This is a genomic window from Stenotrophomonas sp. YJH_SMC_81 (genome assembly GCF_059370875.1).
Genome location: NZ_JCAFUB010000007.1, coordinates 57672 through 170269, shown reverse-complemented (window position 1 = coordinate 170269; position 112598 = coordinate 57672). Strand labels below are relative to the sequence as shown.

The 112598-nt window shown below is 68.1% G+C and carries 105 protein-coding genes and 1 tRNA gene (2 of these 106 cut by a window edge); 42 read left to right on the top strand and 64 right to left on the bottom strand.

What is annotated here, in order from left to right:
* Together smeB and smeA are read right to left on the bottom strand one after the other, a co-directional pair.
* Window positions 1-428, bottom strand: the beginning of a protein-coding gene (gene smeB / locus AC5P8U_RS15375; protein WP_447896900.1) for a multidrug efflux RND transporter permease subunit SmeB. The gene continues 2722 nt to the left of window position 1, outside the view; the window shows 428 of its 3150 coding nt (coding positions 1-428); its start codon is at window positions 426-428; the stop codon falls past the left edge of the window.
* A gap of 12 nt (window positions 429-440) precedes the next feature.
* Window positions 441-1637: a multidrug efflux RND transporter periplasmic adaptor subunit SmeA gene (smeA, locus tag AC5P8U_RS15370; protein ID WP_088497025.1), complete on the bottom strand. Its 1197-nt coding sequence runs from the start codon at window positions 1635-1637 to the stop codon at window positions 441-443.
* Window positions 1638-1765: 128 nt separating this feature from the next.
* Between smeA and baeS the strand changes: the two genes are divergently transcribed.
* The 10 genes from baeS (at window position 1766) to AC5P8U_RS15320 (ending at window position 12334) form a co-directional block, all read left to right on the top strand.
* Complete coding sequence (baeS, locus tag AC5P8U_RS15365; protein ID WP_111008354.1) at window positions 1766-3157, top strand: sensor histidine kinase efflux regulator BaeS; 1392 nt, start codon at window positions 1766-1768, stop codon at window positions 3155-3157.
* Window positions 3154-3843, top strand: coding sequence for a response regulator (locus tag AC5P8U_RS15360; protein WP_072168014.1), 690 nt, complete (start codon window positions 3154-3156; stop codon window positions 3841-3843). The genes baeS and AC5P8U_RS15360 overlap by 4 nt, the downstream gene beginning before the upstream one ends.
* Window positions 3844-3974: 131 nt before the next feature.
* Complete coding sequence (locus AC5P8U_RS15355) at window positions 3975-4796, top strand: nucleotidyltransferase domain-containing protein (RefSeq protein ID WP_134972342.1); 822 nt, start codon at window positions 3975-3977, stop codon at window positions 4794-4796.
* A gap of 140 nt (window positions 4797-4936) precedes the next feature.
* A complete protein-coding gene (locus AC5P8U_RS15350; RefSeq protein ID WP_061479018.1) occupies window positions 4937-5467 on the top strand; it encodes a gamma carbonic anhydrase family protein in 531 nt (176 codons plus the stop codon).
* A 123-nt stretch (window positions 5468-5590) separates the two neighbouring features.
* A complete protein-coding gene (locus tag AC5P8U_RS15345; protein WP_447896901.1) occupies window positions 5591-6280 on the top strand; it encodes an RDD family protein in 690 nt (229 codons plus the stop codon).
* Window positions 6277-7269: a stage II sporulation protein M gene (locus AC5P8U_RS15340; protein WP_065177881.1), complete on the top strand. Its 993-nt coding sequence runs from the start codon at window positions 6277-6279 to the stop codon at window positions 7267-7269. The genes AC5P8U_RS15345 and AC5P8U_RS15340 overlap by 4 nt, the downstream gene beginning before the upstream one ends.
* Window positions 7259-8875: a DUF4129 domain-containing protein gene (locus AC5P8U_RS15335; RefSeq protein ID WP_227837087.1), complete on the top strand. Its 1617-nt coding sequence runs from the start codon at window positions 7259-7261 to the stop codon at window positions 8873-8875. Before AC5P8U_RS15340 ends, AC5P8U_RS15335 begins: the two co-directional genes overlap by 11 nt.
* Window positions 8872-10056 (top strand): DUF4350 domain-containing protein, encoded by a 1185-nt coding sequence (locus tag AC5P8U_RS15330; protein ID WP_447896902.1) that lies wholly within the window; start codon window positions 8872-8874, stop codon window positions 10054-10056. Before AC5P8U_RS15335 ends, AC5P8U_RS15330 begins: the two co-directional genes overlap by 4 nt.
* Entirely contained in the window at window positions 10053-11039 is a 987-nt protein-coding gene (locus AC5P8U_RS15325) for an AAA family ATPase (protein WP_072168020.1), read from the top strand. The genes AC5P8U_RS15330 and AC5P8U_RS15325 overlap by 4 nt, the downstream gene beginning before the upstream one ends.
* Window positions 11036-12334: a DUF58 domain-containing protein gene (locus AC5P8U_RS15320; RefSeq protein ID WP_111008349.1), complete on the top strand. Its 1299-nt coding sequence runs from the start codon at window positions 11036-11038 to the stop codon at window positions 12332-12334. The genes AC5P8U_RS15325 and AC5P8U_RS15320 overlap by 4 nt, the downstream gene beginning before the upstream one ends.
* Before the next feature lie 85 nt (window positions 12335-12419).
* Here AC5P8U_RS15320 and AC5P8U_RS15315 read toward each other — a convergent pair whose 3' ends face one another.
* From AC5P8U_RS15315 to AC5P8U_RS15305, 3 genes are read right to left on the bottom strand one after another with little or no spacing between them, the layout of a single operon-like run.
* Window positions 12420-13067 (bottom strand): hypothetical protein, encoded by a 648-nt coding sequence (locus AC5P8U_RS15315; protein ID WP_111201605.1) that lies wholly within the window; start codon window positions 13065-13067, stop codon window positions 12420-12422.
* Window positions 13067-14245 carry a glutathionylspermidine synthase family protein gene (locus AC5P8U_RS15310; protein WP_139727962.1) on the bottom strand — a complete coding sequence of 393 codons (1179 nt, stop codon included), beginning with the start codon at window positions 14243-14245 and terminating at the stop codon, window positions 13067-13069. The genes AC5P8U_RS15315 and AC5P8U_RS15310 overlap by 1 nt, the downstream gene beginning before the upstream one ends.
* A gap of 7 nt (window positions 14246-14252) precedes the next feature.
* Window positions 14253-14825: a DUF1190 domain-containing protein gene (locus AC5P8U_RS15305; RefSeq protein ID WP_005420172.1), complete on the bottom strand. Its 573-nt coding sequence runs from the start codon at window positions 14823-14825 to the stop codon at window positions 14253-14255.
* A 461-nt stretch (window positions 14826-15286) separates the two neighbouring features.
* Here AC5P8U_RS15305 and ilvD point away from each other — a divergent pair, with 461 nt between their 5' ends.
* Complete coding sequence (ilvD, locus tag AC5P8U_RS15300) at window positions 15287-17125, top strand: dihydroxy-acid dehydratase (protein ID WP_188241441.1); 1839 nt, start codon at window positions 15287-15289, stop codon at window positions 17123-17125.
* A gap of 139 nt (window positions 17126-17264) precedes the next feature.
* Complete coding sequence (locus tag AC5P8U_RS15295; protein ID WP_058979311.1) at window positions 17265-17873, top strand: hypothetical protein; 609 nt, start codon at window positions 17265-17267, stop codon at window positions 17871-17873.
* Between the two features lie 57 nt (window positions 17874-17930).
* Here the strand turns inward: AC5P8U_RS15295 and dinG are convergent, their stop codons facing one another.
* The 3 genes from dinG to aroE form a co-directional block, all read right to left on the bottom strand.
* Window positions 17931-20033, bottom strand: coding sequence for an ATP-dependent DNA helicase DinG (gene dinG, locus AC5P8U_RS15290; protein WP_447896903.1), 2103 nt, complete (start codon window positions 20031-20033; stop codon window positions 17931-17933).
* Between the two features lie 155 nt (window positions 20034-20188).
* Window positions 20189-20542 (bottom strand): hypothetical protein, encoded by a 354-nt coding sequence (locus tag AC5P8U_RS15285; protein WP_049439388.1) that lies wholly within the window; start codon window positions 20540-20542, stop codon window positions 20189-20191.
* A gap of 3 nt (window positions 20543-20545) precedes the next feature.
* Window positions 20546-21391 carry a shikimate dehydrogenase gene (gene aroE, locus AC5P8U_RS15280; protein ID WP_088497020.1) on the bottom strand — a complete coding sequence of 282 codons (846 nt, stop codon included), beginning with the start codon at window positions 21389-21391 and terminating at the stop codon, window positions 20546-20548.
* Between the two features lie 49 nt (window positions 21392-21440).
* Here aroE and AC5P8U_RS15275 point away from each other — a divergent pair, with 49 nt between their 5' ends.
* On the top strand, window positions 21441-22304 hold the full coding sequence (locus AC5P8U_RS15275; protein WP_188241443.1) for a TolB family protein: 864 nt from the start codon (window positions 21441-21443) through the stop codon (window positions 22302-22304).
* An 82-nt stretch (window positions 22305-22386) separates the two neighbouring features.
* Here the strand turns inward: AC5P8U_RS15275 and AC5P8U_RS15270 are convergent, their stop codons facing one another.
* The 4 genes from AC5P8U_RS15270 to AC5P8U_RS15255 all read right to left on the bottom strand — a co-directional run bounded on the left by AC5P8U_RS15270 (window position 22387) and on the right by AC5P8U_RS15255 (window position 24987).
* A complete protein-coding gene (locus AC5P8U_RS15270) occupies window positions 22387-22656 on the bottom strand; it encodes an SHOCT domain-containing protein (RefSeq protein ID WP_151355230.1) in 270 nt (89 codons plus the stop codon).
* A 32-nt stretch (window positions 22657-22688) separates the two neighbouring features.
* Entirely contained in the window at window positions 22689-23678 is a 990-nt protein-coding gene (gene hemB / locus AC5P8U_RS15265) for a porphobilinogen synthase (protein ID WP_006400669.1), read from the bottom strand.
* Window positions 23679-23697: 19 nt separating this feature from the next.
* A complete protein-coding gene (locus tag AC5P8U_RS15260) occupies window positions 23698-24615 on the bottom strand; it encodes a bestrophin family protein (RefSeq protein ID WP_353080475.1) in 918 nt (305 codons plus the stop codon).
* A gap of 123 nt (window positions 24616-24738) precedes the next feature.
* Window positions 24739-24987 (bottom strand): hypothetical protein, encoded by a 249-nt coding sequence (locus AC5P8U_RS15255; protein WP_005420185.1) that lies wholly within the window; start codon window positions 24985-24987, stop codon window positions 24739-24741.
* Between the two features lie 186 nt (window positions 24988-25173).
* On the opposite strand from AC5P8U_RS15255, the gene AC5P8U_RS15250 reads away from it, so the two are divergent.
* Complete coding sequence (locus AC5P8U_RS15250; protein ID WP_005420187.1) at window positions 25174-25632, top strand: hypothetical protein; 459 nt, start codon at window positions 25174-25176, stop codon at window positions 25630-25632.
* Window positions 25633-25737: 105 nt separating this feature from the next.
* Here AC5P8U_RS15250 and AC5P8U_RS15245 read toward each other — a convergent pair whose 3' ends face one another.
* The 4 genes from AC5P8U_RS15245 to AC5P8U_RS15230 form a co-directional block, all read right to left on the bottom strand.
* A complete protein-coding gene (locus AC5P8U_RS15245) occupies window positions 25738-27537 on the bottom strand; it encodes a DUF885 domain-containing protein (protein WP_072168029.1) in 1800 nt (599 codons plus the stop codon).
* Between the two features lie 67 nt (window positions 27538-27604).
* A complete protein-coding gene (locus tag AC5P8U_RS15240) occupies window positions 27605-28120 on the bottom strand; it encodes a cytochrome c oxidase assembly factor Coa1 family protein (RefSeq protein WP_049414402.1) in 516 nt (171 codons plus the stop codon).
* Between the two features lie 25 nt (window positions 28121-28145).
* The gene (locus AC5P8U_RS15235; RefSeq protein WP_072168030.1) at window positions 28146-30371 is read right to left on the bottom strand and encodes a S9 family peptidase; all 2226 of its coding nucleotides are present in this window, start codon (window positions 30369-30371) and stop codon (window positions 28146-28148) included.
* Between the two features lie 160 nt (window positions 30372-30531).
* Window positions 30532-31221, bottom strand: coding sequence for a glutathione binding-like protein (locus AC5P8U_RS15230; protein ID WP_061479000.1), 690 nt, complete (start codon window positions 31219-31221; stop codon window positions 30532-30534).
* Between the two features lie 112 nt (window positions 31222-31333).
* On the opposite strand from AC5P8U_RS15230, the gene AC5P8U_RS15225 reads away from it, so the two are divergent.
* Both AC5P8U_RS15225 and AC5P8U_RS15220 read left to right on the top strand, forming a co-directional pair.
* A complete protein-coding gene (locus AC5P8U_RS15225; RefSeq protein ID WP_447896904.1) occupies window positions 31334-31954 on the top strand; it encodes a TIGR00645 family protein in 621 nt (206 codons plus the stop codon).
* Window positions 31955-32154: 200 nt separating this feature from the next.
* Window positions 32155-33168: an energy transducer TonB gene (locus AC5P8U_RS15220; protein WP_447896905.1), complete on the top strand. Its 1014-nt coding sequence runs from the start codon at window positions 32155-32157 to the stop codon at window positions 33166-33168.
* An 82-nt stretch (window positions 33169-33250) separates the two neighbouring features.
* Here AC5P8U_RS15220 and AC5P8U_RS15215 read toward each other — a convergent pair whose 3' ends face one another.
* Window positions 33251-33505 carry a hypothetical protein gene (locus AC5P8U_RS15215; protein ID WP_061478998.1) on the bottom strand — a complete coding sequence of 85 codons (255 nt, stop codon included), beginning with the start codon at window positions 33503-33505 and terminating at the stop codon, window positions 33251-33253.
* Between the two features lie 78 nt (window positions 33506-33583).
* Between AC5P8U_RS15215 and AC5P8U_RS15210 the strand changes: the two genes are divergently transcribed.
* The gene (locus AC5P8U_RS15210) at window positions 33584-34390 is read left to right on the top strand and encodes an AraC family transcriptional regulator (protein ID WP_072168032.1); all 807 of its coding nucleotides are present in this window, start codon (window positions 33584-33586) and stop codon (window positions 34388-34390) included.
* 99 nt (window positions 34391-34489) lie between these two features.
* Entirely contained in the window at window positions 34490-35200 is a 711-nt protein-coding gene (locus AC5P8U_RS15205; protein ID WP_072168033.1) for a transposase, read from the top strand.
* A 21-nt stretch (window positions 35201-35221) separates the two neighbouring features.
* Here AC5P8U_RS15205 and AC5P8U_RS15200 read toward each other — a convergent pair whose 3' ends face one another.
* Genes AC5P8U_RS15200 through AC5P8U_RS15190 form a run of 3 tightly spaced genes read right to left on the bottom strand, consistent with a single transcriptional unit; the run spans window position 35222 to window position 38672 of the window.
* The gene (locus tag AC5P8U_RS15200) at window positions 35222-36406 is read right to left on the bottom strand and encodes an ABC transporter permease (protein WP_188241445.1); all 1185 of its coding nucleotides are present in this window, start codon (window positions 36404-36406) and stop codon (window positions 35222-35224) included.
* Window positions 36403-37149 carry an ABC transporter ATP-binding protein gene (locus AC5P8U_RS15195; RefSeq protein ID WP_072168034.1) on the bottom strand — a complete coding sequence of 249 codons (747 nt, stop codon included), beginning with the start codon at window positions 37147-37149 and terminating at the stop codon, window positions 36403-36405. Before AC5P8U_RS15195 ends, AC5P8U_RS15200 begins: the two co-directional genes overlap by 4 nt.
* Window positions 37146-38672: an alpha/beta hydrolase gene (locus AC5P8U_RS15190; protein WP_188241446.1), complete on the bottom strand. Its 1527-nt coding sequence runs from the start codon at window positions 38670-38672 to the stop codon at window positions 37146-37148. Before AC5P8U_RS15190 ends, AC5P8U_RS15195 begins: the two co-directional genes overlap by 4 nt.
* A gap of 296 nt (window positions 38673-38968) precedes the next feature.
* Between AC5P8U_RS15190 and AC5P8U_RS15185 the strand changes: the two genes are divergently transcribed.
* From AC5P8U_RS15185 to AC5P8U_RS15175, 3 genes are all read left to right on the top strand, one after another.
* Window positions 38969-39454, top strand: coding sequence for a DUF1203 domain-containing protein (locus AC5P8U_RS15185; RefSeq protein WP_061478993.1), 486 nt, complete (start codon window positions 38969-38971; stop codon window positions 39452-39454).
* A gap of 238 nt (window positions 39455-39692) precedes the next feature.
* Window positions 39693-40862, top strand: a complete 1170-nt coding sequence (locus AC5P8U_RS15180) for a lytic polysaccharide monooxygenase (RefSeq protein ID WP_188241447.1) — start codon at window positions 39693-39695, stop codon at window positions 40860-40862.
* Between the two features lie 175 nt (window positions 40863-41037).
* Window positions 41038-42207 carry a lytic polysaccharide monooxygenase gene (locus AC5P8U_RS15175; RefSeq protein ID WP_188241448.1) on the top strand — a complete coding sequence of 390 codons (1170 nt, stop codon included), beginning with the start codon at window positions 41038-41040 and terminating at the stop codon, window positions 42205-42207.
* 74 nt (window positions 42208-42281) lie between these two features.
* Here AC5P8U_RS15175 and AC5P8U_RS15170 read toward each other — a convergent pair whose 3' ends face one another.
* Complete coding sequence (locus tag AC5P8U_RS15170) at window positions 42282-43031, bottom strand: ferredoxin--NADP reductase (RefSeq protein WP_072168039.1); 750 nt, start codon at window positions 43029-43031, stop codon at window positions 42282-42284.
* 84 nt (window positions 43032-43115) lie between these two features.
* Between AC5P8U_RS15170 and AC5P8U_RS15165 the strand changes: the two genes are divergently transcribed.
* The 4 genes from AC5P8U_RS15165 to AC5P8U_RS15150 all read left to right on the top strand — a co-directional run bounded on the left by AC5P8U_RS15165 (window position 43116) and on the right by AC5P8U_RS15150 (window position 46894).
* Entirely contained in the window at window positions 43116-44084 is a 969-nt protein-coding gene (locus tag AC5P8U_RS15165; protein ID WP_072168040.1) for an ABC transporter ATP-binding protein, read from the top strand.
* Window positions 44081-44872, top strand: coding sequence for an ABC transporter permease (locus AC5P8U_RS15160; RefSeq protein WP_005420226.1), 792 nt, complete (start codon window positions 44081-44083; stop codon window positions 44870-44872). The genes AC5P8U_RS15165 and AC5P8U_RS15160 overlap by 4 nt, the downstream gene beginning before the upstream one ends.
* A gap of 160 nt (window positions 44873-45032) precedes the next feature.
* Window positions 45033-45971, top strand: a complete 939-nt coding sequence (gene panE, locus AC5P8U_RS15155; RefSeq protein WP_061478988.1) for a 2-dehydropantoate 2-reductase — start codon at window positions 45033-45035, stop codon at window positions 45969-45971.
* Complete coding sequence (locus AC5P8U_RS15150; RefSeq protein ID WP_438914867.1) at window positions 45968-46894, top strand: NAD-dependent epimerase/dehydratase family protein; 927 nt, start codon at window positions 45968-45970, stop codon at window positions 46892-46894. The genes panE and AC5P8U_RS15150 overlap by 4 nt, the downstream gene beginning before the upstream one ends.
* Before the next feature lie 78 nt (window positions 46895-46972).
* Here the strand turns inward: AC5P8U_RS15150 and AC5P8U_RS15145 are convergent, their stop codons facing one another.
* Complete coding sequence (locus AC5P8U_RS15145) at window positions 46973-47770, bottom strand: TatD family hydrolase (protein ID WP_088497037.1); 798 nt, start codon at window positions 47768-47770, stop codon at window positions 46973-46975.
* Between the two features lie 67 nt (window positions 47771-47837).
* Here AC5P8U_RS15145 and hrpB point away from each other — a divergent pair, with 67 nt between their 5' ends.
* Window positions 47838-50342, top strand: a complete 2505-nt coding sequence (hrpB, locus tag AC5P8U_RS15140) for an ATP-dependent helicase HrpB (protein WP_438914866.1) — start codon at window positions 47838-47840, stop codon at window positions 50340-50342.
* A gap of 199 nt (window positions 50343-50541) precedes the next feature.
* A complete protein-coding gene (locus AC5P8U_RS15135; RefSeq protein WP_061478985.1) occupies window positions 50542-50916 on the top strand; it encodes a hypothetical protein in 375 nt (124 codons plus the stop codon).
* Between the two features lie 94 nt (window positions 50917-51010).
* Here the strand turns inward: AC5P8U_RS15135 and AC5P8U_RS15130 are convergent, their stop codons facing one another.
* Window positions 51011-51550, bottom strand: a complete 540-nt coding sequence (locus AC5P8U_RS15130; protein WP_188241484.1) for a pseudouridine synthase — start codon at window positions 51548-51550, stop codon at window positions 51011-51013.
* 122 nt (window positions 51551-51672) lie between these two features.
* Complete coding sequence (locus AC5P8U_RS15125) at window positions 51673-52530, bottom strand: class I SAM-dependent methyltransferase (RefSeq protein WP_061478983.1); 858 nt, start codon at window positions 52528-52530, stop codon at window positions 51673-51675.
* 169 nt (window positions 52531-52699) lie between these two features.
* Between AC5P8U_RS15125 and AC5P8U_RS15120 the strand changes: the two genes are divergently transcribed.
* From AC5P8U_RS15120 to AC5P8U_RS15105, 4 genes are all read left to right on the top strand, one after another.
* Window positions 52700-53656 (top strand): aldo/keto reductase, encoded by a 957-nt coding sequence (locus AC5P8U_RS15120; RefSeq protein ID WP_495214207.1) that lies wholly within the window; start codon window positions 52700-52702, stop codon window positions 53654-53656.
* A gap of 649 nt (window positions 53657-54305) precedes the next feature.
* Window positions 54306-54376, top strand: a tRNA-Gln gene (locus tag AC5P8U_RS15115).
* A gap of 357 nt (window positions 54377-54733) precedes the next feature.
* On the top strand, window positions 54734-55858 hold the full coding sequence (locus AC5P8U_RS15110) for a slipin family protein (protein WP_088497010.1): 1125 nt from the start codon (window positions 54734-54736) through the stop codon (window positions 55856-55858).
* Window positions 55859-55914: 56 nt separating this feature from the next.
* Complete coding sequence (locus AC5P8U_RS15105) at window positions 55915-57135, top strand: RtcB family protein (protein ID WP_005420260.1); 1221 nt, start codon at window positions 55915-55917, stop codon at window positions 57133-57135.
* Between the two features lie 110 nt (window positions 57136-57245).
* Here the strand turns inward: AC5P8U_RS15105 and AC5P8U_RS15100 are convergent, their stop codons facing one another.
* Together AC5P8U_RS15100 and AC5P8U_RS15095 are read right to left on the bottom strand one after the other, a co-directional pair.
* A complete protein-coding gene (locus AC5P8U_RS15100) occupies window positions 57246-58151 on the bottom strand; it encodes an NAD(P)/FAD-dependent oxidoreductase (protein WP_088497009.1) in 906 nt (301 codons plus the stop codon).
* A complete protein-coding gene (locus tag AC5P8U_RS15095) occupies window positions 58141-58596 on the bottom strand; it encodes an Rrf2 family transcriptional regulator (protein ID WP_072168047.1) in 456 nt (151 codons plus the stop codon). Before AC5P8U_RS15095 ends, AC5P8U_RS15100 begins: the two co-directional genes overlap by 11 nt.
* A 183-nt stretch (window positions 58597-58779) precedes the next feature.
* On the opposite strand from AC5P8U_RS15095, the gene AC5P8U_RS15090 reads away from it, so the two are divergent.
* Together AC5P8U_RS15090 and dkgB are read left to right on the top strand one after the other, a co-directional pair.
* Window positions 58780-60900: a methyl-accepting chemotaxis protein gene (locus AC5P8U_RS15090; protein WP_072168048.1), complete on the top strand. Its 2121-nt coding sequence runs from the start codon at window positions 58780-58782 to the stop codon at window positions 60898-60900.
* A gap of 246 nt (window positions 60901-61146) precedes the next feature.
* Window positions 61147-61956 (top strand): 2,5-didehydrogluconate reductase DkgB, encoded by an 810-nt coding sequence (dkgB, locus tag AC5P8U_RS15085; protein WP_072168049.1) that lies wholly within the window; start codon window positions 61147-61149, stop codon window positions 61954-61956.
* A gap of 109 nt (window positions 61957-62065) precedes the next feature.
* On the opposite strand, the gene AC5P8U_RS15080 is transcribed toward dkgB, so the two are convergent.
* The gene (locus tag AC5P8U_RS15080) at window positions 62066-63799 is read right to left on the bottom strand and encodes an ATP-binding response regulator (protein ID WP_342366003.1); all 1734 of its coding nucleotides are present in this window, start codon (window positions 63797-63799) and stop codon (window positions 62066-62068) included.
* Window position 63800: 1 nt separating this feature from the next.
* The gene (locus AC5P8U_RS15075) at window positions 63801-64205 is read right to left on the bottom strand and encodes a hypothetical protein (protein WP_053496766.1); all 405 of its coding nucleotides are present in this window, start codon (window positions 64203-64205) and stop codon (window positions 63801-63803) included.
* A gap of 310 nt (window positions 64206-64515) precedes the next feature.
* On the opposite strand from AC5P8U_RS15075, the gene AC5P8U_RS15070 reads away from it, so the two are divergent.
* Complete coding sequence (locus AC5P8U_RS15070) at window positions 64516-65292, top strand: YdcF family protein (protein ID WP_188241457.1); 777 nt, start codon at window positions 64516-64518, stop codon at window positions 65290-65292.
* On the opposite strand, the gene AC5P8U_RS15065 is transcribed toward AC5P8U_RS15070, so the two are convergent.
* Window positions 65249-65956: an alpha/beta fold hydrolase gene (locus tag AC5P8U_RS15065; protein WP_447896907.1), complete on the bottom strand. Its 708-nt coding sequence runs from the start codon at window positions 65954-65956 to the stop codon at window positions 65249-65251. The genes AC5P8U_RS15070 and AC5P8U_RS15065 overlap by 44 nt on opposite strands.
* 139 nt (window positions 65957-66095) lie before the next feature.
* Between AC5P8U_RS15065 and AC5P8U_RS15060 the strand changes: the two genes are divergently transcribed.
* Entirely contained in the window at window positions 66096-66476 is a 381-nt protein-coding gene (locus AC5P8U_RS15060) for a YbjQ family protein (RefSeq protein ID WP_005420270.1), read from the top strand.
* A 55-nt stretch (window positions 66477-66531) separates the two neighbouring features.
* Here the strand turns inward: AC5P8U_RS15060 and AC5P8U_RS15055 are convergent, their stop codons facing one another.
* Both AC5P8U_RS15055 and mgtE read right to left on the bottom strand, forming a co-directional pair.
* Window positions 66532-69258, bottom strand: coding sequence for a bifunctional acetate--CoA ligase family protein/GNAT family N-acetyltransferase (locus AC5P8U_RS15055; RefSeq protein ID WP_088497005.1), 2727 nt, complete (start codon window positions 69256-69258; stop codon window positions 66532-66534).
* A gap of 85 nt (window positions 69259-69343) precedes the next feature.
* Window positions 69344-70714: a magnesium transporter gene (mgtE, locus tag AC5P8U_RS15050; RefSeq protein ID WP_061478973.1), complete on the bottom strand. Its 1371-nt coding sequence runs from the start codon at window positions 70712-70714 to the stop codon at window positions 69344-69346.
* A 343-nt stretch (window positions 70715-71057) separates the two neighbouring features.
* On the opposite strand from mgtE, the gene AC5P8U_RS15045 reads away from it, so the two are divergent.
* A complete protein-coding gene (locus AC5P8U_RS15045; RefSeq protein WP_072168053.1) occupies window positions 71058-72836 on the top strand; it encodes a monovalent cation:proton antiporter-2 (CPA2) family protein in 1779 nt (592 codons plus the stop codon).
* 110 nt (window positions 72837-72946) lie between these two features.
* Here the strand turns inward: AC5P8U_RS15045 and AC5P8U_RS15040 are convergent, their stop codons facing one another.
* The 26 genes from AC5P8U_RS15040 to AC5P8U_RS14915 form a co-directional block, all read right to left on the bottom strand.
* Window positions 72947-76285 carry an ankyrin repeat domain-containing protein gene (locus AC5P8U_RS15040; protein ID WP_072168054.1) on the bottom strand — a complete coding sequence of 1113 codons (3339 nt, stop codon included), beginning with the start codon at window positions 76283-76285 and terminating at the stop codon, window positions 72947-72949.
* On the bottom strand, window positions 76278-76538 hold the full coding sequence (locus tag AC5P8U_RS15035; RefSeq protein ID WP_014648833.1) for a YcgL domain-containing protein: 261 nt from the start codon (window positions 76536-76538) through the stop codon (window positions 76278-76280). The genes AC5P8U_RS15040 and AC5P8U_RS15035 overlap by 8 nt, the downstream gene beginning before the upstream one ends.
* Before the next feature lie 160 nt (window positions 76539-76698).
* The gene (locus AC5P8U_RS15030; RefSeq protein WP_005420284.1) at window positions 76699-77139 is read right to left on the bottom strand and encodes a hypothetical protein; all 441 of its coding nucleotides are present in this window, start codon (window positions 77137-77139) and stop codon (window positions 76699-76701) included.
* Window positions 77140-77198: 59 nt separating this feature from the next.
* Window positions 77199-78437, bottom strand: a complete 1239-nt coding sequence (locus AC5P8U_RS15025; RefSeq protein WP_049438266.1) for a beta-ketoacyl-ACP synthase — start codon at window positions 78435-78437, stop codon at window positions 77199-77201.
* Entirely contained in the window at window positions 78437-79168 is a 732-nt protein-coding gene (locus AC5P8U_RS15020; protein ID WP_049416034.1) for a 3-ketoacyl-ACP reductase FabG2, read from the bottom strand. Before AC5P8U_RS15020 ends, AC5P8U_RS15025 begins: the two co-directional genes overlap by 1 nt.
* A complete protein-coding gene (locus tag AC5P8U_RS15015) occupies window positions 79165-79620 on the bottom strand; it encodes a hotdog family protein (RefSeq protein WP_005420287.1) in 456 nt (151 codons plus the stop codon). Before AC5P8U_RS15015 ends, AC5P8U_RS15020 begins: the two co-directional genes overlap by 4 nt.
* Window positions 79617-80801, bottom strand: coding sequence for a beta-ketoacyl-ACP synthase (locus tag AC5P8U_RS15010; RefSeq protein WP_061480631.1), 1185 nt, complete (start codon window positions 80799-80801; stop codon window positions 79617-79619). Before AC5P8U_RS15010 ends, AC5P8U_RS15015 begins: the two co-directional genes overlap by 4 nt.
* A complete protein-coding gene (locus AC5P8U_RS15005) occupies window positions 80798-81355 on the bottom strand; it encodes a DUF3261 domain-containing protein (protein WP_134972335.1) in 558 nt (185 codons plus the stop codon). Before AC5P8U_RS15005 ends, AC5P8U_RS15010 begins: the two co-directional genes overlap by 4 nt.
* Window positions 81343-82593, bottom strand: a complete 1251-nt coding sequence (locus tag AC5P8U_RS15000) for an NAD(P)/FAD-dependent oxidoreductase (protein ID WP_447897338.1) — start codon at window positions 82591-82593, stop codon at window positions 81343-81345. The genes AC5P8U_RS15005 and AC5P8U_RS15000 overlap by 13 nt, the downstream gene beginning before the upstream one ends.
* A gap of 53 nt (window positions 82594-82646) precedes the next feature.
* Window positions 82647-85001, bottom strand: coding sequence for an MMPL family transporter (locus tag AC5P8U_RS14995; protein WP_447897337.1), 2355 nt, complete (start codon window positions 84999-85001; stop codon window positions 82647-82649).
* On the bottom strand, window positions 84994-85623 hold the full coding sequence (locus AC5P8U_RS14990) for a LolA family protein (RefSeq protein WP_061480635.1): 630 nt from the start codon (window positions 85621-85623) through the stop codon (window positions 84994-84996). Before AC5P8U_RS14990 ends, AC5P8U_RS14995 begins: the two co-directional genes overlap by 8 nt.
* On the bottom strand, window positions 85620-86051 hold the full coding sequence (locus AC5P8U_RS14985) for an acyl-CoA thioesterase (RefSeq protein ID WP_010482317.1): 432 nt from the start codon (window positions 86049-86051) through the stop codon (window positions 85620-85622). Before AC5P8U_RS14985 ends, AC5P8U_RS14990 begins: the two co-directional genes overlap by 4 nt.
* Window positions 86038-87588: an HAL/PAL/TAL family ammonia-lyase gene (locus AC5P8U_RS14980; RefSeq protein WP_072168061.1), complete on the bottom strand. Its 1551-nt coding sequence runs from the start codon at window positions 87586-87588 to the stop codon at window positions 86038-86040. The genes AC5P8U_RS14985 and AC5P8U_RS14980 overlap by 14 nt, the downstream gene beginning before the upstream one ends.
* Entirely contained in the window at window positions 87578-88519 is a 942-nt protein-coding gene (locus AC5P8U_RS14975) for a lysophospholipid acyltransferase family protein (protein WP_088497001.1), read from the bottom strand. The genes AC5P8U_RS14980 and AC5P8U_RS14975 overlap by 11 nt, the downstream gene beginning before the upstream one ends.
* A gap of 1 nt (window position 88520) precedes the next feature.
* Window positions 88521-89291, bottom strand: a complete 771-nt coding sequence (locus AC5P8U_RS14970) for a glycosyltransferase family 2 protein (protein WP_227837060.1) — start codon at window positions 89289-89291, stop codon at window positions 88521-88523.
* Window positions 89281-90966: an ApeI family dehydratase gene (locus AC5P8U_RS14965; protein WP_447897336.1), complete on the bottom strand. Its 1686-nt coding sequence runs from the start codon at window positions 90964-90966 to the stop codon at window positions 89281-89283. Before AC5P8U_RS14965 ends, AC5P8U_RS14970 begins: the two co-directional genes overlap by 11 nt.
* The gene (locus AC5P8U_RS14960; protein WP_049416044.1) at window positions 90959-91510 is read right to left on the bottom strand and encodes a COG4648 family protein; all 552 of its coding nucleotides are present in this window, start codon (window positions 91508-91510) and stop codon (window positions 90959-90961) included. The genes AC5P8U_RS14965 and AC5P8U_RS14960 overlap by 8 nt, the downstream gene beginning before the upstream one ends.
* Window positions 91511-91532: 22 nt before the next feature.
* Complete coding sequence (locus AC5P8U_RS14955) at window positions 91533-91790, bottom strand: acyl carrier protein (RefSeq protein WP_005411609.1); 258 nt, start codon at window positions 91788-91790, stop codon at window positions 91533-91535.
* Window positions 91791-91807: 17 nt separating this feature from the next.
* The gene (locus AC5P8U_RS14950; protein ID WP_005411610.1) at window positions 91808-92065 is read right to left on the bottom strand and encodes a phosphopantetheine-binding protein; all 258 of its coding nucleotides are present in this window, start codon (window positions 92063-92065) and stop codon (window positions 91808-91810) included.
* Window positions 92052-92849, bottom strand: a complete 798-nt coding sequence (locus AC5P8U_RS14945; protein ID WP_072167809.1) for a lysophospholipid acyltransferase family protein — start codon at window positions 92847-92849, stop codon at window positions 92052-92054. The genes AC5P8U_RS14950 and AC5P8U_RS14945 overlap by 14 nt, the downstream gene beginning before the upstream one ends.
* Window positions 92842-93585, bottom strand: coding sequence for a beta-ketoacyl synthase chain length factor (locus AC5P8U_RS14940; RefSeq protein WP_227837050.1), 744 nt, complete (start codon window positions 93583-93585; stop codon window positions 92842-92844). The genes AC5P8U_RS14945 and AC5P8U_RS14940 overlap by 8 nt, the downstream gene beginning before the upstream one ends.
* 216 nt (window positions 93586-93801) lie before the next feature.
* A complete protein-coding gene (gene cydB, locus AC5P8U_RS14935; RefSeq protein WP_188241461.1) occupies window positions 93802-94815 on the bottom strand; it encodes a cytochrome d ubiquinol oxidase subunit II in 1014 nt (337 codons plus the stop codon).
* A gap of 1 nt (window position 94816) precedes the next feature.
* Window positions 94817-96214: a cytochrome ubiquinol oxidase subunit I gene (locus AC5P8U_RS14930; RefSeq protein ID WP_188241462.1), complete on the bottom strand. Its 1398-nt coding sequence runs from the start codon at window positions 96212-96214 to the stop codon at window positions 94817-94819.
* Window positions 96215-96427: 213 nt separating this feature from the next.
* Entirely contained in the window at window positions 96428-96643 is a 216-nt protein-coding gene (locus AC5P8U_RS14925) for a hypothetical protein (RefSeq protein ID WP_053498343.1), read from the bottom strand.
* The gene (locus tag AC5P8U_RS14920) at window positions 96640-97293 is read right to left on the bottom strand and encodes an RNA polymerase sigma factor (RefSeq protein WP_188241463.1); all 654 of its coding nucleotides are present in this window, start codon (window positions 97291-97293) and stop codon (window positions 96640-96642) included. Before AC5P8U_RS14920 ends, AC5P8U_RS14925 begins: the two co-directional genes overlap by 4 nt.
* Window positions 97294-97329: 36 nt before the next feature.
* Window positions 97330-97659, bottom strand: a complete 330-nt coding sequence (locus AC5P8U_RS14915) for a hypothetical protein (RefSeq protein ID WP_153854822.1) — start codon at window positions 97657-97659, stop codon at window positions 97330-97332.
* Between the two features lie 167 nt (window positions 97660-97826).
* Here AC5P8U_RS14915 and AC5P8U_RS14910 point away from each other — a divergent pair, with 167 nt between their 5' ends.
* The 5 genes from AC5P8U_RS14910 to hemF all read left to right on the top strand — a co-directional run bounded on the left by AC5P8U_RS14910 (window position 97827) and on the right by hemF (window position 103838).
* Window positions 97827-100196, top strand: a complete 2370-nt coding sequence (locus AC5P8U_RS14910) for a S9 family peptidase (RefSeq protein WP_065177831.1) — start codon at window positions 97827-97829, stop codon at window positions 100194-100196.
* Window positions 100193-100612, top strand: coding sequence for an NUDIX hydrolase (locus AC5P8U_RS14905; RefSeq protein ID WP_005420325.1), 420 nt, complete (start codon window positions 100193-100195; stop codon window positions 100610-100612). The genes AC5P8U_RS14910 and AC5P8U_RS14905 overlap by 4 nt, the downstream gene beginning before the upstream one ends.
* A 30-nt stretch (window positions 100613-100642) precedes the next feature.
* Window positions 100643-101203, top strand: a complete 561-nt coding sequence (locus tag AC5P8U_RS14900; RefSeq protein ID WP_447897335.1) for a hypothetical protein — start codon at window positions 100643-100645, stop codon at window positions 101201-101203.
* 70 nt (window positions 101204-101273) lie between these two features.
* Window positions 101274-102887, top strand: coding sequence for a hypothetical protein (locus tag AC5P8U_RS14895; protein ID WP_072167802.1), 1614 nt, complete (start codon window positions 101274-101276; stop codon window positions 102885-102887).
* Between the two features lie 54 nt (window positions 102888-102941).
* Entirely contained in the window at window positions 102942-103838 is an 897-nt protein-coding gene (gene hemF / locus AC5P8U_RS14890) for an oxygen-dependent coproporphyrinogen oxidase (RefSeq protein WP_072167801.1), read from the top strand.
* A gap of 42 nt (window positions 103839-103880) precedes the next feature.
* Here hemF and AC5P8U_RS14885 read toward each other — a convergent pair whose 3' ends face one another.
* A complete protein-coding gene (locus AC5P8U_RS14885; RefSeq protein ID WP_072167800.1) occupies window positions 103881-104360 on the bottom strand; it encodes a DUF421 domain-containing protein in 480 nt (159 codons plus the stop codon).
* Window positions 104361-104728: 368 nt separating this feature from the next.
* Window positions 104729-107503 carry a DNA polymerase I gene (polA, locus tag AC5P8U_RS14880; protein WP_495214206.1) on the bottom strand — a complete coding sequence of 925 codons (2775 nt, stop codon included), beginning with the start codon at window positions 107501-107503 and terminating at the stop codon, window positions 104729-104731.
* A 98-nt stretch (window positions 107504-107601) separates the two neighbouring features.
* Here polA and AC5P8U_RS14875 point away from each other — a divergent pair, with 98 nt between their 5' ends.
* Complete coding sequence (locus AC5P8U_RS14875) at window positions 107602-107886, top strand: DUF2782 domain-containing protein (RefSeq protein ID WP_049443782.1); 285 nt, start codon at window positions 107602-107604, stop codon at window positions 107884-107886.
* 147 nt (window positions 107887-108033) lie between these two features.
* Here the strand turns inward: AC5P8U_RS14875 and AC5P8U_RS14870 are convergent, their stop codons facing one another.
* The 5 genes from AC5P8U_RS14870 to AC5P8U_RS14850 all read right to left on the bottom strand — a co-directional run.
* Window positions 108034-108480, bottom strand: a complete 447-nt coding sequence (locus AC5P8U_RS14870; protein WP_005420335.1) for a universal stress protein — start codon at window positions 108478-108480, stop codon at window positions 108034-108036.
* Between the two features lie 204 nt (window positions 108481-108684).
* Window positions 108685-109239 (bottom strand): thioredoxin domain-containing protein, encoded by a 555-nt coding sequence (locus AC5P8U_RS14865; protein WP_072167798.1) that lies wholly within the window; start codon window positions 109237-109239, stop codon window positions 108685-108687.
* A 105-nt stretch (window positions 109240-109344) separates the two neighbouring features.
* Window positions 109345-109671 carry a low molecular weight protein tyrosine phosphatase family protein gene (locus tag AC5P8U_RS14860; RefSeq protein ID WP_072167797.1) on the bottom strand — a complete coding sequence of 109 codons (327 nt, stop codon included), beginning with the start codon at window positions 109669-109671 and terminating at the stop codon, window positions 109345-109347.
* Window positions 109672-109736: 65 nt separating this feature from the next.
* A complete protein-coding gene (uvrD, locus tag AC5P8U_RS14855) occupies window positions 109737-111929 on the bottom strand; it encodes a DNA helicase II (RefSeq protein ID WP_088497393.1) in 2193 nt (730 codons plus the stop codon).
* Window positions 111930-111938: 9 nt separating this feature from the next.
* A protein-coding gene (locus AC5P8U_RS14850; protein ID WP_111008163.1) for an FAD/NAD(P)-binding protein crosses the window boundary here: on the bottom strand, window positions 111939-112598 show its 3' end. It continues 762 nt past the right edge of the window; only the last 660 of its 1422 coding nucleotides appear in the window; its start codon lies off the right edge, out of view — the gene reads right to left on this strand; its stop codon occupies window positions 111939-111941.

Here is a 112598-nt window from a genome sequence, read left to right as displayed (position 1 = left end):
GTGAACGACAGCACCTCGAAGATCGAACCACTGGACTTGGTGATGGTCAGGCCGTTCTGCTGCACCGCCTGCGGCAGCGTCGCCATCGCCGCCTGCAGTTGGTTCTGCACCTGCACCTGCGCGGTGTCCGGATTGGTGCCGGTGGCAAACACCAGGTTGACCTGCGCCGAACCATCGGAGGCGCTGGTGGAGGTCATGTACATCAGGTGGTCCAGGCTCTGCTGGGACTGCTCGATGACCTGGGTCACCGCGTTTTCCACGGTCTGCGACGAGGCACCGGTGTAGGTGGCGCGGATGGTGATGGTGGGTGGGGCGATCTGCGGGTAGCGGTCCACCGGCAGGATCAGGATCGCGAGCAGGCCGAGCAGGCTGACCGCGATGGCGATCACCCAGGCGAAGATCGGCCGGTCGATGAAGAAACGAACCATGCGCGGCAGGCCTCAGTGCGACGTTTCGTCGGTGTTGCCGGTCGGGTCGATCGCCGGCATTGCGGCCAGCTGCGCGGTGGTGGCCGCCACCGCCTGCACCTGCTGGCCAAGCGCTACCGCGCTGCCGTTGCTGACGATCACCCGTTCGCCAGCCTTCAGCCCCTGCGTGATCTGCCACTGGTTGCCCACTACCTGGCCGGTGCTGACCCGGCGCTCGACCACGCGATCCTTTGCGTCGAGCAGGCGCAGCAGCGGCTCGCCACGTTCATTGCGCAGCACCGCCTTCTGCGGCACCAGCAGGGCACGCGCATCGGTGGCCATCGGCAGCACCGCCTTCAGGTACATGCCCGGCAGCAGCAGGCCCTCCGGGTTCGGAATGACCGCGCGCAGCACCACGTTGCCGGTGCCCGGGTCGACTGCGCTGCCGACGAACTCCAGGGTGCCTTCATGCGCATAGGTGCTGCCGTCCTCCAGCAGCACCTTCACCTGTGCCTTGCCGTCGATGGCTTTCACCAGGCCGGCATCGAGCTGCTTGCGCAGCGCCAGCATCTGCGTGCTGGACTGGGTGACATCCAGATAGACCGGGTCCAACCGCTGGATGGTCGCCAGCGCCGCGTCCTGGCCGGCGGCGACCAGCGCGCCAGCGGTCACGCTGGAGGTGCCGATGCGGCCGTCGATGGGGGCGGTCACCCGGGTGTAGTCGAGGTTGATGCGGGCCGCCTGCAGCGCAGCGCGCGCGGCGATCACATTGGCCTGGGCCTGCTTCAGCGCCGAGGTGGCGTCGTCGGCGTCCTGCTTGCTCGCCGCATCCATGCCCAGCAGCGTGCGGGTGCGCTCGGCCTTCGGCTGCGCCGACAACACAGTGGCCTCGGCCTGCGCCAGCTGGCCACGCGCGGTATCGAAGGCGGCCTGGTACGGCGCCGGATCGATCTGGTAAAGCAGCTGGCCGGCCTTGACCTGCTGGCCTTCGGTGAACAACCGCTGGCGGATCAACCCACCGACCTGCGGGCGCACCTCGGACACCTCGAACGGTACGGCGCGACCGGGCAGGATCTGCTGCAGCGCCAGCGGCTGTGCGCTGGCCGTGATGACGCCCACTTCAGGGATGGCCGGGGCCTCGGACCTGCCCGCCGAGCAGGCCGCAAGGGCCAGCAGCAGGGGCAGCAACAGCGGACGGGGAGAACGGGACAGCGGGCGCAGGAGTGACATGGGGGGTGTGGGGGCCTTGCGTTGACCCGTGCACGCTGCCGTGGAACTGTGCAGAGAATATGGAGATTGTGCGACCGGCTCAGCGGGCGCTTGCTTTCGGCGCCGCATGCGCCGCTAATGGCCACGCGATGGCGAAGATTCGACTCAAATTCGGCCTGACCGCGAAGACCTTCCTCGCGATCTTCACCGCCTGCCTGCTGGTGCTGGCAGTGAACGGCATTGCCAGCCGAGTGGCGTTCCAGACCGGCTTCCTGGACTACCTCAATGACCAGGGCGATCTGCGCATGCAGCGCGTGATGCCGCACCTGCAGCGCGAGTACAGCGCACACGGCGGCTGGGAGCATCTGCGCGGCGACAGTGACCGCTGGGCGCGGCTGCTGCGCCCGGATCTGGCCCATGGGCACGAGGGGCCCGTGCCACCGCTGTCCGACCAGACCGGCGTTCCCTCCCGCCTGGGCCTGTTCGATGCACAGCATCGGTTCGTGGCCGGCAACCCGGACGCCACCAGCGACGACGAGCCGCACGCCGTGCAGGTGGACGGGCACACGGTCGGCTGGCTGGGCATGGTGCCGTTCCAGACCGTCATCGCCACCAACGACCTGAACTTCTACAACACCCAGATGCGCGCGTGGTGGGTGATCGGCATCGCGCTGCTGCTGGTGACGGTACTGCTGGCCTGGCTGGTATCGCGCGCGCTGCGCCAGCGCCTGGCCAAACTGGCGGCGGCCACCCACCGGCTCGCCGCCGGTGACTACGCCACCCGCATCGAGCGCACCAGCGATGACGAGCTGGATGCACTGGTCAACGACTTCAACCGGATGGCGCAGGCGCTGGACGACACCGAGCGCAACCGCCGTGCCTTCATCGCCGACATCTCGCACGAACTGCGCACGCCGCTGGCGGTGGTTCGTGCCGAACTGGAAGCCATCGAGGACGGCATCCGCCCGCTGGACCGCGCCAACCTCGGTGCCCTGCAGGGCGAGATCCGCCAACTGGGCAAGTTGATCGACGACCTGCACGACCTGTCGATGACCCAGTCCGGCGGCCTGGCCTACCGCTTCGCGCCGCTGGACCTGGCGGCGCTGCTGCGCAGCGAGCTCAATGGCATGCGCGTGCGCTTCTCCACGGCGGGGCTGGCGCTGGAGGAGGACCTGCCCGCCACACCGCTGCAGGTATCCGGTGACGAACGGCGCCTGCAGCAGGTGCTGGCCAACCTGCTGGAGAACGCATTGCGCTACACCCGCGCCGGGGGCCGCGTACGCGTGCAGGCAGCGCGCGTGCCTGCCGGTGTGCAGCTGATCGTGGAAGACACCGCGCCAGGCGTGCCGGCCGACAAGTGCGCGCTGCTGTTCGAGCGCTTCTACCGGGTGGAGAGCTCGCGCAACCGGGCCAGCGGCGGCAGCGGGCTGGGCCTGGCCATCAGCCACAACATCATCCTCGCCCACCACGGCCTCATCCACGCCGAGCCCTCGCCGCTGGGCGGGCTGCGCGTGGTCATTACCCTGCCGGAGCCTGCATGAGCCCGTCCCCCGCCGCGTCCGCGAAGATCCTGATCGTCGAGGATGAGCCACGCCTGGCCTCGGTGCTGCGCGACTACCTGGCCGCCGCCGGGATGACCAGCGAATGGGTGGACGATGGCGGCCAGGTGATCGACGCATTCGCGCGCTACCAGCCCGACCTGGTGCTGCTGGACCTGATGCTGCCACAGCGCGATGGCGTGGACCTGTGCCGCGAACTGCGCGCCAGCAGCGATGTACCGGTGATCATGGTCACCGCACGGGTGGAAGAGATCGACCGCCTGCTGGGCCTGGAAGTCGGTGCCGACGACTACATCTGCAAGCCGTTCAGTCCGCGCGAAGTGGTCGCACGGGTGATGGCGGTGCTGCGTCGCTACCGCCCGGACCCCGCTGCGCGGGCCAACAGCGGGCTGCATATCGACGAACCGGCAGCCCGCGCCACCTGGAACGGCAAGGGCCTGGACCTGACCCCGGTCGAATACCGCCTGCTGCGCACGCTGCTGGCCACGCCGGGCCGGATCTGGGCGCGCGACGAGCTGCTCGACCGCCTCTATCTGGACCATCGCGTGGTGGTCGACCGCACCGTCGACAGCCACGTGCGCAACCTGCGCCGCAAGCTGGCCGACGCCGGCATGGAAGGCGAACCGATCCGTTCGGTGTATGGCATGGGCTACAGCTACGAACCCTAGCCGGTAGTGCCGGCCGCTGGCCGGCAGCCTCGTGGCACGCCTGGATTTCCGTGGTTGCCATCCAGCGGCCGGCACTACCCGTGCGCACCTGCGTTACAGTCGAGCACGCTCGACATTACGAACACGACTGCATGGACGACATTCATCCGATCGCGCCGGACAAGCGCGCCGCCATCCTTTCCACCCTGGCCGACATCGAACAGCGCTACGACGTACGCGTGCTGCTGGCCTGCGAGTCGGGTAGCCGTGGCTGGGGCTTTTCCTCCCCGGACAGCGACTACGACGCACGCTTCATCTACGTGCATCGCCAGCCGTGGTATCTCAGCGTCAACGAGAGCACCGGTCCCGGCGAAGCGCAGCGCGATGTGATCGAACTGCCGATCGACGATGAGCTCGACGTCAGCGGCTGGGACCTGCGCAAGGCACTGCGGCTGGTCTCAAAATCCAATCCGACACTGATCGAATGGCTGCGTTCTCCGATCGTGTACCGGCAGGACGACGCCGCCGTGGCGCAGCTGTGGGAGGCCGCAAAGTCCTTCTATTCGCCGCTGGGCACGTGGTGGCACTACTTCAGCATGGCACGCTCGAACCATCGCGGGTACCTGCGTGGCGAGATGGTACGCACCAAGAAGTACCTGTACGTGCTGCGCCCACTGCTGGCCTGCCAGTGGATCGAGCACGAGCAGACACCTCCGCCGATGGCCTTCGAGGATCTGCTGGATCGACTGCTGCCGCATGGCCCGGTGCGTGACGCCATCGATGCCCTGCTGGTAGTGAAACGCGCCAGTGCCGAGGTCAATGCCGGACCACGCATCGCGGCGATCAGCGATTTCATCGATCGTGAGCTGGCCACCCGGACTGCGCAGGCGCCACAGCTGCCCGTTGGACACGGTGATGCGGCGTGGCTGGATGAGCTGTTCCGGCAGGTGCTGGCCAAGCACGCGCCGGCATGAAGAGCCGCAGCTGCTTCCGGTCGTGCCGGCCGCTGGCCGGCAACCGCGCGGCACGCCTGGATTTCCGTGGTTGCCGGCCAGCGGCCGGCACTACCACACGGGTATCATCGTCGCGAACGCCCTGATTTCCGGAGACACCGATGAACCCGCTGCGCCCCTTCCGCGACAAGATGCCCGTCCTCGGCGAGCGCGTGTACATCGATCCTGCCTGCACCGTCATCGGTGACGTGGAGCTGGCCGAGGACGTATCGGTGTGGCCGGGCACGGTCATCCGCGGTGATGTCAATCACGTGCGCATCGGCGCGCGCACCAACGTGCAGGATGGCACCATCATCCACGTCAGCCACCACAGCCCCTACAACAAGGCCGGCTACCCGACCCTGATCGGCGAAGGCGTGACCGTCGGCCACGGCTGCATCATCCATGCCTGCACGATCGGCGACTACAGCCTGATCGGCATGGGCGCCTGCATCCTCGACGGTGCGCGCGTCGAGCGCCATGGCTTCGTCGGCGCCGGTGCGGTGGTCGGCCCGGGCAAGGTGGTCGGCGAAGGCGAGCTGTGGGTGGGCAATCCGGCCCGCCCGGCGCGCACGCTGAGCGACAAGGAGATCGAGTCGCTGCACTACTCGGCCGACCACTACGTGCGGCTGAAGGACGAATACCTGGGCTGAGCAGCCAACGCCGCCATGCGGCTCTGCTAAAGTCTGGGCCCGACCAGGACCTGTCGAGACCCCCATGCCTGTGGCTGCCTGCCGGAGAGGACTCCGGCGCCCACAACGAAGGCTATCGCACTGATGGCCGCACCGATGCTCGATACCTACCGCGAGGTGGTGACGCCGGAGGGTGTGCCGCTGCAGCTGCCGGCAGCCGGCCCGGTGCCACGGGCGATGGCGTGGCTGGTGGATCTGGGCGTGCGCATCGCGGTGCTGGTGGTGATGTCGATTCCACTGGCACTGCTGGATTCGTTCGGCTCCGGGCTCGGCCTGGTGCTGATGTTCCTGGTGTACTGGGCCTACCCGATCGTCTGCGAAGCGCTGTGGGGCCGTACCCTCGGCAAGCGCGCGCTGGGCCTGCGCGTGCTTGCGCGCGATGGCGCGCCGGTAGGCTGGATGGCTGCCATCACCCGCAACCTGCTGCGCACCGTGGACATGCTGCCGTTCGGCTATGCACTGGGCCTGATCAGCAGCCTGTTCGATCCCCATGGCCGTCGCCTGGGCGATCTGGTGGCCGGCACCGTGGTGGTGCATGCGCCCGCGCTGTACCTGCCGCCTCCGCCCACCATCGACAGCGTGCTGGTCCCACCGCAGCCGCTGCGACCGGAAGAGCAGGCCGCGCTGATGGCCTTCGCCGAGCGCGCGCCACGGCTGTCGGCGGCCCGCCAGCAGGAACTGGCCGGCATCGCCGAACCGCTGACCGGCACCCACGGCCAGGTCGGCGTACTGCGCCTGTATGCCATGGCCAACTGGCTGTTGGGGCGGCGATGAAGCAGGAACAGTTCGTCGCCCGCTACCAGCAGGAATGGCAGGACCTGGAACACTGGCTGCTGCTGCGTGCTGGTGCTGCGCGCCGCACGCGGCGCAAGGCCAGCGCGCTGGCAGTGGACGACGCCGCCTTCCCGCAGCGCTACCGGCGCCTATGCCAGCAGCTGGCACTGGCCCGCGAGCGCGGCTACAGCCCGCAGCTGGTGCAGCGCCTGCAGCAGTTGATGCAGCAGGGCCACAGTGTGCTGTACCGCACGCCGCCGACGCGCTGGCGCGGTGCACTTGAATTCCTGGTGGCCGACTTCCCGCTGCTGGTGCGCAGCCAGGCGCGCAGCATGTGGGTGGCACTGGCGATGTTCGCGCTGCCGGCGGTGGCCTGCTTCGTGCTGGCGCAGCTCTACCCGGACCTGATCCACATGGTGATGGACAACCGCCAGATCGCCGAGATGGAGCGCATGTACGATCCAGCGGCCGAACGCCTCGGGCGTGACAGCGGCACGGACTGGATGATGTTCGGCCACTACATCCTGAACAACATCAGCATCGCCCTGCGTACCTTCGCCAGTGGCCTGCTGGCCGGCCTGGGCACGCTGCTGGTGCTGCTGTTCAATGGCGTGATCATCGGTTCAGTGGCCGGCCACCTGCAGCACATCGGCCATGGCGATCCGTTCTGGCGCTTCGTCGCAGGCCATGGTGCGTTCGAGCTGACCGCGATCGTGATCGCCGGCGGTGCCGGCCTGCAGCTGGGCATGAAACTGCTGGCCCCCGGCCGGCGCAGCCGCCTGGATGCCCTGGTCGAAGGCGGCCGCATCGGGGCCCGGCTGTGCCTGGGCGTGGCGTTCATGCTGCTGGTGGCCGCGTTCATCGAAGCGTTCTGGTCGTCGATTGCCGAAGTGCCGGCGTGGGGCAAGTTCAGCGTGGCCGGCGTGCTGTGGGCCGGCGTGCTGCTGTGGCTGTGGCGCGGCGGGCGCGGAGGCGGCAATGCGCATTGACCGCCTGGACGTGGCGCTGCGCGCGCGCAGTGGCTGGGAAGCAATGGAGCTGGGCAGCGCCCTGTCGCGCCGCCACGCACGTGCGGTATGGGGCAGCTGGCTGCTGGCCAGTGCGCCGCTGTTCGTGATCTTCAACGCGTTGGGCTGGTGGCTGGATGCGTTCGGCTGGGCCTGGCTGGCGATGTGGTGGTGCAAGCCGCTGTTCGAGCGCGCACCGCTGTACGTGCTGTCGCGCGGCATCTTCGGTGAGCCGGTGGGCGCGCTGGCAGCGCTGCGCGCGCAGCGCAGCTGGGGCAATGCAGGCTTCTGGGGCTACCTGGGCTGGCGCCGCTTCAGCGTGCTGCGCAGCCTGTGCCTGCCGGTGAACCTGCTGGAAGGCAACGCGCCGGCCCAGCGCGGTGCACGCCGCCGCGCCGTGGCGGCCGGTGCCGCGGGCGCCGCCGTCGTGCTGACCGTGGCCTGCATGGCCTTTGAAGGCGTGCTGGTGTCCGGCGCGATCGGCGCGGTGTTCATGTTCATGCCACTGGAGCTGATGTCCGAATCATGGCGTGCCGCATGGGACATGATCGGCCAGGACACGCCTGCCTGGGCGCAGCTGGGCTTCAACCTGGCGTGCTGGCTGGCATCGGTGCTGATCGGACCGTTCTATGTCGGCGCCGGCTTCGGCCTGTACTTGAACCGGCGTACGCAGATGGAAGCGTGGGATGTGGAGATCGCCCTGCGCCGCCTGCGCGAGCGGCTGCTGCCGGCAGCATCGACGCTGGCGCTGCTGCTGTGCCTTGCCCTGCCGCTGGCCTCCGCGCCAGTGCATGCGCAGGACGCGCAGACAGTCGCTGAGCAGGCCGACGGTGCCAAAGAGGACGAGGACCGTGCGGAAGAACCCGCCACTGCGGCCAACGATCCGGCCAATACGCCGACGATGATCTTCGGTGCGGCGCCGGTGGACACCGCCGGTTTCCGCCAGGCGGTGAACCGCGCCTATGAGGATCCGCTGCAGCGCCCGACCCGCCAGGTCACGCGCTGGAAGCCGATCGAACAGGCCGAGGAAAAAAAGAAGGAAGACAAGACGCTGCAGAGCGACGGCAGCAGCAAGGGCGAGCGCAGCAACCGCAAGGCCGGGATTGCCTGGCTGGCGCGCCTGGCCGAGTGGGGCCTGTGGGGCCTGCTGGGCGTCCTGCTGCTGGTGCTGTTGTTGACCGCCCGTCTGTGGCTGCCGTGGCTGCGCGGCAGTGGCCGGCGCAAGGCCGAGGCTGCACCACAGGTGGTGGTGGAACAGGTGGAGTTGCCGGTCGTGCTGCCGCCGGACGTGGCCACCCAGGCCGGCCTGCTGTGGGACCAGGGCCGGCCACGTCAGGCGCTGGCCCTGCTGTACCGCGCCAGCGTACGCACCGTGGGCGAGCGCAGCGGCATCGCGCTTCCGCCCGGTGCCACCGAAGCGCAATGCCTGCGCGCGTCGCGGCGCATGCCCGATGCCACCGACCGTGACCTGTTCGCGCGCATCGTGCGCATGTGGCAGTACGCCGCCTACGGTGGCCGCCTGCCCAGCCGCGCCGATTTCGATGCACTGGCCGACACGCTGCGCCAGCAATACCGGTGGCTGGCATGAGCCCGCGCCTGTTCTGGTCGCTGTTGCTGGGCGGGCTGGTGCTGCTCGGCGTACCGCTGACGATCCTCTTTCTGCGCACGCATGAGCGGGTGACCGAGACCGTGCAGCTGCCGCCGCAGGGCGAAGCTGGCTACAACCCGCTGTACGTGCTTGGCCAGGCACTGCGCGCCGATGGCATCGACGTGCACTCGCGGCCGCGGCTGGACCTGCAGCAGATGGCGCTGGGTCCGCGCGATACGGTGGTGCTGCTGCAGGACAGCAGCGAACTGCCGGCACCGGCGGCCAGGGCCCTGCTGGCCTGGGTCGATGGTGGTGGCCATCTGCTGGTGCGTACGCCGCCACCCGCAGAGGACGACGCCAGCAGTACGCAGGGACCGCTGCTGGACCAGCTCGGCGTGGACAGCCTGTACCAGCAGAGCGACTGCCAGCCGTTCCACGTCATCGACGATCCCAGCCATGTGGAGTTCTGCGGTGGTCGCCGCTTCACGCTGGGCTTTGCCGCCCGTACACAAGCCGAACGGCGTTGGGGCAACGAGCGCAACCTGGTGTTCGCGCGACTGCGCCACGGGCAGGGCAAGGTGAGCGTGCTGGCCGACATGGAGTTCATGCGCGGCGAGGTGGATTCGCCGGCAGCACGCCTGGCGTCGGCTGCGGGCAAGGCCAGCGACGGCCTGCACGATCTCTCGCACCGCGACCTGACCCGTTATCTGCTCGATCCGAACTACGGCAAGGGTACTTTCTGGCTGGTCTACGCCAGCCGCCCGCCGTCGCTGTGGGCGCGCCTGTTCTACCAGGGCTGGCCGTTGTGGGCGCCGCTGCTGCTGGCCCTGCTGGGCTGGCTGTGGGGCCGTTCGCAACGCTTCGGCAGCCGCCTGCCGTCGCCGGTGCTGGAACGCCGCTCGCTGCTGGAACACGTGCGTGCCAGCGGCGAGCTGCTGCTGCGCTTCGGCCACGGCGCGCGCCTGTACCACGCCGTGCTCGCCCTGTTCCTGCATCGCCTGCGCCTGCGCGCACCGGTGGCTGCAGCACTGGAGGGCGCCCCCCGCGAACAGGCCATCGCCGAACTGCTGAAGTGGCCGCAAGACCGCGTTGCCAGCGCGCTCACGCCCCCTCCGCCGCACGATTCCTCCGCCCTGCGCGAGCGCATCCGCTTGCTGCTCCAGATGAGATCCCTGCTATGACCGAAGTCCCCGAGCTGCCGGCGGCCGCCAACGCCCGCCTGATCGAACGCGTCGATGCCATCCGCGATGCCGTCGGCCACGCCTTCATTGGCCAGGCCGATGTACTGGACCAGATCCTGGTGGCGCTGCTGGCCGGTGGCCACGTGCTGATCGAGGGCGTGCCCGGGCTGGGCAAGACCCTGCTGGTGCGCGCACTGGCACAGGCCCTGGAACTGGATTACGGCCGCGTGCAGTTCACCCCCGACCTGATGCCCAGCGACGTCAGTGGCCATGCGGTGTACGACCCGAAGAGCGAGAGCTTCAGGATCCGCCGTGGCCCGGTGTTCACCAATCTGCTGTTGGCCGACGAGATCAACCGTGCGCCGGCCAAGACCCAGTCGGCACTGCTGGAAGTGATGCAGGAAGGCCAGGTGACCATCGAAGGCAAGGCGTTCACCCTGGCGCCGCCGTTCATGGCGCTGGCCACGCAGAACCCGCTGGAGCAGGAAGGCACCTACCCGCTGCCAGAGGCACAGCTGGACCGCTTCCTGCTGAAGGTGCTGATCGACTACCCGCAACTGGAGGACGAGAAGCGCATGGTGACCGCGATCACCAGTGGCCGTGCCGCCAGCGACTTCGACCTGAGCCAGGTGCCGCGTGTACTGGGGGCTGGCGAGCTGCTGGAACTGCAACGTGCGACCGCGGCGATCACCGTCGATGACGAAGTGATCGACTACGCGGTGCGGATTGTGGCGGCGACCCGGCAGTGGCCGGGCGTCGCGGTCGGCGCCGGCCCACGCGGCAGCATCGCGCTGGTGCGTGCCTCGCGTGCGCAGGCGGTGCTGGCCGGCCGTGACTTCGTCACGCCCGACGACGTGCGCGACATCGCACGCCCGGCGCTGCGTCACCGCATTGCACTGGCCCCGGAGCTGCAGATCGAAGGCCAGGACGCCGACGACGTGCTGGGCGCACTGTTGGCCAAGGTGGAAGCACCGCGCCGATGAGGCCTGCCCCGCTGCTGCTGGCGCTGCTGCTGGCCTGGGCCGCCCTGGGCGGCCTGGTGCTGGGCGGGTTGCTGCCGCGCTGGAGCTGGGCGCTGGCCGCGGCGGCCATCGCGTTGCCTGCGCTGTTCGACCTGTGGCGGCAATCGCGGCGTCCGTCGCCTCAGGTACAGCGCGAACTGCCCGAAGCGCTGGCGCTGGGCGTGCGCCGCGAGGCGGCGCTGCGGCTGCAGGCCGAGCAAGCGATGACGGTGCAGGTGTTCGACCTGGTCCCCGGCGGCTGGCCGCTGGAATCGCTGCCACAGCGCGTGCGCCTGCGGGCCGGTAGCGCCTCCACGCTGCACTATCACCTGCAGCCGCTGCAGCGCGGGCACTTCCGTTTCGAAGGCGTGCACCTGCGCATGCGCTCGCCGTGGCGCCTGTGGTGGCAGCAACGCACGCTGCCGCCCGCACTGGACGTGCGGGTCTATCCGAATTTCGTGCCGCTCACGCGCTTTGCATTGTTCAGTGCCGACCAGGCCTCGCGGCTGGTCGGTGCACACGTGAAGCGCCGCCGTGGTGAAGGCACCGACTTCCACCAGATGCGCGAGTATCGCGTCGGCGACAGCCTGCGCCAGCTGGACTGGAAGGCCACCGCGCGTGCGCGCAAGCTGATCTCGCGCGAGTACCAGGACGAGAAGAACCAGCAGTTGCTGCTGATGCTCGACAGTGGCCGGCGCATGCTGGCCAGCGAAGGCGGGCTCTCGCACTTCGACCATGCCTTGAATGCCTCGCTGGTGGTGGCCTACCTGGCGCTGCGCCAGGGCGATGCCGCCGGCCTGTTCGCTGCCGGTGGCGAACGCCGCTGGGTCGCGCCGCAGCGCGGCATGGGCACGGTCGAGCACCTGCTGCGCGCAAGCTACGACCTGCAGCCACGCGCGGTGGCCACCGATTACCTGGCCGCTGCCACCGAGGTGTCGCTGCGCCAGCGCCGGCGAGCACTGGTGATGCTGGTCAGCAACGTGCGCGACGAGGACATCGAAGACCTGCTGGCGGCGGTGCGCCTGCTGCAGCGGCGCCACCTGGTGTGCGTGGCCAGCCTGCGCGAGCGCGAGCTGGACGGCGTGCTGGAGGGCGAAGTGCAGACACTGGAAGACGCCACCCAGGCCGGTGCCGCCGCGCTGTACCTGCAGCAGCGCGCGAAGGCGCACGAAGCGCTGCGCAGCGAGAAGGTGATGGTGCTGGACGTCACCGCCGACGCCCTGCCCGGCGCGCTGGTGGAGCGCTACCTGGCGGTGAAGCGCGAAGGGCGGCTCTGAGCCGAGCGCGGGCTCGGCTCTACAAGAATCGGGTTGTCTGTAGCGCCGAGCCCATGCTCGGCTGCCGGCCAGCGGCCGGCACTACCTACCCCTGCAGCAAGCGCCGCTGCAACCGCTCCACCGCACGCTGCAGCAGCACCCGGTTGCGGGCCAGCTTCATCCACTGCGGCAGGCGCGAGAACATGGATCGATGATGGCCGCGGCCCTCGCGCAGCGTCGCGCCCGCGTATTCGTGCAGTGCCTGCAGATGTTCGGCGTTGTAGGCCCACAGCAGGCCCGCGCGGGTCGATTCGACCAGGCGCAGCGGCAGACCGAAATGCGGATCGGCAGGCTCGGCGTCACGCAGGGGACGCGTCAACACCGTGACCTCGGTGCTGCGATCGCACTGTGCGCATCGGGCGGGGAAGGATGCAGGCGCGGGGATGCCGGCGGGAATCGGCCGACACACATGCAGCCACTGATGCCCGCAGAATCCACAGGGCTGGCGGCCCAGAATGCGGACTGCACCCACCCAGTCGCCGCTGTCCAATGCAGCGCTGCAAGCGGTGCAGCGGAAACGCGCGGTCCATCGATAGGGTTCCCAGCGGGCGATCACCCAACCGGGGGCATCGCAGCGGTGGCAACGCACCGCGACGCGGTCCGCGACGGCCTGCAGGCTGCGCCCGTCATCGAAATGCCGGCCCGGCGCGGGCGTGGCACGTCCATGCCGGCCAGGCCAACGCCGCACCGTCATCAGACGTAGATCCGCGTCGGCGCCTCGTCGACGATCGCGTGCGGCACGAAGCGCGCACTGTCGCGGGTGATCGCGCTGTCGTCCTCGCGGATGCCGATGCCGCAGGCGTGGTCACCCACCACCCAGCTGCCGATCAGCGGGTAGCCACCTTCGAAGCGGGTCAGCGGATGGGCGCGCTGGATGATCGCCGGGCCGTCATAGGGACCGTCGCTGCGCTGGGTGCTGCCATCGGCCAGGTGCATCTCGATGTTGGCACCTTCGCGCGAGAACAGCGGCTTGCGCACCCAGCCCGGGGCCAGCGTGCTGCCGTCATCGAAGTGCGCCTCCAGCAGGTTCGGATGGCCCACGTTGCGCTGCCACAGCAACGGCAGGATGCCCTTGTTGCTCAGCACTGCCTTCCACGCCGGTTCCAGCAACTGCACGCCCGAACCGGGCAGCGCGCGGCCGAACTCTTCGGCCATCAGGTCTTCCAGCGGGTACAGCTTGAACAGCGTGCCGATCACCGAATCATCCAGCGCGGTGAAGCGGCCGTCCTCGGACAGGCCGATGTCCTCGATCGCGATGGCCTGGCCATGCAGGCCGGCCTGCGACGCGCAGTCGCGCAGGTACTCGACCGTGCCACGGTCTTCTTCCGAGCTTCCCACCGCGCTGAAGTACAGCGGCGGCGGCAGCTGCGTGGCCAGTTCGCCGAAGCGCTCGACCAGTGCCTCATGGATCGCATTGAACTGGTCGGCATGCTGCGGCAGGCGGCCGGCGTTGCGCTGGTCTTCCAGCCACTGCCACTGGAAGAAGCTGGCCTCGAACAGCGAGGTCGGCGTGTCGTAGTTCAGCTCGTACAGCTTGGCCGGACCGGTGCCGTCGTAGGCCAGGTCCAGGCGGCCGTAAAGGTGCGGCTGGCGCTGGCGCCAGCTGTCGGCGATCCAGTCGCGGTAATGCGACGGAATCGCCAGCTGGTCCATCAACCGCTCGCTGCCGATGACATCACCGACCAGATCCAGCGCCATCTGGTGCAGCTCGGCACTGGGGTCTTCGATGTCCTGTTCGATCTGGCGCAGGGTGAACGCGTAGTACGCGCTTTCATCCCAGTAGGGCTGGCCATCGATGGTATGGAAACGGAAACCCGCTTCCTCCGCGCGTGCCCGCCACTGGGCACGCTCGGCAATCCGGATGCGCTGCATGGGTCGATCAGCCGCCGTAGCTGCCGCTGGTGCTGCGGCGTGCGCTGGTGTTGCCGAAGCCACCACGGCTGGCAGTGACCGCACGGTTCGGCTCGCTGGTGACCGGCGCCAGGCCGGCCTTGCCGGCACCGATGCCGCTGGCGGTGTTCAGGCCACCGGTGCCGCCCGGTGCCGGGCGCGCCCAGCCAGCGTTCTTGTCCTGGTATGCCGGTGCCGACGCCGGCGCCTGCGGGGCGAGGCCGCCGCGGTTGCTCAGCATCTGCGACATGAAGAAGCCCATCATCATCGGGCCGATGAACGAGGTGCCGGCCGAGGTGTGCTGCTGCACGCACTGCTCCGGCTTGTAATCCTTCTCGCAGGCTTCCTTGCTGGCGTACTTCGGCGCCGCATCGGCGGCCTGCTTCTGCGCTTCGGCAAAGGCATTGCGGCACGACGACGGATCACCGGTGGCCTCGGTGCAGGCCTCGACCGAGGTGTACAGGCCTTCCTGCACCTTCACCTCCGGCTCCTTCTGGCAGGCGGTGAACAGCAGCGGCGCAGCGCTCATCAGCAGCAGCGCGGTGGTGCGGGAACGTTTCATGGCCTCATGCCCTGTATACGGATCAATGCCCAATGATGCCAAATCCTCACCAACAACCGGAATCGGCAAAGTGGGAAAGATGAACGGAATTTCATTTTCGTCGTTCCCCATCAGCCACGCATGACGTGGATCCATCGTGTCGACCAAGGTCGACACCTACCAAGGGCAGAGCGCCGGCCCCAACAGATCGCAGCAAACTGTCGAAGGCGGGGTGGGTCCGGTTGCGGGGGCGTGAGCGCCATGGATGGCGCGACCGAGGCTACATGGATGTACTTGCGCCGTCCCCCGCAACCGGACCCACCCCGCTGTCCCACGGAATGCCCGCCTTTGACGTTGACGTTGCCTCTGCGGGTGCCGGGCGCAGCCCGGCCGGACCATCTCCGGTGGTTGCAGCAGCAACCGAAAAAATTGGCCATGATCGGCTGACCCCCACGTCGTACGGCCCGCCCGTTCCGCCCGCCATGCCCGAATACCGTTCCCGCACCTCCACCGCCGGCCGCAACATGGCCGGCGCCCGCGCCCTGTGGCGTGCCACCGGCATGAAGGACGGCGACTTCCACAAGCCGATCATTGCCATCGCCAACTCCTTCACCCAGTTCGTGCCCGGCCACGTGCACCTGAAGGACCTCGGCCAGCTGGTCGCGCGCGAAATCGAACAGGTCGGTGGCGTCGCCAAGGAATTCAACACCATCGCCGTGGACGACGGCATCGCGATGGGCCACGACGGCATGCTGTATTCGCTGCCCAGCCGCGAGATCATCGCCGACGCCGTGGAGTACATGGTCAACGCGCACTGCGCCGACGCGCTGGTGTGCATCAGCAACTGCGACAAGATCACCCCCGGCATGCTGATGGCTGCGCTGCGCCTGGACATCCCGGTGGTGTTCGTCTCCGGCGGGCCGATGGAAGCGGGCAAGACAAAGCTGTCCGAGCACAAGCTGGACCTGGTCGATGCGATGGTGGTGGCCGCCGATGACAGCGCCTCCGACGAGAAAGTCGCCGCGTTCGAGCGCAGCGCCTGCCCCACCTGCGGCTCCTGCTCGGGCATGTTCACCGCCAACTCGATGAACTGCCTGACCGAAGCGCTGGGCCTGTCGCTGCCCGGCAACGGCACTACGCTGGCCACCCATGCCGACCGCGAGGCGCTGTTCCGCCGCGCCGGCCGCCTGATCGTCGAGCTCTGCCATCGCTGGTACGGCGGCGAAGACCCGAGCGCGCTGCCGCGCGGGATCGCCACCCAGGCCGCGTTCGCCAACGCGATGACCCTGGACATCGCCATGGGCGGCTCCACCAACACCATCCTGCATCTGCTGGCCGCAGCGCAGGAAGCGGAGGTCGACTTCGACCTGACCCACATCGACGCGCTGTCGCGACGCGTCCCCCAGCTGTGCAAGGTGGCGCCGAACACACCGAAGTACCACATCGAGGACGTGCACCGCGCCGGCGGCGTGTTCGGCATCCTCGGTGAACTGGATCGCGCCGGCCTGCTCGATACCACAGTGCCGACCGTGCACAGCGCCAGCCTGGCCGAAGCGCTGGAACGCTGGGACGTGGTGCGCAGTGACAACGACACCCTGCATACCTTCTTCAAGGCCGGCCCGGCCGGCATCCCTACCCAGGAGGCCTTCAGCCAGGCCACGCGCTGGCCCGCGCTGGACCTGGACCGCGCCGAGGGCTGCATCCGCTCGCTGCAGCATGCGTATTCGCTGGAAGGTGGCCTGGCTGTGCTGCGCGGCAATCTGGCCGTCGATGGCTGCGTGGTGAAAACCGCCGGCGTGGACGAATCGATCCATGTGTTCGAAGGCCCCGCACGCGTCTACGAAAGCCAGGACGCCGCCGTCGCCGGCATCCTCGCCGACGAGGTACAACCGGGCGACGTCGTGGTGATCCGTTACGAGGGCCCGAAGGGCGGCCCTGGCATGCAGGAGATGCTGTACCCGACCAGCTACCTGAAGTCGAAAGGACTGGGTAAGCAATGCGCGCTGCTCACCGACGGCCGCTTCTCCGGTGGCACCTCGGGACTGTCGATCGGCCACGTTTCGCCGGAAGCGGCCAGTGGCGGCGCGATCGGGCTTGTGGAAGACGGTGACCGCATCCGCATCGACATCCCGGCCCGCCGCATCGACCTGTTGCTGGATGAGACCACGCTGGTCCAGCGCCGCAGCGAGGCCGATGCACGCGGCTGGAAACCGCGTGCGCCGCGCCCGCGCAAGGTCACCAGCGCGTTGAAGGCCTACGCCCTGCTCGCCACCAGTGCCGACAAGGGCGCCGTACGCAACACCGCCCTGCTCGGCGATTGATCCCGATCCGGTAGTGCCGGCCGCTGGCCGGCATCTGCACGCCGCGTCCCACATCATTGAGGTTGCCGGCCAGCGGCCGGCACTACCCGTCGTGATCCGTTATGGTGGCCAGGAGGTCATCAACACGGAGGTTGAGAGGATGTTGCTTTTCTTTGCACTGGCCGCTGCCATGGGCACGTCAGCAGAACCACCCAAAGCACCCGACTGCAGCTACGACCGTGCAGCGATGCTGGCGATGGAACCGGATGCGTTCGATCAGGACCTGGAAGGTGGCTGGCGCACGCTGGCCGACCGTGGCTGCCACCGTGAAGCCGCTGATCTGCTCGCCGCCTATGCTGTGCTGCCCAAGGCTGCGGGCAACACCATGATTCTGTGGCATGAAAGCCAGATGCGTGCGGAGGCGGGCCAGTACCCGGAGGCGGTGGCGCTGATGCAGCGCACCTACAAGCCCACCGCCACCGACCCCGGTTACTGGAACGCCTACGTGGACGGCACGATCGCCTTCCTGCAGCGTGATCGTGCGGCGCTGGAGAAAGCGCGAGCAAGGTTGATTGCGATTCCTGCGCCGGAGCAGATTGCCAAGGCGCTGAAGGATGGGCGTTATCATTTCACGACCGCCGGCGGGCAGAAGGTGGATGTGCCGTGGCCGCCCAACCTGGACGTGCTCGATGGCTTCCTGCGCTGCTTTGATCGCGATTACCACAATGCGATGGGCAACCAGGCCTGCCGGAATCCGGAGGGCGATTGAGCGACAGAGGGCGTGGTCGGGTCAGAGCCCTTCCTTCGGAAGGGATCCGACCCCGTCTCAGCCGATCACGCGCTTGAACGGCGGCAGCGCGTCGATGATGCGCTTGCCGTAGCGGCGGGTCAGCAGCCGCGAATCGAGGATGATCACGCGGCCGGTGTCGGTGGAGGTGCGGATCAGGCGGCCGGCGAACTGGGTCAGCGTGCGCAGCGCGTGCGGAATGGCGATCAGGTTGAACGCATTGAGCCCGCGGCCTTCGAACCATTCGCTGAGCGTGGCGGTCTGCGGGTCGGTCGGCACCGCGAACGGCACCTGGGTGATCACCACCGTGGTGCAGGCTTCGCCGGGCAGGTCGAGGCCTTCGCCGAACGAGTTCAGGCCGAACAGTACCGAGCCTTCGCCGGCAGCGACGCGGCGCAGGTGCTCTTCGATCAGGCGGGTCTTGGACATCTCGCCCTGCACCAGCACCTGCTTGCGCCGCGCGGCCGGCATCAGGCCGGCCACCTTTTCCATCTTCCAGCGTGAGGTGAACAGCACCATCGAGCCCTTGGCCCAGTCCAGCTCGGTGTCCAGGTAGCGCGCCACTTCGCGGGGATGGCCTTCGCGATCGTCGGGGGTGACCGGAAACTTCGGCACGATCAGCTCGGCCTGGTTGGGCAGGTCGAACGGCGACGACAGCGAGACCATCTCGGCCTCTTCGGGGATGCCGTTGTCGATCGCCAGCGACTGGAAATCGCCGCCGCCGGTCAGCGTCGCCGAGGTCATCACCACCGAATCTACTTCATCCCACAGCAGCTTGCGCAGCACGTGCGCGGCCGACACCGGCGAGCCGTGCAGCATCAGGTCGCCGTCGCGGGTGGCGGTGACCCAGCGCGCCATCGGCGGCGCGCCGTCCTTGTCCTCGCGGCGCCACGCCTGCCACAGGTTGTACTGTTGCTCGATCATTTCCAGCGCCATGCCCAGGTTGCGCTGCAGGCGCTCGCGCGCGGCATCGTCCGGCTTGCCCTTGGCCACCTGCGCGGTGGCGGCATGCGCCCAGTTGTAGAGGCTGCGGGTCTCGTCGGCCAGTGCCTCGATCGGCTCGCGCCAGGCCTCGGGCAGGCGTCCATTGGCCGCACGCCACATCGGCTCCTCGTCCGCCGGCGCCGGCATCCACACCCGCTCGATGTGATCGCGGAACGCGCGCAGCTGCTTGGCGACGTTGCTGGCCACCTCGATCGCTTCGTTCGGCAGCAGGTTGCCGAGGCGGTCCTTGTCGACCGCGCGGTAGGCACCGGCAATCAGGATCTGCAGGCGGCCTGTACGCTTGGCCATTTCATCCAGCGCCAGGCTGGCCGCGCCCTGGTCGATCGCCACGTTGCCGATGTGATGGCCTTCGTCCAGCACCAGCAGCATGTCCGACGGCGGCGCGATCAACGGCTGACCGTTGTCGCTGTCGCCGATCGACAGCGCCGACAGCAGCAGCGCGTGGTTGGTGACCACGATCTGCGCATCGCGCACGGTATTGCGCGAACGCAGCACCGCGCACTGCGCCGAATACGCACAACGGCGCCCGGCGCAGCCCGAAGCCGGCGTGGTGATGCGGCTGCGCAGGCCGGGGCTGATGGTCTCCGGCGCATTGTCGATATCGCCGTCCCAGCTGCCGCCGGTAAAGGCATCGGTCAGGCGCTTGGCGATGTCCATCTCGATCGGCGCCAGCGGCCGGTCGAACAGTGGTGCATCCTCCTCGAACATGCCGCCCTGCGAGCCCTCGCCCTGTGCTTCGGCCGCGTTGCGCGTGCACAGGTAGCGGGTACGTCCCTTGGCCAGCGCCACGGTTGCTTCCAGGCCGGTGGCCTTGAGGAAATTCGGGATATCCCGCTCGACCAGCTGCGACTGCAGCGCCACGGTGCCGGTGCTGATCACCAGCTTCTTCCTGGTGGCCAGCGCAATCGGTACGCCCGCGGTGAGGTAACCCAGGCTCTTGCCGACGCCGGTCGGCGCCTCGACCACGCCAACGCCGCCGCTCTTCGACAGCGCGCGCGACACCACGCCGATCATCTGGCTCTGCGAGCGGCGGGTGGAGAAGCCGGGAGTATTGGCCTGCAGCGTCGTGTACGCCTTGCGGATCGCGTCCTTCAAGGTGTCATCGAGCGTGCGCGGAGCGGCGACGGTTTCGGTCACGCCGGGAATTACCGTGGCTGGATCGGGCCGGTCATTGTCGCATGGCCGGCCATGTCCGCCGCCGCTGGCTGCCTGAACGGGGCAGCGGCGACGCCCGGCGGCTGGATGAACACGCCGGACGCTGCTGGCGACGGCCCTGGGCCGTCACCGCGGTGTCACTGCACCGCGTTGCCGCGCAGCCGCAGCAGGCGCACCAGCGCCCACACCAGCAGCACCACGCCGATGGCCTCGACCATCGCCAGCGCGAAGTGCAGTACGCCGAAGATGGCGCTCATGCCCGAGATGGCGCTGAAGTTGCCACTGCTGACCAGCCACATCGGCAGGAGGCCCGCGGCCAGGCCGCCCAGGCTGGACAACAGCAACAGCAGCAGGCCGACCAGCGCGCCGGTGCGGGTGGCATCGCGCGGCGCACCGACCACCCAGACCAGGCCGACGCACAGCGCGATCAGCACCGGCAGGCGCACACCGACCATGCTCAGCACGGTCACCATCAGGGTCGTGCCGTCCATCGATCAGTCCTCGCCGGCCAACACAGCCGGGCCCTGGCGCAGCGCCTGGTAGACCTCGTCGGTCTGCGGGCGTACGCCGTGCCACTGCAGGAAGCTCTCGGCAGCCTGCTCGACCAGCATGCCCAAGCCGTCGACGGTGTTGCGGCACTGCGCCGCACGGGCCCAGGCCAGGAAGGCGATGGCGGCCTCGCCGTAGTTCAGGTCGACGGCAGTGGTCATCGAATTGACCAGCGACAGCGGCAGCTTGAACTCGACGTCGCGGTCGCGGCCGGCCGAGGTGGCATTGACGATCAGTTCGAAGTCGCCCAGCTCGCGCAGGTCTTCCCAGTAGCGGCTGATCGCGCGGCCCGGCTCGCCCATCGCGTCGATCAGTTCATCGGCGCGCTCCGGTGTGCGGTTCACCACCACCAGTTCGGTGATGCCGGCATCCAGCAGCGCCGGGGCGACGCTGCGCGCCGAGCCACCGGCGCCGATCATCAGCACGCGGCGGCCACGCAGGTCCAGGCCGTGGCGGTCGGTCAGGTCGCGCACCAGGCCGATGCCATCGGTGGTGTCGCCGTGCCAGCGGTCGCCCTTGCGCAGCAGCGTGTTGACCGAGCCGGCGCGGCGCGCCCGTGCGGTCAGCGTGGTGCATGCCGAGAACGCGGCTTCCTTGTGTGGCAGGGTGACGTTGGCGCCGACACCGCCCTCGGCAGCGAAGGCCTCCAGGCCGGCCAGGAACGCCTCCGGGGCCAGGTCGATCGCGCGATAGTCGATGGCGATGCCTTCCTGGCGACCGAACGTCGCATGGATCTGCGGCGACTTCGAATGGGCGACGGGGTGTCCGAAGACGGCGTAACGGTCGGTCATGGAATCCTCAAGCTGGCTAGACTGATGCTCTGTTCGTGCATGGAACCGGATGATGCGCATCACCCCGCCCCTGCTGGTGCTCGCCGCCAGTCTACTCTCTGCCCCCATGGCGATGGCGTTGAACGAGTACGGCATCGAAGGCATGGGCGTGGTCTCGACCCGCGCCGACGAGGGCCGCGCCGCGATCAGCGCCGATGGCCAGCGCATCGTCTTCGCCCGCCGCGGCGAAGCCGGCTGGAGCCTGTGGGAGGCACGCGTGGTCGACGGTCGTTGGCAGCAGGCACAGGCACTGCCGGTCGGCGTGACCGGTGAAGCCCGCGATCCCTACTTCAGCCGTGACGGCCGCTGGCTGCTGTTCGCGGCCGGTCGCGAGGGCGCGCTGGCGCTGTACCGCGCTGCGCTGGCCTCCGATGGCCGGCTGGGCCCGGCGCAGCCGCTGGCCGGTGACGGCGGGCGCCGGGAAGAGCGCGGACCGGCCCTGAGCGCGGATGGCAAGCAGCTGTTGTTTGCCCGCCAGCAGGGCCATGGCGCCGGCTGGGACCTGTTCGTGGCGACGCTGGATGCGCAGGGCGTGCGTGGCCCGGCCACCGCACTGAGCACGTTGAACAGCGCCGACGACGAGACCGACGGCGACTGGCTGGGCCATGACGGCGCCGTGGTGTTCAGCCGCAGCCACGGTAGTACCGCGCAGGTCTGGAGCAGCGGCTGTGCGTGGAGCGGTGTGGCGCTGCAGCCGCTGGGGCTGTCGTTCAACCAGGCCGGCGGCTGGACCGGCGCGCCGGTGATCGACAACGCCAAGCCGGCGGAGATGCTGGTGGCCAGCAGCGCGGCAAAGGCGCCGCGCGCCGGTGGCGTGGACGTGTACCGGTTGGCGGTGCCGAAGGTGGCGGCGGTGGCCGGGTGCGTGCGGTAGATCCACGCCATGCGTGGATGGCGCCTGCGAAGGGGTCAGAGCCCTTTCCTGCGGAAAGGGATCCGACCCCGGGGATCGCCCGTCAGCGCGACAGCACCTTGGCGCGCAACTGCTCGTACTCCATCTCGCTCAGCTGGCCGCTGTCCTTGCGCTGGTTCAACGCGGCCAGCTCGGCCTGCACGCTGTCCGGCAGGGCCTGCTCACGGGCCACGTGGCGGGCGGCGGAGAGCTGCTCCGGTGGGCGCTTGCCCGCGCGCCATGCGGCGATGAAGACAGCGACGATGATGGCGCCGAACACCAGCGTACCGATGCCCCAGATCAGCCATTGCATCCATCCCAGTTCGGGTCCCATCGCGCAGTCCTCCGTCTATCGTGGCGCTATTGTCAGCGCTCGCGCAGCCATCGCGCCACCTGCGGCGCGAAATAGGTCAGCACGCCGTCGGCACCGGCCCGCTTGAAGCCCAGCAGCGACTCCAGCACGCAGGCGCGCTCGTCCAGCCAGCCGTTGGCGAAGGCGGCCTTCATCATCGCGTACTCGCCACTGACCTGGTAGGCGAAGGTCGGCACGCCGAACGTCTCCTTCACCCGGCGCACCAGGTCCAGGTACGGCATGCCCGGCTTGACCATCACCATGTCGGCGCCCTCTTCCAGGTCCAGCGCGATCTCGCGCAGAGCCTCGTCGCCGTTGGCCGGGTCCATCTGGTAGGTCTTCTTGTCGGCCTTGCCGAGGCTGGCCGCGCTGCCCACCGCATCACGGAACGGGCCGTAGAACGCCGAGGCGTACTTGGCCGAGTAGGCCATGATGCGCACGTTGATGTGGTTGTCGGCATCCAGCGCACGGCGGATCGCTCCGATGCGGCCGTCCATCATGTCCGACGGCGAGACGATGTCCACACCGGCCTCGGCGTGCGACACCGACTGCTTGACCAGCGCTTCGACCGTGATGTCGTTCAGCACATAGCCCTTGTCGTCGATGATGCCGTCCTGGCCGTGGGTGGTGTACGGGTCCAGCGCCACGTCGGTCATCACGCCCAGTTCCGGGAAGCGCGACTTCAGCGCGCGGATCGCACGCTGCGCCAGGCCGTCCTCGGCCCACGCCGCCGACGCGTCCAGCGACTTCAGCGACGGGTCGATCACCGGGAACAGGTCGATCACCGGAATGCCCAGTTCCAGCGCTTCTTCGGCCACCTTCAGCAACTCTTCGATCGACAGCCGCTCCACGCCCGGCATCGACGGCACTGCGGTGCGGCCCGCCAGTTCGTGCACGAACACCGGGTAGATCAGGTCGTCGGTGGTCAGCGTGTTCTCGCGCATCAGGCGGCGCGAGAACTCGTCGTGGCGCATGCGGCGCGGGCGGTAAAGCGGATGGGACATGGCAGGCTCCGAGGAGTGGCTATTGCAACAGGTAACCCTGCGGCAGCAGGGGTTCGGGCAAGGGGCGTTCGCCGAGCGCGTCGAGCTGGTCGATCTCGATCGTGCGCACCAGCGCGTCCAGCGGCAGGTCGTTCGGCTCCAGGCCGAACGGGTCTTCCATTTCTTCGCCCAGCTGGTCCAGGCCGAAGAAGGCATAGGCCAGCACCGCCGACAGCACCGGCGTGCCCCAGCCCAGCGAACTGGCCAGGCCGAACGGCAGCAGCACGCAGAACATCCACGCGCAGCGATGCAGCAGCAGGGTGTAGGCGAACGGCAGCGGCGTGGTGAGAATGCGCTCGCAGCCGGCCTGGATCGACGACATCGCGTGCAGGCGCTCCTCCAGCTGGGTGTAGAGGATCGGATCGAGCTCGCCGGCGCGCAGCGCCTGGGCCAGCTCGGCGGCGATCATCGACAGCAATGCATCCGGCACGTTCTCGCGCTGGCCCAGCTGCTCGCGCTGCGGCTTGTCCAGCCATGGCAAGGCGACCAGGGCCACGATGCGCCCACGCAGGCGCGCGGCCAGCGCATGGGCGAACGCGGTGGTGAGGTACGCGATGCGGCGACGGCGGCCGCCGTCATCGGCCAGCAGCAGGTGCACCTGGCGCGCCAGCGAACGCGATTCGTAGACCAGCTGGCCCCACAGCTTGCGGCCTTCCCACCAGCGGTCATAGCAGGCGCTGTTGCGGAAGCTGAGGAAGATCGACAGGACCAGGCCGAGCAGGGTGAACGGCGTGACCGACACGCGTTCGATGCCGGTCGGCGGGGCCAGTTCCACCACGGCCGCCACGGCAATGGACAGGATCAGGATGGCCAGCACCTTCGGCGCGATCGCTTTGACGATCGAGCCGCGCAGGATGTACAGCAGTTGCCAGCCGTGGGGACGGGGTCGGATGATCATCGGGCAGCCGCGCCAGGCGCGGAATCACAGGCACGCGGGGGGCTCGCGCAGCCGCTCATTGTACGCCCCTGCCCGTCCAGCAGCCGTGTACCTGCGACGCCCTGTCGCACCCGGCGCCGGGATTCAGATCACGCCGCCGCCCAGGCCCAGGCGCAGGATGCCGACCACCACCACGATGCCGTTCAGCACCAGCCCGGCCCAGGCCCGACCGCGCTTGGTCGGGTGGGTAAACAGGATGCCCAGCGCGGCGATCACCGCGCCGACGGCGGCGAACGGGATCAGGAACCAGTTGCCCCAGCCAAGCAGCGGAATCAGCGCCAGGATCATCCACAACAGCGCCAGTACGCCCCACAACAGACTGATCACGCCCATTCCGCTCTCCCGCAGTTGGTTCCTGTCTGTCCACCATAGTCGTTCACGCGGTCGCCGCCTACTGCCGTTGGCGGGGCTGTCACCCGACGCGTGCTAGCGTGCTGCCGTGGGTGCCCGGGCCCGGGTGTTGGCGCCGATTCAGAGTGGCCCACCGAAGATCGCAACCAGTCCTACAGGGGTCGTGCCATGAACATCCGTTGGGCCGCGCTGGCGGCCATCCTGCTGGTCGCCGCCGGTTGTGCCAGCACCTCCAAGGTCATGCTGGGGCGCGCCCGCGCGCCGATCGATCCGGCACTGGTGCAGATCTATTCCACGCCACCGGCCGGCTCGCAGGAAATCGCGCAGCTGGAATCGGCATCTGCCGTGGGCTTCGGCACGCAGGGCCAGACCGATGCCGCGGTGGCACGCCTGAAGCGTGAAGCGGCGGCACTGGGCGCCAATGGCGTGGTGCTGATGGGCGTGGGCAGCAGCGGCTCACCGGTGGGCATGTCGGTGGGCGCCGGCACCTTCGGCTCGCATGTGGGGGGTGGCGTCGGCATCGGTATTCCGACCACGCAGAAGCGCGCCGCCGGCGTGGCGATCTGGGTACCCAATCCGGAACCGCCGGCACGGTTGCCGACCCAGGTGATCACGCCGCAGCGGTGACGCGGCAGCGTCACCGCGTGTAGTGCCGGCCGCTGGCCGGCAACCTCAGGAATCCTCTCTACGCCAGGGGAATGCCGGCCAGCGGCCGGCACTACCGGATGGCGTTCAGCGCTTGTACTTCGGCACGAACACCTTGTTCACCGCGTCGGCCAGCTGGTCCGGCGGCAGCAGGCCCTGGTCGAGCAGGAAGTTGTTGAACGCCAGGCGGTCGAACTTCGCGCCCAGTGCCAGCTCGGTCTGCATGCGCAGTTCCAGGATACGGGTGTAGCCATAGAAGTAGCTGCCCGCCTGGCCCGGCATACGCACCATGTAACGGTCCAGTTCCTGGGTGGCCATCGCCTTGGACAGGCCGACCTGCTCCATCAGCACGCGCTCGCCGTTGGCGCGGTCGGTCAGGCCGAGATTGAGCATCGGGTCAAGCATTGCGCGTGCGGCCCGCAGCAGGCGGAACTGCAGGGCGATCATCTGCCCGTCCAGCGGCTCGTACGGCACCATCTCGGCCTCGGCATACAGCGCCCAGCCTTCAACGTTCACCGAATTGAACGCGAACATGGTGCGCGCCAGCGAGACACCACGCTCGACCATCGCGGTGAACTGCAGCTCGTGGCCGGGGCGGCCTTCATGCGCGCTCAGCGTCCATGCCGCCGCACCGAAGTTGAAATCGTCGTATTGTGCGCCCGCGCCCGCCGCCGGGTTGCCCAGCGGCAGCACGAAGGTGCCCTGCTGCCCGGTGTTGTTGACCAGCGGCGCCGGCAGGAAATGCGGGGCCGGGCTGGCCGCGCTCTCGGCGGCCGAACCCAGCCGCATCTGCATGGCGCGCTTGGGCACGTCGACGATGGCATGCTCGCGGATCAGCGGATCGATTGCATCGATCACCCTGCGGTAGTGCCCTTCCAGCTGGTCGTCGGCGATCTTGTCGGCCTTCAGCGCGCGGATCACCGCCACCGGGTCACTCGGGTCGGCCACCTTCAGACCCTTGTCCTTCACCACCAGCGGCGCCAACTGCTGCATCGCCGAGCGGGTTTCCATGAACTCCAGCTGCGCGCGCTGCATCAGCAGCTTCGGATCGATATCGATACCGACCTGCTTGAGCTGGTAGGCGTACAGCGGCGCCGGCAGGCGCGCGTCGGTGCGTGCCTTTGGCAGCACGGTCGTGCGCGTCCAGCTGGCGTAATCCTTCATCTGCCCGGCCAGGGCCTTCATTGCCTCATCGGCGCCGGCGATCTGGTACTTCTTCAGCAGCGACTCGATGCCGGTGATGTACGTCTCGACGTTGTCCAGCGATTGCTGCACTTCGATCTTCGTCGGCTGCAGCAGGCTGCCGTCCTTCAAGCGCTCTTCGTAACGCTGGCGGGCCAGCGTGGTGAACGCGGTGCCACCCGGCTGCAGCCCGGCGTAGGCCTTGAGGCGGTCGATCGCCTTGGCCCGGCGCTCGGCCGGCACCTGGTCGGACAGCAGCAGGTTGAGGCCGCTGAAGATGGTCTGCGGCGCGTCACTCCATGGCAGCAGGTACTTCTCGTTGAGCTCACTGCCTTCGATGTTCTGGTTGGCGGCGTGGATCATGATCTCCAGGTCCTGGCGGACGTTGGGATCCTGCTCGGTGGCCAGCTTCGCCTTCAGTTCGTCGCGCGCCTTGGCCATCGCCGCGCGGTAGCGCTTGCCGTTGTCCGCACCGAGGTCGGCCACCTTGTCGTCATAGCCGGGCACGCCGAAGAAGCCGGTTTCTTCCGGCTGGAACGGGCCCTGCGCATCGAGCAGGATCTGCGCCAATGCGTTGCTGCGGGCCACCCAGGCCGGGCTGGCCGGAGTAGCGGCCTTGGTGGCGGGTGCCGCCAGCGCCGGCGGTGCGGACATCAGCGGGGCGGCAGTCAGGGCCAGGGCAACGGCCAACGCGATCGGCTTCATGGTGCACTCCAGGACAGGGTTGCCCGCACCCTACGCGCTCAGCGCTGTGGCGACAATCGGCCGGAGGTCACAACGCCGCGGCCAGCGGGCATTCGCCGCGTTCGCGGCAGGCCTGCAGCTCGCATTCCTGCGCGGCCTCATCATCATCCAGCGCGGTCAGGTCGAACGTCTGCTTGTTCTCGCCCAGCACATACATCACCGGATAGTCCCAGACGTCGTCGCTGCGGGTGCCCTTCACGAAAAGCCGGCCGTGCGCGCGCGGGCCTTCCAGGGCCACGGTCAGGCCGACGTCGCGCTGGCCATTGATCGCGGTCTGCATGCTGCCCAGCGGCATCGATTCGGCACGCAGCGGCTCGCCGAAGGCTTCCACCAGTTCGATGCTGCATCCGGCGCGGCGCATCGCCTCGCGCATCGGCGGGCTCTCGCGTGCCGCCTCGCTCCAGCGCAGCACGCTCCAGGCCACCACGCCACCGGCACCGGCCAACACCAGCAGCACGGCCAGCGGCATCGCCCAGCGCCAGTGACGGGACCACCAGCCGGCAGGCTTCGGGCCATGGGTGGGAATCGGCGGCGGCAGTGTCATCGGCGGGCTCCTTCCCGTTTGTGCATCAGGGCTTCAGGCAGCGTCCCAGGAAGGCTTCGGCCACACGGTAGCGATGCAGGGCATCGGCGCCGGACAGGCCATGCTTGGCACCCGGATAGGTCATCAGCTCGAACGGCTGCCCGCGCTTCTGCAGCGCGCTCATCAGGCTGGTCGAGTTGGTGAACAGCACGTTGTCATCGGCCATGCCGTGGATCAGCAGCAACGGCGAACGCAGGCCGTCGATATGGGTCAGCACGCGCGCTTCGCGGTACCCCGCTTCGTTGCGCGCCGGCAGGTCCATGTAGCGTTCGGTGTAGTGGCTGTCATACAGGCCCCAATCGGTGACCGGTGCGCCGGCCACGCCACAGGCGTACTGGTTCGATGCCTTGGCCAGCAGCATCAGGGTCATGTAACCGCCGTTGGACCAGCCCTGCACGCCGATGCGCGCCGGGTCCACCCACGGCTGCTGCTTCAGCCAGGCCACGCCGCGCAGCTGGTCGGTCACTTCCACCGTGCCCTGCTTCCCGTACAGCGCACCACCGAAGTCGCGGCCGCGGCGCGGGGTGCCGCGGTTGTCCAGCGAGAACACCACGTAGCCCTGCTGGGCCAGGTACTGGTTGAACAGATGGTCGCCACGGCCGGGCCAGCTGTCAGTGACGGTCTGGCTGGCCGGGCCGCCGTAGACGTACACCGCCACCGGGTAGCGCTTGGACGGATCGAAGCCGGCCGGCTTGATCAGGCTGTAGTTCAACGGGGTCTTGCCGTCGGCAGCCATCAACGTGCCGAACTCGACCGGGCGCTGCGCATCGCGGTAGCGCGCATACGGGTGCTTGGGATCGGCCAGGTCGTTCTCGACCAGCGTGGCGATCTTCTCGCCGTTGGCGCGGAACAGTTCGATCTGCGGCGGCGTGGTGCTGTTGGACCAGCTGTCCACGTAGACGCTGGCATTGCGGGCGAAGCTGGCGCTGTGCATGCCCGGCGCCTTCGACAGGCGCTGCGGCTCACCGCCCTGCAGCGACACCGCGTAGATCTGGCTTTCGCGCGAGGTCTCGATGCCAGCACGGAAGTAGGCCTTGCCGGCCTTCTCATCGACCGCCAGCAGTTCGTCCACCGGCCAGTTGCCATGGGTAAGCGCAGTGGCCTTGCCCTTGCTGTCGATGCGGTACAGGTGCTGGAAGCCGGTGCGCTCGGACGACCACAGCACGCTGCCATCTTCAAGGAAGCGCAGGCTGTTGTGCAGCGGCACCCAGGTCGGGCTGGTCTCGTGTACGAGCACGCGCTGGCGGTTGGAGTCGAGCGCCACTTCGACCAGGTCCAGCTGCTTCTGGTCACGCGACTGGCGCTGGAAACTCAGGTGCTGCGCATCGCGCCAATCGACGCGGGCCAGGTAGATGTCCTGTTCCTTGCCCAGGTCGATCCAGCGCGGCTGCGCATCGGCGGCCGGTGCGATCACGCCCAGCTGCACGCGAACGTTGGCGTCGCCGGCGGCCGGGTAACGCTGTTCGATCACATCGGTGCGGTCGGCGTAGACCTCGTAGCGCTTCTGCACCGGCACCGGCGCCTCGTCGATGCGGGCGAAGGCGATGGCCGAATCATCCGGCGCCCACCAGTAACCGGTATGGCGATCCATTTCCTCGTCGGCGACGAACTCGGCCACGCCGTTGCCGATGGTGGTGCTGCCGTCGCGGGTCAGCTGCAGCTGCTTGCCACTGACCAGATCGATCACCCACAGGTTGCGGCCGCGGATGAAGCTGACGAAACCGCCCTTGGGCGACAGCTTGGCGTCGGTGGCGAAGCCTTCACCGTGGGTCAGCTGGCGCACGGCCGCCTGGCCCTGCTGCTTGAGGTCGTACAGGTAGAGTTCGCCGCCCAACGGGAACAGCAGTCGTTGCGCGTCCGGCGACCACTGGTAATCGACGATGCCGGTCATCGCGGCGATGCGCTGGCGCTCGCGTCGGGCCTTTTCCTCATCGCTGAGGGTCTCGGTGCCGGGCAGCACCACCTTGGAATCAACCAGCAGGCGGGTCTGGCCGCTGCCGATGTCGTAGGTCCACAGGTCCAGCTGGTTGCGGTCGCTGTCCTTGCCGCGCAGGAAGCTGACCTGCGAACCGTCCGGCGCCACCTTGGGCTTCATCAGGGTCGGGCCGGACAGCGGCAGCGGGCCGGTGATGGCTTCCAGGGTCAGCTTTTCGGCGTGGGCGGCGGTACTGGTGGCGAGCATGAGGGCGAGCGAAGCGAACAGATGGCGCATGGAGGATCCCGGCAAACGGCAGGTCCGCCTCCACGCGGGGCGCGGGACGGTCGTCCCTCATCCTAACCAAGCCCGTGCGGGAAGGCAGCATGACCTTCTGCCCATAAGCAGTGCGGACGAGTGCCGACCAACGGTCGGCACCCACCTTCAGATGCCGGGGTCAGCGCTGGCCGAACAGATGCTTGCGCTCTTCGTCGCTGAGCGGCTTGCCGGCGTTCGGGTTCACCTGCTGGCGCAGCGCATAGGCGCGCTGGGTGGCCGGGCGCGCGGCGATGGCCTCGTGCCAGCGCTTGAGGTTGGGGAACGCGGCGAAGTCCACCGGCAGCGTGTCGTAGGCGCCGACCCACGGGTAGCTGGCCATGTCGGCGATGGTGTACGCGTCGCCGGCCAGGAAGGCGTGCTGGGCCAGGCGCTTGTCCATCACCCCGTGCAGGCGGCGCACTTCGTTGTCATAGCGCTCGATCGCATACGGGATCTTTTCCGGAGCATACACATTGAAATGCCCCATCTGGCCGCTCATCGGGCCCAGGCCCGCCATCTGCCAGAACAGCCATTCCAGTGTGGTGACGCGGCCGCGCGGATCGCTGGGCAGGAAGCGGCCGGTCTTCTCGGCCAGGTACAGCAGGATCGCACCGGACTCGAACACGCTCTGCGGGGCGCCGCCGTCGGCCGGGGCGTGGTCGACGATGGCCGGCATCTTGTTGTTGGGCGAAATGGCGAGGAATTCCGGCTTGAACTGGTCACCCGAGCCGATGTTGACCGGGTGGATGCGGTATTCCAGGCCGGTTTCCTCCAACAGCAGGGTCACTTTATGGCCGTTCGGGGTGGGCCAGTAATACAGGTCGATCATGGCGTCGGCTCGGGGTGCGGAAAGGAACCTGAAGTCTAGTGCGTGAGTTGGGTTGGCACCGTCATGGCGGGCCGGTAACCTCGCCTCTCCCCCGAAACGCAGCATCCCCCGCATGAGTGCAAACCGCCCGCCGCTCTCCCCGTTGTCCACGCTGATCTTCGCCTCGCGCTGGCTGCAGCTGCCGCTGTACCTGGGCCTGATCGTGGCGCAGTGCGTCTACGTGTTCCTGTTCGGCAAGGAACTGTGGCACCTGATCTCGCATTCGGTGTCGATGGGCGAGCAGCAGATCATGCTGATCGTGCTGGGCCTGATCGACGTGGTGATGATCTCCAACCTGCTGGTGATGGTGATCGTCGGCGGCTACGAGACCTTCGTCTCGCGCCTGCGCCTGGAAGGCCACCCGGACCAGCCGGAATGGCTGAGCCACGTCAACGCCAGCGTGCTGAAGGTGAAGCTGGCGATGGCGATCATCGGCATCTCCTCGATCCACCTGCTGAAGACCTTCATCGCCAGTGGCGCACTGAATGGCATCCCGCTGTGCACGCCGGAGCAGATGAGCGTGGCCGCCGCCAACATCGGTGTCGCCCGCTGCTCGATGCTGACTCAGGTAGGCGTGCTGTGGCAGACCATCATCCACTGCGTGTTCATCCTGTCGGCGATCGGCATCGCCTGGACCGACAAGCTGATGTCCAACGGCCACAGCAAGTCGCACGACAAGGCGCACGACCACTGAGGTCGGCGCCGGCAACGGCACGGCCGCCGTTGCCCATCCCGGCCACTGCTCTTGTACGCGGCGGCGGCCGGGATGCTAGATTGCACCCTCGCCGTTGCCGGCGGTGGCGTCGGGAAACGTCACCCTGCCGCGCCCGGACCGCAGGTCCCGGCCATGCATATCAATGATTTACGTCACGTCGTCTTCTAGAGGGGAGCAGGATGTCGCACGTCTCAACGATCACCGCCGCGCGCCGGTGGCTGCCGGTTGCCCTGGCACTGGCACTGGCTGCCTGCTCGGGCAAGGAGGAAACTGCCGCACCGGCCCCGGCCGCCGCACCCACCGCCGCTGCACCGGCCGCACCGGTGGTTGCCGCCAAGGTGCAGTCGATGGGCACCGAGCAGCTGCGTGAGTCGGCCAGCCAGGCCCTGCGCGAGAACCGCATGTACGCGCCGGCCGGCGACAACGCCATCGAGTACTACCTCGCCCTGCGCGACAAGACGCCGGACGACGCCTCGGTGAAGAGCGCGCTGACCGACCTGCTGCCCTACACCCTGATCGCCGCCGAACAGCACCTGGGCCGCGAGGACTACACCGAAGCGCAGCGCCTGGTGGCACTGATCGAGAAGGTGGACGCCTCTGCGCCGGCGTTGCCGCGCCTGAAGGACGGCCTGGCCAAGGGCGTGCAGAACGCGGCCAAGCGCACCGAGGCCGAAGCCGAGAAAGCGAAGAAGGACGCCGAGGACCGCAGCAAGCAGCAGACCGAACAGCAGCGCCTGGCCGAGCAGCGTGCCAAGGAAGCCGACGCAGCCAAGCAGATCGCTGCCCAACAGGACGCTGCCCGCCGGGACAACGAGCGCCAGGAAGCCGAGCGCCAGGCTGCGGCCCGCCGCGAAGCCGAGCAGAAGCAGCAGCAGGCTGCCGCCCAGCAGGCCAGCGCCGCACGCCAGGCTGCAGCTCCGGCGGTCGCTGCGGCGCCCAACCTGCGCCCGGTCAGCACACCGGCGCCGCGCTATCCGTCCGAGGCGCTGCGTGCAGGCACCTCCGGCGAGGTGCTGGTGGAGATCACCGTCGGCACCGATGGTTCGGTGACCAACGCCCGTGTGCTGCGCGCAACACCGTCGCGCGTCTTCGATCGCGAGGCCATGAACGCGGTCAAGCGCTGGCGCTTCGAGCCGGTCAGCGCACCGGTCACCACCCGCCGCACCCTGGTGTTCGCCCCGGGCGGCAGCTGACCACGAAAAGGGGACGGAGGGGATTAAGTCGTTTCCGCCCCGCAATGACCACACGGCCCGGCATGTCCGGGCCGTGTTCGTTTCAGGAGAGGCTGTCGATCAGGCGTTGCAGTGCCGGATCACGCGCGGCCAACACCTGGAACAGGCCCAGCGCATGCAGGCCCGGCAGCAGCGCACGCAGGTCGGCTTCGGCGGTGGCGCGGGTGGCGTCATCGCTGGCGGGGTCCTGCCAGTCACGGACGCTGGCGAGGAAGGCGCCGACGCTGCCCTTGCGCACGGTGAGGCCGTTCACCTGCACCTCGTTCTGATGGTCGGGAAGGATGTCGTGTGGCTGCATGGGTGATGCTCCTGTGGGATCGGGAGCCCAGTGTGCCGCCCAGCCAGCGGCACTTCTGCCGTATAACTGCCAATGGATATGGCAGATCAGACATCACCCGCGTTGATTGACCCCGCTTTGGCGAACGCCGAAGACGGTCCCCTCATCCTGGCCTCGCAGCTGCGGGTGCCGGGACGGCGCCGCACCGCACGCCACCAGCACGTGCGCGGCCAAGTGCTGGGTGCCCACCACGGCCTGCTGCGGATCGAGGCCGGCGATCTGCACTGGTTGCTGCCGGCGGGGCACGTTGCCTGGATACCGCCCTTGCTGCCCCACGCCCTGGTAGGGGCAGAGGCATTCGATGGCTGGAGCCTGTACTTCAACGCCGAAGCCTGTCTGGAGCTGCCCGCCGTGCCGCGCATTTTCCAGCCGAACGTGCTGTTGCAGGCGGCGATGATGCGCGCACTGAGTTGGCCACATCAGGCGCTGGACGCCGCGCAGGCACGCCTGGCCGGCGTGATCACCGATGAGATCGCCGCCAGCACGCCTTTGCCGCTTGCCTTGCCACAACCGCAGGATCGACGGTTGCGGCGGATCGCGGCGGCGCTGGCACGGTCGCCGGACGACCTTCGCAGCGTCGAAGCGTGGGCAGCCGCCAACGGACTGTCCGGCCGCAGCCTCGCCCGCCGGTGGCAGGCCGAAACAGGCATGACTCTGGGCCATTGGCGGCAGCGCCTGCGCGTGCTGCTGTCGCTGCCACGCCTGCTGGCCGGCGAGCCGGTGATCAGCGTTGCGCTGTCGATGGGCTACGACACCCCGAGCGCGTTCATCACCGTGTTCAAGCGCGAGATGGGGGTGACGCCTGCGCGGTACGCAAAAGACGCAAAAGGGGACGGAGGGGATTAAGTCGCTTCTGACTCATCCGACGCGGCTTCGCGGCGTTGCCTGATGTCCGGCTTCGCGGCCGCAATGACAGGCTGAAACCCCGTCCAGTCTCCAGATCCCATGCCCCGACAAGCACGCCTGATGCTGGCAGGCCAGGCCTATCACGTGATCCAGCGCGGCGTGAACAAGGGCGCGATCTTCATCGACGACGTCGACCGCCAACTGTTCCTGCATCTGTTGCACAGCGCATTCCTCAAGCACCACGTCGCACTGCATGCCTATGTCCTGATGGGCAACCACATCCATCTGCTCGCCACGCCGTCCACACAGCAGGGACTGGCGGGCGCAATGCGCATGCAGGGCAACAACTACGTGCAGGCGTTCAACCAGCGGCACGGACGCAGTGGGCCGCTGTGGCAGGGTCGCTTCCATTCCTCGATGATCGACAGCGATGCCTATCTTCTCAGCGTATACCGCTACATCGAACGCAATCCGGTTCGTGCCGGAATTGCGGTCAGCGCCGAAGATCATCCGTGGTCCAGCGTGCACGGCAACCTTCAACGACGCGATGATCCGATGCTGACACCGCATCCTGCGTTCAAAGCACTGGCAGCGACCGCTCGGAAAAGGGCGTCGTTGTATGCCGAGTTCCTGCGCGACGTGAATGCATCCGCCGACGTACCTGCGATCCGCAACCACAGTGCCAGGCAAAGCCCAATGGGGGACGCTGCATTCCTGCGGATGGTGGAACAGACGCTGGGACGCCCCGTGGTGATGCGCAGACGAGGGCGCCCGCGCAAGCAGGGGACGGGAGAGGCAGAAACGACTTAATCCCCTCCGTCCCCTTTTTGGTCAACCAGAGATCGCCAGGCGTTCGTTGTGGTAACGACGCACCGCCGCGAACCACAGCACGGCGGCCAGGCCGAGGCTGGCGCCGAGGTAGATCGCCCAGATCGCCGGGGTGATGATCTCGTGGCGGATCACTTTCAGAAGCATCTGGTTCTGCGACAGGAACGGCACGGCGTACTGCCACAGCTCGCTCTTCAGCGGATAGGCCACCAGTGCGTAGCCGGGCAGCATCGGCAGCAGCATCAGCCAGGTCATGTGGCTCTGCGCTTCCTTCATGCTCTTGGCCGCGGCCGACAGGAAGGTCAGCAGCGAGGTGCCGATCAGCAGCATCGGCAACATCACCAGCAGCATCTGCAGCATCGAGCCGACGTTCATGTTGAACTGGCGGCCGATGTTGCCAGGTGCGATCTGCGCGCTCACCTTGAACGCGACCAGGGTCAGCAGCAGCGACACGAAACCGACCACGCAGGCGGCGGCGATCTTGCCGCTGACGATCGCGCTGCGCGAACCCGGCGTGGCCAGCAGGGGTTCCAGCGACTGCCGCTCGCGCTCGCCGGCGGTGGCGTCCATCACCAGGTAGGCGCCACCGATGAACGAGGTCAGCGTCAGCAGTACCGGCAGCAGCATCGACAGGATCATGCCGCGCTTGGCCTCGGCACTGGCCAGGTCCTGGCGCGCCACGTCCAGCGGGCGTGCCACCTGTGCGTCGATGCCGCGTGCCATCAGGCGCAGTGCACCGACCTGGCCGTTGTAGGTGGCCAGCGCCGCTTCCAGGCGTGCACTGGGTACTTCGGCCGCGCGACGCGTGCTGTCCTTGATCACCTCCACCAGCGCCGGCTTGCCCTCGGCCCAGTCCTTGCCGAAGTCATCGCTGATGCGCAGCGCCACATCGATGTCCTGGGTGCGGATGGCCTCGGCCAGGTCCTTCGGTGCCGGTGCGGCATTGAGGCCCTGTGCGGCGAGGAAGCGCACCAGGTTCGGCGCGTTCCCGGCGCCGATGGTCGGGATCTGCAACGGCTCTTCGATCTGGGTGCGTACCCGGCTCTCGGCCAGCTTGCCCATGCCCAGCAGCAGTACCGGGTACAGCAGCGGCCCGAACAGCAGGGTCAGCAGCAGCGTGCGGCGGTCACGCGACAGGTCGCGCAGTTCCTTGCGCATCACCGTCATCAGGGTCGACATCATGCTCATGCGTGCAGGCCCTCTTCGCTGCCGATCAGTTTCACGAACGCGTCCTCAAGATTGGCTTCGCCGGCCTGCGCACGCAGCTCGTCGGCGCTGCCGGCAGCCATCACCGTGCCCTTGGCGATGATCACGATGTGGTCACACAACGCGCCCACCTCCTGCATGATGTGGCTGGACAGGATCACGCAGCGCCCCTCTTCGCGCAGGCCCAGCAGGAAGCGGCGCAGCGCGCGCGTGGTCATCACATCCAGGCCGTTGGTCGGTTCGTCGAGGATGACGTTGCGCGGGTCGTGCACCAGCGCGCGGGCAATCGCGGTCTTGGTGCGCTGGCCCTGCGAGAAACCATCGGTCTGCCGGTCGAGGATGTCCCCCATGTCCAGCGCGTGCGACAGCACCTCGATGCGTTCGCGGATGCGCTCGGCAGACAGGCCATGCAGTTCGCCGAAGTAGGCGATGTTCTCGCGCGCGGTCAGGCGCTTGTAGACGCCACGCGCATCGGGCAGCACGCCCAGGTGGCGGCGCACCTCCACCGGATTGAGGGCGGCATCGATGCCATCGACAGTGATGCTGCCCTGGTCGGGCGTCATCAGTGTGTACAGCATGCGCATGGTGGTGGTCTTGCCGGCACCATTGGGGCCGAGCAGGCCGGTGATCTGCCCATCCCCGGCGCGGAAGCCGACGTTGGCGACCGCCTGGATGCGGCCCGTGCGGGTATCGAAGGCCTTGTGCAGGTTGTCGGCGACGATCATGGTTCCCATCCGTTGAACGAGGTGAACGCCGGCACGTAGCTCAGCGTGTCCAGGCAGCCGGCATCCAGCGCCTTGGCATCGGTCTTGTCCATGAACTGTCCGAGCAGCCGCGGCATGCAGCCGGCGGTCAACGTGCCATGGCCCTGGCCACGGGCGACCAGCGCACGGCCGTTGGGCAGGCCCTTGAGCACCTGTGCGGCGTAGCGCGGCGGCGTCACCGGGTCCAGCTCACCGGACAGCAGCAGTGCCGGCACGTCGCTGCGCAGCGGCACGGCATCGGTTGCCGGCGCCGGACGGTGCGGCCACACCGGGCAGGCCGCGAAGAACGCGCTGGCGACCTCGTTGCCGAACAGGCGTTCGGGATCTTCGGCCGGCGCGTGGTAGCGCGGCGCATCCTCGCTGCAGATCACCGACCATTGCATGCCGCGGTTGATCTGGAAATCCATGCTGCGGTTCGCGCCGCGCGCCAGCGATGCCAACGGGGCATAGCGCCCCTGTGCGGCTTCATCCAGCACCAGTGGCAGCAGCGAGGAATACTGCGGCACGTAGGAGAAGGCGAAGGCAAGGCCGACCACGCTGTCCGGCGTCAGGACATCCTGCCGGGGTGCGTTGGTGCCCGGGTCGCGATACTCGACCGAGACCGGTGCACGGCGCAGGGAGTCGACCACGCTGCGCAGCTGCGCGCGGGTATCGGTCGGGAAACGCTTGCTGCACGCGGCATCCTTGCGGCACTGCGCCGACTGCAGGGCGATCGCATCCTCGAAGGTGGTTGCGAAGTCGCCACCGACCACCAGCTCGTTCGGTACCACGCCATCGATGACGATGCTGCGGGTGTGCTGCGGGTAGGCCCCGGCATAGCGCTGGGCCACGCGGGTACCGTAGGAGCCGCCAACCAGGTTGAGCTGGTCCACACCGAGCGCCGCACGCACCGCATCCAGATCGGCGATCGCCTCGGTGGTGGTGTAGAAGCGCGCATCGGCACGCCCCTGCAGCGATGCGGCGCAGCGCTGGGCGTAGTCGCGCAACGCTGCCTCGGAAGGCGCGGCATCCTCGTCCACCTGCAGCGGCTTGCCGTCCGCGCCCAGGCAGCTGAGCGGGTTGGAGCCGCCGGTGCCGCGCTGGTCGATCAGGAACACGTCGCGCTGTTTGCGCACCTGGCGCAGTGCAGTGTCGACGATGACCGCCACCTCGCTGGCCGCCTGGCCGGGGCCGCCGGCCAGGAAGAACACCGGGTCCGGCTGGCTGGCGCCGCTGCTGCCCGATTCCAGCCAGGCGATACGCAGGCCGATCCGGCGACCGCCGGGCTGGGCCCGGTCCTCCGGCACCTGCAGGGTGGCGCACTGCGCCTCCACGTTGGCGCTGGCGCCTTCGGTAGACAGCGTGCAGGGCTGGAAGTCGATCGTGCCGAAGCGGCGGCTGGGTGCATCGCTGGCGCTTCCGGCGTCGGCCGGCGGCGGCTGGCTGCACCCGGCAAGCATCAGGCTGGCCAGCATCCCGGCCAGCGCGAGGTGGTGTCTTTGCATCGTGCTCGTTTCCCCTGGAGGACGTTCCTGTCGACCACGACGGGCTGCCGCGGAAGATGTGACCCAACTTACACGGGCAGCGCGCCGACGGCGATGGGCAATGACGAATCCGCCGCCAACGGCGCGCAGACCAGGCGGTCCCGCCCCTCGGCCTCGGCCGGCACAGGGCGGCATCGGCGGCGGACCGCAGCGCCCCATGGGCCAGTGCCCCGGCCCGACGGCGATGCGGGGTCTGAAAACGGCGAGCACGGCCGCCGGCGCGCGCGCAGAATCCGCCGCAGACCCAGGAGACGCCCATGCACACGTGGTACCTCGGTGGCATCGACCATCGCCCCTTCCTGCACCTGTTCGAGATGAGCGACAGCGCGCTCGCCGCGCTCGGCATCCAGCGTCGCTGGGCCGGCGCCAACGGCGGACATCCCTGCCGGATCAGCCTGAGCGATCCCGCGCCTGGCAGCGAGCTGCTCCTGCTGTCCCACGTCCACCTGCCGCTGCATTCGCCGTACCGCGCCGCCGGCCCGATCTTCGTGCAGCGCGGCGTGACCCGTTGCGTGCTGACGCCGGGCGAGGTGCCCCCGTATGTGCAGCGCCGGATGATTTCGATGCGTGCCTATGACCACGCCGCGCTGATGTGCGGTGCCCAGGTCTGTGCGGGCACCGAGGTGGCCGACCATCTGGATGCACTGTTTGCCGACCCGTCGGTGGCGTTCGTCCAGCTGCACAACGCGGCGCATGGCTGTTTCTCATGCCAGGCAGATCGGGTGGGTACCGGGACCGCGTAGCGTGATCTCCATGACGTGATCGATGCCACGCCGATCACGTGACATACAGCGCATCCGTTCAGCCCTGCGTGAAGCCTGCGGGAAGGGCTTCACATGCGCAGTCACGGATTGGCACTTCGATGGTTCCGTCGCCTGCATCGCGACTCGATACTCGCCGTGGTGCCGCCGGAAGTCCGCCGCGCAGCGCAGCGCAGCGCCTGCGGTCACCGTTCCCTTTCGACGACCACAAGGATGCGCCATGTCATTCCGATCCACACCGCTGTTGCTGGCCACCTCGTTCGTGGCTGCGGGCCTGTGCCTGGCCGGCAACGCGTTCGCCCACGGCACCATGACCACGCCTGTCAGCCGCGTCTACGCCTGTTTCCAGGGCAACCCCGAGAACCCGACCAACCCGGCCTGTGCCGCCGCCAAGGCCATCGGCGGTTCGCAGGCGTTCTACGACTGGAACGGCATCAACCAGGCCAATGCCAATGGCAACCACCAGGCCGTGGTACCCGACGGCAAGCTGTGCAGCGGCAACAACCCGACCTTCCGCGGGCTGGATGTGAACCGCAGTGACTGGCAGACCACGCCGATCCAGCCCGATGCCAATGGCAGGTTCACCTTCGTGTTCAAGGCGACCGCACCGCACGCCACCCGTGACTGGCGCTTCTTCGTCACCCGCGAAGGCTGGCAGCCGGGCAGCCCGCTGCGCTGGGCCGACCTGCAGGAGTTCTGCACGCTGGGCAATACACCGCTGTCGGCCGATGGCACCTACAAGCTGCAATGCACGTTGCCGCAGCGCAGCGGCCAGCATGTGATCTACAACACCTGGCAGCGCTCGGATTCGACCGAGGCGTTCTATACCTGCATGGACGTGCGCTTCCAGGGCGGCGGCGGAACGGCACCGGCAACGCAGTGGCAGGATGCCGGCCCGGTCACCGCGCGCGGCGAGCTGCCGGTAGGCACCACGTTGGCGCTGCGCGTGTTCAATGCCAACGGCAATGATGTCGAACGCGTGGAAGCCACGCTGGCCAGCGGCCAGACTGCCGCCGCACAGTGGCCGCTGGTGCTGGCACGCAAGGTCAATGCCAGTGCGCAGCACGCACGCGTGGGCGTGCTCAGCAACGGCGTGATCACGCCGGCGGCCTCGGCCACCGACAACCGGGTGTACCTGAAGGACGGCAACCGCTTCCAGCTCGACACCCGGGTGCCGGACGCGGGCACGCCGTCGCCGGGCGGTGATTTCGACCACGTGTACCCCGCAGGCATTGGCAGCTACGTCCCCGGCCAGACCGTGGTAAAGGGCACCGACGGCAAGCTGTACGCCTGCCGCCCGTTCCCGGAAGGGGCGTGGTGCAACGTCAATGCCGAGGCATATCGCCCCGGTATGGGCAGTGCATGGCGCGATGCTTGGGTGCCCTACTGACCCGTTGTAGAAGGCGGTGCGCATCGCGCCGCCTTCTGCCTGAGCCGCAGTGCTTTGAGCAGCGTGCTGCAGATCAGGCACGACAGCCACTGAAATCAAACTTGTCCGATATTGCCGGCCTGTCTGCATGTGAAGACTTCATGGGGTTTCCCATACCTCGCAAAGGAGTCTCTGCATGCACCTGTCCCATCGGGCAGTCCTCGCACTGTCCGTCGTTGCCGGCCTGGCCCTGTCCGGCAGCGCCTTCGCCCACGGCACCATGACCAAGCCGCTCAGCCGCGTGAAGCAGTGCCACGAGGGCAATCCGGAAAACCCGACCAACCCGGCCTGCGCCGCCGCCAAGGCCATCGGTGGTTCGCAGCCGTTCTACGACTGGAGCGCGATTGCCCACGGCAATGCCAATGGCAACCATCGCGAACTGGTGCGCGACGGCGAACTGTGCAGTGCCAGCATTCCCAAGTACCGCGGGCTCGACCTGAACCGCACGGACTGGCCGACCACGCCGATCCGCGCCGACGCCCGTGGCCGTTACACCTTCGAGTTCCGCGCGCCGGCGCCGCACGCCACCCGCGAATGGAAGTTCTACGTCACCCGCGATGGCTGGCAGCCGGGCAGCCCGCTGCGTTGGGCCGACCTGCAGGAATTCTGCACGCTGGGCAACACGCCGCTGTCCGAAGGCGGTGTCTACAAGCTGGACTGCCCGCTGCCCAAGCGCAGTGGCCAGCACATCATCTACAACACCTGGCAGCGCTCGGATTCGCAGGAGGCGTTCTATACCTGCATGGACGTGCGCTTCGAAGGCGGCGATGGCGTGGTTCCGCCGCCGCAGTGGCAGGATGCCGGCGCCGTGACCGCCAACGGTGCACTGGACGTGGACAGCACCGTGACCCTGCGTGTGTTCAATGCCAACGGCAATGACCTGGAGCGCGTGGAGACCACGCTGGCGGCCGGCCAGACCGCTCCCGCACAGTGGCCGCTGGCGCTGGCCCGCAAGGTCAATGCCAGTGCGCAGCACGCCCGCGTCGGTGTGATGAAGAACGGCGTGATCACGCCGGTCGCATCGGCCACCGAAAACCGCGTGTACCTGAAGCCGGGCAATCGCTTCCAGCTGGAAACCCAGGTGCCGGGCCCGGTTGATCCGGTCGATCCACCGGGTGGCGATTTCGACTTCGTGTATCCGGCCGGCCTCGGCAGCTACACGCCGGGCGAGACCGTGGTGAAGGGCACCGACGGCAAGCTGTACGCCTGCCGCCCGTTCCCGGAAGGCGCGTGGTGCAACATCAATGCCGATGCCTATCGCCCGGGCACCGGCTTTGCCTGGCGTGATGCCTGGATCGCGTACTGAGGCAGGCACCGGGGGCGGCAGGGTGCCGCCTCCGGTTCGCGGGGTTGCCGGCCAGCGGCCGGCCCCCTCCGGGCCTACTTGCTGCTGACGTACTTCTCGCGGCGGATCTGCGGGTTGCCCAGGCCGGCGGCCTTCAGCAGCTCGGCGCAGGCATCGACCATGTCCGGGTTGCCGCACAGGTAGGCGATGTCGGTGGCCGGGTCCGGCGTGAAGCCGGCCAGCGCCTGCTGCACGTAGCCGTGCTGTACGTCCGGGTGCGGATCAGCCGGGAGTTCACGCGACAGGCACGGAACATAGCGGAAGTTCGCGTGCTTTTCGGCGAAGCTGTAGAAATCTTCGCTGTACAGCAGCTCGCCCGGGCTGCGCGCGCCCTGCAGCAGCACGATCTGCACGCCGCGTTCGGCCATGGCCTTCTCCAGCAGCGGCAGCATGGAGCGGTACGGGGTAACACCGGTACCGGTGGCGATCAGCAGGTAACGGGCGTTGTGGTCACCGGGATTCAGGCAGAACCGGCCATAGGGGCCGGACGCACTGATCTGGCTGCCCTGCTCCAGCGCCTCGAACAGGGCCGTAGCGGCGCCGCCGGGCACGAAACTGACCGCGATGTCCACCGCCTCGCCCGGGCCCAGCGCATGGTCGTGGATGGTCGCCAGCGAGTAGCTGCGCTTGGTTTCGGTGCCGTCGGCGTAGCTGAAATGGACCTGGATGAACTGGCCGGGCTGGAAATCCAGCGGCTGCCCATCGTCACGCACGAACTGGTAATGGCCGACGGTCGGGGCCAGCATGCGGCAGCCGACCAGCTTGAGGGGGAATTGAACAGGCACGACTTTTCGGGACAGTGTGTAGCCGGGGCAAGCCCTCGGGGTCTTCTATAATAGCCCCTCCCCGCCCCTCTCCAGCGCCAGCCCATGGGCGCGAAGGCTTCGAGCTTGGCATCCCAGAACGATACGGCGCCCGCCCTGCGCGTGCGCGACCTGCGCAAGACCTATGACAACGGCACCCAGGCCCTGAAGGGCGTTTCCCTGGAAGTGGCCCCGGGCGACTTCTTCGCCCTGCTCGGCCCCAACGGGGCGGGCAAGTCGACCCTGATCGGCATCATCAGCTCCCTGGTCAACCTCAGCGAGGGCCAGGTGGAAGTGTTCGGCAGCGACCTGGTGCGCAACCGCAGCGCCACCATGCGCCTGATCGGCCTGGTGCCGCAGGAAATCAATTTCAACCTGTTCGAAAAGCCCTTCGACATCCTGGTGAACTACGCCGGTTTCTACGGCGTGCCGCGCGAGGAAGCCGAGCAGCGCGCCGAAGAAGAACTGAAGCGCGCGCACCTGTGGGAAAAGGCGCAGGTGATGAGCCGCACGCTGTCCGGCGGCATGAAGCGCCGGCTGATGATCGCCCGCGCGATGATGACCCGCCCGCGGCTGCTGATCCTGGACGAACCCACCGCCGGCGTGGACATCGAGATCCGCCGCGACATGTGGCGCGTGCTGAAGGAGATCAACGGTGCCGGCACCACGATCATCCTCACCACCCACTACCTGGAAGAGGCCGAGTACCTGTGCCGCCACCTGGCGATCATCAACCATGGCCAGATCGTCGAGCAGGGGCCGATGCGCACCCTGCTGGCCAAGCTGGACGTGGAAGGCTTCCTGCTGGACATCGACGGTGACCTGCCGGCGCAGCTGCCGGTGATCGAGGGCGCGACGCTGACCGCGCCGGACCCGCACACGCTGGACATCGACATGCCACGCGCGATGGACCTCAACCGCGTGTTCGCCACGCTGAACGAGGCGGGTATCCGCGTGCGTTCGATGCGTACCAAGAGCAACCGCCTGGAGGAGCTGTTCGTGCGCCTCACCGGCAACATGGAGAAGCCTGCATGAGCACCACCGAGCTGACCGACGGCCAGCGCAACCGCATCGCGCTGATGACCATCGTGCGCCGCGAAGTCGCCCGCATCATGCGCATCTGGGGCCAGACCCTGGTGCCGCCGGCGATCACCATGACCCTGTACTTCCTGATCTTCGGCAACCTGATCGGGTCGCGCGTGGGTGACATGGGCGGCTACACCTACATGCAGTTCATCGTGCCGGGCCTGGTGATGATGAGCGTGATCCAGAACAGCTACGGCAACATCAGTTCCTCGTTCTTCGGTGCCAAGTTCGGCCGCCACGTCGAGGAACTGCTGGTCAGCCCGATGCCGAACTGGGTGATCCTGTGGGGCTACGTGGCCGGTGCCGTGCTGCGCGGCCTGATGGTCGGCGTGATCGTGCTGATCATCGCGATGTTCTTCACCCCGGTGCGAATCCCGCATCCGATCGTGATGCTGACCACGGTGATCCTCGGCGCGACGATCTTCTCGCTGGCCGGATTCATCAATGCGGTGTATGCGAAGAAGTTCGATGACGTGGCGATCGTGCCGACCTTCATCCTGACCCCGCTGACCTACCTGGGTGGCGTGTTCTATTCGGTGAAGCTGCTGCCGGGCTGGGCCGAAGCGGCCACGCACGCGAACCCGATCTTCTACATGGTCAACGCGTTCCGCTATGGCCTGCTGGGTAGCAGCGATGTACCGCTGCCGGTGGCCTACGGCCTGATGATCGGTTTCGTGGTGGTGCTGACGGCGCTGGCCCTGTGGCTGCTGCGCCGTGGTGTGGGCATGCGCAGCTGAGACCTGCGTGGTAGTGCCGGCCGCTGGCCGGCAACACCAGATCCACGCCATGCGTGGATGCAGCAGTCTGTAGAGCCGAGCCTATGCTCGGCTCTTTTTTGCCTGCAATCTCCGGCACAATCGCAGTTCTGATTCCCCCCCAGAAAACGGTGAACGTGCAATGCGCATCCTGATCCTCGGCGCCGGCGGTACCGGCGGTTACTTCGGTGGCCGCCTGGCCCAGGCCGGCGTGGACGTGACCTTCCTCGTGCGCCCCGCGCGCGCCGCGCAGCTGGACCATGATGGCCTGGTCATCCGCAGCCCACTGGGTGATGCGCGTTTCCCGGTTCAGCACGTCACGGCTGATGCACTGCCCGCACTGGCCGCGCAGAAGCCCTTCGATCTGGTCATCCTCAGCTGCAAGGCCTACGACCTGGACAGTTCGATCGATGCCATCGCCCCGGCAGTCGGAGCGAACACCACCGTGCTGCCGATCCTCAACGGTCTGCACCACTACAACGCACTGGATATGCGCTTTGGCCGCGACGCGGTGCTCGGCGGCCTGTGCTTCATCAGCGCCACCAAGGCGCCCGATGGCGCGGTGCTGCATCTGGGCAAGCCGGCCAAGCTCACCTTCGGCGAGCGCGACGGCGGCGCGATCTCCGCGCGCGTGCGCGCCTTGGCTGCGGTCTGCGCGAAGGCCAACCTTGATCACCTTGCCAGCGAACGTATCGGCCAGGAACAGTGGATCAAGTACACCTTCCTGACCGCGCTGGCCGCAGCCACCTGCCTGCTGCGTGCGGATATCGGCACCATCGTCGCCACCGATGATGGCGAGGCGATCGTACGTGGCCTTTACGACGAGTGCCTGGCCGTCGCCGAAGCCGCCGGTGAACCGGTTCCGGAGGCAGCGCAGGACACTGCGCGCGGCACGCTGACCCAGGCCGGCTCGGCGTTGAAGGCCTCGATGCTGCGTGATCTGGAGGCCGGCCAGCAGGTGGAGGCCGAACAGATTGTTGGCGACATGCTGGTGCGTGCGCGCAGGGCTGATCAGGAAGCCCTGCTGCTGCAGGTTGCCTACAGCAGTCTGCAGGCCTACCAGGCACTGCGGGTCGCGTGAGTCCCGCCTTGCAGGCCAGCCTATTGCCCGCGCGGGTACTGATTCTCGGGCTGGGCTGGAGCGGACGCGTGCTGGCCGCGCAGCTGCAGGCGCACGGCATAGGCGTGGCCGGCACAGTGCGCGATCCCTCGTTCGCGCCGGACGATGGCCTGCCACGGCATCAGCTGCACGCCGACACGCCACCGTCGCCTGCCCTGCTCGATGTGATCGCGCAGGCCGATGCCGTGCTGTGCAGCGTGCCGCCCGACGCGGAGGGCGACCCGGCACTGCGCCTGCTGCTGCCCGCGCTGCAGGCCAGCCCGGCATTGCGCTGGGTCGGCTATCTGTCGTCGACCTCGGTGTATGCCGACCGCGCCGGCGGTTGGATCGACGAGCGCAGCGCGGCCGACGCCACTGAAGCGGCTGGCGTGCAGCGCCTGCTCGCGGAAGCCCAGTGGCGCGCACTGGCCGGACAACGCGGCATCGCCTCGGCGGTATTCCGCCTGCCCGGCCTGTACGGGCCGGGTCGCAATGCGCTGGTGCAGTTGGCGCAGGGGCGTGCGCGCCACGTGGTTCGCCCGGGCCAGGTGTTCAACCGACTGCACGTGGATGACCTGGCAACCGTCATCATCGCCGCAATGCGGCGCCCGGCCCGGCAGGGTCTCTACCTGCCCAGCGACGACGAACCGGCGCCGCCGCAGGATGTGCTGGCCTTCGCCGCGAAGCTGGGCGGGTTTGCGCTGCCGCCCGCCGTGGCCTGGGATGACCCGGTACTGAGCCCGACGCTGCGGCGCTTCTACGAGAGCAACAAGCGCATCGACAGCCGTGGCACGCGTGAAGCGCTGGGGTGGCAGCCGCGCTTCCCGAGTTACCGTGAAGGCCTGACGGACCTTGCCGCTTCGCTCGCCGGGCATGGCCCGGCGCTACCGGACAGCGCTTTGTAGAGCCGAGCCCATGCTCGGCTGCTCTTTGCGTCTTTCGCGCTGCGCGCGATAAGCCGAGCATGGGCTCGGCTCTACGGATCAACCCGCGTCGGGCAGGCGGAAGAACGCGCGGGCGGCCGCCGTGGCATTGGCCGCGGTCACCGCAACGTCCTCGCCACGGTCACGTGCCAGCTCTTCCACGATGTGCGACAGGAACATCGGCTCGTTGCGCCGGTCCTTCGGCATCGGCTTCAGCGTGCGCGGCAGCAGGTACGGCGCGTCGGTCTCGATCATCAGGCGGTTGGCCGGGATGTTCTTCACCAGTTCGCGCAGGTGCGCGCCACGGCGCTCGTCGCACAGCCAGCCGGTGATGCCGATGTACCAATCCTGGTCCAGGTAATCGAACAGCTCACCGCGTTCGCCGGTGAAGCAATGCACCACCGCCGGACCGATGCGACCTTCGAAGTTCTTCATCTGTGCCATGAAGTCGGCATGCGCATCACGCTGGTGCAGGAACAGTGGCTTGCCGTTGTCTGCCGCCAGCTGCAGCTGGCGCTCGAACGCGCGGTGCTGGGCCGGGCGCGGCGAGAAGTCACGGAAGTAGTCCAGCCCGCACTCCCCCACCGCCACCACTTCCGGATGCGCGTGCAGCGCGCGCATCTCGGCATCGCATTCCTCGGTGTATTCCACCGCGTGGTGCGGGTGCACGCCGGCGGTGGCGTACAGGAAGCCGGGGTGCTGCTGGGCCAGCTGCAACGCCAGCGGCGAGTGCTCGCGGCTGGCGCCGGTGATGACCATCTGCACCACGCCGGCCTGGCGCGCGCGGTCCAGCACGGCATCGCGGTCGCGGTCGAAGGAGTCGTGGGTCAGGTTGGCGCCGATATCGATCAGGTGCATGGTCATCGCGGGGGAAAAGTGCCCGCGCATTGTACCTGCGCCCGCCGTGCCCCCTTATCCTTTGCACATGAACGCCCCGCTCTTCCCGATTTCCCCGCTGCTGCCGCAGATCCAGCAACATCTGGCCGCGCATCAGCGACTGGTGCTGGAGGCCCCGCCCGGTGCCGGCAAGACCACCCAGGTGCCACTGGCACTGCTCGACGCACCGTGGCTGCAGGGCCGCAAGATCATCCTGCTGGAACCACGGCGGGTCGCAGCCCGCAGCGCCGCGCTGTTCATGGCGCGGCAGCTGGGCGAGGAGGTCGGTGGCACGGTCGGCTACCGCATCCGCTTCGAAAACAAGGTTTCGGCGCGCACGCGCATCGAGGTCGTCACCGAAGGCATCCTGACCCGCGTGCTGCAGGACGACCCGATGCTGGAAGAGGTCGGTGCGATCCTGTTCGACGAATTCCACGAGCGCCATCTCAGCGGCGACCTCGGCCTGGCGCTGGCGCTGGATGTGCAGGCGCAGCTGCGCGATGACCTGCGCCTGGTGGTGATGTCGGCCACGCTGGACGGCGAGCGGCTGGCACGTTTTCTCGATGCGCCGCGGCTGAGCAGCGAGGGCCGCAGCTACCCGGTGGCGATCAGCCATTTCCCGGCGCGCCGCGATGAGGCGCTGGAACTGCAGGTGCGCCGCGCGGTGCAGCAGGCCCTGGCCCAGCACCCCGGTGACCTGCTGGTGTTCCTGCCCGGCCAGCGCGAGATCGCGCGGGTGCAGGCGGGCCTGCAGGAATCGCTCAATGGCGATGTCGAGGTCCTGGCGCTGCACGGTGAACTGCCGGTGGAACAACAGGCGCGCGTACTTCAGGTGGCCAGCGATGGCCGCCGGCGCGTGGTGCTGGCGACCAACGTCGCCGAGTCGTCGGTGACGTTGCCCGGCGTGCGCGTGGTGATCGACAGCGGCCAGGCACGCGAACCGCGCTACGACCCCAACAGTGGCTTCACCCGGCTGGACGTGGTGGCCATCGCGCAGGCATCGGCCGACCAGCGCGCGGGCCGCGCCGGCCGCGTCGCCGAGGGCGTGGCCTGGCGGCTGTGGCCACAGTCGCAGCGGCTGGAACCGCAGCGCCGCGCCGAGATCGACCAGGTGGAACTGGCCGGACTGGCACTGGAGCTGGCGGCCTGGGGCAGCAGCGATCTGCGCTTCCTCGATCCGCCACCGGCCGGCCCGATGGGTGCCGCGCGCGAACTGCTGCAGCGGCTCGGCGCCCTGTCCAGCAGTGGCGCGATCACCGAACTGGGCCGGCGTGTGCTGGCGCTGGGCACGCATCCACGGATGGCGGCGATGCTGCTGGCAGCGCCCGATGCCCGCGCCCAGGCGCTGGCTGCCGACCTGGCCGCGCTGCTGGAGGCGCGCGACCCGTTGCGCCAGGGCGGCGACGCGCTGGCGGCCCGCTGGCGCGCACTGGCCGCGTTCCGCAATGGCCGCACACCGGGCGATGCCAACCGCAGCGGGCTGGCCGCGATCGATGCCGCCGCCAAGCAGTGGCGTCGCCGCCTGCGCTGCGAAGCCACGCCGCCGGCCAGCATCGAGGCCCATGAGCTGGGTGACCTGCTCGCTCATGCCTTCCCTGACCGGATTGGCTTCCAGCATCCCAGCGATCCTCTGCGCTACCTGCTGGCCAATGGCCGCAGCGCGCGCCTGCACGAGCTGAGCGACCTGCGCGGTGAGCCGTGGCTGGTGGCCAGCGAACTGCGCTTCGAGGCGCGCGATGCACTGCTGCTGCGCGCCGCGCCGGTAGACGAGGATCGGCTGCGCAAGGCGTGGCCGGATCGCTTCGTCACCGAAGACGTAGTGCGCTGGGACAGCGAGCGACGCGCCCTGGTGGCACTGCGCGAGACCCGTTTCGACCGCATCGTGCTGGACAGCCGCTCGGCCGGCCGGGTCGATCCGCAGCACGCCGCGCAGGCACTGACCGACGCGGTGGCCGAGCTCGGTCTGCAGGCGCTGCCGTGGACCGAGGGCCTGCGCCAGTGGCAGGCGCGGGTCGAGTCACTGCGGCGCTGGATGCCGGAGCTGGACCTGCCCGACTGCAGCGACGCGGCGCTGCTGGCCAACCGTGCGCAGTGGCTGCAACCCGCGTTTGCCGGCAAGAGCCGTCTGGATGCGCTGGACGAATCCAGCTTCGGTGAGGCACTGAAGTCGCCGCTGGAGTGGTCGCAGCGGCAGCTGGTCGAGCGTCATGCGCCGACCCGCATCACGGTGCCGTCCGGACTGGAGCGGCCGATCACCTATGCGCTGGACAGCGAGAGTGGTGACCCGCTGCCGCCAGTACTGGCGGTGAAGCTGCAGGAACTGTTCGGCCTGGCCGACACGCCGCGCATCGCCGATGGCCGCGTGCCGCTGACCCTGCACCTGCTCTCCCCCGGCGGCCGCCCGCTGCAGGTCACCCAGGACCTGCGCAACTTCTGGGAAAGCACCTACGCCGAAGTGAAAAAGGAAATGAAGGGGCGCTACCCGCGCCATCCGTGGCCGGACGATCCGTGGACCGCGACAGCCACGCACCGCGCCAAGCCGCGTGGAACCTGACGGGTAGTGCCGGCCGCTGGCCGGCAATGCATTCCCACAAGGTGCTCCGGGACTGCCGGCCAGCGGCCGGCTACCGGTTTGGGACCCTGCCTGATCCTGAATGGCTGCGGTAGAGTCACACCACGTGCGTCCCCGACTGACATACCGTTTACGGGCAACGCGCGACACTGGACTTCGACCCGAGGCAAAGGACCCCCGCATGAGCAAGCTGACCGTAATCACCGACCGCGCTCTGGAGCGCGCCCTGGAGCTGGCCCACACCGCTGGCGATGGCCTGAAGAGCGCCGGTGGCAGCCTGCGCAACGCGGATTGGATCAAGACCGGCGCCGCCCTCGGCGCAGTGAAGACCGGCGGCAAGGTCGCCACCAAGTTCGTGCGCCGCAATCCGGCCGTGGCCGTGGCCGCTGCTGCGGTGGGTGTCGGCCTGCTCGGCTATGCGCTGTACCGCAAGCAGCAGAAGAAGAAGGCTGCCAATGGCCATGTGGTGAATGGGCAGGCGCAGCGCATCAGCGCGCGTGACCGCCGCAACGACACCGTCGTGGACGAGCACAGCGATATCGGCAGCGACGCCTGAGCCTGCCGGGGTCGGATCCCTTTCACAGGAAGGGCTCTGACCCCAAGGCACTCCATGAGGGCCGGATGCCGCGAGGTATCCGGCCCTTTCTGTTTCAACCGATCTGCCGCCACTGCCCCGGCTGCAGGTCGTCCAGCCGGTAGGGCCCCATTGCCACCCGCACCAGCCGCAGCGTTGGCAGGTTCACTGCCGCCGTCATCCGCCGCACCTGGCGGTTGCGGCCTTCGCGGATCGTGATCGCCAACCAGCTGTCCGGCACGGTCTTGCGGAAGCGTACCGGCGGATCGCGCGTCCACAGCAACGGTGCTGGATCGAGGCGCTCGATCTTCGCCGGCAGGGTCGGCCCATCGTTGAGTACCACGCCGTCGCGCAGCTGTTGCAGCTGCTCGTCACTGGGCGTGCCTTCCACCTGCACCCAGTAGGTCTTGTCGGCCTTGTGCCTGGGGTCGGTGAGCTTGTGCGCCAGCGTGCCGTTGTCGGTCAGCAGCAGCAGGCCCTCGCTGTCATGGTCCAGGCGGCCGGCGGCATACACGCGCGGCGGCAGGCCGAACCCGGCCAGGGTCGGCCGCGGCGGCACGCTGCGGTCGGTGAACTGGCAGAGCACGTTGAAGGGCTTGTTGAAGGCGATCAGCATTGCAGGCACGGCGGGCGGCGGGTAAGACATTGTCCCACGCCGCGCCACGCACCACGTCCCTGTGGAGCCGAGCAAGGGCCCGGCCCCACCACGTCAACGCGCGCACGGCATGCGACGTGCCCTTACGGCTTGATGAAACGCAGGGTCATGCGGTCGCTTTCGCCGATCGCCTGGTACTTCGCATCATCGGCCTTGTCGTGCTGGTTGGTCGGGGGCAGCGTCCACACGCCGTTGGGGTGGTCCTTGGTGTCGCGCGGGTTGGCGTTGACCTCGCTGCGCGCGTCCAGCTTGAAACCGGCGGCCTCGGCCATCGCGATCACCTGCTGCTGGCCGACATAGCCGGTGTCATCGTCGTCGGCCACGTCGGTCTTGGCGCGATGCTCGACCACGCCCAGCACGCCACCCGGCTTGAGCACGTTGAAGAAGCCCTGGAACATGCCCTGCGCCTGGCCGGCCTTGCGCCAGTTGTGCACGTTGCGGAAGGTCAGCACCACGTCGGCTGAATTGGCCGGGCCGAACACCGGCTTGGCCGGATCGTAGGCGACCACGGCGGTCTTGCCGAACTGCGCGGGTGCACCGGCGTACTTCTTTTCCAGGCTGTCGCGGCTGCGCTGCTGGTAGTCACGGCCACGGCCTTCGGGCACCGCCATCGGATCGACCACCGCAGCGACGTAGTGGCCCTTGTCATGCAGCAGCGGCGCCAGGATTTCCGAATACCATCCGTTGCCGGGGGTGATCTCGATGACGGTCTTTTCCGGCGCTACCTTGAAGAACGACAGCGTCTGCGCCGGATGGCGGAAGCCATCGCGCTTGACGTTGTTGGCATCGCGGGTGGGCGCCTTTACCGCCGCGTCGATGGCCGGCAAGACCTCGATCTTCGCCGGTGCCACCGTGGCCGGTGCGGCGAACGCGGGAACAGCAGCAAGCAGGGCCGAAGCAAGCAGCAGTCGGCAACCACGCAGGGACGAAGCAGGCATCATCGGGACGACTCCAGCGGAAGATGCGGCGAGACTAGCAGTCGCAGCGTCCCAGGTGTTCACAAAACGTTAGCGGCGTGCGCGTCGCGGAACACTGTTTTGTGGTCGTCGCCGCAGCACGGTCACACATCGCGTTCTATTCTGGAACACTTCCCCCAAGGAGTCCGTGCCCATGACGGCAACCCGCGAACTGGGCCGTTCCGGCCTGCATGTACGTCCGCTCGCCTTCGGTGGCAACGTGTTCGGCTGGAGCGCCGATGAGAAGGCCAGCTTCGCCCTGCTCGATGCCTTCGTCGATGCCGGCTTCAACCTGGTCGACACCGCCGACGTTTACTCGGCCTGGGTGCCGGGCAATTCGGGCGGGGAATCGGAAACGCTGATCGGCAAGTGGTTCGCCCGCAGCGGCAAGCGCGACAAGGTGGTGCTGGCGACCAAGGTGGCCAAGTGGGCCGAACGCCCCGGCCTGACCCCGGACAACATCAATGCGGCGGTCGAGGATTCGCTGCGCCGGCTGCAGACCGACGTGATCGATCTGTACCAGGCCCACGAGGATGACGAGTCGACGCCGCTGGAAGCCACGCTGGCCGCGTTCGGCCGCCTGATCGAGGCCGGCAAGGTGCGTGCGATCGGTGCTTCCAACTACAGCGCCACGCGCCTGGCCGATGCGCTGAAGGTGTCCACCGACTACAAGTTGCCGCGTTACGAAACCCTGCAACCGGAGTACAACCTGTATGACCGCGCCGGCTACGAAAAGGAACTGGAACCGCTGGTGCAGCGCGAGCAGATCGGCGTGATCGGCTACTACGCGCTGGCCAGTGGCTTCCTCAGTGGCAAGTACCGCGCGCCGGCCGATGCAGCCAAGAGCCCGGCACGTGGCGAGACGGTGGTGAAGCGCTATCTGAACCCGCGCGGCCTGCGCATCCTGCAGGCGCTGGATGACGTAGCCAGCAAGCACAGCGCCAGCGCTGCGCAGATCGCACTGGCCTGGCAGATCGCGCGGCCGTCGATCACCGCGCCGATCGTCAGCGCTACCAGCGTCGAACAGCTGCACGACCTGCTGGCCGCAGCCAACGTATCGCTGAGCGTGCAGGATGTCGCGCAGCTGGATGCCGCCAGCGCCGAATCATGAGACCCGGTTGTGCCGGCCGCTGGCCGGCATGACACGTACATCGAAGAAAATAATTCAACAAAATGGTTGCACGCGACTAAATCGTGGTTTATCGTGCGCACCTCGTTTCAACACCCACTGGAAACTTCCCTTGAACGCGCATTCCGTCGCCATCGCCAAACTGCTGCCATGCCTGCGCATGGACCGGCCGGCGCGCGCGTTCGGCAAGGAAGACCAGCTGACAACGGCCTGATACCCGCCCTGCGGAGATCGGCCACCCCGATCTCCGAGGCCTGACGACGCCCTCGGAACGCAAGTCCCGGGGGCGTTTTCGTTTGCGTCGGCACAAGGACCCGCGATGCCAGAACTGCACCCCGCGCGGCAACCCGCCGCTCACTGATCCAGGTTTTTCTGCCGCGCCGGAGGATTTTCTCCGCGTGCACGGCAACGCCTGGACATTATCTGCATTGCAGCCAAACATTATCGCTCGCCGATAATGTCGGTGGCCTGCACCCTCGATTCTCCAACGGTCCCGTTTCCACCACGGGCTGGTGCGCGCGGCGTTGCCGTGGCGTATGCCGGAGGTCGCGGACAAGCCATCGCCTGGATCGCCTGCTGGAGGCAGGCGCCGGTTCGCCGGTACGCGGTTCGATTCCGCGCGGTTCACCACTGGATAGCTCAGTCGGGTAGAGCAACGGATCCTGATTCCGTCTGTCGTGGGTTCGACTCCCACTCCAACCACATGACCTGTCACGTCATGAATTGAAGCAACACCCGGGGCGCAAGCCCCAGCGGCCATCGTCGCCGTCCACGGTCACTGCCTTCGGGCGGGGGCGTGGAAGGCAGCGGACCGCACGCCGGGCCTCGGCCCGCCGTCACTGCCAGCCACGTTCCGCCCCGGTGCTGCCTGCCGGGAACGACGATGGCAGCACTGCCGGTGCACCGAAGGCTCCGCGCGCGGACCGTCCGCCGATGGCCGCCCTCTTCCGCTGCCTGCACGTGGTGTGCAGGCGGCCTCGCCACGACCTGATCGACCCGGGTCATGGTGATTCATCCGCAACGGGTCGAACCACCAGAGCCATACAAGGAGAGACTCCCATGTTCTGGACCATCAAGGTCGTGATCGGCGACGGCGAGCGCGGCCTGGTGTATCGCAACCGTCGTTTCCAGCAGATCCTGCTGCCGGGCGTGCACCGCCTGTCGCCGTTCGGCGGCCGCCCGCAGGTGGACATCCACACCGCATCGAAGGGCGCGGCCTACACCGGCAGCGACCAGGACAGCCTGATCGAAGCACTGGGCGCGCAGTTGGAGACGCACTTCGTGCTGGCCAACGTCGGCGCCAGCGAAGTTGGCCTGTTGCTGCGCAATGGCCGCATCGATGAAGTGCTGCCGCCGGGCAGCCGTCGCCTGTACTGGCGCGGTTCGGTCGACACCCAGGTGCGCGTGATGGCGCTGGGTGACGAGCCGCGCATTCCGGCGGACGTGCAGCAGCGCCTGGGCCAGCTGGGCGTGCTGCCGCGTGTGGCGGTGATCAGCAGCGTGCCGAGCGAGTCGGTGGGCCTGCTGTTCATCGATGGCACGCTGCGGCAGACGCTGGACGCCGGCCTGCACGCGTTCTGGAACTTCAACGGCAACGTGTCGGTGGAGCGTGTGGAGCTGCGTGCGCGGTCGCTGGACGTGTCCGGCCAGGAGCTGCTCAGCCGCGACAAGGTGACCCTGCGGGTGAACCTGGCCGCGACCGTGCAGGTGGTCGACCCGGTGCGGGCACACCGCACGCTCAGCAATGCCGATGAGTTTGTCTACCGGCAGCTGCAGTTCGGCCTGCGCCAGGCGATTGCCGCGCGCAGCCTGGACGAGCTGCTGGGCGACAAGGCAGCACTGGACGGTGAGATCGCCGCCCATGTGCAGGCGGCGATCGAGGGCCACGGTGTACGTCTGCTTGGCGTGGGCATCAAGGACGTGATCCTGCCGGGCGAGATGAAGGAGATCCTCAACGGCGTGGTGCTGGCCGAGAAGCAGGCCCAGGCCAGCGTGATCCGCCGCCGCGAGGAGGCCAATGCCACCCGTTCGCAGCTCAACACCGCAAAGCTGATCGAGGACAACCCGGTGCTGATGCGCTTGAAGGAGCTGGAGGCGCTGGAGAAGGTCACCGAGAAGATCGACACGCTCACCGTGTTCGGCGGCCTGGACGGCGTGCTGAAGCAGCTGGTGACGATCAGGTAGGGGGTCGCGGTGGCGCAGGGACGCGCCGCCGGCCCATCAAGGACATACACGAAGACATGGACACTCAACACAATTATCAATGGCTGCATGCCGAGGGCAGCACGCCGATCAAGGGCTGGGTCAACGGCGTGCCACTGGAGGCGCAGGCGCATGAGCAGCTGCGCAACATCGCCGCGATCCCGTTCGTCGGGCCGTGGGTGGCGGTGATGCCGGACGTGCACCTGGGCAAGGGCGCGACCGTCGGCTCGGTGATCCCGACCCGCGGTGCAATCATCCCGGCGGCGGTCGGCGTCGACATCGGCTGCGGCATGGCGGCCGTGCGCACCACGCTGCGCGCCAACGACCTGCCCGATGACCTGCGGCAGCTGCGCAACAGCATCGAGCGCAGCATCCCGGTCGGCAACGGGCGCGGCGGCGAGCATCAGCGCATGCCCGACAGCATCCATACCCGGCTGGTGCAGTCCGGGCTGGCCGCCGGCCTGGAGAAGATCAAGGACAGGCACCGCAGGATCCGTACCGACAAGCTCGACCGCCAGCTCGGGACGCTGGGTGGTGGCAACCACTTCATCGAACTGTGCCTGGACGAGACCGACACGGTGTGGGTGATGCTGCACAGCGGGTCGCGCGGCACCGGCAACCTGATCGGTACCTACTTCATCGAGAAGGCGCGCGAGGAACTGGCCCGGCGCGTGCTCGGCTTCCACCTGCCGGACAAGGACCTGGCGTTCTTCATGGAAGGCGAGCCGCTGTTCGATGACTACGTCGAAGCCGTGTCGTGGGCGCAGGACTACGCCCGGCAGAACCGCGAGGCGATGATGTCGCGCGTGCTGGCCGAGATGCGCCACCGGCTGCCGAAGTTCCAGCTGGCGGCGATGGCAGTGAACTGCCACCACAACTACGTGCAGAAGGAAACGCACCACGGGCAGGAGCTGCTGGTGACGCGCAAGGGGGCCGTCAGTGCCCGCGAGGGTGAGCTGGGTATCATTCCCGGCAGCATGGGCACGCGCAGCTACATCGTGCGTGGCAAGGGCAACGCGGACAGCTTCCACAGCTGCAGTCACGGTGCCGGCCGGGTGATGAGCCGTGGCGCCGCGCGCCAGCAGATCACGCTGGCCCAGCACCGCGAGGCCACCGCGCATGTGGAATGCCGCAAGGACAGCGGCGTGCTGGACGAGTCACCGGCCGCGTACAAGTCGATCGACGATGTGATGGCCGCGCAGCTGGACCTGGTCGACGTGGTGCACACCCTGCGCCAGGTGTTGTGCGTGAAGGGGTAAATGGGGCGGTGCCGGCCAAGGCCGGCACCCACCGCACCCAATTGCAGTAGATCCACGCCATGCGTGGATGGAACGGCGCCGACCAGGGTCGGCCTCTACCTGTGCAACGTTCAGCGCACGACGCTGTCTTCGGCCACCAGCGCGTGGTGCACGCCGATGCCCGCGCGCACGCCTTCGGCCATGGCCAGGGTGATGTTGCCGACCGTCGTCGCATCGCCTGCGGCATACACGTTCGGCACCGAGGTCTGCTTCATCATGTCGACCTCGATCAGCTCGCCCAGCGGGCTCTCGGCCAATGTGCAGCCCAGCTGCTGCACCAGCGGTGTGGCCATCACCTGGGTGGCCGGCACGAACAGCGCCCGCTGGGCGATGCGGCGGCCGTCGGCCAGCTCCACCTCCAGCCAGGTCGGCTGGTCGCCCTGCACGCGCAGCACCGGTGACGTCTCGATCTGCACGCCGCGCTGCTGCATGGCAGCCCGTTCCTCATCGGTGATCGGCAGGCCCTGGCTGAAGAAGGTGACATTGCCCCAGTCGGCAAACAGCGGCGCCTTGCTGGCGGACATCGGATGGCCACCAAGCAGGCCGATGGCGCCGCCACCCACTTCGTAACCGTGGCAGTAGGGGCAGTGCAGCACGGTGCTGCCCCAGCGCTCGGCCAGACCCGGCAGCGCCGGCAGCTGGTCGGCGATGCCGCTGGCCAGCAGCAGCTTGCGCGCGGCCAGCACCTGGCCATCGGCGGTACGTACTTCCACGGCCTCTGCGCTGGCGTTGGCCTGCACGGCCTCGGCATGCACCCAGCGCACGCTGGGGTAGTCCAGCAGCTGCTGGCGCGCGGCCTTCAGCAGCTCGGCACCGCTGATGCCATCCAGCCCCATCACCCCGTGCGAATGGCTGGCGAAACGATTGCGCGGCAAACCGGCGTCGATGACGGTGACCGGGCGGCGGGCACGGGCCAGGATCAGGCCCGCAGCAATGCCGGCATAGCTGCCGCCGACGATGAGCACATCAGGATTCATGGTGACCTTCCAGGGAACGGTGATGGGCGAGATGGCGGGCGAAGTCGGCGCCGAGCTTGTCCAGCGTGGTCGCCCGCAGGCGCTGTTCGAGCAGGCGCTGTGCTTCGCGTGCACCCTCCAGCAAAGCGCTGTTGACCAGCTGCTGGATCGGGCAGCCACCGCCGGAATCACGGGTACCGACCTGCACCAGCGACGGTGCGCCCACCGCCAGGTAGACGTCATGCAGGGTGATGGCTGCGGCATCGCGGGCCAACTGGCTGCCACCGCCATGACCACGGGCGCTGTGAACCAGGCCCGCCCTGTGCAGCTGCGCCAGCAGGCGGCGGATCACCACCGGATGGGTCGGCAGGCAGGACGCCAGCTGCTCGGAGGTGCGCGGGCCGTCCTGGCCGACCAGGTGCGCCATCACGTGCAGGGCGTCAGAGAGCAGGTTCGCGGATTTCATGTAACTACATTAGTTACATTTATATCCCCTGTCCAGGGTCCGTATTCGTTCCATATGGACACATTTGTCCTATGAAACACTTTCTTCACATCACTAAACGAAACGCTAATGTGATGTTCGTCGCACTTCAGCGGGAGCTTGGCGGGTCGATACCGCATTGCCCCTTCCCGAGAGTGCTTCCCGATGAATGCGTCTGTCCGTGCTCCGCGCCTGCAGTCCAAGCTGCTCGGCGCGGTTTCTGTTGGCTTGGCCGTGGTCCTGCTGTGCGCGCTGGCTGGCCTGGCCTCCGCCTGGTTCAAGTTGTCCACCGAGGTTCCACCCGAAGTCGCGCACAGCCGCGACGCCGAACGCCTGCAGCGTGAGTTCCGCGGCCAGGTGCAGGAATGGAAGAACGTGCTGCTGCGTGGTCACGACGACGCGTTGCGTCAGCGCCATCTGGACGCCTTCGACAACGAAGGCCGCCTGGTCGAACGGCTGGCCAAGGGCCTGGTGACCAGCCCGGACGCGCGCACGCGTGAACTGGCGCAGGCGTTCATCGGCCTGCACGCGCAGCTGCAGCAGGACTATCACGCGGCGCTGCAGGCATTTGCCGCGGCCGGCTACGATCCCGCCGTCGGCGACACCCTCGTGCGCGGCAAGGATCGCGCGGTGGCGACCGCACTGGATGCATTGAGCAGGCATGCCACGCAGGTGGCCGAAGCGGCGCTGGCGGCACGTTCGCAGCAGGCGCGGCAGACCCTGCTGCTGTGCGCGTCACTGACGGTGCTGGCCGCCGTGCTGTTGCTGATCGGCCTGTCCTGGTGGCTGCGGCGCGCCGTGGTGCAGCCGGTACTGGCGGTGGAAGCCGCTGCACGCGCAGTGGCTGCCGGCGACCTGCAGCACGTGGTACAGGTGCGCAGCCGCGACGAGATCGGACGCCTCGCCCAGGCGATGCAGGCGTTGCAGTCCACGCTGCGCGGCGTGCTGGATGCGCAGGCCGCGATGGCCCAGGCGCACGAGGCCGGCACCATCAGCCATCGCATGGACGCCGCTGCCTTCCCGGGCGCGTTCGGCACCATGGTGGCCGACTGCAACACGCTGGTCGACGCGCACATCCGGGTGAAGATGCGCGCGATCTCGATCATGGGCCGCTACGCCGTCGGCGACCTCAGCCAGGACATGGAACGCCTGCCCGGCGAGAAGGCAGTGATCACCGAAGCGCTGGATGCGGTCAAGCACAACCTCGGGGCGATCAACGGCGAAATCCGCCGCCTGGCCGAAGCGGCGGCCGCCGGTGACTTCAGCCAGCGCGGCGACAGCGCGCGCTTCGAGCATGACTTCCGCGCGATGGTCGATGGCCTGAACCGCCTGATGCAGACCACAGAACTGAACCTCGGCGAAGTCTCGACGATGCTGCGCGCGATCGCCGATGGCCGCCTCGGTGCACGCATGCACGGTGATTTCCAGGGTGTGTTCGCGCGTATCGCCGGCGATGCCAATACCACCGCCACGCAGCTGGCGACCATCGTCACCGACATCAAGCACGCCTCCGGCAACATCCACACCGCCGCCGCGGAGATCGCCGCCGGCAACAATGACCTGTCGCGCCGTACCGAGCAGCAGGCCGCCAATCTGGAAGAGACCGCGGCATCCATGGAAGAGCTGACCTCCACCGTGCGCCAGAACGCCGAACACGCGCGCCAGGCCAACCAGCTGGCGATCGGTGCACAGGGTGTCGCCTCACACGGTGGCAGCGTGGTCGGGCAGGTGGTGGCGACCATGGGTGCGATCGAAACGTCGTCGCGGCAGATCGCCGACATCATCAGCGTGATCGATGGCATCGCGTTCCAGACCAACATCCTGGCGCTGAACGCGGCGGTGGAAGCGGCACGCGCCGGTGAGCAGGGCCGCGGATTCGCGGTTGTCGCCAGCGAAGTGCGCACGCTGGCGCAGCGCTCTGCGGCGGCGGCAAAGGAGATCAAGTCGCTGATCGAGGCGTCGGTGGAACAGGTCGGTGAGGGTGCGCAGCGCGTGCGCGAGGCCGGCGACACCATGGCCGAGATCGTCGCCTCGGTGCAGCGCGTGACCGACATCATGGCCGAGATCTCTGCGGCGTCGCAGGAGCAGAGCGCAGGCATCGAACAGGTCAGCCAGACGGTGATCCAGATGGACGGCACCACCCAGCAGAACGCCGCGCTGGTGGAGGAAGCCAGCGCCGCGGCGCGCAGCCTGGAACAGCAGGCGAACCGGTTGATCGATGCGGTCGATGTGTTCGACCTGTCGGCCACGGCGACAGCGAAGGACGCGTTGGCGCGCGCGGCCTGAGGGATCCGGTCGCCGGGCAGCGGCCGGCACCACCGTGGAGCGCGGACTGGGGTAGTGCCGGCCGCTGGCCGGCAGCGTCCAACGCTACATGGGTGGCGGCATGAACAGTGCGGACCAACGTTCCGCACTCATTACGGCCTGTGGTCGTACACGGCAGTGCAATGCACCGTTGCCGGCATGCACACGGCCGCTGGCCTACCCTTTCGTGGATAGTCCCGTCTCCCTCCCCCACTGCTGGAGCCCCTCATGACAGTCCCCGCCTTCGGTCTTGGCACTTTCCGCCTCAAAGACCAGACCGTGATCGATTCCGTGCGCAACGCGCTGGAGGTCGGCTACCGCGCCATCGATACCGCGCAGATCTACGGCAACGAAGCCGAAGTCGGCCAGGCAATCGCCGATTCCGGCGTGCCGCGCGATGAGATCTACCTGACCACCAAGATCTGGATCACCGAGTTCAAGCGCGAAGCGCTGCTGGCCAGCCTGCGTACCAGTCTGGAAAAGCTGCGCACCGATCATGTGGACCTGACGCTGATCCACTGGCCGTCGCCGAACGACAAGGTCGACGTGCCGATGGAGGAGTACCTGACCGCACTGGCCGAGGCCAAGGCACAGGGCCTGACGAAGGAGATCGGCATCTCCAACTTCACCATCGCGCAGACCCGCAAGGCGATCGGCATCCTGGGTGCCGGCGCCATCGCCACGAACCAGATCGAGATCCACCCGTACCTGCAGAACCGCCTGCTGGTGAAATTCCTGCAGGACAACGGCATCCACATCACCGCCTACATGAGCCTGGCCTATGGTGAGGTAATCAAGGACCCGGTGATCCAGGCCATTGCCGGCCGCCACCAGGCCACGCCGGCGCAGGTCGCGCTGGCCTGGGCGCTGCAGCAGGGCTTCTCGGTCATTCCGTCCTCGACCAGGCGCGAGAACCTGGCCAGCAACCTGGAAGCGGCAGCGATCCGCCTGACCGACGAAGACATGGGACAGATCGCCAAGCTCGACCGCGGCCATCGCCTGGCCAACCCGGAAGGCATCGCGCCGGCCTGGGATTGATTCCAACGACGGCGCGCAACTGCTCTGGTAGACGCCGACCCTGGTCGGCGCAGACGTCTGATCGATCGATGAAACACCGTGCCGACCAAGGTCGACACCTACCGGTCGGTCAGCGCTCGGCAACACCGCGCAACATATCCAGCACGTCGTGGATGTCCAGCGGCTTGCATAGAAAACCGGCAGCCCCCAGCGCGCGGGCTCTTTCAATCACCTGTACCCGCGTATCCGCGCTCATTACAAGAACCGGTGGCGCGCCGGGGTCCCTGGCTACCGACTCCAGCACCTCCCATCCGCTGCAGCCCGGCATGTGCAGATCCAGCAGCACCACATCAGGTCCGAGTGCCATGATCACTTTCCGCGCATCGTGGCCATCATGGCGGGAGCTGAGGCGATGGCCGGCGCTCTGCAGCAGGCGCTCCACCACCTCACGGTTGGTTTCCACGTCCTCGAACAGCAGGCAGTGCAGCGGTCGCACCGATGCTGCATGTGACTGAAGAAGCTGTTCAAGGGAAGGAGGAGAGTCCACCTCCAAGGTGGAGGCCACGGTGAAGCACCACACGAATGAGGCACCGCCTGCTTCACTGCGGCCCACGCTTATCGTTCCGCCCATGGCATCGGAAATCAGCCGAACGATGTACAGCCCCAGCCCGACACCCTGCTCGCAGCGTGCCTCTCCCTGGCTGAGCTGTACGAACGGCGAGAAGATCATCTCCAGATCCGCGTCTTCGATCCCCAAGCCGGAATCGCAGACCTCGATCTGAACCTGCCAGTCGTCACCTGACCGGGCAGCATTGATGGATACCGATACCTCGCCCGCCATAGGGCTGAACTTGATGGCGTTGCAGACAAGATTGGTCACCACTTGTTCGATACGGCCGCCGTCTGCCAGCATCCAGACATCGGGCTCACTCCCATCCAGCTGCAGAAGTACGCCCTTGTCGGCGGCAGCGGGCATGCAGGTCGCCTGTACCCCTTCGATGATCGAACGCAGCGAACAAGGATGAAGCCGCAACTGCAGCCGGCCACCATCGATGCTGGCCACGTCCAGCACATCATCGATACGGTGCCTGAGCGCCTGCGCCTGCGTGGCGACCGTCGCCAGTGCATGCCGTTGGGCCGCACTTACTGTCCCCACTTCCAGCAGCTGGATCCCACTGATGATAGCGTTCAGCGGCGTCCGCAGCTCGTGGCTCATCGTACTGACGAATCGGCCCTGTGCCTCACGCGAAGCAATGGCACGCAGCGCTATGTCACGCATCGCGGCTACCAGCGACGCCACCACCAGCGGCAACAGGACCGTCAATGCCAGCGCGTAGGCCAGGTAGGCGGGTCGAGAGACCCAGTAGCCTTCAGGCGCGGCCCACAGCAATGCCAGCGCAGTCGATGCAATCGCGGGAGCAATTGCCCTGCGGCCATACACCGCGGTGGCGGAGATCACGAGGAAAGGCAGGGCTGCATTGAGCGTCATCAGCAGGATGAACGCCGCATTCACCTGAATCGCAACCATTGCCAGGCTGAGCAGAAGGCCTACCCCATCGCACCAGCGGTGGCAGCGCTCCATGCAGAGACTTGCAACGAGTGCCCATGTCACGGATACCGCAAGCAGTGCAACGGCCACCGGCAACGCACGGGCCGCCTCATTGGCCAGAACCGGCTGCGGACCATCCACCCACAGCCAGCACCATAGCACCACCAGTGCCTGCAGCAGCACCCGGAATCCGCTGGCGCGTGGCTCCTGCAGGGACGACAGAAGCCAGGCCAGGCGATGCATCTCCAGCGCACGGGCTGCCTGCAGCAATGCTGCCGGTGCGGGGGCCTGCGAGGAAACACGGGGCTCGTGCACGTCAGCCCCCTTCCATCCGGAAATGCGTCGTCGCACGATGCAGAAGACGCTGCGCAGACAGTGCCAACGCGCATGCCCGCCGCCGCACAGCGCGCGCTTCTGTACCCGAGCGGAGACAGTCACTCAACGCGTCGCAGGCCAGCGCAACTCCGGCGCTGCCCAACGCCGAGGTAACGCTCTTCAAGGCATGCAGGCGCGCCAGCTCCTGCTCCATGCCACCGAAGGATTCTTCCTTCGCCATGCTCATCCACTGCGATATCGCCGCGTCCAACGCTGCGGTGAATGATGGGAGCTGGTGGGGCGACGTTGCCGCAATGAGACCCAGCATCGAGCGTTCCCCAAGCTCAGGCCGGTCCATGGCGTGTGGACCTGAGTGCAGTCCAACCCGGGACTTCAAGCTCTGCATCGCCTTCCTCCATCTGTCGCATTCAACACTTGAACGGGTGTACTCCTGCGCCCTGTTACGCCTGACTGGAAACCTCATGCGTCAGCATGCATGACCCACGAGCTACTGCATCCGCTGATGGATCTGTACGAAAAACTGTGGAAAGCAGCCACCCAACAGATGCCCTGCAGCAACCGCGAGCATGATTCCGCCTACGATGGCAGCACATCGGGCCGGGAGTGACAGTCGCTTCAGGTCCATGGCACCCAGCATGTAGGCAACGAATGCACTACGCCATCGGAATCCTTTCAAACTTCCCTCATGGACCACCATGCTGACATTGACGCTTCTCCTGCTGCTTTCATGCAGCGTGCTGGTCTTGAAACGCCGCCTGCGCAGCGCTGCACTTCTGGCGACGCTTCCCCTGGCCATTGCGGCCAGCGCCAGCCAGCCGATCACGCAATGGCTGCTGGACCGCGCGCAGGACACGCCGCTTGTCACTGAACATGCGCTACATCCACGCACTGTGATCGTACTGCTGGGTGCCGGAATCGATCACGATGCCCATGGCCCCAGGCCCGGGCTGGCCGGTTACAGCCGCCTGATGAGGGCTGCACAGCGTTACCACGAATGCGATCGCACGCGCGAGGTCTGTACGGTGCTTGCCAGCGGAGGCGTCACTGCCAACGGCGATGTCGCTGAGGCCGATGTCTACGCACGCGAACTGATGGCACTGGGCGTGCCCACCGAGCATATCGTCCGCGAGCGCACCAGCGCGAACACCTGGCAGAACGCCAGGAACAGCAGCGCGATCATCGGACATGACAGTTCGCGGGTGGTGCTGGTCACCTCGGGCCTGCATCTCACGCGGAGCTTGATCTACTTCCGTCACTTCGGCGTCGTGGCCGAGGGCCTGCCCAGCGACCGCCTCCGTGCCACCCGGGGGTGGTTGCCCTCCACATTCAATCTATTGCTGGTCGAAGTGATATTGCATGAGCGTATCGGCGTTCTGCGCTACCACCTCTACAACCGGATGGGCTGGAACGACGCCTCCATCGAGCCGGTCAGCATCGCGCCTGCAACAACCACCCACGCATTGCCGCACTGACCTCGTCCGGTTTTTCCATCGGCGCCAGGTGCCCGCAATCGGGCACCACCACCAGCTGCGAGTGCGGCACCATCGCGTGCATTTCCTCGCTCACCGCGAGTGGCGTAATGCGGTCGTTGGCGCCACATACGATCAGCAGCGGATCGCGGTAACCGGCCAGCACATCATGGCCATCGCGGCGTTCCAGTGCGCTCTGGCGCAGGAACACTTCCGCGCCCAGGCGGGTGGTCATGTCGCGCACGCGCTGCACCAGCACGTAGTCGTCCAGCCGCGAGGCATCGATGTAGCTGCGCATCAGCACATCGCCGAAGCCGTGGAACTTCCCCGGCAGGCGCACGCTGGCGCGCTGGCTGCGCCGCTGCTCGGCCCGCTCCGGTGAGTCGGCGTGGATCGAGGTATCGATCAGCGCCAGCTGCAGCACCCGCTCCGGCGCAATGCGCAGGATCTGCTGGGCCACGAAGCCGCCCAGCGAGAACCCGGCCAGCGCAAAGCGCTCCGGTGCCTGCGCCAGCACGTCTTCGGCCACCGCCTGCAGGGTCTCGCCACCGGTCTGGTCGCCCACGGTGCAGTCGGCGATATCGGCCAGGTCGGCCAGCTGCGCGCGCCACAGCTCGGCGTCGTTGAGCAGGCCGGGCAGCAGCAACAGGGGAATACGGTCGGTCATGGGGATATTGTCGCGCCAGCACCGTGACGGAACCATGCCGCAACGGGCGATTGCGTTGTAGAGTCGCGCCATGCTCGGCTGCAGCACAGCCTGTCGAGCATGGCTCGATTCTACAGAAGGCAGCGACACGGACGCGACCATGGCAGACCCCTACAACAGCGGCACCCCCACCCCACCCGCGCTGCGCTTCGACGATGCGCTGGTCACCACCGCCTTCGAGCTGCCCGGCCATCGCGTCGTGCGCAACCTCGGCGTGGTGCGCGGCATCACCGTGCGCTCGCGTTCGATCGTCGGCAACTTCCTGGGCGGTATCCAGACGCTCTTCGGTGGCAACATCACCATCTACACCGAGCTGTGCGAACAGGCTCGCGAGGAAACCTACCGCGACATGGTCAAGCACGCGCGGCAGCTGGGTGCCAACGCGATCATCGGCATGCGCTACGACGCCACCGATGTGATGACCGGGCTGACCGAAGTGCTGTGCTATGGCACGGCGGTGGTGGTAGAGCCGGTGCGGTGATGCAGCCGCCAAGCGTACGCAAAAGCAGCCGAGCGTAGGCTCGGCACTACTGGGATTACGCCACCGGCGGCACGTCGGGCACCTCGACCTGCTGCACCGGCAAGGTCACCATCATCACCGTCGGGTCGTCCGGGTCCAGCCTGGTCTTGAATCCCAGGCTCTGGCACATCGCCAGCATGGTGCTGTTCTCGCGCAGCACCTGGCCTTCGACCACGTCCAGGCCCAGCCACTTCGCGTACTCGATCATGATCGCCATCAGCCGCCAGCCGATGCCGTGGCCCTTCAGGTCCGAGCGGATCAGGATGCCGTACTCGCCACGGTGGTAATCGGCATCGGCGTGCAGGCGCACTGCGCCCAGCATCTCGCCGCTGCGCGGTTCGATCGCTACCAGCGCGATCGAGCGCGCGTAGTCGAGCTGGGTCAGGCGCGCGATGAATTCGTGGCTGAAGTGCTTCACCGACTGGAAGAAGCGCAGGCGCAGGTCCTCGTCGCTGACACGGGCGAAGAACGCACGGAACAGCGCGTCATCCTCCGGCCGCACCGGGCGCACGAAGGCCCGGCCGCCATCGGACAGTTCGATGGTGCGCTCCCACTCCTTCGGATACGGAAACACCGAAAAGCGCGGATGGCCACGGCCCTTGTGCAGGATGCGCGACGGTGCCACTGCCACGCGCGCGTCGAGGGCGAGGATGCCCTTGCTGTCGACCAGCAGCGGGTTGATGTCCAGCGTGCGCACTTCGGGAATATCGGCGGCCAGCTGTGCCAGCTTGACCAGCGCCAGCGCCAGTGCGCGCTCGTCGGCGGCGGGCACATCGCCGTAGGCCTTGAGGATGCGCGAAGCGCGGGTCTGGCCGATCAGCTCGTGGGCCAGGCGCAGGTCCAGCGGCGGCAGGGCCAGCGCCTTGTCGTTGATCACTTCGACGGCGGTGCCGCCACGGCCGACCACGATCACCGGGCCGAACGTCGCGTCATCGGCGATGCCGACAATCAGTTCGCGCGCCTTCGGGCGGACGATGGTCGGCTGCACCAGCAGGCCATCGATGCGCGCATCCGGCCGCAGCTGGCGCGCACGCGACAGGATCGCGTTGGCCGCGCTCTGCACCGCCGGCAGCGTGGACAGGTTCAGGCGCACGCCGTCCACTTCCGACTTGTGCGGGATGTCCGGTGACAGGATCTTCAACGCGACCGTGGCACCGCGTTCCAGCAGCGGCTGCGCCAGATCCATCGCCTCGTGCGCATCACGCGCGTGCATCACCGGCGCGGACGGGATGCCGTAGGCCTTGAGCAGCTCATGCGTGGCCAGCGGGTCCAACCACTGCTGACCATTGGCCAGCGCAGCATCAACCAACGCTCGCGCGGCCGCCGCATCGACATTGAAGTCCTGCGGCAGGCTGGGTGGCGTTTCCATCAGGGCGTTCTGCGCTTCGCGGTAACGCACCAGATGCTGGAAGCCGCGTACGGCCTCCGCCTCGGTCGGATAGGTCGGCACCCGCGCCGCGTTGAGCGTGGCGGTGGCCTGGTCATCGTTGCCCAGCCAGACCGCGAACACTGGCTTGTCGCGATGATGGCGCGGGCGCAGGCCGAGCGTGCGGGTCAGTGCCTGCGCAGCGTCTGCGGACGAGGTGAACGCGGTTGGCACGTTGACCACCATCACCGCGTCGTTCTCGTTGTCGGCCAGCAGCGCTTCGATGGCCGCGGCATAGCGCTCGCCATCGGCATCGACCACGATGTCGACCGGATTGCTGCGCGACCAGCCCTGCGGCAATACCGAATCGAGCTTCTGCACCGTGCTGTCGGACAGGGTGGCCAGCGTGCCACGCAGCGCGATCAGCTGGTCCACGGCCAGGCGGCCGACACCGCCGCCATTGCTGAGAATGGCCAGGCGGCGACCGGGGAAGGTACCCAGCCGCCCCAGCGATTCGGCGGCGGTGAACAGCTCGTCCAGCGCGCCGACGCGCAGCAGGCCGGCGCGGTTGAAGGCCGCGCCGTACACATCATCGGCACGCGCCAGGGCCTGCACATGGGTGTCGCGGCTGCCCGGCTGCACGCGCTCGGCGCGGCCGGACTTCACCACCACCACCGGCTTGGCGCGGGCGGCGGCACGCGCGGCCGACATGAATTTGCGCGCGTCCTTGATCTGCTCGACATAGAGCAGGATGGCGCGGGTGCGGTAGTCGGTGGCGAAGTAATCGAGCAGGTCGCCGAAGTCGACGTCCATCGTGTCGCCCAGCGAGACCACGGCGGAGAACCCGACCGAGCGCGCCACGCCCCACTCCACCAGCGCGGCGGCGATCGCCGAGGATTCGGAAATCAGGGCGAGGTCGCCTGCCTGCGGGAAATGCGCGGCGATGCTGGCATTGAGCCGCGCATGCGGCGCGATCACGCCCAGGCAGTGCGGGCCGAGGATGCGCAGGCCATGCTTGCGCGCCACCGCCTCTACCTGTGCGGACAACGAACCCGGGCCTTCGCCCAGGTGCGCGGTGAGGATGATCGCCGCCTGCACGCCGCGCTCGGCGGCGGTACGCACCACCTGCGGCACGATCGCCGCCGGTGCGGTGATGACGACCAGGTCCGGTACCCAGTCCAGATCCTTCAAGCGCTTGACCGTGCGGATGCCATCGATTTCGGCATGCCGCGGGTTGATCCACGCCACCTTGCCGGGGAAACCGGTGCCGCGCAGGTTACGCATCACCGCGCGGCCGGCCGAACGCTCACGCGGACTGCCGCCGATCACCGCGACCGACTGCGGACGGAACACAGACTGCAGGTGGTAGGTACTCATGCGCCTACGGTACCCAAAAAAGGGGACGGAGGGGATTAAGTCGTTTGTGCACAAACGACTTAATCCCCTCCGTCCCCTTTTTCTGTTACAGCAGCGTGCCGTGCAGGATCAGCGCGGCGATGCTGAAGTAGATCACCAGGCCGGTCACATCCACCAGGGTGGCCACGAACGGGGCCGAGGCGCTGGCCGGGTCGAAGCCGAGCCGCTTCAGGATGAAGGGCAGCATCGAGCCGGACAGCGAACCGAAGGTGACGATGCCGACCAGCGCGGCACCGATGGTGATCGCCAACAGGATCCAGTGCTCGCCGTAGTCATGCAGGCCACCCAGCTGCCAGATCACGATGCGCACGATCGCCAGGCAGCCGAGGATGGCACCCAGCACCATGCCGGTCGGGATCTCGCGGATGGCCACCTTCCACCAGTCGCGCAGGCGCAGTTCGCGCAGCGCCAGGCTGCGGATCAGCAGCGAGGTGGCCTGCGAGCCGGAATTGCCGCCCGAGCTCATGATCAACGGGATGAACAGGGTCAGCACCACCGCGCGCGCCAGTTCGTCTTCGTAGTGCTGCATCGCGCTGGCGGTCAGCATCTCGCCCAGGAACAGCACGCTCAGCCAGCCGGCGCGCTTGCGCAGCATCTCGAAGAAGCCGATCTGCATGTACGGCTTGTCCAGCGCTTCCATGCCGCCGAACTTGTGCGCGTCCTCGGTGGATTCCTCGATCAGCGCATCGAGCACGTCGTCCACGGTGACGATGCCGAGCATCTGCTGCTGCGCGTCGACCACCGGGATCGCCAGCAGGTCGTGGCGGCGGATCAGCCGCGCCACTTCTTCCTGGTCCATCAGCGCGTCCACCGTCACCGGCGGATTGACCTGGGCCACGTCCAGGATCGATTCCTCGGGCAGGCCGGTGATCAGCCGGCGCATGGTCACCACCTGCTGCAACTGCTGGCTGGCCGGCTCCAGCACGTAGATCGCATACACCGTCTCGCGGGTACGCTCGACCTGGCGGATGTGCTGCAGGGTCTGCGCCACGGTCCAGCTGGCGGGTACCGCCACGTACTCGGTGGTCATCAGCGCGCCGGCGGTGTTCGGCGGATAGCTCAGCAGCTTCTGGATGGCCTGGCGGGCGTCGGTGCCCAGCAGCGGGATCAGCCGCGCGCGTTCTTCCTCATCCAGCTCGTGGACGATGTCGGTGGCGCGATCGTCAGCCATCAGCCCGAGCAGGGCAGCGGCGCGTGCCGGCGGCAGCGCGGCCACCAGCTCACCGCTGCGGTGCAGTTCCGGCGCTTCCAGCATCTTCACTGCACGCGGCAACGGCAGCGCGGCCAGCGTTTCCGCAGCGCGGGCCAGTTCCAGTGTGTTGAGGAATTCCACCGCATCGGCGGTGTTGTAGTTCGCCAGCGGTGCGGCCAATGCGGCGGCATCGGCCACCGGGCGCAGCAATTGCTTCTGGTTCATCGGTTTTGCCTTGTGGGGGTGCGACCTCGCGCAACGCCAACGCAGGCAAACCGTCCCGATGTCAGGCGGTGGCCATCGCTGGCGTCGAACGAGGTCGACTTCTACTGTCGCTGGACATGGGTTGGGGACTCCGGGATGCGTGTGCCGGCGGTGCGCCGCCAGCGGCGGGCAGTCTGGACCCGCGGGCCATGCAGGTCAACCCGGCATCCCTGCGCCGGGCGCCGGCCGGCCGGTTGTTCTCGTGCATACACCGACCGGCGCGCATAATGGCCGGGTGGCGCTCGCCACGCTTTCCCCACCCGAACGGACGCACTGCGGGCTTCCCCGATGACCAGGTATTCCCATGCATAGCGGCGGTCTGGAACTGGCCCTGGTGCTGCTGCTGGCGGCGGTCATTGCCGTGCCGGTGTTCAAGAAGTTCGGCTTCGGCGCGGTGCTGGGCTACCTGGCGGCCGGCGTGGTGCTGGGCCCGGACGGGCTGGGCTTCGTGCAGGACGCCGACCGCATCCTCGGCGCGGCCGAGATCGGCGTGGTGATGCTGCTGTTCGTGATCGGCCTGGAGCTGTCGCCGGCACGCCTGAAGGTGATGCGGCGCTCGGTGTTCGGCGCGGGCGCGGCGCAGGTGGCGATGTCCGGGCTGGTGCTGGGCGGCCTGCTGCTGCTCGACCACTTCCAGTGGAAGAGCGCGCTGGTGGTCGGTGTTGCGCTGGCGCTGTCATCCACCGCGGTAGGCCTGCAGCTGCTGTCCGAGCACAAGGCGATCAACAGCGACCATGGCCGGCTGGGTTTTGCCATCCTGCTGTTCCAGGACCTGATCGCGATCCCGCTGCTGGCGGCCATCCCGCTGCTGGGCGGGGCGAAGAACGAGACCCTGCGCTGGGAAGACGCCGCCGTGGCCCTCGGCGCGCTGGCCGTGGTGATCCTGTGCGGGCGACCGGTGCTGCGCAAGGTGTTCAGCATCATCGCGCGCACCCGTAGCCCGGAAGTGTTCACCGCCACCGCTCTGCTGGTGGTGCTGGGCACTGCCTGGTTCATGCAGGAAGCGGGCCTCAGCCCCAGCCTGGGCGCGTTCCTGGCCGGGGTGCTGCTGTCCGATTCGGAGTTCCGGCACGAACTGGAAGCGCAGATCGAGCCGTTCAAGGGCCTGCTGCTGGGGCTGTTCTTCATCGCGGTGGGCATGGGCATCGATCTCGACCGCATCGCCGCAGAGCCGTGGCTGATCGCCGCCGGCGTGGCGATCCTGCTGGTGGTCAAGTTCAGCCTGCTGTATGTGATTGGCCGTATTGCAAAGCTCAGTCCGCGGCAGTCGCTGCTGCTGGGCAGCGTGCTGTGGCTGGGGGGCGAGTTCGCCTTCGTGGTGTTCAACGAAGCGCAGCGCGCGCACCTGCTCGGCAACGCCAATCACGATCGACTGGTGGCGATCGTCGGCCTGTCGATGGCGATCACGCCACTGCTGATGATCGCGCTGCTCAAGCTGCTCGGCCAGGAGAAGGCTCCACCGCGCGGGACCGCCGAGGCCGACAAGGTGGCACCGGACAACCGGCCCAAGGTGCTGATCGCCGGCATGGGCCGCTTCGGCCAGGTGATCGCACGCCTGCTGACCGCACAGAAGGTGCCGTTCGTGGCGCTGGAGGCGAACCCGGACACCGTGGCCGACCTGCGCCGCTTCGGCAACCAGCTGTACTACGGCGACCCGACCCGCCCGGAGATGCTGCGTGCAGCGGGTGGCGAACACATCGATGTGTTCGTCATCACCGTGGACGACCCGGAGACCAACCTGCGCGCAGTGCGCATGGTGCGCCGGCTGTACCCGGACGCGAAGGTGCTGGCGCGTGCACGCAACCGCCAGCATGCCTGGCGACTGATGGACATGTCGGCCGAGCCGTTCCGCGAAGTGTTCGGCACCAGTCTGGAAATGAGCGGGCGCGTGCTGACTGCATTGGGCGTGGCACCGGACGTGGCCGAGCGCCATGTGCAGCGCTTCCGTGAGCATGATGAGCAGCTGCTGCGCGACCAGTACCTGGTGTACGACGACGAGGCCGCGGTGATCCAGACCTCGCGTGATGCACGCAACGACCTGATGCACCTGTTCGAAGCTGACGCGGAAAGCGACGGCGAGTAGGTGTGCTGGCCAACGGATTGCGGTAGTGCCGGCCGCTGGCCGGCAATCCCTTGATCCCGGAGATGTCATGAGGTAGCCGGCCAGCGGCCGGCACTACCCTTTTCCAGGGATCAGCCGTTGTCGCGCAGGAACCGGGCCATCGAGGAGACGCCCGGCACGCGCGGCTCGAACTCGCCGGCCACGTCGATGAAGCCGCGCATCACCGCGATCTCGCGCGGGCTGCGGTTGAGGCTGTCGCGCGCTTCAGGATCGGCGCCGGCGCGCAACAGGCGCTGCACCAGCAACGGCAGGCCATGCAGCGCGGCCAGGTGCAGTGGGCCGAAGCCGCGCGGGTCGCGTACGTCCAGGCTTACGTCCTCGTCCAGCAGGCGCTCCACTGCGGCCATCACCACCTGCTCGTCGCAGGCGGTACCCGGCTCGGCGCGCGCGCCCAGCAGCAGCAGCAGCGGCGTGACAGCACCAGCGGCGGCCTGGTCCGGTTCGGCACCGGCCAGCAGCAGGGTGTCGAGCAGGGCCAGCAGGCGCGAGCGGTCGCGGGCACTGAAACCGTACAGCGCGGCACAGTGCAGCGGACCCAGCTGCTGCGCGTCACCGGCATGCACGTCGGCACCGGCCGTGAGCAGGCGCGCGACGATGTCCGGAAGGCCCAGCGCGGAGGCCAGCATCAGCACCGTCACGCCACCCGGCAGGCGGTGTTCCAGCTTGGCGCCAGCGTCGAGCAGGGCCGAAACGATGTCCACCTGGCGCATGCTGACCGCCGCCGACAGCGGCGTCGCGCCACTGGCCGCCGCGTGCTGCGGATCGGCGCCGCGCGCCAGCAGCAGGTCGGTTACCGCCAGGTGGCCGCCACCGGCAGCACGCAGCAGCGCGGTGCAGCCCTGTGCGTCGACCGCGTCGACGGCGAAGCCCAGATCGATGAGGCGGCGCACTGCATCGACGTCACCGGCCATTGCGGCGGCCGGCAGATCGGCCTCGCGCAGGGTCCGGCGCGGCAACGGCCACACCCGCCAATCGAGCCAGTCGGCCAGATCGCGGCGACCGATCGACAGCGCCACGCCCAGCGGTGTCTGGCCGTCGGCGGCACGTGCTTCGGGCGAGGCACCATGCTGCACCAGCAGCTTAAGCGCGCCTTCGCGGGCCAATGCGGTGGCCAGGTGCAGTGCGGTCATGCCGTGGCTGTCGCGTGCCTCGCGATCAACGCCGGCCTTGAGCAGGGCCTGCTGCAGCCGCAGCCAGCCCAGGCGCACCGCCAGCGACAACGGCGGATCACCCGCCGGCGAGGCGGCGAACGGATCGGCGCCACGCTCAAGCAGTTCCAGTGCCAGCTGTTCCAGGCCACGCGCGGCCTGGTCGTGCTGTGCGCAGGCAGCAAGGAAGCGCGCCAGGCCACCGCGGCCGGCCGGCGACAGGCCACGCTGCAGCATCACCTGCAACGCCGGCACCGCATCGATGCCGCGCGACAACAGCGCGAACATCGGCGTATCGGAGCAGGCATCACGCACATAGGGATCGGCGCCGTGGCCCAGCAGCCAGTCCACCGCACGCGGTTCCAGCGCCAACTCCGGATCGAGCAGCAGCCCGCCCAGTTCCTCCGGCTGGCACAGCCTGGCCAGCGCCGCCATGCCGTCGGTATTGCCGAAGCCCAGGGCCTCGCGCAGCAGGGTCAGCGGCGGACGGTCCGGCAGCAGGCCGCTGGCACTGGCCGCTTCGCCACGATCGGCCAGGCCATCACTGACCGCGGCCGGCAACGGATAGGACGGGTCCAGCAGGGCTACGATCGCCCAGCGGCCGGCCTCGGCGGCGTAGTCCACCGCACGGCGGCCGAGCGGATCGGTGGCATCGGCCGCGATGCCCAGTTCGACCAGGCGCTTGATCAGCAGCGGCGAGACATCCTCGGCCATCGCCGCCAGCTGCACCGCATTGCGGCCTTCGCCGTCCACCGCGACCAGGTCCGGCTTGTGCGGCAGCAGGTGCTCGATCACGGCGGCACGACCGGCACGGGCCGCTTCCAGCCACGGCGTACGCCCCAGTGCGTCGCGCGCCTCCAGATTGGCGCCCGCGCCGAGCAGCACGCCGATGATCTCGACATGGCCGGCCAGGGCCGCCTCATGCAACGCACTGCGGCGCTGGCGATCGCGGGCGTCGGCCCGTGCCTTGTGCTTGAGCAGCAGCTGCACGCCCGCCGGATCATCATCCTCGGTGGCGGCGGCGGCCAGCAGCACCGGGGTGCCATCGGCCGGTTCGCAGCGTGCACCGCGTTCGAGCAGGAAGCGGGCCAGACGCCAGTTGCCCACCTGGCAGGCCACCGCCAGCGGCGACCAGCCATCACGGTTCAGCGCATCGACTTCGGCAGCGGCATCGCGCAGCAGCGCGGCCACCCCCGGGTCGGAACTGCGTGCGGCATGGTGCAGCGGGGTGTTGCCATCACTGTCGGTGGCACGCGAGTCGGCGCCGTTGGCGAGCAGGGTCATCACCGCTTCGGGGCGGCCATGCCAGCTGTCGCGGGTCGCCGCCAGCAGCGGGGTCATGCCCCGGTGCGGCGCATTCACATCGACGCCGCGGGCAATCAGTTCGCGCAGCAGGCGCAGGTCCGGCAGCACCGCGGCCAGCACCGCCAGGCTGCGCTGGTCACGCCAGTTCGGGTCCGGCAGCGCATACGGATCGGCACCGGCCTGCAGCAGCTGCAGGCCCCGGTCGATGCGGCCCTGGCGGGCGGCTTCATACAGCGCCGGTGTCAGTTCCTGCGGCGCCATCGCCTCCAGCGGCACGGTTTCGGCCGCCGCTGCGAACATCGGTTCGGGTTCAGCGCTGGACGCCGCCAACGGGCTGGAGCGCAGCGACACCAGCGGCGCAGGCGCGACCCGCTGCAGCAGCAGGTGCAGCACCGGCGACAGCAGTACGACCGCCAGTGCGGCGGGCCAGCGCGCGCTTTCCGGCAACAGGCCCGGCCAGGCCGGCAGCACCACCAGCGCGGCCAGCGCAATGACCAGCGCGGCCACGCCGAGGCCACGCCAGGCAGTCAGGTCGCGCCCCGCCAGCGCCTGCCAGTGCTGGGCCAGGCTGCCATCCAGGCGTTCGACATCGTTCCACAATGGCCAGGTGCGCCAGGCCGCCAACAGGCCGGCACTGACCAGTACGCTCAGGCCAAGCACTGCCGCCAGGCTGCCGCTGTCACGCAGTGCTGCGAGCGGCCAGGCCAGCAGCAGCGCCAGCAACAGCGGGGCGGCTGCCCACAAGGCCAGCAGCGCCGGCAGGTCCTGGCGTGCGACCACCTTCAGCGGCAGCAGCGCGCGGCTGCGGCGCCACCACGATATCGCCAACGCGAACGCGGGCTGCGCCAGTGCGGCAAGGACCGCACCCGGAACGCCGCCCACGGCGGCGCCCAGCGCCAGCACGGCGCCCGCGGCGAAGGCAATTGACAGAATGCGCGGACGGGAGGCGTCAGTCATAGTGGCGCGGCATCAGGCTGGCCACCGACGGCGGCACCTGCAGGTAGAACCCGCGCTCGCTCATTTCGCTGCGGACCTTTTCCGGGTCAGCCTGTGCCAGGCGGCGCTGGGCATCCAGGGCCACCTCCAGCACGAAGGCGAGCGTCCCCAGCGAGGTGAGCAGCGGCGCGGGCAGCGCGCTGAAATCATCGCGTCGGGGAACGTAGACGTAGGTGTCCGGCTTGAGTTGGCTTTTATAGACGTAGGCGTGCATGTCCGCGGGACGATAACCCGGGAAGAGCCATGATTGTGTCGGAAAGCCGACACCGGGGAAAGCCGTCAGCCGACGATGGCGGCGCGATCGGCGGCGTTTCGCCTGCGGGGTTCAGCAATGTGGCGGCGACGTTCAGGCTGCGCCGCCGCCACACGGGCGCTTACTTGACCTTGGCGTAGGTGCCCTTCAGCGCGACACCCGCGAGGATGGCACCGGCGTAGCACTCGTAGTTGGTGCTGCTCTTGAACTCGTTCTTCTTGTAATAGCTGACGATGTCGACCACGGCGTTGGCGCCGCGCGACTTGGCACCGTCCTGCAGCGCGCGCAGTGCCGACAGCGCAACCCAGCGGCAGGCCTCGGCATCGCTCTTGTTGGCGGCGTTGGTCTTCTTGTTGGTCACGTCTTCGCCCAGGCGCTGCTGCACGCTGACCGGCTGGCCGGCCAGATAGAAGCGCACGCTGCCGTCGATGCCGGCGTCCTTGGCGGCCTGCGAATTGACCAGTTCCTGCAGGGACTGTTCGACACGCGTGTCGCGGGCGGAAGCGGTGGAAGTCAGGGCCAGCAGCGCGGTAGCCGTGGCGATCATGAGAGTGCGGCGCATCGGAACATCTCCTTGTCGAGGGTGCGGGGGTAACGGGAACGGTATGTTGGCGCAGTGGATCACTCGCTCCAGCGGCGGAACACCAGCGAGGTGTTGATGCCGCCGAAGGCGAAGTTGTTGCTCATCACGTACTCGGCCTGCAGTTCGCGGCCCTGCCCGGTGATGAAGTCGAGCTGGCCACAGCGCGGGTCGACCTCGGCCAGGTTCAGGGTGGGCGCGAACCAGCCGGCACGCATCATCTGGATGCTCACCCAGGCCTCGAACGCGCCACAGGCACCCAGCATGTGGCCGACGTAGCTCTTCAGCGAGCTGATCGGCACGCGGCTGCCGAACACCTGTGCGGTGGCCTGGGTCTCGGCGATGTCGCCGTGGTCGGTGGCGGTGCCATGGGCGTTGACGTAGTCGATCTGCGCCGCGTCCAGGCCGGCGTCCTCCAATGCCAGGCGCATGGCCTGGGCCATGGTGTCGGCACTGGGCTGGGTGACGTGCTGGCCATCGCTGTTGGTGCCGTAGCCGACCACCTCGGCAAGGATGGTGGCGCCGCGCGCCTGCGCGTGTTCCAGGTCTTCCAGGATCAGCGTGCAGGCGCCCTCGCCCAGCACCAGGCCATCGCGGCCGGCATCGAACGGGCGAGGCGTGGTCTGCGGCGCGTCATTGCGCACGCTGGTGGCGAACAGCGTGTCGAACACCGCTGCAGCGGTGGCATCGAGCTGCTCGGCACCGCCGGCCACCATCACCGTCTGCTTGCCGCTGCGGATGGCTTCATAGGCCGCGCCCACACCCTGGCTGCCCGACGTGCAGGCGCTGGAGGTGGTGTACACGCGCCCGGACAGGCCGAAGAACACGCCGATGTTGACCGGCGCGGTGTGGCTCATCATCTTCAGGTAGGTGGTGGCGCTGATGCCATCCGTGGTGAATTCGTTGAGCATGCGCCCGAATTCGCCGGTGGCCTCGTGGCTGCCGGACGAGGAGCCATAGGCCACCCCGGTACGGCCACTGCGCAGCACCGGATGCTCATGCAGGCCGGCCTCGCGCAGCGCCACCTCGGTGGCGCGCACCGACATGATCGCGACCTTGCCCATCGAGCGGGTGGTCTTGCGGTTGTAGTTCGGCGGCAGCTCGAAGTCCTGCGCCGGCGCGGCCAGCTTGGTGTTCAGCCCGGCATAGACATCCCACTCGGGCATCGCACGCACCGCGTTGCGGCAGCTGCGCAGGTGTGCCTCGATGGTCGGCCAGTCGTGGCCGAGTGGACTGATGGCGGCGGCGCCGGTGACCACCACGCGACGATCGGCGGCCATCAGAGCATGCCTCCGTTCACCGAGATCACCTGCCGGGTGATGTAGCCGGCCGGTTCGGACAGCAGGAACGCCACGGTAGCCGCCACTTCGTCTGGGCGGCCAACGCGGCCGGCGGGAATCAGCTTGAGCGCGTGTTCAACCACTTCGTCGTTGAGCATTTCGGTCTCGATCAGGCCCGGGGCCACGCAGTTGACGGTGATCTGGCGGCTGGCCAGTTCCAGCGCCAGGGCCTTGGTGGCGCCGATGATGCCGGCCTTGGCGGCACTGTAGTTGACCTGCCCGCGGTTGCCGGCCAGTCCGGAGACCGACGACAGGGTGACGATGCGGCCCGGCTTGCGCCGCCGCACCATCGGCATGATCAGCGGATGCAGCACGTTGTAGAAGCCATCCAGGTTGGTGTGGATGACCTGGTCCCAATCGTCCGCTGACAGCGCCGGGAAGGCGCCATCGCGGGCGATGCCGGCATTGCAGACCACGCCGTAGTACGCGCCGTGCGCTTCGACATCGGCCTCCAGGGCGGCCCGCGCAGACGCGCGGTCGGCCACGTCGAACACCAGCACGCGGGCCTGCTGGCCCAGTGCCTGGATCTCGGCGACCACCGCCTGTGCTTCATCCACGCGGCTGCGGCAATGCACCACCACGTCGAAGCCATCGCGCGCGATGCGCAGCGCGATGGCCCGGCCGATGCCCCGGCTGGCGCCGGTCACCAGCACGCTTCGATTCCCTGTCATGCCTGTCCACTCTCCAGATAGGCCATCGCGTCGGCCGGTTCGAACACCGAGACGTTGGCTGTCGCCCATTCTTCCTCGCCTGCCAGGATGCGGCAGGCGAACATCCCCAATCCATTGTCACCCAACAGCTCGCAGCGCGCCTGCACGCGCAGCCGCGAACCGCTGGGGAAGCTGCTGCGCGCGCTGCTGTAGCGGCGGCTGCCGAGCAGGAAGCCCAGCTGCGGTGGCCTGCCGGCCGCACGCGCGCGGCAACCGGCCCAGGCCGCGATGGCCTGCGCCATGTACTCGATGCCGACCCATGCCGGCACCTGGTCATCCTCGACGAACAGGCCGGCCTCGGGCACCACCAGTTCGGCCTCGATGGCGTCCTGGTCCCATTGCGTGATGCGCTCCAGCAGGCACATGTCCTGGCGGTGCGGCACCACGTCTTCGATCGCGTACAACGTGTTCATCGACGCTCCAGTGCCAGCACGGCATTGCTGCCGCCGAAGGCGAACGAATTGCTCAGCACCCGCCGCGGCGGCTGCGCAAGGCGCGTGCCCGGTGCGACCAGCGGCAGCACCGGCAGTGCCGGGTCGGCCACGCCGTCCCACCAGTGCGGCGGCAGCAGCTGCTGCGGGTTCTCGGCCAGCACGATCCAGCACAGCGCCGCCTCGATGGCACCCGAGGCACCCAGCGTGTGGCCGGTCAACGGCTTGGTCGAACTGGCCGGCACGTGGCTGCCCAGCACCTGCGACACGGCCAGGCTTTCCATCGCATCGTTGTGGCCGGTCGCGGTCCCATGCAGGTTCACATAGTCCACTTCTCCGGCGGCCCAGCCAGCACGCTGCAGCGCCTGCTGCAGGGCATCGATGGCGCCCAGGCCCTGCGGGTCAGGGGCGGACATGTGGTGGGCGTCGGCCGACTCGCCCCACCCCGCCAGGCATACCGGGCCGGGTTCGCGGGTGAGCAGGAACAGCGCGGCGCCTTCGCCGATGTTGATACCGGTACGATGCTGCGAGAACGGATTGCAGCGTTGGGCCGAGACCGATTCCAGCGCGCTGAAGCCGGCCACGGTGAAGCGGCACAGCGAATCGGCGCCACCGGCGATCACCGCATCGACGATGCCGGCGCGCAGCATGCGTGCAGCCGACATCAGCGCCTTGGCACTGGACGAGCAGGCAGTGGACAGGGTCCATGCCGGCCCCTGTGCGCCACTGCGCTGGCGCACGAACTGCGCGGCGGTGCCCATTTCCTGCTGGGCGTAGTCAAAGCCCTGCGGCCACTGGCCCTGTTCGGCATGGCTGCGCAATGCCTGCTCGGATTCACCAATGCCCGAGGTGCTGGTGCCCAGCACCACCGCCACGCGCTCGGCGCCATGGCGGGCGATCGCCGCGGCCACTGCCGGCGCGATCTGAGCCAATGCCACGTCCAGCAGGGCATTGTTTCGCCCGCGCAGGGCCACCGGCAGATCATCCAGCGCCGGCAGCGGCGTGCGTACTTCTCCCAGCGCCAGGGTGCGCCCCGGCAACAGGCTGTCGTTGTCGCTGAGCCCGCCCGGCGCGTCGGCGAACAGTGCCGACGTCACTGCGGCGCGGCCAGCGCCGAGTGCACAGACCACACCCAGGTCGTTCAGGTAGATCGGTGCGCTCATCGGTCCGGCCCGGCCATGTCGATCGATTCGATGCGCAGCGCATAGCCTTCGGCGCGGTTGTCCAGCTGCACGCTGCCATCGTCCAGCCGCTGCAGGTGCAGCCACACGGTGCCCTCACGCGACAGGCTGCGCTGATAGCCATCATCACTGACCTGCCAGCCCGCCGGCAGCACGGCGGCAATGGCCGCGGTCGGCCACAACGCGAACTGCAGGTCATCCAGCACGCGCTCGGCGCGCACCTGCGGTGGCAGCCATGGCGCGCGCTGCTGGGTCAGCTGCTGGCCGTCCCATTGCAGGCGCACGCCGGTCTGGCCCATCGCCTGCACGGCCAGCTGCACCTGCTGGGCGTCGGCTTCCAGCAGCGCGTCGAGATCGCGCTCATGCGTGCCGAAGCGGAAATGCAGCTGCTGCTGCAGCGCCAGCGGCGCCGGCAGGCTGGCCGGCGCCAGGCGCAGCGGCGGCAGTTCCACCTGCGGTTTCGGCATGCGGCCGGCACAGGCGGCCAGCAGCAGGCACAGCAGCAGCACCGCAGTACGGGCAATCACGCGCCGCACAGCTGCTCCAGCACGCGCATGCGGCGGCCGCTGTCGTCGGCCACGTAAGGGTTGTTGGTGTCCCAGGCGTAGCCGGCCAGGATGGAGCTGATCATGTCGCGCACTTCGGGCTGCTGTTGCGGGTGGTAGATGATCTTCTGGAAACCGCCCTCGTACCAGCTTTCGACGAAGCGCCGGAAGGTCTTCACGCCGGCACGCAGCGGGATTGAGAACTCGGCCTCCCAGTCCACGGCCTGGCCGGCATAGCGGCGCTTGAGGCATTCACTGGCCAGCTGCGCGGACTTGAAGGCAATGGTCACGCCGGAGGAGAACACCGGATCGAGGAACTCGCCGGCGTTGCCCAGCAACGCGTAGCCGGGCCCCCACAGCGAACTGACGTTGGCCGAATAGCCGGTGATGCGGCGCACCGGCAGCACCGCCCATTCGGCGTTGACCAGCAGGCGGGTCAGGTTGGGGTCCTCGCCGACGATGACCTGCAGCTTCTGCAGGTCGTCACCCTCGTAGCGCTCGAAGAACGACGGCTCGGCGACCACGCCCAGCGAACAGCAGCCATTGGAGAACGGGATCGTCCAGTACCAGACGTCGATGTGCTCGGGGTGGGTGGTGATCAGGATCTTGTTGCGATCGAAGTCCGCTTCGGCCGGAATGTTGTCGCGCACGTGGCAGAAGATCGCGCCGCGCACCGGGAAGTTGGACGGCGACTCCAGCTGCAGCAGCCGCGGCAGCAGCCGCGCGAAGCCGGAGGCATCGAGGATGAAATCGGCCTCGATGCGGTATTCACTGCCGTCCGGGCGACGTACCGTCACCGCCGGTTGATCGCCCGGCTCGACCGCAAGCACTTCGTCGCCGAAGCGCAGCGTGGTGCCCATGCGCTCGGCGCCGCGTGCCAGCACGTTGTCGAAGTCGGCGCGCTGCACCTGGTAGGTGGTGCCCCAACCCGGCGAGAACTTCTTCCTGAAATCGAACGCCGTACGCGCTTCGCCGTGCACGAAGGCGGCACCGTTCTTGTACTGGAAGCCCGCCTCGACCACGTCCTGCAGCAGGCCGGCCGCCTCGATGTACTCCATGCTCTGCGGCAGCAGGCTTTCGCCGATGGAGAAGCGCGGGAACTGCTGGCGCTCCAGCATCAGGACCTGGCGGCCCTGCTGGCGCAGCATCGCCGCGGCCACGGAACCGGCCGGGCCGGCGCCGATGATCAGGATTTCAGTGCGTTCGACAGCATCCACAGCAGTGTTCATCGGTGCGTCCTTGTTGCTCGATCAAATGGAAAGAAGGAAGTCGGAAAACAGGCTCAGGCCGGCGGCAGATCGTGCGGCGGCGGGCGGAACAGCGGCGAGATCAGCCAGACCAGGCCGATGCCGAACAGCAGGGTCAGGCCGAACGCGCGCAACGCCGGGGTCTGCGACAGGCCCAGCAAGCCGAACGACAGCCAGGTGCTGGCCGCGCCCACGCACACGGCCAGCCAGGCACTGGCGTCGCCGCGGTGCTCGATCAGGAAAATGCCGTAGTCGATGCCCATGCCCAGCAGCAGCATCAGTGCCAGCACGTTGAACAGCTGCAGCGGCTGGCCGAACAGGCCCAGCAGGCCCAAGGTCAATGCGCCGGCAATCAGGGTCGGCGCGAACACGCGCCAGGCCTGGCGGCGGTAGCGCAGCCACAGCGCGCCGAACACCAGCACGATGCCGACCAGCAGCAGCCCGCCCATCAGCTTGCGGTAGTGGCCCAGCAGCTGCGAGAAGTCGGCGGTGCGATCCACCCAGCGAACGCCGGGCAGGCCTTCGGCGGCACCGCGCAGGGTGGCCAGCGTATCCGCGCGCGACAGGTCATCGACCATCACCACGCTGATCATCTGCCCGCCGACCTCGCCCACCCACAGGTGCCGGAACGGCTGCGAGGCCGGCGAGGCCAGGAACGCTTCGGCGGTGAGTGGCGCGTCCGCGAACGGCGGTCGTTGCAGTGGCTCTCCCACGGCCTCGGACACGGCCGCAAGCACACCCGGTTCAACCTTCGCAGTCAGCGCCGCGTCGGCCTGCTGGCGCGCCGGCGACGGAAGCCAATCGCTGATCGCGCGATAGCCCCCAATGCGCTTCTGGTTGGCCAGTACGCGCAGGCGTTCGGTCAACGCTTCCTCACGCTGCAGCAACTGCGCCGCGTCGGTGCCCTGTACCAGGTAGAACTGTGCCGGGCTGGGCATGCCCAGCAGCTGGCTCAGGCGGATCTGCTGCGCCATCAGCGCGGGCGGCGACGATTGCAGGCTGCGCAGGTCGTCGTTGCTGTGCAGGCGGGCGATACCGATTGCAGCCAGTGCCAGCGTGATCACCACGAACACCGTCACCGGGCGACGGCCATGCAGGCGCGGGAAGCGCTCCAGCGTGTTGCCCAGCCACTGCGAGAAACGGGTCTGGCGGATCTCTCCGCCATCCAGCCACGGGAACCAGAAAATCACCGTGAGGAAGGCGGCGGCCAGGCCGACCACCGAGAACAATGCCATCTGGCGCAGGCCCGGGAACGGGGCCAGGCCCAGTGCCAGGTAGGCCAGCGCACTGGTCAGCAGGGCCAGCCACAGGCCGGGCAGCAGGTGCCGCAGCAGTTTCCAGCGACGATCAGCCGGTTCGGCCTGGCGCGAAGCGAACCAGTGGATGCCGTAGTCCTCGGCCACGCCCACCAGCGACGCACCAAACACCAGGGTCAGCACATGCACCTTGCCAAACACCAGCACGGTCACCGCCAGCGCCACGCCACAGCCGATCAGCAGTGAGGCGGCAACCAGCAGGATCGGTCGCAGCGAACGGAACGCCAGCCACACCAGCAGCAGCACCGCGGCCAGCGAGCCCCAGCCGATCGTGTTGATCTCCTGGTTGGCCTGCACCGCCGCCGCTTCGGCGTGCAGCGGCACACCCGCATGCAGGATTTCCAGTTCTGGCGCCGCCGCCCTGGCGGCCAGCCCGGCACGTTCCAGCAGGCCGTCGAGATGGCGCTCGCCGTCAAGCTGGAACGCCGACCCCGGCGTCTCGAACTGCAGTACGGCCCAATGCCTGCCCTCGGCTTCGAGCAGGCCGTCATCGCCCAGCCGCAACCCCGACCCCTGCGCCTGCTGCTGCCACCATTGCGGCCACAGCGAGAGCGGGTCTTGCCGCCAATCGGTCAGGCGCGGTGCGCCCATCGGACCGTACAGCGCAGCCAACGCCTGCTCGGCCAACGCGCCCGGCTCGCTGCCCTGCAGCTGCTCGCGCTGGGCCGGGGTCAGCAGGCGGTCGCGGTACGGCGCGTAGAACGCGCGCGCCTCGTCGAACCAGCCTTCGATCGAACCGCTGGGCACCAGCAACGCGCTGTCGGCATCCGCCGCCATCGCCGCAGCGAACGCCGCCTGTGCGCGCTTGGCGGCGGCGCCATCCTTGCTGCCCAGCAGCACCACCACCTGGCGCGAGCTGCCGTCGGCGATGCGCCGGGTGACGTCACTCAACAGGCGGTCATGCGCGTCCTGCGGCAGCAGGGCGAGGATGTCGGTGTCGATCCGCGACTGCTGGCTCCACAGGCGCCATTGCTGCGCACCCAACACCAGCAGGAGCACCAGCCAGGCGATGCCCAGCCAGTGCCACCAACGCCGCAACCGGTCCGGCCCGTTCGATGCTGCCCCCTCACTCAAAGCGGCGTGCCTCGTCGGCGGTGAGCGTGGCCGGCGCTTCGCTCAGTGCACTGAACTGGATCTGCGTGCGGTCCTTGTTGGCCTCGACGATCTCGACCTGGCGCACGTAGCGGTCACCTTGCAGGGTCAGCGACTGGAACGCCTTGGCCAGCATCGCCGACTTCGGCGTCAGCCGCAGCCGCCAGCCCTGCCCTTCACGGCTGGCCGCCACGTTGAACTGGCCGGACAGCGCCTGCACGTCGCCACTCATCAGCGCGAACATGATCGCGTTCACCGAACGCATCGCCGGCTGCTGCCGTGCATCGAGCTCGACACGGGTGCTGCCATCGCGCTGGCGGCTGAGGATGCGGTCGGCGGTGACCACCACTTCGGAGGGGAACGGCTTGAGCGTGGTCCAGATCACGCCGTGCTGGCGCGCGACCACGAACTGGCCCTGCGAGCGCAGCGGGTTCTTGAAGCCGCTGACCTGCTTTTCCTGGCTGAACTGGCCACGCAGCACGTCCGGCCGCGCCACCGCCTGGGTGATCACATCGATGGCGGCGTCGGCCGCCTGCACCTGCGGCGCGGCAATGAACATCAGCGCGCACAGAAGCACGCTCGAAAGGCGGACAAGGGTGTTCACGGTGCAGGCACTCCCAGGCGTTCCCACAGTACCGGCGGGCACTGGTACAGCATTTCCCTGCTGGTCGCGTCCACCGCGACCTGGATGGTCATCGCACGGGTCAGCACCTGGCCGCTTTCCGCATCAAGGATCTCGTACTCGATCTTCAGCCGGTTCTCCCATTCCACGATGCGCGCAATCACGCGCAGCGCCTGGTTGAACAGCAGCGGGCGCACGTACTTCACCCGCGCATCGACCACCGGCCACAGGTAGCCCGATTCGAGCATCTGCGGGTAGTCGTAGTCGTAGCGCCCAAGCAGCGCGCAGCGCGCGATCTCGAAGTACTTGAAGTAGTTGCCATGCCAGACCACGTTCATCGGATCGCAGTCATGGAAGGCGGGGGTCAACGCAATTTCGCCAACCCGTTCAATAGCCTCATTCACCGGCATACAGCTCCCAACGTTGCGCGCGGATCTCCACCAGCAGTTCCCGCAGTTCGCGATCCAGCGCGCGGTCTTCTTCAACCAGGGCGATGCGCTGCCCCAGATCGGCGTACATGCCGGCCAGACTGCCATGCAGCTGCGCGTTCAGGCCAACCCGTTCGCGCAGCGCAAGGCCCTGGCGGGCGGCGATCAGCATTGCGGCCACCACCTGCTCGGTCAGCTCGATCACGCGCAGGCAGTCGCGCGCGGCGATGGTGCCCATGCTGACCTTGTCCTGGTTATGGCACTCGGTGGAACGCGAGAACACGCTGGCCGGCAGGGTCTGCTTCAGTGCTTCTGCGGTCCAGGCCGACACGCTGATCTGCAGCGCCTTCAGGCCATGGTTGATGGCCGCGCGCGGGCCGGTGGCCGCTGACAGGTTGGCCGGCAGGCCATGGTTGTAACGGGCATCCACCACCAGCGCCAGCTGCCGGTCGAGCAGGTCGGCAACGTTGGCCACGGTGTTCTTCAGGGTGTCCATCGCCAGCGCGATGTGGCCGCCGTAGAAGTGGCCGCCATGCAGGATGCGCTCGCCGTCGGCATCGATCAGCGGATTGTCGTTGGCGCTGTTCAGTTCGGTTTCGATCAGCTGGCGCAGGAACGGCAGGCTGTCCTCCAGCACGCCGATCACGTGCGGTGCGCAGCGCAGCGAATAGCGGTCCTGCAGGCGCTGTTCATTGCGTGGCGGACGCTCGCTGTGCAGGTCGCTGCGCAGGCGCGCGGCGATGCGGCCCTGGCCCGGGTGCGGCTTGGCCGCGAACAGGGTTTCGTCGAAGTGGTGCGCGTTGCCGTCGCTGGCCAGCACGTTGAACGCGGTCAGGCGCGTGGCCATCCGTGCCAGGTAGTCGGCGCGCTGCCAGGCCAGGCAGGCCAGGCCGGTCATCACCGCGGTGCCGTTCATGATCGCCAGGCCTTCCTTCGGCCGCAGCTTCAGCGGGGTCATGCCGATCTTCGCCAGCACCTCGGCAGCAGGCTGCACGCGGCCATCGTGCAGCACCTCGCGCTCGCCGCACAGCACCGCCGCCACGTAGGACAGCGGGGTCAGGTCACCACTGGCCCCCACCGAGCCTTCGGCCGGGATCATCGGCAGCACGTCGTGCTGCAGCAGCGTGGCCAGGCCTTCCAGCAGCGGCACGCTGACACCGGACATGCCACGCACCAGCGACGCCAGGCGCGCGGCCAGCACCGCACGGGTCTCGACCGGGTCCAGGTAACGGCCCAGGCCGCAGCCATGGTAGGTGTACAGGTGGTGCGGCAGTTCAGCCACCAGTGCCGGCGGGATGTTCACCGTGCACGAATCGCCATAGCCGGTGGTCACACCGTAGATCACGCCATCTTCGCGCAGCAGGCGGTCAAGGAAGTCGGCACCGCGCTGGATGTGCGCGCGGAACGCCGGCGCGTCGCTCAGTGCGGCCTCGCACTGGCGCTGGGCCAGGGCAACCACGTCTTCGATGGTCAACGGTGCATCGCCAAAGCGGCACACGGGTACGGCGTCAGTCGTCATGCGGAGCCTGATCCCAGAAGGGGAAGAAATTGAACCAGTCCAACGGGGACTGGATGACCTGGAGTTCCAGCCAGCGCGCGAAGCGCTGTGCCTGTTCGGCAAGTGCCGCGTCGCGCGAGCCACGCGGCAGCACGATGCGTTCGGCGAACTGTTCAAAAGCCACGCGGTAGCCCTCGCCCTGGTGCAGGCAGGCCATGGTGTAGACCGGGCAGCCCAGCGCCGCAGCCAGCACGTAAGCGCCGATAGGGAACGGTGCGCGGTGGCCGAGGAAATCGGCGGTGACACTGCGACCGCCCTGCACCGGCGTGCGGTCGCCGACGATGGCGACGAAGCCACCCGCCGCCACGCGCTCGGCCAGCATCATCGCTGTGGCCGGCCCCATTCCGGTCACCTGCACCAGCTCCACCGCCGCCAGCGGGTCCAGCCGCTGCAGCAGGCGGTTGAAGCGCTGCGCATGCGCGGTGTGCACCAGCACGGTGATGCGGAACCCCGGCACCTGTTCGGCCAGCACCTGGCACAGTTCCAGGCAGCCGATGTGCGCGGTGAGGATCAGACCGCCTTCGCGGCGCGCGATCTTCTGCAGCACCAGGTCGCGGTGCAGGTGGATACGGTTGGCCGGATAGCGCCCGCCCAGGCCGAGGATCTTGTCCAGCATCGTGTCGGCGAAGGCGAAGAAGTGGCGCAGGCTGTCGCGCCGGGTTGGCGCGCGGCCGAGCACGCCGCTGTATGCCTGCAGCCGCTGCAGGTACTGCATCGAGGCCTGTCGCCCCACACGGTTACCCAGCCAATGGCAGGCCACCACTGGCCACGCGCACAGGCGGAATGGCCAGCGCCCGAACCAGCGGTGCACCCAGCACAGGAACAGCACGCCGGCCACCGACGTCGATTCGCCGATGTCGGCCCAGTGCGGGGCGTCCTGCGCGGTCGCCATCTCAGCGCTGCCCCTGCAGGCGGCGCCACAGCAGCCGCGGTGCGCGCCAGAGCATGCCGAAGAACAGGCGGGTGTGCATGCGGCTGATGCGCACGTTGTCGCGCCACACATCGAAGTGCGACACGCCATCGGCGGGATAGGTCACGCGCGTGGCCAGGTGCTCGACCGGCAGCTGGCGCCAGTACAGGCGCACCATCACTTCAGTATCGAAATCCATGCGCCGGCCGATGGTCTCTTCAACGATCAGGCGCAGCACCGGTGGCAGGGGATACACCCGGAATCCGCACATGGTGTCGCGCAGGTGCAGCGACAGCGTGTTGATCCAGACCCAGACGTGGGTGGCGTAGCGGCCATACAGGCGTGCCTTGGGAACACTGGCGTCGTAGGCCGGAATGCCGCAGATCACCGCGTCGGGATGCACACGCGCGGCCTCGATGAAGCGTGGCAGGTCAGCGGTATCGTGCTGGCCGTCTGCGTCGATCTGCAGCACGTGGCTGTAGCCACGCGCGCCGGCTTCAGCAAAACCGGCCAGCATCGCCCCACCCTTGCCCTGGTTGATGTCCAGGCGCAGCAGGTCGACGCCCTGGCGCTGTGCCAGCGTGCGCAGCACCGCCGCGCACGCCTCATGCGAACCATCGTCGACCAGCAGGCAAGGCAGGCCAGCGGCCTGCACACCGTCGACCACCGCCACGATGGCGTGCTCGTGGTCGTAGACGGGAATCACCACCAGTGGCGCGAACGCGGCACCGGCAACGGCCGGGTCAGTCCGCATCGGCGAAAACCACCTTGCCGCTGGCATGCACACCGTGGCTGGAGGTATAGCGGAAGGCCAGCACGTTGCGTGCGGCATCCCAGTCCAGCTGCAGGGTCAACTCATCGCCGGGGCGGGCCACGTGCTGGAACTTCACCGCGTCCATGCGCAGGAACGCGCGCGGCATCGCAAATGCCTGGCGGCCGAAACGCATCGCCCAGTCCAGCTGCGCAACACCGGGCAGGATCGCCGCCTGCGGGAAGTGGCCCTGGAACGGCCGCAGCGCCGGGTCGAGGGTCATGCGCAGCGTGGCGCTGGCGGCGTCGCGGCAGTCCCAGACCGGCACCGGCATCAGTGGCTGGAACAGCGCCGCCAATGCCGCCTGGGTCACCTTGCCCTGCGCGTTGATCGGCAACGCCTGCACCAGCCGCCAACGGCGCGGCCGGGTCACCGCGTCATGCGCATGCGCCAGGCGCGCGCCCAGGCGTTGGCCCAGCGCACGGCGCGCGGCGTCGCCGCCCTCCAGCAGCGCCGGATCGGCCGGAACCACCACGGCGGCCAGCTGCTCGCGCTGCCCGGGCAGCACCAGCACGCGCACGTCATCCACTTCGGTGTCTTCGCGCAGCGCGCGTTCCAGAGCATCCAGCGAGACGCGGCGCTCTTCGATCTTGACGATGCGGTCGGCGCGGCCCAGCAGCCGGAAACGGCCATCGGCCAAGGCTTCCACGCGGTCCTGGGTGCGCCACCAGCCGGGAGTTTCCAGATGCGCCGAGGCCACCGCCAGGCAGCCGTCGTCGATCCGCCATTGCACACCCGGCAGCGGCTGCCACGGCGGCAGGTCGGTGTCCCAGCGGCGCCAGGCGATACCGCCGGTCTCGCTGCTGCCATAGACCTCGGTCGGCGCCACGCCCAACCACTGCCGCACCTGTCGCGCCGCGTCCTCCGGCAGCGGGCCACCGGAGGAGAACACCGCGCGCAGGCGGCCATGCAGGCTGGCCCAGTCGAGCTGCTCGGGCAGGCGCTTGAGATGGGCCGGCGTCGCCACCAGCACCGTGTCGGTACCGGCCAGCGCACCCACCAGGTCTTCGTGGAAGAACCGACGCGGATGGATCAGGCGGCCGGCGGCCAGCGGCCACAGCACGCGGAACAGCAGCCCGTAGATGTGCTGGTGGGACACCGTGCCGTGCACCTGCGCGCCCTCCAGCTGCGCGCCGAACGCGGCCTGCAGCGCCTCCACCTCGCGCGCCAGCTGGTCCAGGCGCTTGCCGATCGCACTGGGCTGGCCGGTGCTGCCGGAGGTGAACACGCACAGCTCGCAGGCGCGCTCGTCCAGCGCCTGCAGTTCGTCGTCCAGTGTGGCGTCCAGCGCCGCCAGCGGGCGGTAGTCGTCCGGTACGTCGCCCGCGAAACCGCTCACCTGCGGCTGCAGCGCCTGCAGCGTGGCCGGCAGGTTGTCAGCGGCCAGGAACACCCGCTTGCCGGCATGCCAGGCGCCGAACAGCGCCGCAGCGAAGGCCACGGCGTCATCGAAATACAGGGCCCAGTCGCGGCCTTCAGCCGCCGCAAAGGCGGCGCGCCAGCCCCGTACGCGCTGGCGGAAGCAGGCGTGGTCAACCATGTCTCCGTCGCACAGGCCGACGCTGCGCTGCGGCCGCGCCTCCAGCAGCAGCCGGTCCAGGGCAATCCACTCAGCCATGCGCGTGCGCCGCCTTCACCCGCCGCCGCACCAGCCACTCACCTGCGAACAACACGCCCATCATCACGTACGCCAACAATCCGTTGTAGAGCATCCAGGCCCGGTCCGACGCGTACAGCGCGGTCAGCAGGGCCAGGCTGCCGTTGAGAACGAAGAAGCCGCACCACACCTGGGTGACGCGGCGGGTATAGGCCACCGCGAACGGGGGCAGGTCCGGCTCCTGCAGCCGCGCCAGGCGCTCCACCAACGGCGGCCCGAAGCGCAGGCTGGTGCCGAACACCGCCAGCATCACCGCATTGACCAGTGCCGGATACAGCTTCAGCGGCAGGGCCTGGTTGAGCACGGTGGCCAGCACCGCCAGCAGGCCGGTGCCGGCGGCGGCGGCCCACCACAACGGCTGGCGCGTGCTCAGCGCACGCAGCAGGGCCAGGGTGAACAGCAGCAGCGACAGCCAGCGCGGCTCGAAGCGGCCCATCGCCAGGTACACCAGCAGCGGGTAGGCAAGCGAAATCGCTGCCACCACGACGGTACGTGCGCGAGCCATGGCGAAGCCGCCGGCGCTGCGGTCAGGCGGCTGCCTGGTCCGGCAGCAGTCCATGCACGACATCGACGATGTCCTGCACGGTGCGCACGGCCTTGAACGCTTCCGGCTGCAGGTTGCGGCCGAGCAGTGGCTTGAGCTGCACGATCAGGTCGACCGCATCGATGCTGTCGATGTCCAGGTCGTCATACAGGCGGGCCTCGGGGGTGATCCGGGCGGTTTCAATCTCGAAGCTGTCGGTCAGGATGCTGACGATGCGTTCGAACAGTTCATTCTTGGTCATGGCAATTCCTGGCGCCGTTACGACTGGCGGGCGGCGACGAACTCGCCGAGCGCGCGCACGCTGGAGAAATGGCGACGGGTTTCTTCCGAATCGGCCGAGAGGCTGACACCGTACTTCTTCTGCAGCGCCAGGCCCAGCTCCAGCGCGTCGATCGAATCCAGGCCGAGGCCCTCGACGAACAGCGGCGCGGTCGGATCGATGTCCTCCGGCGTGATGTCCTCCAGCGAAAGGGAGGAAATGATCAATTCCTTGATCTCGTGCTCAAGTGCTTGCACGGGGCGGATCTCCAGACAGGTCGAAATAACGAGAAAGGTGCTCGGTGACGCGGCGGGCTGCCAAGGCATCCCCCCTTGGCGAGTCGTCATCGGCCAGGAAGGGCGCGATCGGGATATCTTCGCCGATCTGCAGCCGAACGTGAAAGCGACGTGAGGGGACACGATACCACTTCTGTCCCTTGGTCAACGTGGGCGGGGTGCAGGTAATCCGCACCGGGGTGATGTCCAGCCGGCCGCGGACGGCGATGTTGGCGGCCCCGCGCTGCAGCCGCGGCGGCTGGCCCGGCACGCTGCGGGTGCCTTCGGGGAAGATCACCAGGGTGCCGCCGGCGTGCACCGCCGCCACGCAGTCATCGACCAGGCCAGCGCCATCGTCATTGGAGATGTAGCCGGCCGCCCGCACCGGACCGCGCATGAACGGGTTGCGGGCCACGGCCCGTTTCACCACGCAATCGGCGTTGGGCAGCAGCGAGATCAGGCAGACCACGTCGATCAGGGTCGGGTGATTGGCCAGGACCAGCAAACCGTCGCGCTGCAGGCGTTCACCGCCCTCGATCTGGTAGGTCATCACCCCCAGCGCGCGCATCAGGCGCAGATGGCTGGCAAAGGCAACCTGAACCACCCGGCGCGCCCGGCGGCGACGGACCACCGGGTCGCGCATCAGCAGCAGCACCGGCATCACCAGCACGCCCAGCAGCAGGCCACCCATGCCGAATGCGGCAAAGCTCAGGCCGGTGCCGAGCACCCGCCAGGCATGATCGAGGCGGCGCAGCGCCTCAGCCACGGCGCCCCCAGTGCCAGCGCTGGCCCAGGGCCACGTGCTCCAGCGCCGGCGCACCGGACAGCAGGAAGCGGTGCAGGTCCAGCGCGTGCGGCAGCGCGCCCGGGGCGGTGGCAGGGGCCTCCGGCGCCGCCTCCCACTGCAGGGAGAGGGTCGGCTGGCCCGGCATCGGCGCCGTCAAACGCCAACACCAGGCAAAGAACGGGTCGGGTTCGTCGGCGAACGTCGCGTAAATCTCGGGAAGGCGCGACTCATACACCACGACCCGAACTTCGCGGGCGCCATCGGCGAGCAGACCGGCCGCTTCCAGGCAGGCGGTTTCGACCGTGGCCTGGCCGGCGGCCAGCGCCAGGTAGTTGCCACGGTGGCCGCGCGCGATCGAGTACAACGCAGCGATCGCGTTGTGCACCGACAGGCCGAACCCCGTTGGTGACAAGGGCTGATCATTGGACAGCGCCCCCAGCAGCTCCATCGAACGGGCCACGTCGCCGTGGCGGCTGGCGAACACCAGCGGGACCTGGCTGTCCGCCCCCTGCCCCTCCTCGCACCAGCAGGCGGCCTGGATCGCCATCCGGCCCAGCCGCTCGATGCGGCGGCGCTGCATTGCCGGGATCTCGGCCAGCGCCGGCGTGTCTTCGCCAACCGGCGGATACGGCGCATCGGCCCAGCCCAGCCACTGGCTACGCTCGCTCAGGCCGGGCGCCCAGGCAGCCCAGTCGACGATGGAGAATTCGATCATTTAGCGAAGGTGCTTCAACGGGAGAACGATAGGCACGAGCCATTACGGCGACGCGCGGCGGCCCCCCAGTCCTGCAGCCGTGCGTCCGTCCAGGACGTCGCCGGCTGCCCCCCTGGCTGCCGGAAAGGAGCGCACGCTAGCACGTCCTGCACGGGGTGTGCAGGTTTCACATTCCCCAACACGGGAGCTGGCACCGGCGGCCCCCGCTTCAAAAGATCAGTGGTAACCGGTATCGGCGTGCACCTTGCCACGGAACACCCGGTACGACCACGCCGTGTAGCCGAGGATGACCGGCAGCAGAATGACCAGGCCAACCAGGGTAAAGCCCAGCGAGGAGGCCGGCGCGGCGGCCTGCCACAGGGTCATCGACGGTGGCAGCAGGTAGGGCCACATGCCCAGTACCAGGCCGAGGAAGCCGAGCACGAACAGGGCCAGGCTGAGCAGGAACGGCGGCAGGTCATGGCGCGGGTGGTTGGCACTGCGCCACAGCGCGGCGGCTACCGCCAGGGTCAGCAGCGGCACCGGCGACAGCCACCAGAAGTTGCCGTCGCTGAACCAGCGCGCCATCAACCGCGAATCGAGGAACGGCAGCCAGCTGCTGACCAGGCCCATCGCCGCGATCACCGCCACCACCAGCGGCCGGGTCATCTGCCGCGCCAGCGCCTGCACGCGTCCCTCTGTCTTCAGGATCAGCCAGGTGCTGCCCAGCAGCGCATAGCCGGCCACCAGCGCGGCACCGGTCAGCATCGCGAACGGGCTGAACCAGGCGAACGGCCCGCCCTGATAGATACCGTCCACCAGCGGGATGCCCTGCACCAGCGTGCCCAGGATCACGCCCTGGGCGAACGTCGCCAGCAGCGAACCGAGGCCGAACGCCACGCTCCACAGCCGGCGTGACCGATGTGCCTTGAAGCGGAATTCAAAGGCCACGCCACGGAACACCAGCGCCACCACCAGCACCAGCACCGGCAGGTACAGCGCTGACAACAGCACCGCATAGGCCTTGGGAAAGGCCGCCAGCAGGCCGGCCCCCCCCAGCACCAGCCAGGTCTCGTTGCCGTCCCAGATCGGCGCGGCGGTGTTCATCATCAGGTCCAGCTGCTCCTCGTCCTCGGCGAAGGGGGCGAGGATGCCGATGCCAAGCACGAAGCCGTCCAGCACCACGTACATCAGCACGCCGAAGCCGATCACCGCGAACCACGCCACCGGCAGCCAGGTCATCAGGTCCATGTCAGCGCTCCTCCAGCGGTTCGTCGGCTGCCGACAGCGGGCGCGCCGGGGTGTGGCTGCCGTGGTCCAGCGACGGCCCTTCGGCGTAGGGCTGCGGTCCGTGGCGCAGGATCTTCACCAGGTACCAGATGCCCCAGCCGAACACGAAGGCGTAGCCGACCACGTAGACACCCAGCGACAGCGCGGTCATCCACGCGCTCTGCGGGCCGACCGCATCGGCGGTGCGCAGCAGGCCATACACCACCCACGGCTGGCGCCCCATCTCGGTGACGAACCACCCCGACAGCAGCGCGATGAAACCGCTGGGCAGCATCCAGTTCCAGCCGCGCAGCAGCCATGGCGAATCGAGCAGCTTGTTGCGCCACAGCTGGAAGGCCGACACCCAGGCCAGCAGCAGCATCAGCGTGCCCAGCCCGACCATGATGCGGAAGGCAAAGAACACCGGCGTCACCGGCGGCCGCTCGCTGGCCGGTACCGAGGTCAGCGGGTCGAAGGTGCCGTCCAGGCTGTGGGTCAGGATCACGCTGCCCAGCTTCGGGATGGCCACTTCGAAATCGTTGCGCTCCTCCTTCTCGTTGGGCAGCGCGAACACCACCAGCGGTACGCCCTCGCCTTCCCGGGTCTCATGCCAATGCGCTTCCACCGCCGCGATCTTCATCGGCTGGTGCTTGAGCGTGTTCAGGCCGTGCATGTCGCCGACGAAGATCTGCACCGGCACGGTCAGCGCGGCGAATGCCACGGCGGCGATCAGCATGCGCCGGCCCGCTTCCACGTGCGTGCCCTTGCGCAGGTACCACGCGCCCACGCCACCAATCACGAAACAGGTGGTAATGAACGAGCCCAGCGCCATGTGCGCGAGGCGGTAGGGGAACGAGGGATTGAACACCACCTGCCACCAGTTCACCGGATGCACGATGCCGTTGACCATCTCGTAGCCGGCCGGCGTGTGCAGCCAGCTGTTGGACGACAGGATCCAGAACGTGGAGAACAGCGTGCCCAGCGCAACCATGCAGGTGGACAGGAAATGCAGGCGCGGCGAGACCCGGCCCCAGCCGAACATCATCACGCCGAGGAAGCTGGCTTCGAGGAAGAACGCGGTCAGCACCTCGTAGGTCAGCAGCGGGCCGATGACCGTGCCGGCCACCTCGCTCAGCCGCGGCCAGTTGGTACCGAACTGGAAGGCCATGACGATGCCGCTGACCACGCCCATGCCGAACGACACCGCGAAGATCTTCTGCCAGAAGAAGTACAGCTCGCGCCACACGGGCAGCCTCGTGCGCAGCCAGCGCCACTCGATGAAGGCCAGCCAGCTGGCCGTACCGATGGTGAAGGCGGGGAACAGCACGTGGAAACTGATGACGAATCCGAACTGGATCCGGGACAACAACAACGCGTCCAAGGGACGCCTCCTGCCTGCGACCGGTGGGATACCGGACCACTTTAGGAGGATTTCGTTAAAACGGGATGCGACCGGGTGACGCGCTGCTTCACTTTGTCGCAGGGGTCAACCGTTCTGGTAGCTGCCAACCTTGGTTGGCACACACGCCCAAACGCCGACCCAGGTCGGCCTCTACCCACCGCGATTGGAGCGGCCCCTTGCCCGGCGGGTGCCTCAGTGCCAGAAATACCAGGCCGCCGCAGCCAGCAGGGCGCCAAACAACAGCACCTGCACCACCACATAACCCACGCCACCGTCGCGCGACTCAGCGGCAATGCGCTTCTGCAGCGCCTCGCTCACATCCGGCGTGTCTTCCTGCTGTGCCTGCTCACGCAACGCCTGTGCCAGCGCGCGCGCTTCCGCATCGCGAGGGTCGGTCGGTGGATTCACAGCAGCTCTCCGGCGGTGGCATGCCGCGTCAGTTCCTGCTTCAGGATCTGGCGCGCGCGGTGCAGATGGCTCTTGATGGTACCGCGCGCCAGCCCGGTCACCTGTTCGATCTCGGCCAGATCGAAATCCTCCAGGTAATGCAGGCCGACGATCAGGCGCTGCGGCGGACTCAGCCGTTCCAGTGCCGCGCCGAGCTGGCGCCCGGCCTGCAGCGCCTCGCTCAACTCGGCCGGCCCGGGGCCTTCATCGCCGATGCCCAGTTCCTCCGGCGCCTCCACCGCCACCATCCACTGCGCTTCCAGTCGCCGCCGGCGCAGGTGCTGCAACGCCGTGGTGTAGGCCACCCTTGAGACCCAGGTGCGCAGCGAGCATTCAAAACGAAACCGATGCAGCTGGCGGAACACGGCAAGGAAAGTTTCCTGCAGCAGGTCGGCGACCTGGTCGCGGTCGCCCACCATGCGTCCGATCACATGCGCGCAGGTGCGCTGGTGGGCCTGCACCAGCTGCGCGAAGGCCGACTGCGAGCCATCGATGATGGCCCGCACCAGGGCCTGGTCCGCGTCCAGCGCTTTGGCGGGGGCCGCCGTCGCCGCCGTATCCTCGCGGCGACGGCCCCGCAGTGCCGACAGCGCTTCGCCCAGCAGGCTCATGCGCGGGGCGCCCCCTGTGCCCGTGGCATGCCTGCCTCAGCCCTTGCGCGCGGCAGGCCGGGTGAAGTGCCAGGCCAGCAGCTGGCCGAGGCCGGCACTGCCGACCAGCGCGGCAGCGGCGCCAAAGGTCAGGTCACGGGCCCCGATGGCTTCCAGCAGGGCCAGGGCCAGGGCCAGGCAGACCAGGCTGATGCCCCAGCGCAACGCACCCTGGCGGCGGCGCTCTTCTTCCAGCACAGCCAGCGAGCGGATCACTTCCTCCGGTACGTGCGGGGCCACCAGCTTGCTGCGCGCGCGCGCATCGGCAATGGCATGGATCGCGTAGGCGATGCAGATGAAGAGGGTGATCGGGATCAGTTCCTGCATGGTCGGGCTCCTGTTCGGTGGATGATGCGGGTTCAGGAGAATGGATGCGCGACCACGGCAACCGGTTGCGCCACTTTGCCAATGCCGCTGCCATGACCTGTGGCCCCTGCCCCCGGCCCGGACGGCTGCTACCCTTGCCCGGTTTCCTCTTCTGGTGCCGTCCGCCCATGTCCCGAGTGCTGCCCCTGTCCCTCCTGCTGTCGGCCGTGCTGGCCGCACCGGCCGCGCATGCCGCGCCGACGCCGATCACCATCGAACAGGCCATGGCCGACCCGGACTGGATCGGTCCGCCGGTCGAGAAGGCCTGGTGGTCGTGGAACAGCCAGCAGGTGGAATACCAGCTCAAGCGCAACGGCAGCCCGGTGCGCGACACCTTCCGCCAGCCGGTGGCCGGCGGCGTGGCCGCGCAGGTGGCCGATGACCAGCGCGGTACCCTGGACGTCGCCGATCCGGTCTACGACCGCAGCCGCAGCCGCAGCGCCTTCGTGCGCAATGGCGATGTGTTCGTGCGCGACCTGCGCAGTGGCGCGCTGACCCAGCTGACCCGCAGCAACGAGCGCGCGGGCAATGTGAACTTCGCGGCCGACAACGGCGTGATCTGGCGCGTCGGCCAGAACTGGTTCCACTGGACCGCCGCCAGCGGCGTGCAGCAGGTGGCCAGCCTGAAGGCCGAGAAGGACCCGCGCACGCCGCCGAAGGCCGACGTGCTCCGCGACCAGCAGCTGCGCACGCTGGAAACCCTGCGCCGCGACCGCGAGCAGCGCGAGGCATTGAAGGACCAGGACCAGCGCTGGCGCCAGGCGGATCCGACCCGCGCACCGGGCCCGGTCTACCTGGGCGCCGACGTCGAGATCGGTGACAGCGTGCTGTCGCCGGACCTGACCCACCTGATCGTGGTGACCAAGCCGAAGGACTTCGACGACGGCCGCACCAGCAAGATGCCGCTGTACGTGACCGAGTCGGGCTACGAGGAAACCGAGGACACCCGCACCCGCGTCGGCCGTAACGGCTTCGAGCCACACACCCTGTGGTACGTGGATGTGCGCACCGGCAAGGCCGAGAAGGTCTCGCTGTCCGGCCTGCCGGGCATCAGCACCGACCCGCTGGCCGAACTGCGCCGCAAGGCCGGCAAGGATGCGCTGAAGGGCGAGCGCAGCGTGCAGGTGATGAGCGACTTCATGGGCGGCGGCATCCGCTGGAGCGCCGACGGCCAGCAGGCCGCGGTGATGCTGCGCGCCAACGACAACAAGGACCGCTGGATCATCAGCGTCAATGCTGCCGACGGCCGCGTGCAGAACCGCCACCGCCTGACCGACAACGCCTGGATCAACTGGGGCTTCAACGATTTCGGCTGGATGGCCGATGGCCGCACGCTGTGGCTGTTGTCCGAGGAATCGGGCTTCTCGCACCTGTACACCCAGGCCGGCACCGCCAAGCCGCAGGCGCTGACCAGCGGCAAGTGGGAAACCTCGGCACCGGTGCCGTCGGCCGATGGCAAGGGCTTCTACTTCCTGTGCAACCAGCAGGCGCCGCATGATTACGAAGTCTGCGCGGTCGACACCGGCAACCGCCAGGTGCGCGAGCTGACCAGCCTCAACGGCGTGGAAGACTTCTCGCTGTCGCCGGACGGCCAGCAGCTGCTGGTGCGCTACTCCGGCGCCTACCTGCCGCCGCAGTTGGCGGTGCTGCCCAGTGCCGGTGGCCAGGCGCGCGTGCTGACCGACACCCGCACCGCCGACTACAAGGCACGCCAGTGGATCCAGCCGAAGCTGGTGGCAGTGCCGTCCAAGCATGGTGCCGGCGTGGTCTGGGCCAAGTACTACGAACCGGAGAACAAGGAACCGGGCCGCAAGTACCCGATCGTGATGTTCGTGCACGGCGCCGGCTACCTGCAGAACGTGCACCAGCGCTACCCGGCCTATTTCCGCGAGCAGATGTTCCACAACCTGCTGGTGCAGAAGGGCTACATCGTGCTGGACATGGACTACCGCGGCAGCGAGGGCTACGGCCGCGACTGGCGCACGGCCATCTACCGCAACATGGGCCACCCGGAACTGGAAGACTACAAGGACGGCCTGGACTGGCTGGTCGACACCCAGCAGGGTGACCGCGACCACGCCGGCATCTACGGCGGTTCCTATGGCGGCTTCATGACCTTCATGGCGCTGTTCCGTGCGCCGGGCACCTTCAAGGCCGGCGCCGCGCTGCGCCCGGTGGTGGACTGGCACAACTACAACCACGGCTACACCAGCAACATCCTCAACACCCCGGACATCGACCCGGAGGCGTACCGCGTGTCCTCGCCGATCGAGTACGCACAGAACCTGCAGGACAACCTTCTGATCGCCCACGGCATGATGGATGACAACGTGTTCTTCCAGGACTCGGTGAACCTCACCCAGCGCCTGATCGAACTGCACAAGGACAACTGGTCGATCGCCCCGTACCCGCTGGAACGCCACGGCTATGTGCGTGCCGATTCCTGGCTGGACCAGTACAAGCGCATCCTCAAGCTGTTCGAGCAGAACCTGAAGTGAGCAATGCCGCAGCCACGATCCGGATCGTGGCTGCGGTCATCCTGGATGACCGCGGCCGGGCGCTGGTGGTGCGCAAGCAGGGTGCGCGCCGCTTCATCCAGCCCGGTGGCAAGCCCGAACCCGGCGAGGCGCCCCTGCAGGCGCTGGCCCGCGAGCTGGACGAGGAACTGGGCGTGCAGCTGCGCGCCGATGCCGCCATCGCGCTGGGCACGTTCGAGGACTGGGCTGTGAACGAGCCCGGCCACCGCGTGCAGGCACAGGCGTGGTGGGTGCAGGTGGACGGTGCGCCGCAGGCGCGCGCCGAAATTGCCGAACTGGCCTGGGTGCCGCTGCAACCGCCGCATGGCCTGCCCTTGGCACCCTTGAGCGAACACCATATCCTGCCGGCCGTCGCCACCCGGGCGACGGCCCGCTGAGCAGGCGGGCGCCGACTGCAAGGACATCGGATGTCAATGTCGATCCCGTCGATCCCCTCGCCGCTTTCCCCGGCCTATCACGCCTGGGTGCGCCCGGTCGCACAGGCTTCGTTCTGGCTGTCACTGCTGCTGACGATCTACTTCGTGCTGCAGGGACTGGTGCTGTGGCCGCTGCAGAACCTCGCGCTGTGGCACCTGGTGGAAGGTGAAGTGCAGCTCCAGCAGATGCACAGCCTGGTCTGGCTGCTGGCGCACCCGGTGGCCGCGTCAATGATCGTCGCGCTGTTGTGCCTGGCCTCGACCGTGTCCAGTTGGGGACTGCTGCGTGAACGTCGCTGGGGCCTGTGGAGCTTCGTGGTACTGCTGCTGCTGAGTGCCCTGACCAACTTCGCAGCCGCCTGGTGGCTGGACCTGTTCATGGGCGACTTCATTCCGTTGCTGGCCGATGACCCGGCCCTGCTGCAGGAACTGCAGCTGAAACGCTGGCTGATCACGCTGACCGTGGTCGGCATGTCGTTCGTGCTTCTCGGCCTGCAGGGCTGGCTGGCCTGGCGCCTGCTGCGCCCCGACGTGCACGCGCGCTTCCACTGAGTTCTTCCGGGCGTGGGCCAGGGCCTCCGGCAGCACCCGGCGTTTTGCCTTTGATCGTCAAGGAGACGACATGCTCTCACTCGCACCGTACCGCCACTGGCTGGCCTGGGCGTTGCTGCTGGCCACGCCGGTGGCCGCGGCACAGTCACCGCAATGCGGCCTGTTCAAGGCCGACGAAGGCAGCAGCACGCTGCGCGTCAGCTCATCCAACCGTGGCGAGCAGAAGCACTTCGGCAGCGCACCGACCCCGGTCGCGTTCCAGCAGATCGAAGGCAAGCTGCAGCTGGTGAATCTGGAATATGGCCTGCCCAGCGCGCTGCAGGTGCGCGACCGTGGCCGCACCCTCGAGGTGGACGGCACGGTCTACAGCCTGCAGGCCCCTGCACAGTGCGCCGCAGCCGCCGCGCCGGCTGCGGGCAGCTGCCTGGCCGATGCGGCGGCCTGCCTGGACAACCGCCACGAGGCGACCCCCACCGCGCTGGCAGCGGCGTGCCGGGAAGGCGTGCCCGGCATGTGCCTGCAGCTGGCCGATCGCTGGCATGACGAGGCCAGGGCGCCGGCCACGCCGGATGAGGCGCAGCAACAGGCCATCCTCGATACCGCACTGGCCGGCATCGAACTGCCTGTGCCGTGCCGGAATGGCGGCTTCAGCAACGAGACACCGGCCTGTGCAGCGGCGCTGGAAGCGGATCCGGCGCTGCAGGAGCAGATCGTCAAGGCCGCGATGGGTGCGGCGATGGTCGAAGCCGTGAGCTCCGTGCTGTCACCCTCCACGCCGGTGGTGGTGCCGGCCGCGCAGCGCCAGCAGCTGTTGCAGTTGTGCCAGCAGGTCGGCCATGGCGGCTTCTGCAGCCGCGTGGCCGAGCTCTCGTGGGAATCCGGCGACCCATTGCAGGCGGTGCAGGCACTGGCCACAGCGTGCGCGCCCGGCAATGACAGCGCCGCCTGTGAGCGCCTGCCTGCGTTGCAGGCGCTGGGCGCCTCGTTGCGGCCGCAGCCGGCTACGGCGCTGCCCTGCGGCACCTTCCGCGCCGCAGGTGGCCTGGTGGATACGCTGGACTTCGGCGATGCAGGACGGGTCGGCATCGGCTGGGACAGCCAGCTGCGTGCCCGTGTCGAAGACGGCGACGTCCGCATCCGCCACGACAAGGGCGGCGACTTCGTGCTGCGGCCGTTGCCCGGCGGCCAGCTGCTGGGCCTGGACACGTGGACACGCTTCCAGGTGTTCGTGCCGACCGGCGGGGGCGCGAGCACCTGCAGCCCGCCGAAACACTACACGGTGCTGCCGCTGCCGCAGGACTGCCCGCAGGCGCTGGCCAGCGGCGGTGCCGAAGCCTGCTGCGCGCAGGGCAAGCTGCAGGGCTGCAACATTCTTGGCAACCGTCTTGCGCTGTCCGGGCAGTGGCGACAGGCGGCAGAGCACTACACCACCGTGTGCCGTGCCGGCGTGCGCGAGGGCTGCGAGAACCTGGTCGCAGCGCAGGGCCGCAGCAGCGACGTCGACGCCCATGCGACGCTGGAGCGGCTGTGCGCCGCCGACCGCAGCGGGCGCCACGTCGCCTGCGATGTGCTGGACACCGGAAACTGGAGCGCCCTGGAGCTGGGTCGCGTCCTGCAGGAGGCGGTGGACGAAGCGACGGCCGAGGACGCTCCGGCGCCGCGCACTTCCAATCGCAAGCGCTGAGCCTGCCAGGGCCTGTCCGCAGCGTTGGCCGGGCCCTGCGGTAAAGTACGCGCCATGAACGAATTCGAGCGCGTTCGCGCCTACCTCACCGAGCTGCAGGACCGCATCTGTGCGGCGATCGAGGCCGTCGATGGCCGGGCCCGCTTCCAGGAAGACCTGTGGCAGCGTGCCGAGGGCGGTGGCGGGCGTACCCGCGTGCTGCGCGACGGTGCGGTGTTCGAGCAGGCCGGCATCGGCTTCTCCGACGTCGCTGGCAGCCGCCTGCCGCCGTCGGCCTCGGCCAACCGCCCGGAACTGGCGGGCGCCTCCTGGCGCGCCACCGGCGTGTCGCTGGTGTTCCACCCGCTCAACCCGTACGTGCCGACCACCCATGCCAACGTGCGCTTCTTCCAGGCGCAGCGCGACGGTGAAGTGGTAGCCAGCTGGTTCGGCGGCGGCTTCGACCTGACCCCGTTCTATCCGTTCGACGAGGACGTGCAGCACTGGCACCGGGTCGCACGCGATCTGTGTGCGCCGTTCGGCGACGAACGCTACGCCGCGCACAAGCGCTGGTGCGACGAATACTTCTTCCTGCGTCATCGCAACGAAACGCGCGGCGTCGGCGGTCTGTTCTTCGACGACCTGCACGGCGATTTCGAGCGCGATTTCGATTATCTGCGCGCGGTCGGCGACGGCTTCCTCGATGCGTACCTGCCGATCGTGCAGCAGCGCAAGGACACCCCGCATGGCGAACGCGAACGCGAGTTCCAGCTGTACCGCCGCGGCCGCTACGTGGAATTCAACCTGGTCTACGACCGCGGCACCCTGTTCGGGCTGCAGAGCGGTGGCCGCAGCGAAAGCATCCTGATGAGCCTGCCGCCGCGGGTGCGCTGGGAATACGGCTTCTCGCCTGAACCCGGCAGTGCCGAATCGCGCCTGGCCGACTACCTGGTGCCACGCGACTGGCTGTGAGGGGCGGCCTGGTCGTGCCGGCCCTGGGCTCGGCGCTACACGTCAGGTGCTCTTCCGCGCGATGATCGTGATGTGCCCGGTCGTCTCCAGCAGGGCGATCTTCACGTCCTCGATCTGCAGCCCGCCCTGCTGGCGCAGCGCGGCGTCGAAATCTGCACGGCTGATCAGTTCGCGGCGGAGAACGCCCTCCAACAGCCGGCCATCACGCGCGATCACGGTGGGCTCTCCTTCGATCATCCGCTCCATGCGCCGATTCCGGGTGGTCAACCAGCCCACCCCATAGTTCAGCACGATCAGGGTGGCCGCCAGCAGCAGGCCACCGCCCAGCGAGGTGTCAGTGCCCAGCAGCGCGTTCTGCACCGCGTTGCCCAGCAGCACGATCAGCAGCACGTCGAAGGGCGTGATCTGCCCCAGAGCCCGCTTGCCGCCCAGCCGGACCATGCCCAGCACCACCACATAGACCACCACCGCGCGCAGGATGAATTCCCACCACGGCATCGCCAGTGCGAACAGATCGGGCATCGTCTTCCCCTGCGGAGCGGTGGCCCAGCCTAGCACCTGGGGTCAGATCCCTTTGCCCGTCGGGCAAAGGGATCTGACCCCATCCGAGGTTCCGGCGACACAAATAAAAAGCCCCGCTGACCAGGGGGAGGTCAACGGGGCCGGGGAACGGGCACTTGGGGAGGAGTCCCCGTTCCGAGATCTGCTCCAGGGGATGGGAGAGATCCACAACAGGCATTGCGCCTGTCGGGAGTTATAGAAGCACTCCGAACACTAACGGTTCGTGAAGGGGCCCCATTTAATGAAATTCAATCGGGGCAACATTCATGGTCGAGTCAGAAACCCCCGACTCATGAACACATTCACGTCGTTTTCGGCCTGAAATGCCGTCAGTGCGCTTCGTCCCAGTTGTTGCCGACGCCCGTGTCGACCACCAGAGGCACCCGCAGCTTGGCCGCTTGCGACATGCGCTCCACCACCTGCAAACGCAAGTCTTCCACGAAACTGCTTTCGGTTTCGAACACCAGTTCATCGTGCACCTGCAGGATCATCCGTGCCGGTGCCCCGCTGTCGCGCAGCCACTGGTCCACATTCACCATTGCACGCTTGATGATGTCGGCGGCGGTGCCCTGCATCGGCGCGTTGATCGCGGCGCGCTCGGCCCCGGCACGCAGGCCCTGGTTGCGGGCGTGGATGTCGTTCAGGTACAGGCGGCGGCCGAACAGGGTTTCCACATAGCCCTGGTCACGGGCCTGCTGGCGCATCCGCTCCATGAAGTCGCGCACGCCCGGGTAGCGGCTGAAGTACAGCGCCACATAGTCCTGCGCCTGGCCCCGGTCGATGCCCAGGTTGCGGGCCAGGCCGAAGGCGCTCATGCCGTACATCAGGCCGAAGTTGATCGCCTTGGCGGCGCGGCGCTCGTTCGGGGTCACCTCCTCCAGCGTGCGCCCGAACACCTCGGCGGCGGTGGCACGGTGCACGTCGGCGCCCTGCTCGAAGGCGCGCACCAGGCCCGGATCCTCGGACAGGTGCGCCATGATCCGCAGCTCGATCTGCGAATAGTCAGCGGCCAGAAGCTGGCAGCCTTCCGGCGCCACGAACGCGCGACGGATGCGGCGGCCGTCCTCGGTGCGGATCGGGATGTTCTGCAGGTTCGGGTCCGACGAGGACAGGCGGCCGGTAGCGGCGCCGGACTGGTGGTAGCTGGTGTGCACCCGACCCGTGTCCGGATTGACCATCTCCGGCAGCTTGTCGGTGTAGGTGCTGCGCAGCTTGGCCAACCCGCGGTAGTCGAGGATCACCCGCGGCAGTTCGTGCTGGTCGGCAATCGCTTCCAGCGCCTCTTCGTTGGTGCTGGGCTGGCCCTTCGGGGTCTTCACCACTGCCGGCAGCTTCAGCTCGTCGAACAGCACCGCCTGCAGCTGCTTGGGCGAATCGAGGTTGAAGCTGCGGCCGGCCAGCTCGGTGGCCTTCTGCTGCGCGGCCAGCATGCGCGAGGACAGGTCCTGGCTCTGGCGGCGAAGTTCGTCGGTGTCGATCCGCACGCCGTTGGCTTCGATCGTGGTCAGCACCGGCACCAGCGGCATCTCGATGGTGCGGTACACGCTGTCCAGCGCCGGCTCGGCCAGCAGCTGCGGCTGCAACGCGTGGTGCAGGCGCAGGGTGATGTCGGCGTCTTCGGCCGCATAGCGGCTGGCTTCGTCGATGCCTACCTGCGAGAACGGGATCTGCTTGGCGCCCTTGCCGGCCACGTCCTCGAACTTGATGGTGCTGTAGCCCAGGTAACGCAGGGCCAGCGAATCCATGTCGTGGCGGGTGGCGGTGGAATTGAGCACGAAGCTCTCGAGCATGGTGTCATCGTGGTAGCCCTGCACCGCCACGCCGTGGCGGCGCAGCACATGCAGGTCGTACTTGCCGTGCTGGCCCAGCTTCTTTTTCGTTGGGTCCTGCAGCGCCGGGCGCAGTGCGTCCAGCACCTGCTGCATCGGCAGCTGGGCCGGCGCACCCGGGTAATCGTGGCCGACCGGAATGTACGCCGCCCTGCCCGGCTCGACGGCCAGGCTGATGCCCACCAGGCGCGCGCGCATCGCGTCCAGCGCGTCGGTCTCGGTATCGAAGCTGATCAGATCGGCCTGCTGCAGGCGTTCGACCCAGGCCTGCAGCTGCCCGCTGGTCAGCACGGTCTCGTATTCACCCGGCGCGGACAGTGCCGGATCCAGCGTGCCGGCGGCGGGCGCCTCGACGCTGCCACGCGCGAAGCCGGCCGCAGTGCCGCGCAGGCTCGGGGTCGCCTCGCTGGCAGCCACCGGTGCCGGCACAGGCGCGCCCAGCTCCTTCAGGGCCTGGGTGAAACCGTAACGCGTATACAGCTCGGTCAGCGCCGGCACATCCTGCTCGCGCAGCGCCAGCGTGGTCGGGCTGGCCTCCAGTTCCACATCGGTGCGGATCGTCACCAACTCGCGGTTCAGCGGCAGGCGTTCCAGTGCAGCGCGCAGGTTCTCGCCGATCTTGCCCTTCATGGTCGGCGCGGCCGCCATCACCCCGTCCAGGTGCTGGTACTCGGCCAGCCACTTGGCGGCGGTCTTCGGCCCGCACTTCTCCACGCCCGGCACGTTGTCGACCGCGTCGCCCATCAGCGCCAGCAGGTCGATGATCTGATCGGCGCGCACGCCGAACTTGTCCATCACCGCCGCGTCGGAATCCATGCGGCTGCCGGTCATGGTGTTGACCAGCTCGATGCCCGGCCGCACCAGCTGGGCGAAGTCCTTGTCGCCGGTGGAGATGGTCACCTTCAGGTCCTGCGCCAGGCCCTGCAGCGCAAGCGTGCCGATCACATCGTCGGCTTCCACGCCGGGGATGCGCAGGATGCTGATGCCCAGCGCTTCGACGATGCGGCACATCGGCTCGACCTGGCTGCGCAGTTCATCGGGCATCGGCGGGCGGTTGGCCTTGTACTGGTCGTACAGGTCATCACGGAAGGTCTTGCCGGGCGCATCGACCACGAACGCGACGTAGGCCGGGCGTTCCTTCAGCGTCGAACGCAGCATGTTGACCACGCCGAACAGCGCGCCGGTGGGTTCACCCTGTGCATTGGACAGGGGCGGCAGCGCGTGGAACGCGCGGTACAGGTAACTGGACCCGTCGATCAGGACTAATCTGCTCATGCGCCGATTCTACGCGCCCGTGCCTGCACCGCGGCGACACGGCGCGCACACCGCGATGGGGCATAATCAGGGCTCTTTCCAGGCAAAGGCCCCCGCCGATGAAGACCCTGATGCTGGCTTCCCTGCTCCTGCTCGCTGGCTGCGCCAGCATGGGTGGCGCGGGTGCTCCCCCGGTGGACGTCAAGGGCGCGGATGTGTCCAGGCGTACCATGGACAACGGCGATGTCATCGAGGAATACCGTGTGTCCGGCCAGCTGCGCATGGTCAAGGTGACCCCGTCGCGCGGTGCCCCGTTCTACATGTACGACAAGAACGGCGATGGCCGATTCGACAACGACAAGGATGGCGTGTCGCCGGTCTACTGGAAGCTGTACAGCTGGTGAGGTGACCGGGTCGGATCCCTGCGATCCAGTAGATCCACGCCATGCGTGGATTCACCCCAGCCCCCTACAAAAAACAACGCCGGCACGCATCCTGCGCACCGGCGTCGGGTCCCCTCCCCGGGGAACGCTTCAATCAGCGGGTATGGATCAGCGGATGACCAGTACCGGCAGCGTGCTGCGCGCCAGCACCTCGGCAGTCTGGCTGCCCAGCAGTACACGGGTCACGCCACGGCGGCCGTGCGAGGTCATCACGATCAGGTCGCTGTTGCGCTCGGCCGCCGTCTCGATGATGCCGTCGGCCGCGTAGCGGTCCAGCACGTGCACCGGGTTGGCCGTGATGCCCTGCTCGGCGGCCTTGGCCAGCGCCGGCTGCAGCACCTTCTGCGCGCCTTCCTCGCGGTCAGCCTTGTATTCCGGGCTGTTCATGTAGCCCACGCTCCAGCCCATGGCGTCATACATGCCCACGGCCCACGGCTCGGACACGGTCACGATATCGACCTCGGCATTGAGGTCCTTGGCCAGCTCCAGGCCCTTGGCCAGGCCCTTGTCGGCCAGCTCGGACCCGTCAGTGGCAATCAGGATGCGCTTGTACATGGTAGGGCTCCGTGGCGGTCTGCCAGATGGGAACAACACCATTACACACCGGATGTGGAGGCGGCGCCTTGAGCAGGATCAATCCGGCGCCGTGCAGCGGCCCGTGCGCGCCACCCGCTTGCCCGCCCCCCTTCTGTAGAGCCGAGCCCATGCTCGGCTTCGGATGCATGAGCCGAGCATGACTCGGCTCCACATTTTCCGCCCTCAGGCGATCTGCACCACGCGTGCGTTCTGGCACAGGGGGTAGCTGCCCACGAACTCAGCGATCGCATCGCGCATCGCCTCGAACGATTGGCCGTACATGTACAGCGCGGTCTCGCTCGGGCCCTGCCACCAGCTGCAGATCTCGCCAAGGCCATCAATGCGCTCGGACAGCTGCTCGAACACGTGGTTGGAATCGCACTGTTCGTAGACCTCGTCCGGCAGGTTCAGGCCATCCAGGTAGATGCCCAGGCCCGCGGTCACGCCGAAGCTGCGATCGGCTTCGCCTGCCCCCTGGATCTTCGACCCCTTCGGCGCACCCAGCTGCTCCAGCAGGTCGATCAGCTTGGGCACGCCATCGGCATCGACCAGCGCCACTTCGATATCGCCGTATTCGACCTCACCCAGATCGGACATCGCCGTGCCGCCGCCGGTGATCTCGCCGACATTGGCCGCCTGCAGCAGCGCATCGAGTGGGTCCTCGAACAGTTCGTGGCGATGTTCGGGCTGCAGCCGGGCATTCAACGTCACGGTGACGTGCAGCGCGGGTTCGGTCATGGGACGTTCCTGGAAGAAGTGCCGCCTATTGTAGAGCCGAGCCCATGCTCGGCTGCTTTTCCCGCCAGAAGCAGCCGAGCATGGGCTCGGCTCTACAACAGCCCGTCAGCGCAGGTACGGGGTCACCTTGCGCTTGAGCAGCTCCACCAGCACCGGGTCCATGTACTCGTAGTCATCCGGGATATCCAGGCAGATCACTCGCTTCTCCTTCAGCCACGGCTTGTAGCGGCTGGACAGCCGGTTGCGGTGCGCCTTCTCCATCACGAACACCAGGTCGGCCCACTGCAGCAGCTCGGGGCTGAGCACTTCCTCGGCGTCGGCCAGCAACCCGGCTGAGGCGGTCTCGATGCCCGGCCAATCGGCGAAGACCTGCTCGGCGGTGGGGCTGCGCAGGCGGTTCTGGCTGCAGAGGAAGAGCACGTTGCGGGTCATGAGCGCAGCCTAATCGGGGTCGGATCCCTTTTCCAACGGAAAGGGATCCGACCCCTCGGCGGTGATCAGATCACCGTCAGGTTGGCGTAGGCCATCACCAGCCACTTGCTGCCGGCGTCGGCGAATTCGACCTGCACGCGGGCGTGCGCGCCGCTGCCTTCGTAGTCGGTCACCATGCCTTCGCCGAACTTGGGATGGGTAACCAGCGCGCCGAGCTTGATCGGCGGCGCCTCGATCGAGGCATGACCCATCACTCGGCTGGCGCCCATCGAGGCCGGTCGCGAGACCTGCACCTTGGGGCGCACTTCGTGCAGCAGTTCACGCGGGATCTCGCGCAGGAAGCGCGACGGCAGGCTGTAGTTGTCCTGGCCGTGGATGCGGCGCGATTCGGCATAGCTCAGCACCAGTTTCTGGCGCGCGCGGGTAATGCCCACGTAGGCCAGCCGACGCTCTTCTTCCAGACGCCCACTTTCCTCCAGCGAACGTGCGCTGGGGAACAGGCCTTCCTCCAGGCCGGCCAGGAACACCAGCGGGAATTCCAGGCCCTTGGCCGAGTGCAGGGTCATCAGCTGCACGCCGTCCTCGCCCGCCTGCGCCTGGCCTTCACCGGCCTCCAGCGCGGCATAGGCCAGGAACGCGACCAGCTCGTCCATGTCCTCGCCCACTTCCTCGATGTCGTCGGCGCGGCGCACGAAGCGCGAGGCGACCGAGACCAGTTCGTCGAGGTTGTCGGTGCGCGATTCCGAGTCCAGCGCGTTGCGGCTTTCCTTGCTCCAGTGCTCGCGCAGCTGCGAGCGGGCCAGCACGTGGTCCACGCGCTCGGCCAGGGTCATGTGCACGGTCTGCGCCTGCAGCTCGTTGACCAGCCCCAGGAAGCCGGCCAGCGCATTGCGCGCGCGTGCGGCCAGCGCGTTGCCCTGGGTGACCAGCATGGTCGCTTCCCACAACGAAATGCCCTGCGCGCGCGCCTCGCGGCGCACTTCGTCCAGCGTGCGGTCGCCGATGCCACGTGTCGGGGTGTTGACCGCGCGCTCGAAGGCGGCGTCATCGTTGCGGTTGGACAGCAGGCGCAGGTAGGCCAGCGCATCCTTGATTTCGGCGCGCTCGAAGAAGCGCATGCCGCCATACACGCGGTACGGCACCTGTTCGCTCAGCAGCGCTTCTTCCAGCGCGCGCGACTGCGCGTTGCTGCGGTAGAGCACGGCCACTTCGGTGTAGCTGCCACCGTCGCGCACCCACTGGCGGGCGCGCTCGACGATGTAGCGCGCCTCGTCCATCTCGTTGTACGCCGCATACAGGTCGATCGGCTCGCCGTCGCCGCTGTCGGTCCACAGCTGCTTGCCGATGCGATCCGGGTTGTGCGCGATCACCGCGTTGGCGGCGCCGAGGATGTTGGCGGTGGAGCGGTAGTTCTGCTCCAGGCGGATGGTCTGTGCGCCCGGGAAGTCGCGCAGGAAGCCCTGCACGTTCTCGACCTTGGCACCGCGCCAGCCGTAGATGGCCTGGTCATCGTCGCCGACCACGAACACGTGGCCGGAATCGCCGGCCAGCACGCGCACGAAGGCGTACTGGATGGCGTTGGTGTCCTGGAACTCGTCCACCAGGATTTCGCGGAAGCGCGCGCGGTAATGCGCCAGCAGGGCCGGGTTGTCGCGCAGCAGTTCATGCGCGCGCAGCAGCAGCTCGGCGAAGTCGACCAGGCCGGCGCGGTCGCAGCGTGCCTGGTACTCGATGTAGGCCTGGCGCATGGTTTCCAGCCACGCATCGTGCGGTTCGGGCTGGATGTGCTGCGGGCGGCGGCCTTCGTCCTTCTGCGCGTTGATCCACCACGCGATCTGCTTGGGCGGGTACTTGCCGTCGTCCAGCTCCAGCGCCTGCACCACGCGCTTGACCAGCCGCAGCTGGTCGTCCGAGTCCATCACCTGGAAGCCTTCTGGCAGCTTGGCGTCCTGCCAGTGCAGGCGCAGCAGGCGGTTGGCCAGTCCGTGGAAGGTACCGATCCACATGCCACGGCTGCCATGGGGCAGCTGGGCGTCGATGCGGTGGCGCATTTCGCCGGCCGCCTTGTTGGTGAAGGTCACCGCGAAAATGCCGTGGGTCGGCACGCCATCGACTTCATGCAGCCAAGCGATGCGGTGGGTGAGTACGCGGGTCTTGCCGGAACCGGCACCGGCCAGCACCAGGTGGTGGCCGGGGGGAGCGGAGACGGCTTCGCGCTGGGCCGGGTTCAGGCCATCAAGCAGGTGGGAGACATCCATGCCTCCATTTTACGGCATCGCCGTCGCGGCTCCTGCGACCACCTGGCTGGCCAGCGCCTGCGCCTGCTGACGCAGTTCAGGCACCGCCAGGCTTTCCCACAGGCTGCCGATGCGCAGGCTGCCGAGCACGCCCAGCCGTGCCTGCGGCTGGCCACCGGCAGCACGCAGGCGGTCGCCCGGCACCGTGCTGTCCAGGCCCAGCCCATGCGGGCCGGGGCGTGCCAGGCCCTCGGCCTGCAGCTGCTGCAGCAACGGATTGCGCAGCGCATTGGCGCGGGTTTCCACGCCGGTGGCGTTGACCACGCCGCCGATCGTCCAGTGCTGTTCATTGCCGTTGGCATCGCGACCCGACAGCCGCAGGGCATCGCCTTCGCGGCCGACGCGTTGCAGGCGGGACCGGTGAATGCGCAGTTGGCCGCTTTCGATCAGCGCCTGCAGCTGTGCGTCGACCTCTTCGGCGATGCGGTGGCGATGCACGTCCCAGTAGCGCACCACATGGCGCAGGAAGCGGCGCTGGTCGGCCGCGTCGAGGCTGCACCACAGCGCCTGTCCATGCGGACGGATGCGGTCCATCACGCCCTGCCACGGCAGCCCGTCGGCCTGCGCCTGGCGAGCGAACCCGCGCAACGCGCGCAGGCGCTGGCGCAGGCTCATCGGCAGCAGCGCAGC

Bases quoted from the DNA above. Each gene is read 5' to 3' on its own strand.
- smeA (WP_088497025.1), bottom strand. From the start codon at position 1,637: ATGTCACTCCTGCGCCCGCTGTCCCGTTCTCCCCGTCCGCTGTTGCTG.
- baeS (WP_111008354.1), top strand. From the start codon at position 1,766: ATGGCGAAGATTCGACTCAAATTCGGCCTGACCGCGAAGACCTTCCTC.
- AC5P8U_RS15360 (WP_072168014.1), top strand. From the start codon at position 3,154: ATGAGCCCGTCCCCCGCCGCGTCCGCGAAGATCCTGATCGTCGAGGAT.
- AC5P8U_RS15355 (WP_134972342.1), top strand. From the start codon at position 3,975: ATGGACGACATTCATCCGATCGCGCCGGACAAGCGCGCCGCCATCCTT.
- AC5P8U_RS15350 (WP_061479018.1), top strand. From the start codon at position 4,937: ATGAACCCGCTGCGCCCCTTCCGCGACAAGATGCCCGTCCTCGGCGAG.
- AC5P8U_RS15345 (WP_447896901.1), top strand. From the start codon at position 5,591: ATGGCCGCACCGATGCTCGATACCTACCGCGAGGTGGTGACGCCGGAG.
- AC5P8U_RS15340 (WP_065177881.1), top strand. From the start codon at position 6,277: ATGAAGCAGGAACAGTTCGTCGCCCGCTACCAGCAGGAATGGCAGGAC.
- AC5P8U_RS15335 (WP_227837087.1), top strand. From the start codon at position 7,259: ATGCGCATTGACCGCCTGGACGTGGCGCTGCGCGCGCGCAGTGGCTGG.
- AC5P8U_RS15330 (WP_447896902.1), top strand. From the start codon at position 8,872: ATGAGCCCGCGCCTGTTCTGGTCGCTGTTGCTGGGCGGGCTGGTGCTG.
- AC5P8U_RS15325 (WP_072168020.1), top strand. From the start codon at position 10,053: ATGACCGAAGTCCCCGAGCTGCCGGCGGCCGCCAACGCCCGCCTGATC.
- AC5P8U_RS15320 (WP_111008349.1), top strand. From the start codon at position 11,036: ATGAGGCCTGCCCCGCTGCTGCTGGCGCTGCTGCTGGCCTGGGCCGCC.
- AC5P8U_RS15315 (WP_111201605.1), bottom strand. From the start codon at position 13,067: ATGACGGTGCGGCGTTGGCCTGGCCGGCATGGACGTGCCACGCCCGCG.
- AC5P8U_RS15310 (WP_139727962.1), bottom strand. From the start codon at position 14,245: ATGCAGCGCATCCGGATTGCCGAGCGTGCCCAGTGGCGGGCACGCGCG.
- AC5P8U_RS15305 (WP_005420172.1), bottom strand. From the start codon at position 14,825: ATGAAACGTTCCCGCACCACCGCGCTGCTGCTGATGAGCGCTGCGCCG.
- ilvD (WP_188241441.1), top strand. From the start codon at position 15,287: ATGCCCGAATACCGTTCCCGCACCTCCACCGCCGGCCGCAACATGGCC.
- AC5P8U_RS15295 (WP_058979311.1), top strand. From the start codon at position 17,265: ATGTTGCTTTTCTTTGCACTGGCCGCTGCCATGGGCACGTCAGCAGAA.
- AC5P8U_RS15285 (WP_049439388.1), bottom strand. From the start codon at position 20,542: ATGGACGGCACGACCCTGATGGTGACCGTGCTGAGCATGGTCGGTGTG.
- aroE (WP_088497020.1), bottom strand. From the start codon at position 21,391: ATGACCGACCGTTACGCCGTCTTCGGACACCCCGTCGCCCATTCGAAG.
- AC5P8U_RS15275 (WP_188241443.1), top strand. From the start codon at position 21,441: ATGATGCGCATCACCCCGCCCCTGCTGGTGCTCGCCGCCAGTCTACTC.
- AC5P8U_RS15270 (WP_151355230.1), bottom strand. From the start codon at position 22,656: ATGGGACCCGAACTGGGATGGATGCAATGGCTGATCTGGGGCATCGGT.
- hemB (WP_006400669.1), bottom strand. From the start codon at position 23,678: ATGTCCCATCCGCTTTACCGCCCGCGCCGCATGCGCCACGACGAGTTC.
- AC5P8U_RS15260 (WP_353080475.1), bottom strand. From the start codon at position 24,615: ATGATCATCCGACCCCGTCCCCACGGCTGGCAACTGCTGTACATCCTG.
- AC5P8U_RS15255 (WP_005420185.1), bottom strand. From the start codon at position 24,987: ATGGGCGTGATCAGTCTGTTGTGGGGCGTACTGGCGCTGTTGTGGATG.
- AC5P8U_RS15250 (WP_005420187.1), top strand. From the start codon at position 25,174: ATGAACATCCGTTGGGCCGCGCTGGCGGCCATCCTGCTGGTCGCCGCC.
- AC5P8U_RS15245 (WP_072168029.1), bottom strand. From the start codon at position 27,537: ATGAAGCCGATCGCGTTGGCCGTTGCCCTGGCCCTGACTGCCGCCCCG.
- AC5P8U_RS15240 (WP_049414402.1), bottom strand. From the start codon at position 28,120: ATGACACTGCCGCCGCCGATTCCCACCCATGGCCCGAAGCCTGCCGGC.
- AC5P8U_RS15235 (WP_072168030.1), bottom strand. From the start codon at position 30,371: ATGCGCCATCTGTTCGCTTCGCTCGCCCTCATGCTCGCCACCAGTACC.
- AC5P8U_RS15230 (WP_061479000.1), bottom strand. From the start codon at position 31,221: ATGATCGACCTGTATTACTGGCCCACCCCGAACGGCCATAAAGTGACC.
- AC5P8U_RS15225 (WP_447896904.1), top strand. From the start codon at position 31,334: ATGAGTGCAAACCGCCCGCCGCTCTCCCCGTTGTCCACGCTGATCTTC.
- AC5P8U_RS15220 (WP_447896905.1), top strand. From the start codon at position 32,155: ATGTCGCACGTCTCAACGATCACCGCCGCGCGCCGGTGGCTGCCGGTT.
- AC5P8U_RS15215 (WP_061478998.1), bottom strand. From the start codon at position 33,505: ATGCAGCCACACGACATCCTTCCCGACCATCAGAACGAGGTGCAGGTG.
- AC5P8U_RS15210 (WP_072168032.1), top strand. From the start codon at position 33,584: ATGGCAGATCAGACATCACCCGCGTTGATTGACCCCGCTTTGGCGAAC.
- AC5P8U_RS15205 (WP_072168033.1), top strand. From the start codon at position 34,490: ATGCCCCGACAAGCACGCCTGATGCTGGCAGGCCAGGCCTATCACGTG.
- AC5P8U_RS15200 (WP_188241445.1), bottom strand. From the start codon at position 36,406: ATGAGCATGATGTCGACCCTGATGACGGTGATGCGCAAGGAACTGCGC.
- AC5P8U_RS15195 (WP_072168034.1), bottom strand. From the start codon at position 37,149: ATGATCGTCGCCGACAACCTGCACAAGGCCTTCGATACCCGCACGGGC.
- AC5P8U_RS15190 (WP_188241446.1), bottom strand. From the start codon at position 38,672: ATGCAAAGACACCACCTCGCGCTGGCCGGGATGCTGGCCAGCCTGATG.
- AC5P8U_RS15185 (WP_061478993.1), top strand. From the start codon at position 38,969: ATGCACACGTGGTACCTCGGTGGCATCGACCATCGCCCCTTCCTGCAC.
- AC5P8U_RS15180 (WP_188241447.1), top strand. From the start codon at position 39,693: ATGTCATTCCGATCCACACCGCTGTTGCTGGCCACCTCGTTCGTGGCT.
- AC5P8U_RS15175 (WP_188241448.1), top strand. From the start codon at position 41,038: ATGCACCTGTCCCATCGGGCAGTCCTCGCACTGTCCGTCGTTGCCGGC.
- AC5P8U_RS15165 (WP_072168040.1), top strand. From the start codon at position 43,116: ATGGGCGCGAAGGCTTCGAGCTTGGCATCCCAGAACGATACGGCGCCC.
- AC5P8U_RS15160 (WP_005420226.1), top strand. From the start codon at position 44,081: ATGAGCACCACCGAGCTGACCGACGGCCAGCGCAACCGCATCGCGCTG.
- panE (WP_061478988.1), top strand. From the start codon at position 45,033: ATGCGCATCCTGATCCTCGGCGCCGGCGGTACCGGCGGTTACTTCGGT.
- AC5P8U_RS15145 (WP_088497037.1), bottom strand. From the start codon at position 47,770: ATGCACCTGATCGATATCGGCGCCAACCTGACCCACGACTCCTTCGAC.
- hrpB (WP_438914866.1), top strand. From the start codon at position 47,838: ATGAACGCCCCGCTCTTCCCGATTTCCCCGCTGCTGCCGCAGATCCAG.
- AC5P8U_RS15135 (WP_061478985.1), top strand. From the start codon at position 50,542: ATGAGCAAGCTGACCGTAATCACCGACCGCGCTCTGGAGCGCGCCCTG.
- AC5P8U_RS15130 (WP_188241484.1), bottom strand. From the start codon at position 51,550: ATGCTGATCGCCTTCAACAAGCCCTTCAACGTGCTCTGCCAGTTCACC.
- AC5P8U_RS15125 (WP_061478983.1), bottom strand. From the start codon at position 52,530: ATGATGCCTGCTTCGTCCCTGCGTGGTTGCCGACTGCTGCTTGCTTCG.
- AC5P8U_RS15120 (WP_495214207.1), top strand. From the start codon at position 52,700: ATGACGGCAACCCGCGAACTGGGCCGTTCCGGCCTGCATGTACGTCCG.
- AC5P8U_RS15110 (WP_088497010.1), top strand. From the start codon at position 54,734: ATGTTCTGGACCATCAAGGTCGTGATCGGCGACGGCGAGCGCGGCCTG.
- AC5P8U_RS15105 (WP_005420260.1), top strand. From the start codon at position 55,915: ATGGACACTCAACACAATTATCAATGGCTGCATGCCGAGGGCAGCACG.
- AC5P8U_RS15100 (WP_088497009.1), bottom strand. From the start codon at position 58,151: ATGAATCCTGATGTGCTCATCGTCGGCGGCAGCTATGCCGGCATTGCT.
- AC5P8U_RS15095 (WP_072168047.1), bottom strand. From the start codon at position 58,596: ATGAAATCCGCGAACCTGCTCTCTGACGCCCTGCACGTGATGGCGCAC.
- AC5P8U_RS15090 (WP_072168048.1), top strand. From the start codon at position 58,780: ATGAATGCGTCTGTCCGTGCTCCGCGCCTGCAGTCCAAGCTGCTCGGC.
- dkgB (WP_072168049.1), top strand. From the start codon at position 61,147: ATGACAGTCCCCGCCTTCGGTCTTGGCACTTTCCGCCTCAAAGACCAG.
- AC5P8U_RS15075 (WP_053496766.1), bottom strand. From the start codon at position 64,205: ATGCAGAGCTTGAAGTCCCGGGTTGGACTGCACTCAGGTCCACACGCC.
- AC5P8U_RS15070 (WP_188241457.1), top strand. From the start codon at position 64,516: ATGCTGACATTGACGCTTCTCCTGCTGCTTTCATGCAGCGTGCTGGTC.
- AC5P8U_RS15065 (WP_447896907.1), bottom strand. From the start codon at position 65,956: ATGACCGACCGTATTCCCCTGTTGCTGCTGCCCGGCCTGCTCAACGAC.
- AC5P8U_RS15060 (WP_005420270.1), top strand. From the start codon at position 66,096: ATGGCAGACCCCTACAACAGCGGCACCCCCACCCCACCCGCGCTGCGC.
- AC5P8U_RS15055 (WP_088497005.1), bottom strand. From the start codon at position 69,258: ATGAGTACCTACCACCTGCAGTCTGTGTTCCGTCCGCAGTCGGTCGCG.
- mgtE (WP_061478973.1), bottom strand. From the start codon at position 70,714: ATGAACCAGAAGCAATTGCTGCGCCCGGTGGCCGATGCCGCCGCATTG.
- AC5P8U_RS15045 (WP_072168053.1), top strand. From the start codon at position 71,058: ATGCATAGCGGCGGTCTGGAACTGGCCCTGGTGCTGCTGCTGGCGGCG.
- AC5P8U_RS15040 (WP_072168054.1), bottom strand. From the start codon at position 76,285: ATGACTGACGCCTCCCGTCCGCGCATTCTGTCAATTGCCTTCGCCGCG.
- AC5P8U_RS15035 (WP_014648833.1), bottom strand. From the start codon at position 76,538: ATGCACGCCTACGTCTATAAAAGCCAACTCAAGCCGGACACCTACGTC.
- AC5P8U_RS15030 (WP_005420284.1), bottom strand. From the start codon at position 77,139: ATGCGCCGCACTCTCATGATCGCCACGGCTACCGCGCTGCTGGCCCTG.
- AC5P8U_RS15025 (WP_049438266.1), bottom strand. From the start codon at position 78,437: ATGGCCGCCGATCGTCGCGTGGTGGTCACCGGCGCCGCCGCCATCAGT.
- AC5P8U_RS15020 (WP_049416034.1), bottom strand. From the start codon at position 79,168: ATGACAGGGAATCGAAGCGTGCTGGTGACCGGCGCCAGCCGGGGCATC.
- AC5P8U_RS15015 (WP_005420287.1), bottom strand. From the start codon at position 79,620: ATGAACACGTTGTACGCGATCGAAGACGTGGTGCCGCACCGCCAGGAC.
- AC5P8U_RS15010 (WP_061480631.1), bottom strand. From the start codon at position 80,801: ATGAGCGCACCGATCTACCTGAACGACCTGGGTGTGGTCTGTGCACTC.
- AC5P8U_RS15000 (WP_447897338.1), bottom strand. From the start codon at position 82,593: ATGAACACTGCTGTGGATGCTGTCGAACGCACTGAAATCCTGATCATC.
- AC5P8U_RS14985 (WP_010482317.1), bottom strand. From the start codon at position 86,051: ATGCCGGTGAATGAGGCTATTGAACGGGTTGGCGAAATTGCGTTGACC.
- AC5P8U_RS14980 (WP_072168061.1), bottom strand. From the start codon at position 87,588: ATGACGACTGACGCCGTACCCGTGTGCCGCTTTGGCGATGCACCGTTG.
- AC5P8U_RS14975 (WP_088497001.1), bottom strand. From the start codon at position 88,519: ATGGCGACCGCGCAGGACGCCCCGCACTGGGCCGACATCGGCGAATCG.
- AC5P8U_RS14970 (WP_227837060.1), bottom strand. From the start codon at position 89,291: ATGCGGACTGACCCGGCCGTTGCCGGTGCCGCGTTCGCGCCACTGGTG.
- AC5P8U_RS14965 (WP_447897336.1), bottom strand. From the start codon at position 90,966: ATGGCTGAGTGGATTGCCCTGGACCGGCTGCTGCTGGAGGCGCGGCCG.
- AC5P8U_RS14960 (WP_049416044.1), bottom strand. From the start codon at position 91,510: ATGGCTCGCGCACGTACCGTCGTGGTGGCAGCGATTTCGCTTGCCTAC.
- AC5P8U_RS14955 (WP_005411609.1), bottom strand. From the start codon at position 91,790: ATGACCAAGAATGAACTGTTCGAACGCATCGTCAGCATCCTGACCGAC.
- AC5P8U_RS14940 (WP_227837050.1), bottom strand. From the start codon at position 93,585: ATGATCGAATTCTCCATCGTCGACTGGGCTGCCTGGGCGCCCGGCCTG.
- cydB (WP_188241461.1), bottom strand. From the start codon at position 94,815: ATGGACCTGATGACCTGGCTGCCGGTGGCGTGGTTCGCGGTGATCGGC.
- AC5P8U_RS14920 (WP_188241463.1), bottom strand. From the start codon at position 97,293: ATGAGCCTGCTGGGCGAAGCGCTGTCGGCACTGCGGGGCCGTCGCCGC.
- AC5P8U_RS14915 (WP_153854822.1), bottom strand. From the start codon at position 97,659: ATGCAGGAACTGATCCCGATCACCCTCTTCATCTGCATCGCCTACGCG.
- AC5P8U_RS14910 (WP_065177831.1), top strand. From the start codon at position 97,827: ATGTCCCGAGTGCTGCCCCTGTCCCTCCTGCTGTCGGCCGTGCTGGCC.
- AC5P8U_RS14900 (WP_447897335.1), top strand. From the start codon at position 100,643: ATGTCAATGTCGATCCCGTCGATCCCCTCGCCGCTTTCCCCGGCCTAT.
- AC5P8U_RS14895 (WP_072167802.1), top strand. From the start codon at position 101,274: ATGCTCTCACTCGCACCGTACCGCCACTGGCTGGCCTGGGCGTTGCTG.
- hemF (WP_072167801.1), top strand. From the start codon at position 102,942: ATGAACGAATTCGAGCGCGTTCGCGCCTACCTCACCGAGCTGCAGGAC.
- AC5P8U_RS14885 (WP_072167800.1), bottom strand. From the start codon at position 104,360: ATGCCCGATCTGTTCGCACTGGCGATGCCGTGGTGGGAATTCATCCTG.
- polA (WP_495214206.1), bottom strand. From the start codon at position 107,503: ATGAGCAGATTAGTCCTGATCGACGGGTCCAGTTACCTGTACCGCGCG.
- AC5P8U_RS14875 (WP_049443782.1), top strand. From the start codon at position 107,602: ATGAAGACCCTGATGCTGGCTTCCCTGCTCCTGCTCGCTGGCTGCGCC.
- AC5P8U_RS14870 (WP_005420335.1), bottom strand. From the start codon at position 108,480: ATGTACAAGCGCATCCTGATTGCCACTGACGGGTCCGAGCTGGCCGAC.
- AC5P8U_RS14865 (WP_072167798.1), bottom strand. From the start codon at position 109,239: ATGACCGAACCCGCGCTGCACGTCACCGTGACGTTGAATGCCCGGCTG.
- AC5P8U_RS14860 (WP_072167797.1), bottom strand. From the start codon at position 109,671: ATGACCCGCAACGTGCTCTTCCTCTGCAGCCAGAACCGCCTGCGCAGC.
- uvrD (WP_088497393.1), bottom strand. From the start codon at position 111,929: ATGGATGTCTCCCACCTGCTTGATGGCCTGAACCCGGCCCAGCGCGAA.